Raw genomic sequence first — 115,343 nt, 5'->3', positions numbered from 1 at the left:
ACGAGAGTCACTTCGCCACAGTGTGCGGACAACCCATGCGCGCGCCGAAGGCCACCGAAGGTGATGGTGTGATCTGCGCCGACGTGGGGTTCCGACGCAAGGCCAGTATCCGCCGCAATGCCTGAGGGAACATCAACGGCCAGGACTGGAACGCCAGCCTTGGATAGTGAGGCCACCGCGTCGGCTGCCTCGCCACGCAATGGACCGCTGCCTCCAATCCCGACGATCCCGTCAATTGCCAGTGCGTAGTCCGACAATTCATCCAGAGCGATGACCCGGCCGCCGGCCTCGCGGAAGGCCTCTAGTGCTGGTTCGTGGATTCGGTCCGAGCACAACACTGCGTCGACGAACCACGCCTCCATCTCATTGAGGATGTCCGCTCCGGCGTACAGGGCGTCACCGCCATTGCCACCGGACCCGACCAGCAACACCAATCGTGCCGATTCCCGAGTCACCAGCTCCAGAGCCTTTCGAGCCACTGAGGAGGCTGCGGTCCGCATGAGGGCGTCGGGAGTGGATTGGGCGTCGATAAGCGGCTGTTCTGCTTTTCTTATCGTGTCTGCGAGATAGAGCGGCTCCATGGCCGCCCAGGTTACTTATCTGTGGCGCGACGACCGACGATCGCGACGACAAGCGCGATCGACATACCTGCCACAGCGGTCAGGAGGATCGCTTCCGACCCACCCTCACCGAGAACACCTGGGAATCCTCCAATGCCTGCCTGCGCAAGTCCACCGGCGCCAGCACCAAGCGCGATACCGATATTGAATGCAGAGGAGGCCAGACCTGCGGCCGGTTCCATGAGCGTGCCCGCCGATTCCAGCACCCACGCCTGCGACACCACAGAGATGGCACCGCCGAACAGTCCCCACCCGATCATGACAAGCAGCGCCGACGTCGAGTTCGTGACCACCAGCGCCAGACCTGCCATACCGAGCAGCAAGCCAAGTGGCAGCAGGGTGACAGCCACGGACATATTCCGCTTCATGATCGGACCGGACAGGAAGTTGCCGAGCAGACCTGCCGCGCCGAAGACCAGGAGCATGACGCCCACTCCTTCAACCGACACCCCACCGAGATCCTGCAGCAGCGGCGAGGCATAGGTGTACGCCGTGAAGTGTGCGGTGACCATAAGGAACGTGAAGATCACGCCGTACCGCACGCCCGGCAGTCGCCAGGCCTTACCGAAGTCCCCAAAGCCGGTCCACGGTTCGCTGTAGACCTTCGGCACCGTCAGCAACACCGCGACGCCAATGACTGCAGCGAACGCACCACCGGCATAGAAGGAGCCCTGCCAGCCCAATGCCGACCCCAAGAAGGTAGACAGCGGCACGCCAAGGACCACCGCACCAGCGCTGCCGGAAAACGCGATGGTCAACGCGCGGGACAACTGGTCTTTAGAGGCGATTCGCACGACGGTGGCGCCGAGCAGCGACCAGAAGATACCGATCGCAAGGCCAACCAGGATGCGCGAGCCCAGGTACGTCGCGGTGTTCCACGACATCGCTGTGAGCACCGACGACAGAGCCGCGATGAGCAACGCAGAGCCAAGCACCGCACGACGATCGAACCGAGCGGTCACCCGCGGCGCCAGAATCGCGGCGACCGCAGCGAGCAGTCCCGGCACCGTGACACCGAGCCCGACCGCCCCGCGGCTGATCCCCATGTCATCAGAAACCAACGTCAACACGCCGATTGGCATTTGTTCCAGCGTCGTCATCGTGAAGATGCCCAGCGCGAGGACCACGATTGCGAACCACGGGGTGCCGTCCGAATCGCGCCGTGAACCCTCCAGGTTCTGCGGCTCCGGGGCACCTGTAGTGGTTGTCCCCGTGTCATTCGTGCGTGCGTTGTCGTCGCTCACCGTTCTCCATCTTCAGATAAGTCACATATGCGGTCGGCGCCTGATGCACCGCCGGAGAAGAGTACTCCTTTTCGACGGGAAGTGCTCACCTGTGTATTGGGTGGGCGTCGTTACGCATCTGTTCTCCCATTTCTGGTGTCCCCCAAAAGCGTTAACCCCATTCTTGATCGGCTTGCGCAACCTTTCCTCTGGGATAACACTGACAGTTTCGCGCGACGCCGTCGATTGCGCTCAACACTGCCTTCGCGCAGATCATCCGAAAGAACCGCCAGATGCCCAGACCCGTAGATTCCAGGACCACCTACATCCCCGCCCTGGACGGACTCCGCACCATCGCCGTGATGGCAGTGGTGGTCTACCACCTCAACTCCGAGTGGATCCCCGGTGGCCTCCTCGGTGTCGCGGTGTTCTTCACCCTCTCCGGATACTTGATCAGCACCAATCTCCTGCGGGCAAAGCAGAAGCACGGCAGTTTCAACCTGCGCACTTTCTGGTTAAGACGTTTCCGCAGGCTTGCCCCGGCGATGCTGCTCACCGTCGCTGCAGTGTTGTTGGTGACCGCACTGATCAGCCCGGGTGAGATGCTCAGTCGACTCGGCGAGGCCGCCAGCTCCGTCTTGTACGTGAACAACTGGTACGTGATCTTCCAAGAGAAGTCCTACTTCGACCAGTTCGCAGGCCTGGGCCCCCTTGACCACATGTGGTCGCTGTCAATCGAGGAACAGTTCTATCTGGTGTGGCCGCTGGTTCTGGCAGTGCTGTTCTTGGCATTCGGGCGGTTGGCTCGGGCTCGAGTTGTCATCGCCACGATGACGGTGCTGCTGGCGCTGGCCAGTTTCGGACTGATGCACGTTCTTTCCATCACCGATGCTGACGCCACCCGGATCTACGAGGGCACGGACACTCGCGCCGGTGGCCTGCTGCTCGGTGCTGTCCTGGCGATCGCCCTGATGGCCTCTTCCGGAACCCCGACCCGCCGGGTCGCAGAAATTTCCACTGGTGTTGGCATCACCGTGATCCTCGTCCTGATGGTTCTTCTTCCGGACCATTCACCGTTCCTGTTCAGTGGTGGTCTGCTGGTCCTGTCACTGACGACGATGGCAGTCATCTACGGCATCACAACCGGCGGCACCGTAATCGGCCGAGTCCTCGAAGTGGCTCCGATGCGCTGGATCGGTGAGCGTTCTTATGGCATCTATCTCTGGCATTTGCCGGTCATCGTGTTCCTGCCCGAGCAGCTCAATGAGAATCCGCTTGTGCGAAGCCTCGTCGTTATCGGGTTGTCCTTCTTCTTGGCCGCACTGTCCTGGACCTTGGTGGAGGATCCGATCCGTCACCACGGTGTCATCGAGCCGGTCCGCAACTGGGTTCGTTCGACCAGAGCAGCCCGTCGTGAACGACTCCCTGGCCCGGGTATCCCTCGCACAGTGCTGGCTGGTGCCACCGTGGTGCTGGTCTCGGTGAGTCTGATGGCGATCCCCCGGACAGTCACTGGAGACACCGTGCTCGTGGCCCAGGGCCAGACGATGGAGATTGATGCCGCTGCCGTCGACAAGGACGCTCTCGCTGACGCGAAGCAGAACGCGGGCCCCGCCGAAACGTCCTGCACGACAGTGGTGCACGTGGGCGACTCCACCTCGATCGGAATGTTCGCGGATTCGCAGCTGCCGGATCCTTCCGACAATGCAGTCCTGCGTTACCTCGAGGTCGGCGCCGAGGACGTGGTCACCTCCGTGTTCGGCGCCCGCGCCACCGCAGAAGGTTGGGAGAGCTATCCCAGTGCGGTCGCGTCGGTGACGGAGCTGATGAGCCAGGGCATGCCGGACGGTACTTGCTGGGTTATCGCCACCGGTGTCAACGATGCCGCCAACGAGGCCGTCGGCCACGGCTACCCGCACCCGGACCGGGTCGCCGCGATGCTCGAGGTACTGGAGGGCGAACAAATCCTCTGGGCCACTGCCTGGTCCGGGCTCAGCACCGGCCCGTGGGCGACCGACAACATGAAACCGTTCAATGATGCGCTGCGGGAAGCCATGGACGACAACCCGAACCTTTATCTCTTCGAGTGGGCCAAGGACGCGCAGGACAATTGGTTCCTCGAGTCCGACTTCATCCACTACAACTCCACTGGCAATGCGGAGCGCTCCGCCAGGTTCGCCGATGCTGTGGCACAGGCCTTCCCCGCACAGGGTGACGGACCGAAAGACCGCACCGTCTCTTCCGCCGATAGAGAGATAAAAACCTCTAAGGACTAGCTTCCCGACGTCCCTCTATCCACAAAAGCGCGGTCCGTACATACGGACCGCGCTTTTATGGTGTGCCATGAAGTGCCTGTCAGCTACTCCACGGTGACGGACTTCGCGAGGTTACGCGGCTTATCGATGTCCTCGGTACCGCACAGGCGCGCAATGTCGGCGGAGAGGAACTGCAACGGGATCGTCGACAGCAGCGGCTGCAGCAAAGTCGAGGTCGCCGGCAGCTCGATGAGGTAGTTGGCGTACGGCTTCACTGCCTCGTCGCCCTCCTCAGCGATGACGATTGTCTTAGCACCGCGGGCTCGAATCTCCTGGATGTTGGAGACGATCTTCGAGTGCAGTACCGGGCGACCACCCGGGGACGGCACGATGACGACGACCGGCAGGTCATCCTCGATCAGCGCGATCGGACCGTGCTTGAGCTCACCGGCCGGGAAACCCTCGGCGTGGATGTAAGCGAGCTCCTTGAGCTTCAGGGCGCCCTCTAGGGCGACCGGGAAGCCAACGTGGCGGCCGAGGAAGAGCATGGTCGGGATCGGACCGAGCTCTTCGGCGATCGCGGTGAACTGGTCGCTCATTGCGAGGACCTGCTCGATCTTCTCCGGGATAGCCTCCAGGTCCTCGTACTCACGGCCGATCTCGTCCGGGTACTTGGTGCCACGAGCCTGGGCCAAAGCCAGTCCCACGATGTAGTTCGCGGCGACCTGAGACAGGAAGGACTTGGTGGCAGCGACGCCGATTTCCGGGCCGGCGTGGGTGTACAGCACGGCGTCGGACTCACGGGGAATCTGCGCACCATTGGTGTTGCAGACAGCCAGGACGCGGGCGCCCTGAGTCTTTGCGTGCCGGACGGCCTCAAGGGTGTCCGCGGTCTCTCCGGACTGGGAGATCGCCACGACCAGTGTGCTGCGGTCCAGCACCGGGTCGCGGTAACGGAACTCGGAGGCCACCTCGATCTCAACGGGGATGCGTACCCAGTGCTCGATGGCGTACTTCGCCAGCAGGCCCGAGTGGTACGCGGTGCCACAGGCGACCACGAAGACCTTCTCGATGTCACGCAGATCCTGGTCGGTCATCCGCTGCTCGTCCAAAACGACACGGCCGTCGATGAAGTGACCCGCGAGGGTGTCACGAACGGCACCGGGCTGCTCGTGGATCTCCTTGATCATGAACGACTCGTAGCCGCCCTTTTCTGCGGCCTCAAGGTCCCAGTCAATGGTGAAGGGACGACCCTGTGATTCAGAGCCATCGAAGTTGAGGACCCGGTAGTTGTCGCGGGTGATGATGACGACGTTGTCCTGGCCCAGCTCTACTGCTTCCTTGGTGTAAGCAATAAACGCAGCAACATCAGAACCGAGGTACATGCCGTCCGCACCAACGCCGACGATCAGCGGGGTCGAGCGACGCGCAGCGACGATCTTGTCCGGGTGATCCGCGTGGGTGAAGAGCAAGGTGAAGGCACCCTCAAGACGGTTGAGCACGGACAGCGCCGCAGCCTCGAAGTCACCGGCGACACCGGCACCGTCTTCACCGTTGTAGGCACGTGCCAGCAGGTGGCAAGCGACCTCTGAGTCGGTCTCGGACGACAGCTCCACGCCAGCGTCCTCAAGCTCCGCGCGCAGCGGAGCGAAGTTTTCGATGATTCCGTTGTGGACGATCGCGACCTTGCCGTCATATGAGACGTGCGGGTGCGCGTTGCTGTCCGTCGGGCGTCCGTGGGTAGCCCATCGGGTGTGACCGATAGACGTAGAACCCTCGAACTTCTCTCGACCTACTACATCAAGCTGATTCTCCAGGTTGGCAAGTTTTCCCGCCTTCTTTTCGACGTTGACGCCGCCATGTCCGTCCAGGACAGCAATACCGGCGGAGTCATAACCCCGGTACTCCATCCTCCGGAGCGCGTCGACAGCGATGTCCAGCGCCGGACGGCGTCCCACATATCCAACAATTCCGCACATGCGGATAAGAGTACATTCCGTGTCTGGACCCGGCTCACGGCCTCAACCGATATGCTGGCAGAGTGGCGAATCTCAAGAAGCTTATGGCGACCGTTTCCAAGCCCGGCCCGCACCAGGTGCTGGTCGGCGACCTTTCCCATGCGGGTGTTCCCGGCAAGGTCTACACCCCGGAAAAGGGCAAGAACCTCCCGGCCATTGCGTGGGGGCACGATTGGCGTGAGCCGATCGAAAATTATCACCGCACGTTGCGCCACCTTGCTTCCTGGGGTTTCGCGGTAGCTGCCCCGTCCACCGAGACCGGTTTCGTCGCCGACCACCGTGGTCTGGCCGCTGACCTTGAGTCCGCGATGCAGATCCTTGCCGGCGTCCGCTTGGGCGGTGGGAACATCTCGATCCACCCGCAGCGCATCGGCGTTGCCGGCCACGGCATGGGCGCCGGCGCAGCGATTCTCGTCGCAGCCCAGCGACCGTCGACTACCGCTGGTGTCGCTGCGGTCTACCCTGCCGATGTGGCTCCCTCCCCGATCGTCGCGGCACGCTCGGTCACTGCCCCTGGCCTGATCCTTGCCCCGGGTGAGGACCAGTGGCTCGACCGCGGCTCACCGGCGGATATCGGAGCGAACTGGGCCGGCCCCCTTACCTATCGTGAGATGGACAAGTGCACTCAAGGTTCCTTCTCGGAGACTCCCATCGGCCGCCGACTGCTTGGACTCGGCACTTTCTCCAACTCGCACTGGCGCACCACCGTCGGTGTGTTGACCGGCTGGCTCCTGGCTACCGTCGCAGAAGAAGAGAAGTACTCCGCCTTTGTCAGCTCTGAGCCGCTCAAAGGCACCGCAGTGCGTGACGAGGACTGGCTCCAGGACGAGGCCTACACCGTCTCCTGACCGCGGTGACCTCCGGTCTGGAGCACCGCTTTAACCGCTCCAGACCGCTTCCCGACGTGTCCCTTCCCCGGCACCGGAAGAAACCGACTTCCCAACCCGTTTCGCTGTGCCCCAGACGCGCGTCGCGCCGACTTTTGCTTCGCTTCCTGTAATTCAGCCTTCGCCTTGGCGAGGGCTTTCGTCCATCTGGCATCCATGTCCCGTGCCGCCGCGTGATAGCGACGCTCTGCGATGTCGATCCGGTTCAGCGCACCGGTGTTGTCTGTAGATTCGTACGCCACCGTCACCACGCCCCAGCAGAAGGTGCCCGGACAGAGGGCTCTGCATCATCTTCGGATTCCTGTGGTTCAGGCTCCGGGTCAGGCTCCAGCGGAGCCACCGGAGTGGTCGTTTCCGGGGTCGTGGGCTGGGCGGACTCTGGTGCTGCCGTGTACTCCCCGCCTACTCCTGCTAACCCATCGATCTTCTTCGGCGGCGGAGGCGGCTCCGGCTCGTCAGCGAACTTCTCCTCGATAGACAACTCAGGTTCAGGCTCAGGCTCAGGCTCAGGCTCAGGCTCAGGCTCAGGCTCAGGCTCAGGACATGGTTCCGGCTCTGGCACACACTCGGAAGTAGGTTGCGGCGGGCATTCCGGCAGGCTCAGATCCAGTTGCCCAGAAACATCCACCGCCACCTTGCCGGCAATCTCTGCCACGGCAGCAACGCCACCGGCAATACTTCCTGCAATTCCGATACCGGCACCTATCAGTGCTTGTGCATCGACTCCAGCGGTGACGGTGGACTCGGGGCATGGCTCCTCTGGCGCTTCCGGAGGACAGTCTTCTTCCGGCTCAGGTACCGGCTTCTCCATCGGCTTCTTGCCTGGAGGAATTTCCGCCTCAGATACTCCGGCGGTGATGGTGGAGACGGGTTCCATCGGCTTCTTTCCTGCAGGCGGTTCTGGCTCTCTCGCCGGAGGGTGCGTCTCGGGGCATTCCTCTGGAAGGATCTCTGGCACGCATTCCAATTCTGCGACCGCGCATTCGAGTGACTCCTCTACGGTCGAATCTCGGTTGGCGATCACACCGTGAACTGCTGCCAACAACGAACCCACCACGCCCCCAGCGATGTCTGCAGCAACATCCACACTGATGAGGCCACGTGCGCTCGCCGACGCACATTCCTGCACCACCGGCAGCGCCTGCGAAACCATCGAGCCAATCGTGGAGTCACATTCGGAGATCACCGACGACGAGACAGAGGCTGCTTGGTTGAGCACTACACCTGCGGAAGCGACTTCTCCATCAAGATTCTGGCACCTACGATTAGCATCCACCGTCGCTTGACCTGCTACTCCTGGCGCTCCCGAACCCAGGCACGACACATCCAGCTGCGATTCTGGGATACCTGATTGGGCAGTCTTCTCTAGCGCTGAACTGACCTCCATCAGAGCGGTCTTATCGAACCCATCAACTGCCGAGGCAGCCGCGACAACATCGCTGCTGCGGTCCTTCATGACTGCTGATCGCCCGGCCTCCGCATTCAGACCGTCCGCGATGCCTGCCAGCGCAGGCAGTTCAGCCAGTCCACCGGCCACGAACCCCATCAGAGGCTGGCCTCATCGTTCGAAATCATTCCTCGCAGGATGTCGGCGCTAGCGCCATCTGACTGTCCTACAGACTGGAGTAAGTCAGATAGTGCCTGTCCGTGACTGCCAAAGCGGCTGGCCCCCTCATTGCCGAGATCACGAAGTCTATCGACGGCAACCTCTAGCCGAGTTCCGATGCCCCCAAACCCCTGCCCAACCGCAGTGGACGGCGCATTCGGTACATCACCCCAGCGCGACGTCCGCGATCGTGCGCTCTCTCTAATCCGTGCCACCAATCGTTCGGCGTCTTCGACCAGGATGTCGATGGTCTGCATGTTTAAGCCCCTCCCCGTGTGAAAGTCCTCTCAACTAGTTGGACGTAGCGAGACGCCAATCGGTTCCCGGAAATTTCGGAGGGAGGATCCTTAGGCACACAAAAACCGAGGAGTCCGATGTGGACTCCCCGGCTCAGTGTGGGAACGGCTAGCGGCGCACGTAGATTCGCTTGTCGCCCTCAACTCCGGCCCATGCGAACGAGCCCTTGCCTCGGAGCATTCCCTCTTCGCGGTTGGAGTAGTTGCCCTGGTCCTCGATGACGCGCTGCTGCGCGGCGTAGTAGGTGGCGTCGTCGAGCTGGACGCGGGTGTCCAGAATCTCCAGGTGCTCGTCGGCACGGATGTGCTTCTTGTATCCCTCAACGACACGACCGGTGAGGAACTCGGCGACACAGCCAGAGCCGTAGGAAGCGATGGCAACGCGCTTACCGGTCAGATCCTCATCGGTATCGAGCAGCGCCAGCAGACCGAAGTAGGCGGAGGCGGTGTAGCTGTTGCCGATGCGTCGGTTGTAGCCCAGGGTTGCGCCGATCTTTTCGTCGGCGGCTGCCTTGTCGATCTCGATACCGAGGCTCTCAGCCAATCCCAGGTGCGCTTTCTGAGCCATCTTGGTGAAGGGCTGGTGGTAGCTGAAGAAGTCGATGTCGTTGAAGTCCGAGCCACCGTTGGCCTGGTAGTCAGAAAATGCTCCGGCCACAGCCTCAACGTAGGCGCTGATGGAGAGCTTGCCCTCAACCAGTGCCTGGGCACGGTAGTTCGGGCGCCAGAAATCCATGACGTCCTTGGTGAAGACACCGTTGGCAGCGTCGAGCTCAATAACGCGCGGGTTGGCGGAAATAATCATCGCGACGGCGCCAGCACCCTGGGTCGGCTCAGCGGCCGAGTCAAGGTCGTAGCGGGCGATATCGGAGGCAATAACCAGCACGCGCTCCTTGGGATTGCGAGCAACGATCGCGCTGGCGAACTGCAGGGCCGCGGTAGCCGAGTAGCATGCCTGCTTCATCTCGACGGTACGAACGTTATTCGGCAGCCCGAGCAGTTCGTGCACGTAGACACCTGCAGCCTTGGACTGGTCAATGCCAGTCTCAGTAGCGAACATCAGGGTGCGCAGCCCCTCGGTTCCGCCACGCTCGATGAGCGGGAGCGCAGCGGCGGCAGCCATGGTCACCGGGTCTTCGTCTGCGGCGACAACGGACATCTGTTCCTGGCCGAGGCCCTTGTGGTACTTCGCCGGCTCAGTGCCGAGTCGCGGTGCGATGTCCGCGAGGTCGACACGGTAGGAACCCGTGGCGAAGGAGATGTCGTCGATACCGACCGATACACCGGCCACCTGGTTTGCTTCGCTCATCTGTACTTCCATTCTCACAACACGGCTCGGGCATGGGTTACCGGGCCTTCGGACAGCATTATTCCGACTCTACCGCCGATATTGATCGCGGTGAACGTTACCGGTATTTTACGAGGCTAACACTGTTCCGTCACTGAAGGAATACCTCTGGACATGCACAGAAGGCATTAAGAGAAGGCTGTGCGAGTTACTTTGCTGCGCGCTCGATGTTCACGTGCGTGTCCATGAGCTCACCTTCGTTGGTCTGCGCTGCCATCAGCGACAACTCGCCACACCACACCATGGATGCGCACAGAGCTGCCAGACGACGGGCGTTGTCACCCGGCTCGCGATCCTCCATGCAACCGATCTCGCGAAGGTTGTTCTCGACAAAGTCCAGTCCCTTGCCATTGCCCACCGAACCGACGATGAGGTTCGGCAGGGTGCAGGAGAAACGCACAGCGCCATCAACGTCCTCGACCTGGGTGATTCCCTGGGAACCTTCGACGATGTTCGCGGCGTCCTGACCGGTCGCCAGGTAGAACGCCAAGAGCATGTTGGCGTAGTGGGCGTTAGCCGACCGCAAAGAGCCAGCGAGGATGGATCCGACGAAGTTCTTGCGCTCGTTGAGCTCCACCAGCCGCTTTGAGGTGGTCCGCAGTCGATCGCGAACGATGTCCTCCGGGATCACGGCCTCGGCGATGATGTTTTTGCCACGGCCAAGGATGCCGTTCACGGCGGAGGTCTTTTTGTCGATGCAGAAGTTTCCGGAGATGGAGCCGTAACCGAGCTGCGGCATCTGCTCCATGAGGTAGGACATGAGGTTCTCAGCGGCGAGGGTCGCCATATTGTGGCCCGAAGCGTCACCGGAGGTGAACTCGAAACGGACGAAGAGAAGCCGACCGGAGATCTGCGTGTTGATGTCGATGAGCTTCGCGAAGCGGCTCGAGCGGCCTACAACCTCCTGAAGCTGCGGCATCCGGCCGAGAATCTCATCCCGCGCCACTACCGCAGAGGCTGCGGAGTCGAGAGTAAACAGCACAGAGCGAGTCATGCGCTCGTCGACGAGAGTGCAGGTGATGCCCCCCTCAATCATTCGGGAGATCTTCGCGCCACGTCCACAGGAGGGCCACAGCGGGGTCTCGTAGGTCGCCATCGGGACCTTGACCTCATCCTCCATGACGTTGCCGCTGACCCGGACCGGCCCAACCCAACTCAGGGGAATCGCTGCGTGGTCCAACGGGGCGTTGCTCATAGGGGTCTCCTCATATCATCGACGTTCCAACCTAGTTTAGGTTCCGCTACGGCCTGCGCGGGCACGGCCCTGCGTCCAATGGCTGGATCAGGTCCTCACGCCAGCGTGCCCGGATCTGGTCTTCGGCTTCTGGATCGCGCAGCCCGACCGCGATGCCGCAGTCGCCGCCGCCGGCGCCAGAGCTCTTGCCAGCGAATCCCTGCGAATCGGCACTGTCCGACAACGCTGCAAGCAGGGGCGTTTCAATGACCACTCCCCTGGCCTGCGCGTGCTTGCGCAGCACCACACGCATATCGCTGACCGCGGCCATGATCTCCTCTGGGTTCTCCAGGGAGCCCCATAGCCGGTCGGAGGCCGCCGTCGCGTCCTCCGCAAGGGATTCATACGTGCTTCCCGACGTCTTCCCCGCCGCCACCAGCTGCTCATCCGTCTTCACCGGACGTCCAGTCCATCCGATGAGGAAAGTCATGACCGCCGGCCAATCGGTGGATTCGAGAATGAGCCCGGGCCACTCTGCGGCGATCAGTTCATTGAGGTCACCGTCGGTGTCGACAGGCTCGGGACGGGAGTACAACACCAGTCCGCCAGCAGCACTGCACGCGATGTCACCGCTGCTGCCGAGGGCGCCCGCCCGTGCCGATGCCAGATACGCGGCCTTAAACAACTCGACCGGTCTCAGCGCGCAGTCATGTGCCTTCGTAATCGCATCAATGAGCGCCACCGTGACCGCTCCGCTGGAGCCGAGCCCATACTTGCGGCCGGTCTCTGGGTCGTCGAGATCTGACTCGATGGAGATCTCCAGTTCGCGCACGGAACCGGAGCGATGTGCGGCGACCTCGTAGCCAACCTGGACTGCGGAAGTGACGATGTCTGGGGAGTGTGGGGTGAGGAAAGTGAGGTGACCGTCGGGAAGCGATTCGTATTTACGCTTGTCAGCCCCCTCGGGTCCGAAGTGCGCAGAGCGCACGAAACCCGGGCCATCAGCACCTCGAACCGTTGCCGTGAGGAAACGGTCGACGCCGACGAGCACCGCGCGGGCACCCGGCGTCATCACCGCATATTCACCAGTGACGTAGAGCTTTCCGCAGGCAGCGCCCACATGAGGCTCAGTGGGCCACCCCATCAGACGAGGTACGCCGCAGGGCCGTGGCCGGAGACAAGCACGTCGATGTCACCGAACTCAGCGCGGAACCGTTCGGCGATGGTCTCGGCGTCGCCGGGGCGGCAGATGACTTTCACATTCGGGCCGGCGTCCATCGTGGCGTAGCACTCGGTGCCCTCCTCCCGCAGAGTGGCGACCAGGTCCAGAGCCGCGACAGAGTCTGCGTTCCAGTACCGCACTGGCGGCGTCGCGCCCAGCATCGAGGCGTGCATCCGCATAGCATTGGACTCTGCGAGCTGCCCGACGGCAGTAAAGTCAGCGGCCGCGATGGCATCCTTCATCTGCTCAATTTCACCCGGGACTGTCTCGACCCACGCCGGGAAGTACGGGGAGGTCTCGACGGTGTTCCGCATGGCTTCGCGGGAATCGATCTTTTTGCGACCGGGGCTGAGCACGGCGACGACCAGAGCTAGCTCCAGTCCCGAATCCGGCAATTCAACCGCATGGGAGGTCAGTTCATCCTCATCATCGCCGGGTAGCCATTCGACCAGTCCGCCGAAGATGGACCGGCACGCCGAACCAGAGCCACGACGAGCCAGCGCGGAGGCTTCCGAGGGGGTCTGTTCCAGTCCATAAGCGGCCGTGGCAGCCAGGGTCAGCGCAGCGAATCCGGAGGCCGAGGAGGCCAGGCCTGCCCCGGTCGGGATCTCATTGACGCTGACGACCGAGGCCTTGGGCAGGTTCTCTCCCCCGGCACGCTCCCGCACCAGATCGAGGAACCGGCGCACGCGGCTAACTTCCTTGTCATTCATCGGCTCACCATTGAGTTCACCGGTGTCCTCCGCGAGGGCGGGATCCAGGGTGACAGTGGTGGTCGTCGGCGCGATACCGAGAGTGAACGACAGCGACCCAGTCGCCGGCAGCTGCACCGCCGCGTCGCGCTTGCCCCAGTACTTAATGAGCGCAATATTCGGGTGCGCTACTGCGGTGGCGGTGCTCAATTGCGCTCCACTTCTACGGTCCAGGTGGCCACGCCATTGGCGTCGGTCATTGCTTGGCTGACCTTGTCGGCGATCTCTGCGTTCTCTGCGACAGCGAGGACACAGCCGCCGCAACCAGCACCGGTAATCTTCGCGCCAACAGCACCAGCTTCGCGGGCTGCCGCGACGAGTTCGCTGGTCGCCGGATGTCCAACGCCGAGCTCCTCCAGCGCCAGGTGTGCTGCGTCGAGGCAGGCGCCGAGGTTGGGGACGTCACCGTCGGTAAGCAATCGTTGAACGCCGCGCGTCAGTTCACCGAGCTGATTGAGCAGGTCCTCACCGCGAGCGGGGTCACGGTTGACGAAGCCGCGCACGCGCGCCACGGCATCCGAGGTGGCTCCACGGACACCCGTGTCACCGATGACAAGCCAGAACGGCTTCCCGACGTTCACCTCATGCGTCTCACCCTGATGGAACATCACCGGCACCCTCGAACGGGTGGCCATGGCATCCAGCCCACTGGGGTTGCCGTGCGCAACTCGCTCAGCAGTCTGGACGAGTTCAAAGCGCGTCTCCTCAGAGAGCTCCCCGCCGACGAAGGCACGAATGCCCTCGATAACGGCATGAGCCGCGGCGGCTGAACCGCCCAGGCCCGCGGCGGGCGGAATGCCGGAACGGATGCGGATGAGCACGCCCTCCTCCGGCTCATCGAACTCACGCAAAGCAACGCGCGCGGCCTCACCAAGAGGTGCAAGTCGCTCCGGAAGCTCGTCGATTCCGATGATGTCGCCATCGATGCCGAAACGGATCGGACCTTCTTCTGCGTCGACTCGGGCGACAGTCCTGATGGAGGTCACCGGCACTGCGATCGCAGGATGCCCGAAAACCACTGAGTGCTCGCCGATCAAAATCGACTTGGCATGGGCCTCGCCATAGGCGGTGCCGAATTCGGTGATGATCTCCGACTCATCCGGCAAATACCGCTGCAAGTCTCCTGCTCCCCCGACGATCCCGCGGGGAACATCAGAGATGCTGCTGAACGGTGCGAACCCGAGCATGTGCTCCGGGGTCGGCTGGCCGTCATCAAGGTTGTCCGGCACGGTCACTTCTGATCCCCTTCATCGACGACAACGTCCACTCCAGCTGCGGCCTGCGCCGCGTCCGCCGGTCCATCAATTCCCTCGACGCCCTCGATATCGAAGCCATACTTCGAGAATTTCTCCGATCCGATGCCCCACACGTGGTTGAACCACTGCGTGAACGGCTCGGTGGCGCGTCGCTCGGCGAGCGCCTGCGGGGTAAGGAGGACGATCTCGTCCACCTCGTCCGGGTTGAGATCAATGGTGTCCATGTCCACTCGTCCCGCGTACACGTGGTTGTACTCATGCTCCGAGAGACCGGTGCGCTCGTCGTCGACCTGGTAGATCACCACGCCTAGTTCCTCGAGATCATGCACCTTCGCCCCGAGTTCCTCGCCGGCGCGACGCTCTACGGCATCAACGACGGGCTCACCCGGCAGCGGGTGGGAGCAGGTGGCGTTGGTCAGCAACAGAGGCGAGTGGTACTTCGCCTTCGCCCGACGCTGCAGCAGCATCCGGCCTTCATCATCGAAGAGGAAGAGGGAGAACGCGCGGTGCAGGATGCCCGGCGGCACATGCGCCTCAAGCTTCCCGACGGCCCCCTGCACCACTCCATCCCGATCCACAACCTCGACAGGGATATCAGCTTCACCAGGGGCAAAACGCGCCTCGATGCTCGACATGTCCGGCGTATCCGGCACTACCAGTACCTTCTTCCATGAGACTGACTGAGCCGGACCGGCGAGCTGGGTATCTCACCGAATCCGGCGTCCTGAAGAGTGATTCTACGGGCCTCAGTTTATCCCGTGGAAATATTCGCTAGACCGAAGCGACAACTGCCGAAAGTCGGCCGGCGATTTTGCGAGCGGTCTCCGCGTCGGCGGCCTCGACCATCACGCGGAAAAGCTCCTCCGTACCGGAGGCACGCAGCAGCACACGACCGGTGTTGCCAAGCTCTTCTTCGGCAGCGGCAATAGCAGCCTTGACCTCGGGGTTATCGACGATGGCCGTCTTGTCCACGACCGGGACGTTGATGAGAGTCTGCGGCAGCACCTTCATCACGGAGGCCAATTCGGCCAGCGACTTACCGGTCTTGGCCATCTGTGCCATCAGGTACAGGCCGGTGAGAGTTCCGTCACCGGTGGTGGCGTGGTCCGGGATCACAATGTGGCCGGACTGTTCGCCGCCGAGCGAGTAATCGCCGGCGTTGAGGTCGGCGAGCACGTAGCGATCACCAACCTTGGTGGTGCGCAGATCGATGCCCTGCTCATCCATCGCGAGCTTCAGACCAAGGTTGGACATGACCGTGCCGACCAGTGTGTTGTGGTGCAGCAGTCCGGCTTCCTTCATCGCGACAGCCAGCACCGCCATGATCTGGTCACCGTCGATGATGTTGCCTTCGCTGTCCACGGCCAAGCAACGGTCAGCGTCACCGTCGTGGGACAGGCCCAGGTCCGCACCATGCTCCAGGACTGCACGCTGGGCGATCTCAATGTGGGTCGAGCCGCAATCAGCGTTGATGTTGTAAGAGTCCGGCTTGTCGTGGATTGCCACGACATCCGCACCAGCCGCGGCATACGCCATGGGGGCCGCCTCAGAGGCCGCGCCATTAGCGCAATCAACGACAACACGGATGCCATCGAGCTTCTGCGGAACCGCGTGCGCCAGGTGGATCAGGTAGCGATCCAATGCATCGGTGGCCTCTTCGAAGATGCGGCCGACTCCGGCACCGGTCGGACCGGTCTCGTCAAGTTCCAGGAGAGCGCGCTCGATCTCCTTCTCCACTGAGTCATCGAGCTTCGTGCCGCCGGATGCGAAGAACTTGATGCCGTTATCAGGCATCGGGTTGTGCGAGGCGGACACCATGACGCCAAGTTCAGCGCCGTACTCATCAGTCAGGAACGCCACACCGGGGGTCGGCAGCACGCCAACGCGCAGCACGTCCACGCCCTTCGACGCCAAGCCCGCCGACAATGCAGCGGCAAGCATCTCGCCAGAGACACGCGGGTCACGACCCACCACGGCGGTAGGACGACGCTTGGATGGATCCGAGCCACGGGTCAGCACCGTGGCTGCAGCAGCTCCGAGCTTCATCGCGAGCGGGACGGTGAGCGCCTGGTTGGCGAGCCCGCGAACACCATCGGTACCGAAAAGACGGGACATGTTCGGCTGTATCTCCTGGGTTGAGGAAGAGGGTCAACGGCTCATTGTGCCACTAGACCGCCCGGAAAACAGATCGAGCGCTATAGATCACGGGGAACTCTAAGGACGGATACACACCCGTGTCGCCGGAATCTCCTTGTCGCCGTCCACCCACTGCTGCAGGGCCGCCTCGATCGCATCGACATAGGTGGAGGCTCCATCCGGCGTTGGATGCACCCCATCCGGGTACAACGCCCACGAATTCGCTGCCGCGGTGCCACACCAGTCGGCGACGTAGACATTGTCGTATGTCTTCGCGGCATCCCTAACCTCCTCGACCGCATCGGGGATGTGCATCTCATCGCCCCATGGGTTGACCAGGATAATCACCCGATCGTCGCCGATCTGCTCGATGAGTCGGTCTAAGAGCGTCGGGTCCCCATATCCGGCGGCTGGACCATTGGTGCCAAAGCCCAGCACGACAAACGGATCAAGCGTGCCCGCCGTCTCCATCGAGACGATTATCTGCTCGGCCGCGATGTAGTGCCGGTTCACCTCCCCATCGGTGTAGACACCAGGGAACCGCTCGGCCAAAGCTTCCTGAGCCATCATCGTTACCGAATCGCCAATCACGGTGATTTGGTCTCATGTCGGCAACTCCCGGCCCAGATTGTCCAGTGAGTCAGCCTGCTCTGCTGCCTGCTCCGCCTCGATCGCGTTGAGTTGGCGCTGCAGCTCAGTTTCTTGTGGTCCAGTGACAATTCCCCATGAGCAGATGATGAGGAGGGTGAGGGGAAGGGTAAACGTCGTAAAGCGACGCAGTGCCGGGGCCTGTGGCCCCGCAAGGTCACTGAAGATCTCCTTGTATCCCTTGCGGCGGATTGGCGTCTCGATCCACTTGTAGGACCACGACGACAACGGCAACGAGATCACCACCGCGATGACCCCGGAGATCATCACTGTGTCTGGCAGTTCCGTGCGGCCGAGGAGTTCCACGAAAATAACGACGACGGGCCAATGCCACAGGTACAGGCTGAATGAGCGCTCGCCGAGCCAGCGCATCGGGCGGGTGTCGAAGAGCCTCGCGAGAGCGTTATCCCCTCGAATGCACACAAGGAGCACGATCGCAGTGAGAATCGATGCGGCGAGCAGTCCGCCTCGGTAGGTCACCGGTGCGGTGTCGCCCATCGTGAAGACTAAGAACAATAAGCCGAAGAAGGCGGCCACGCCGACGAGTGTCATCGACACCCTGCTCTTGAGAGGCCCTCAGTCAGCTGGCCAGCTGTCAGTGTCCGCAGAATTCGATGCCGTAGTCAGGACAAACGCGAGTCCTGCTCCAATCAGCAATCCAAAGGCGTGCGTGTCAGTGCCGTAGTACACCCGAGTCGGGTCGAGGTTCTCGTCGAAGTTCACCAGCATCCAATAGAACGACAGGGCCGCTAGCCCGAAAGACACCGATGCCCTTGCCCGACCAGAGCCGTTTGTGTATCCGCGTCGAGCAAGAACCGCCAGCAAGACGACGAAAAGCAACGGCCAGACGACATAGAACTGCTCTTCTACCGACAGCGACCAATAGTGAGCGAAGATCTGCACACCAGAGTCAGCGAAGTATGACTGAGAATCGGCGATCTGGAACCAGTTGTTCGCAAACAGCAACGTGCCCAGGAACTGGAGGCCAAGGCCGACCGCGGGATCACCTCCGACTAACGATGCGGCAGCGGTGCCTACAACGAGAACGACCAGTGCCGCCGGCACGATCCTGCGGAACCTGCGAAGCCAGAAGTCCTTGAGATCGACCCGGCCGGTGGTGACCTTTTCCCTGATCAGCAGTGATGTAATCAGGAACCCAGACAGCACGAAGAACACGTCGACGCCGAGGTAACCACCGGGCATGACATCCCCGAAGAAGTGATAGATCACCACCGCCAACACGGCGAAACCGCGCAGGCCATCTAACGCCGGTGCACGACGGACACCGCCGCGCTTACGCACGGGCTTCTTCGCAGTCATTAGCGCTGTCTCCGCCATCGCGTTCCCCATATCTGTCCCGGTTCCGCTGGCGATCACATGTCCGCGGAAGTAGTGCAACAGAGAGATATTACTTCCGCGAATCGCGATGAACTGGTCCACAATCGGGTGAACGACGCTGGTCAGCGCCCCCATCTTTTGGGTTCAGAGACAGAAATCGCCGGGGCTCAGGTCCTACAACACCCACTGAATCGGGGCCGGTGGCGCTCGCTGAACAACCCCCTGTCTACGTAGCCCGAAGACCCTGTAGTTGTTGCACAGCGAACTCGGATCTGCAACGGATATAGGGGGTTCGGCGCACGCTCAGAGGGCAGCGATGGTTCCGGCTGATTACGCTCCCTGAGCCAGCAGACCCAACGCCTTTTGTGGCTGGACAAGAAAAAACCACCCCGCACCGGAGAAACCGGTACGGGGTGGTTCGCCTCGACGCCACAGCGTAGAAGAGCAGATGCAGCGCAAGCGCTGCGTCCGATCAACGCTTGGAGTACTGCGGGGCGCGACGGGCCTTGTGCAGACCAGCCTTCTTGCGCTCGACGGCACGAGCGTCGCGGGTGAGGAAGCCAGCCTTCTTGAGTGCTGCGCGCTCCTCCGGGTTGAACTCGTTCAGAGCACGGGCGATAGCCAGACGCAGGGCGCCGGCCTGTCCGGAAGCTCCGCCACCGTGGATACGGGCGCGGACGTCGAACTGACCGTCACGCTCGAGCAGAACCAGGGGATCCTTGATCTCCTGCTGGTGCAGCTTGTTCGGGAAGTAATCCTCGATGTCGCGACCGTTGCAGGAGATCTCGCCGGTGCCGGCGGTCAGAACGACGCGGGCGACGGCGCGCTTACGACGACCGACGGTCTGGATCGGGTGATCCAGGGTGGCCGGCTCGACAGCGACGGTCTCTTCTTCAGCGGACTCTTCGACCAGGGCGTCACCGATGGTGGAGGTGAAGTCCTCGACGGCGGCGGCGGCAACTGCTTCGACGTCCTCGATCGTGGCCTCGGTGGCCTCAACCTGGTTCTCGACGTTTTCGTTCGTCACTGGGAAACCACCTTGATCTCGTAGTTCTCGGGCTGCTGACCGGCGTACGGGTGCTCAGCGCCAGCGAACACGTGCAGCTTCTTGAAGGAAGCGTCACTCAACTTGTTGTGCGGCATCATTCCGCGAATGGACTCTTCGAGCACACGCTGCGGGTTGACCTCGAGCGAACGGCCGAGGGTCATGGACTTCAGTCCACCCGGGAAGCCCGAGTGGCGGTAGCGCATCTCGCGGTCACGCTTGTTGGAGGAGATGTCAACCTTGTCGGCGTTGATGATGACGACGTGGTCGCCACAGTCAACATTAGGAGCGAAGTACGCCTTGCCCTTGCCGCGCAGCAGGCCGGCGGCATGGGTGGCGAGACGGCCGAGGCGCACGTCAGCGGCGTCAATGACGTACCACTTGCGCTCGATGTCACCGTCCTTGGGGTGGAAAGTAGCCATAGTGACTCCTTCGGTTTTGAAAGCAACTGCCGGCCGGCGCGCGCGCCATTCCGCCCCGGCGGCCGGTGGAGACCCGAGGAAGACGTGCATGCTCCGAGGGAGCACGCGCACACAAGTTGTTCAGTCTACAGACGGAACGCCACCAGGCAAAATCCCGCCTCTAGGCATACGAAAGCGCCCTCCCGAGGAAACGGATTCCCGGGGAAGGCGCCGGTTAGTCAGGACCAGGAAGCTGCGGCCTGGCGGTTGATCTCTGCCATGCGGTCGTTGCCATCACCTGCGGTACGAGCGATTGCTTCCAGGATCATGTTGAGTTCGGCTGCGGCGTTGTCCCAGCGCAGTTGCGCGTCCTGGTAGGCGGCCGAGGACTCGCCTTCCCACACTGCGGTCATCGGCTGGATACGGGCCTTGAGGTCGTCCAGCAGTCCGGTGATTCGAATCGAAGTGCTGCGGATGTCGTCTACGCCGGCGGCGATGCCACCGAACTGATAGCGGATTACGTCGGTCATTGTGTTGTCCCCCTGGTTGTTCTACAGATTCAGCAGACCGGCTCCACCGGCTGCGACCTGGTTGAAGGCTGCTGCGCCGGTGTCCTCGGCGCCGTCGAACGCGCGGGAGTTGCCGCGGATCGTCTCAGAAATGTCCGTCAACGCACCGGACAGCGAATGCGCGGCGGCATCCCATCGGGTGACCAACTCGTCAAAGGCCATCTTCGCCTGACCCTGCCACTGGCCGGCCATGCCGTCGACCGTTCCCCGCAGGCGGGTCAGCTCCCCCTGGACTTCCGCATTGACGCCGTCGACCTGACCGGCGGTGGTCATCATCGTGCTGGATTCGGTAGTGAACAATGACTCGGCCATCATTCCCCCTTCATGTCATGTGATGGTGCAAAAGCTTTCCTGCCCTTGCACCTAGTTAGACGTAACCAACACCCCTTCTGGTTCCCAGAAATTACGTCAGCCTCATTGAGACGACTGCCTCAGTGCACTGGGGTCGGACCTGCGGCACGATCGGACCGCGGTATTGGCAGCCCACGCTCAGTTGTCTGTCGTTCTCCATGCGGTGGTGCCAGATCACCACCGAACCGTCTTCCGGCCGCTCTTCGTGAACTATGAATCCGTCACCGTCGTGCTGCTCGGTCCTGATATATCCGATCTCCGGGTTGGTCTCGGCGATCTCGGTCAGTCCCACTTGGACGGCTTCTAGGTTGAGACCCTGTACTCGCTCCCCGACTGTTGCCAGGACTCTCATCGTTCCTCCGTCGTGAAGGACAAGCATCCCTTCGACAGCCTCTGGCACGACATCCCAGGTTGACGGCATTGTGAGCGCGAAGCCTTCGCCAGCACGTTCTGTCAGCTCCGGTCCAGGGCTTTCAGGGATGACTGTCTTCTCTTCAGCGACAACCACCGGTTCCTCCTCCTGCCCGGCTCGCTGGCTAATCTGCCAGGTCACGGCGCCAACCGCAGCGAGAACTGCTACTGCTGCCGCCGCGGTCAGTGCGCTGGTCCGGCTTCGTGGTTCGGGCTCGGCGCCGCGCATCCGGGCGCGGATCGCGTCAATACCAAGAGCATCTTCGACAGGTTCAGCGATCTGCTCCATCACCGGCGCAGCCCCGGACATTCCCTTACCTAGCAGGTGCACCGGAACTGGATAGGCGAGAAGCCCTCGCCGCCATAGGTCGGCAATCATTGGGTCCTTGAGCCCGGCTGCGACGATGAACTCGCAGTCATCTGGGTCGTCCCCGGTCTCCTCGAGGTATCCAAGGACAACGTCAGAGGGCCTCCCGTCATGGTGCAGCAGGGTTCCAGCGACGGTGCGTTCGGCGAAGTCCAACCTGGATATACAGACACGGCCAGCCTCTACTTCAACGAGGAAGCTCACGGAACGCGCTGGCTCTCCAAGTTCCAAGAGCGCCTCGGACACGCTCACCGCGGGCCGGCCCAAGAGGTCGAATCTGTGGTTACCCCAGTAGGACGGGACGATCACGAGCTCGGGGTCCCCGTGGACCTCGTCTCCTGCGGTCGAGCCCCACAGGTTCACGATCCTGTCATTTAGCAGCACGGTTCACCTCCAGCATCTGGACGACCCTTGGGGTGCCGCCGTGCTCCACCCAATGGCCCCGGCCAGGTGCCTGGTTGGTGGGGGTGATACCGAATAGGGGGCCGTCGTCACGCGTCCCTGACAGCACCATTGCCGCAGCGCCTGAGTCGCGCACCGCGGCGAGAAACGGTTCGTGCAGCGCGCGGATGGTTCCGCTGATTCGCCTCCCGACGATCACTCTCAACCCAATATCCACCGCATGCGGAATCAGCTCTGCCAGCGGCGCCAGCGGGTTCCCCGAAATTCCGCCGACGAGGTCTTGGTCATCGACAACAACAGTGACTTCCGGGCCCTCCCACCAATCACGCGCGGACAATTGTTCCGCGGTGATGTCTGGGCCGGGGAGGCGTGCGCGGAGGGCGTCGGCAAGCTCTTTTACCAGCGGTCCAGCAACGGTGGACGATCCTGCGTACCCCGCCAGCCGCTGCGACGGTACGTGCCCAAGCAGACTGCGGCGATAGTCGATGATCAGGAATTTCATCGTCGGGTGGCTGTCCAATAGCGTGTCGACGACAAGGGTCACCGCATTCGTACGCCCCGACCCAGACGCACCGACGATCACAAGATGCCGATCCTTGTCCGGACGGAAAAATACCGGAGCGAGCCGCTCCTCATCGAGTGCAATCGCGCCGGGATGGAGAGTGGCATCGATGTTCTCCGGCAGGAGCCTGAGCGGTTCCGCGTCCTTGTCGCCACGCGTGCGCGAGTGTGCGGCGATCCGATCAACATCCGCCGGAGTGGAATCAGCCACCAGCAGCGCCCGCCCACCAGCAACCAGTCCCCGACCTGGCGACTCCGGAACAAGTTTGGCTGCCTTCCGGTCGTACACCGAGTCGATGGCTTCGGCCTGTCGAAGTTCGATCCGTGAGCCCATGAGGTCGCGGACCGCGGGCCTCAGTTCGGTCCAGCGATGCGCGGACAACACCACATGCACGCCCACCGCGAGCCCGTCTGAAATGACACGTTGCACGCGATCAGCGAGATCCGGGTGGTCGGTGCGCAACGCAGGAAAACCATCGATGACAAGGACCAGGTCAGCCTCCCCTGCGTACCGCGCCTCCTCCACGGAGTGCCATCCGTTGTCTAGGTACGCGCGTTCGCGGTCATCGACTGCGATGGACACCTCAGCGATAGTTCGGGTGATCCGCGCGGTATCACCACGGTGGGCCACCGACCGCACATGTGGCAGGCGAGCTAGGTCCACCAGCGCAGCAGCACCGTAATCGATGATGAAGAACTGCAGCGACGCCGACGGAGTGGACCGGGCCAATGCCAGAACCAGGGTCCGCAGCGTCGTAGACTTCCCCGACCTCGGCGCACCCACCACAGCAAGGTGCCCACCAGCACCAGACAGGTCAACCACGTGGGAGCTCTGGCGCTGTTTCAGCGGGTCGTCGACGATGCCGACAGCAGCGGTCAGCCTGGCCCCCGGCGTCAAGGTCTCCAGTACAAGCGCATCCGGCAGCGGCGGCAGCCACACCCGGTGTGCACTGTGCGGAATGTGGTTCATCGCGGTGACCGTCGTCGATAGCAGCGTCCTGCCGGTCCCCTCCGTTGTCACCGACACTGGTACCTCAGGCACGCCAGCCGCGGTAAATTCCACGACCCTCGCCCGGTCCGTCCCTCCCATCGCGACAGCGCGGACTTGCTCCACCTGCCCGGACACATACGCCGCACGGAACTTCGTCGCCGCACCCGCATCGCTTTTCAGGTACCCCAGCCCAGGAATGGACGGCAGCAGATGCGCATCCGGAACGCCCAGCACCGCACGGGATTCGGCGGCGGAGAACGTCTTAAGGCCAATGCGATATGACAAATGACTGTCCAAACCTCGCAGCCGCCCCTCTTCCAGACGCTGCGACGCAAGCAATAGATGCACGTGCAAACTGCGCCCCAATCGCCCGATCGCCACGAACAACTCCGCAAACTCCGGACGCGCCGCCAACAGTTCAGAGAACTCATCCACCACGATCACCAGCGCCGGCAGCGGTTCCAGATCGTGGCGCCCGGCGCGCCGGGCTTCCTCGTAATCGCTCACATTCTTGTATGCCCCAGCCGCACGGAGCGCTTCTTGACGCCGAGTCATCTCACCGGAAAGTGCGTCATGCATGCGGTCGACGAGCACCAATTCATCGGACAGGTTGGTAATCACCGCGGAAACATGCGGCATCTCTTCCAGCCCAAGAAATGTCGCTCCACCCTTGAAATCCACGAGCACAAAGTTCAATTGCTCAGGCGGATGCGTCACCGCCATCGCCAACACCACACTGCGCAACAATTCGCTCTTTCCGCTGCCCGTCGCGCCAATGCAAAGTCCATGCGGTCCCACGCCGCCTTCGGCGGATTCTTTGATGTCGAGGTGGACCACGGAGCCGTCGTCACGCGATCCCACAGGAACCCGCAACCGGTCTCTGCCCCGCCGCACCGGCGGGTCCACGTGCAACGGAGGAGGCTCCAGGCCCAGCTCCACCAGCACCGCGTCTCGGTCGTCGCCCTTCTCCTCCCGCACGCTCCCGCGATGCTTCCCGACGCGCCGAGCCACCACCTCCGCACCCTCCACCGACAACCCATCCGCAGATGCGAAATCTTCATCCCCGGATGTAGTAGTGGCCACGATCCTGCCCGTCCGGACAGCGAGTGCGAGTCCGCTATTCACTGCGCGGTCCCACAATTCAGCAGAGATGTCACCGACCGCGATGACACATGTCCCCTCTCCTGTTGGTTGTCCTCCATCAACAATCTCGACGGTCAGGGTGGCGTCTCCAGGGCCGTGATGCGCCACCCATTTCAGCCACTCCCAGTGCGGCGATTCGGAGCATATTCGCACGTCATCAGGGGAATGCAACACGATCAACTGCGCCATCATCGCCCTGACCAGAGCCCGCGAATCTGCCGGATCTCCACCGATGGCCAGCACCGGAAAATCACTGAGCCGCACTGCGACCGGGAGCTCTGGCACCGTCCGCGAGGAGCGGATCACTCTTCTCAGCGCCACGGCACTGACGGGATCGAGCGTGTCCGGGGAGGCAATCTCTGGAGCCACTACAGGCGTGGCTGGGGATTGGACGCCGAGGCCGACACGGATTGCAGCGAAGTTGGCGTCGTCAAGCGATCTTTCCCAGAGGCGGTTGGTTGCCTCCAGCGGCCACAAGTCCGCTGGATCTGGGTGAATGTGGCGGAGCCTGCGGTGCTGGGCGCGAACCGAATCCGCGATGGAGGAGCGGATCTCAGTGAGGTGGCGAGCGTACTCGCGGCGGGATTTTCCCAGGTCCGAGGACTTCTTCGCCCCACCTCCCGACAGCATTGCCAAGGTGGACACCACCATCATGATCGGGAAAATAAAAGTCATCGGATTCCGCGCGGCGCCGGAGACGACCATAACTCCGACCATGCCCACAACCGCAACCAGCATCACCACCGGCAGAAGCGCCCTGACCAGCGGTATTTTCTCCGGTTCGGGCGCCTCCGGCGGTGGTTGCGGTGTGATCTCCCCCGGCATGATCTCCGGCGCGACAGAACTCTTCCCCATGGTTCCCCCTGTTTTCCCCGGAACGGCAGTTATCCACAATCCGCCCCGGATTCCCCTATTCCCGATGGACGTGACCGAGAGCATAAGTCAGCATGTGCTCGTGTGCCCGCCAAGCGGTGGGTTCCGGGGACAAGGGGGAAACATGATTGAACAGGCGATCCGCGTTCGGGTGGACATACCCGAGCGCGGTCGAATCGACGTGATGGCGCCAGCGCACGTGCCGGTGGCGGACCTGGTGCCGGAGATCCTCGACTTAGCCGCTAGCAATGGAATAGCCGACACCGATGGAAGGTGGCGGCTGCGTCTTCCAGGCGGAAGCACCGCGGATCCTATGTCCACGCTGGCGTCTCTTCAGGTCACTCACGGCGATCGACTGACTCTCGACGACGAGGCAGAAATCCTGCCTGAACCCATGATCACCGATGTTTCAGACGTCCTGGCCGATGGCTCAAACGGTGTCGGCGTCGTCGATGTCCCGGTGGCGTGCGGGATCTCCTCGATCGCCGTCGCGCCATTGGCGGTCGCGGTGTATCTATCCGCAGCAACCGCGCCGGTCTGGAGCGCAGGTGTCGCCGGCGTGTTGTCGCTAGCTGCGGCGGTCGCGTTGTTCGTCACTGTGTCGAGGGGTGCGCCCGTCTCTGTCCAAGGCGTTCTGTGTTGGCAGGTAGCGGTTCTCACGGGGACAGCAGGCATCGCAGTGGCTGGCACATCCCCTGAATCCTGGGAGTTCGCCGGTGGCCTGTCGCTAGGTTTGGTCATCGCTGCCGGATTGACCGGATGCACTGGAACCAAAATGGGGTCCGCGGCATGTGCTGCCGCAGCGTTCGGTGCATCTGTCGTTGCGGGGCTGCGCTTTTGGCTCGATGACCCAGGTGTCGTGTGGGCGCTGACGGTCACGGTGGGGCTGCTGTCTGTGGTCGCCGCCCCGACGGTCGCAGTCGCCTTCGCCCGGGTCCGTGTCCCCGCAGTGCCTGCCGCTGGCGAGCCATTTCCGAGCGACGGCCACACTACCGACCCTCATACTTCCGCTTCCCACGCCGGTTCACTCATCGATGGATACCTCACCGCCATCTCTGCCGTCACCGCTGTGGCCGCCTCGGCGGCGCTTCTGACAGAACCTTCCGGATGGACATACGCGCTGGTCAGCATGGCAATTGTGGTGATGGTGATCCAATCTCGCGGACACGCTCGCAAGGTGCCGTCTGCAGCGCTACTCACCGGCGCATCGGTGATCGTGATGGCAGCCGCCTGGCATTTTTGGACGCTCGGATGGTGGCCGGTCGCAATCATCCTCGTGCTTGTACCCGCCAGCTCCACAGCACTCGCGGCCCTCTCCGGAGACCGCATCACTCCGCTGACCAGACGCCTCATCGAGATCGCCGAAACCGCCGCCATCGCGGCAAGCATTCCGTTGGCTGCCGTCATCGCGGAGGTGCCCCGGCTTCTCCAGGCAGTGCTGTCATGAGGTGGTTCTTGCTAGTAGCCATCACCGTGTCACTCGTCGGCCTGCTGCTCGTCCCCACTCAGGTTCAGGCCCAGCCGACTCAGTGCCCCGAAACGGGATTGTCAGACCCTTCGCTTCTCGACGTCCCCTTCCCCCGCTCCGATTGGACCTCCACATGGGACTTCAGCCGGGGCGACGGTGTGACTGTCGCGGTGATCGACACAGGGGTCTCCCCACATCCGCGACTGCGCGAGGTCATCGACGGCGGCGATCTGGTGGATGGCTCCGGTGCTTTCCATGACTGCGACGCCCACGGTACTTTCGTCGCCGGCATCATCGCCGCTGAGCCGGGCGACGACTCGGTCTATGGAGTGGCTCCGGGCTCCTCGATCCTGTCGATCCGGCAGACCGCTGGTGAGGTGGGAAATCTCTCGTCGCTTGCGACAGCAATCGGATCAGCAGTGGAGGCCGGTGCTCGTGTCATCAACATCTCGACAGTGTCATGTTCACCTGGAGGCTCCCGGCCTGCAGGCTCTGATGAGGTCGAGGCCGCGATCTCCCACGCAGAATCACAAGGCGCTGTGGTGGTTTCCGCCGCTGGCAATATCTCCGAGGAATGTCCCGAGGGGTACATTTCCTGGCCCGCGGTACTGCCGGAGGTCCTCGCCGTAACCGCAGTCCAGAACTCGGACGGTCCAGGCTTCGCTGATACCTCCGCCGAAACCTGGGCTCTTACTGGTTCCTGGGTCGACGTGGCTGCTCATGGCGGTCCGGTAGTCGGGCTCGACCCGCGCAGCGAGATGATCGTCGATTCGGTCTATAGAGGAAGTACGCCGGGGCCGGTGGTCGGAACCAGTTTCGCGGCACCCGTCGTCGCAGGGACCGCTGCACTGATGATCTCCCGAGAACCAAGCCTCAGTCCCGTGGAGGTTCGAACCACAATCATCGACACTGCCTCTCCAGTTCCAGGTGCTGCCGGGGTCGGCGTTGGCGTCGTCGATCCTGTAGCTGCTCTAACGTGGCCTCGAACTACGGCACTCAACAATGGCGACATGGTTCCCGTAGCCGCCCCGAGTTCACCGATCCCTTCAGATCCTGTCCCCGGCCGACGTCTTTTATTCGTCGCCTCGACATCCGCCCTTACGGCCATCTTCTTCGCGATCGTGGTACTCATTGCCACGACAGTGCGACGACAATAATCCGACGTCAGCGGCAGAAAGACCACCTCCTAAATTCACCGGAAGTTCATATTTTCCCCTTGATCGCTATCGAACTAGCGTTCTATGATGGTGGCACAACACAACACAGAGGGGGGGGAGGAAATGCCATGGACGGGGACCTTGTCTTCAACGACTTCTACGCCAGCTTGAACGAGCAGTTCACCGATACTTCACACGAGGACTACTACTCATCTGTCTCCACCGGCATTTTCGGCGACCCACTGGCACCACCAGAGAACCCTTTTGACGACGCTGACGAGGTGTACACCCGTCTCGGCCGTGGCCGTTCCCGGCTCTCCGGAATCTTCGCCGAGGCACTTCGCGATGACGCTCCGCGCTACCTGCACGAAACGGCATGCGCGGCCGTTGCCGCTTCCCCATTGGCTCTTTCCGAATCTCATCTCCGCATCGCTACTTACTGCACCCCATCCGACATTGAGGAGGACATCAACGCACTGGCCGAACGCACCAAGATGGCATTGGGACTTAGCCGCTCCCAGACCCGCTCTTACATCCGTATCGGCATCATGCTGCGCCGACTTCCTCGCATTGCTGAGGTTCTTCGGGCTCGCGCATTCCTGCCACTGGAGTACCTGCAGGGACTCGCCCGCTGTGTCGAGCCCCTGGCCGAAGAGTTCCTCTCCGACGTCGAGTTCGGCCTGCTTCCGCTGATCACCCCTAGTGAAGACGGTGAGGTGCTGCCGGGATTCCGTACCTTCTACAACCAGGTTCAGCATCTCGTCGCCATCTTGGATCCGCCGGTACGCCCAAAGAACCTTGACCAGACCACCCTCGGGGACCTCCCCAGTGAAGGCATCGGTATCCAGTCTGACCTGCATACCTCGTACATGACTGCGGTACTGGACAAGGCGCGGGCAGTGGAGTTCATGGCGGCATTGGAAGAGATCGCGAAGGCTAAGAAGTGCTCTCTGCCCGATGCCCTGACCTACATGGTCCACGGCACCGCTGAAGTGAAGGTGTGCTTGAACCTCTACCTCCCTGCTTTCGGTTCAGGTCCCGGATACATGACCCAAACCGGACCACTCAGTGACATCGCAACCAAGGGGTTCCTGGCAAAGGTGGCATCAATGCGAGTGATTGGTGACAGCACCGTGGAGGCTTACGCACCTACCGACGCGCAGCGTGCCTTCGTCATGGCTCGTGACGGAACCTGCCGATTCCCCGGCTGCGAGGTGACCGCTGACCTCTGCGAAATCGACCACATCCACGAATACGACCACGACAATCCCAACGAAGGAGGCCCCACCGACACTGAGAACCTGCACTGCCTGTGCTCACGGCACCACATGATGAAGACCGCGGGTCTCTTCGGAGTTACCCGCTACTCCGACAGTCGTGAGGTATACCGCTCCGTCAAGGGCGGGCCGGAGGCTGCCTCGATGCCGGCCGGACCTGCAGCGAGACTTGGTCGAGTGACCGTCGCGCAGAACTTGCAGCGTTCGGTGTCCTCTCTGCGTGCTCACAACGACAAGCGCAAGTCCTTCATGGATGAGTGCATGGAGGCAGTGACCGCCGCCGAGGTCCGCGAAGCGATGGCAGAAGAGATCAAGACTGCAGTTGCACAAGCCAAGCGTGCCGGTCGACTAATTGGACGGAAGCGAGCATTCGAGGACCTGAGTGGCGAACCAATCGTCCCCGACCTCAGCGAATCCTCCGAAGTCATCGACGAAGCCGAACGAGTCGCCCGAATCATGTGCGATCCGGTTTTCGCCGCTGGTGAGGCTGCTGCGGATGCCGCTGAAGTGGTACTCGACCGATACTCCCAGCTGCTATTTGCCGAACAGATGGAGGAATACGAACAACTACAGAATGAGGAGAGTGAGTTTTACGCCCGCGCAGTCGTCGAGGGAAACTTCGGCGCAGTCTTTGAACCTGGTGCCGACATGATGGACGAAGTAATCCCGTTCTAATCACGAAGGCTGCAGTGCCGCGTCCCGGTTCAACTCCGGCCCCTCAGGCAGCGCCGAGATTCCGCTCCACGGCAATTCTGGTGGCACAGTGAATCCCAATGCCTGCAGTGCAGAAGAGTCTTCGACTCTATGCCTCACCCCGGACGACGACACCACGTGGAGTCCATCCCGGGTCCGGATAGCAACGGTGGTGCCGGGTCCGAGGTAGCCGGAAAGGGAGATGGGGGCGTCGGGAAGCATGGGGTAAGCGACGATGTCGCCAGCGGCGACGGAGTCACGAGTAGCCGTGACGGTCTCGCCTGCGTCGACGCAGAGCCAGCCGCTAGCATCCGACCAGGTGGGAACGGCCGACGGCAAAGAGCCAAGGTCCACCGCCGGGGCAACGGGAATGGCAGCGAGAGTCCGTTCATCGGCGGAGTGCATGCCCGAGCCGGAAGCGAGGACGAGGGCAGCGGTCTCGGGAATGTCGACGGCTCCGCCTTGCCTTGCGACTAGATATCTACCGCCGACATCGGCGACATTGCCGACTCGATCGAACGGCACCGCGAAACCCGTCGGCTCTCCGATCGCGCCTACCTCAGGGATTGCGACCGGCGGGCGTTCGGGAATGATGCGCAGCAGATCAGTCCCGACGGGGCGGATTGGAGCGGACCCGAGACCGAGCGCTCGGGCGATGACCGGGTCACGCGGATCGATGCTGGCACGACGGCCGTCGGCAAGAAGCCAGTGTTGCCCACCGTGGGTGAGGATCGTGGCCTCCGCCATCGAGGTGCCCGCGGGTTCGGTGCGAAGTCGGACGAGGACGGTGTCAACCTCACCATCGGACACTTGCTCACAGACACCCACGGTGGGCGTCTCACCAAACGACTCCCCTGCCCCGGCAGGAACCGGCGGTGCATTGTCGATGCCGATGGCCGGTCCGTGTCGCCAACGGTCCAGCGCGTCTTCGCGAATGGCAGACGGTGACTCGGCGCGCCCGAGGATGAGTCTGGCTGAGGCGAGGTTGCTCACCGGATGGACGGTGTCATCGATGCGAACGTACAGAGAACCGGTGTCGCGAACGAGGAGGACAGCGGCGTCATCGGCAGCGGCGGCACTGGGTCGGAAAACTCCAAGAAGCACGGAACCTGCGGCGAGCAAGACGGTGAGCACCACACCCACAGCCACCGCGCGGTTCCGGGCAGCAAGCGGGTCATGGAACATGGCCGAATCAGCGCGGACGAGGGCGTGCTCAACCCTCCGGACCAGGAATCGATGCCCGCTGACTTGAGCAGGCGTGGTCGGTGTTCTCGGCATTGGAAAGTCCCCCCGGACGCTGTCGCAATCGAATGCACTGCACCTTAACCCTGCCGGTGTTAGCCTGCAGCCCGGGCGGCAGAGAGGGGACCCAGTGGGGATTCTGACGGTGGTGGGATGTGCTTCAGTCGGGACGGCGGCCTGGCATGTGCCGGTGCGGGGGCGGTCACTGCGGGAAAGGATGAATCCCGCGCCGCGACCGGGGACAGTTGTGGGGATCCGGCTGCATCCGACGAAGGAGCAGCGACTTCATCCGGCGGAACTCGATGCAATTTTGAGGGAGGCTCCTGGTGAGGTCGAATCGCTTGTGCTAACGCGGATCGCGCCGCCCGCGAAGGGTGAGTTTGTGCATTCGTACCGGACGGTTGCGGACAGACTCGGGGTTGACCATCACGGGTGGACCCACGTCATCGTGTCTGGTGCTGAGCGTCCGGAACGACTTCGAGAATTCCTCAGTCACAGATTTGGTTGTCTGGGAATTCGATCTCGTCCGTTGTCCGGCGACGAGCTTCAATCACAGGGATCTGTCGTGGGAGCCCTGCGCAGGAGAGGAAGTAATCCCCATTTGCGCAGGACCGCTGGGTGGTCTGGACCTGCTGAGGGTGTGACGATCGAACCGGTGCCAATGCAGGTGATCGGGATCTGTGCGTCAGGGTCAGCGTTCTGTTTGCCACTTGTGACCACACCCAAGGTGGTGCTGTCCGGGCATCCCGGCGACGCCGAGCGCATGTTGATTACGGCGCTTGCCACCGGAGTTCGAACAGGCTTATCGACGCTCCGGCCCGGACGCTTCGCCACCCTTCAGCAGCGAGGTGCACGGATAGTGACGCCGGGAATGCACCGCGAATTCGATCTCATCCTGGAGGATCTGGGACAACGGAGAAGCCGGAATGCCGCACCTCATGGTTCAGGTGGAGTGCAATTGGTCGACCCGGCGCATTCAACGCAGGAAGTGCAGCCGAACACCGGGTTCCTTACCATCACGACCGGGACTCATACGTGGACCGTCACCCGGGATTCCGGGGAGTCCACGGTGTTCAGGCCGGTTTAATTGGCGCCGAGGAGACCGCGAAGATCGTCGAGGGCTCCGGGCTCGTCGCCGACCTCGGTGTCGGCCTCGGGATCAGTGGCGTTCACCGGCTCTGGGGCGGATGCACCGGTCACATTGCCGTTGTCGATGGTGACGGAGCCTTCCGGTCCATCGCAGGTCACAGTTGCGGGGCCGCCAGCGAGGCAGGAGAAACCGAAGGCAGAAAGACGCTGGTTGGTCTCCAGGACCCTGGGTTGCTCAGAGCCGCCGGGGAAGGTCAGAGCCTGGTAAGTCACGGACTCACCGGTGAAGGCCACCGAGTTAGCGGGGGCTTCCTGGCCGTCAGCGCCTTCGACCATGGGGGCGTTGACGATGTTGGCCTCACAGCTCAGGTAGTTGGTCGCACCCAGCTGGTTGAAAACACACTGAGTGGAGCCGTCTGCAAGAACGAACTGGCGGGCGTTCGGGGCGTCAGAGGGGGTGTAGTCCGCCTCATCCACGTCAACGATGGTGTTGGACTCCACGGCGGCTTCAGTGTCCTCCGACTCGGAGGTCGTCGGTGACGCAGAGGTGCTCGAGGTCGTCTCCGGGGCGGGAGCGCCGTTGTTGTTGTCGTCGGTTGAACAGCCGGCGAGAACGAGCATCGCTACACCGACGGGGACCATTAACTTCAGGGCACGCATGGGAATTCACCCTACGCTTGTTCGCTCTGGAAATGTCGCGGAACACAGCGGGTACATCAGCTCTCAGGAGGCGCTAAGGCTTCCGGATCAGCGAATGGTTTCGGAACATACGGCGGATCCGCCTGGTCTGAAGGTCGTTGCACCAGCGGGTATGTCAGCGGGCTGGTGCCAGGGATGAACACGTAGGGATCATCGGCGTCAGAGTCTGACGATGATGCGAGACCGACCTCGGATCGTGTCGGGAGTGTTCCCATTGGGATGGGCGACTCCTCCCGCATGCGTTCGATGGCGTCAACACTCACCAGTCGGTTCACTGCCACAATCCCAACATTGTCGTCTCGGTACACCGGCGTGGTGCCTGGGGCGTTCCACACGCCGTCGTGAATCGGCCAGTAATACTCCTGATTGCCCCAGATATTTGGAGGCGAGATGACAAAGAAGGCAACGTCGAGGTTCTCGACGGCCTCGTCGACGGTGTTGCGTTCCCAAGCGGCGTCGGGACCATTGCCGGCACCAATCTTGTCTGCATGCCAATTAATGAGGTTCGTGTCCGATTCCAGGTCCACGTCTGGCCACTGGAAATGGTGAAAAATCGATGGCAGTCCGGTTCGCGCGTACAGCCAGGCTGTGCCTTGTTCAGGGATGCCCCAGGTGTTGTGGCGCCAGGCCTCGGGCTGCTCGGCCAGCCAGTCCATCGCCTCCATGTCCGCGAAATCGACGACTCGGGGCGTGTAGAGACTCTCGAAGGCGAACTCCCTCGTATGGTGCTGTTGCTGCGTCGCCCACGGAGCCGCGAAGGAAGCCACCGCTACAGAGACCACCACTGCCACGACCGAATTCCACGGCTCCCATTTGCGGACCGGGCCCATACACACGAGCCGGATGACCACCGCTACGGCGATACCCGCTCCCGCGCTGTACATCAGAGCCACCGGCATGATCAGGCGGTGCGGGGTGGCGTAGTGCATGTCCGCGTAATACGACAAGAGGTCACCGCCAAACCCTTCGATCGGGAGGATTCCGTGCACGGTAGTGACGAGGAACAACGCCAGTGCCGCCAGTGGCCACAATGCCCAACGCCATAACAGTGCAAAGGCAAGTCCCACTAGGCCGGCAATCAGCACTGGGTAGACGACAGGATCTTCGCTGGCGTGTCTAGTCATCATCTGGAAGGCATCCAGCCAGGACTGTCCGCGGTCGTCGGTCACGGCATTGACTTCAAAGTCCTGAATCGCTTCACCTTGGCCATAGCGAACGAGCACCTGCAATGACGGGATCAACGCCGACAATGCAAGCAGGCCTGGAATTAGCATTAGAGCCAGGTCACGAAGTCGACTTTTTACTCGGCCGAGCTCTGGTCGGGCAGGACGCCACAGTTGTAGGAGCAACCAGTAGGCGGCGACGAAGACCACGACGATCGACAACGCCGCCAGATGCACCTGCGCCACGCCATAGAGCGCGAGGACCGCTGCGAAGATTCGGACCGGTTGATACGGAATGTTCACGAACAACGCGAAGGTGACCGGAGCAAGAGATAAGGCCACGACGTAAGGCCAGGCGCCGACGCCGAAGCCGGTGAGATAGAGCGTCGGGAGTGCGGCTGATGCGATCGCAGCGAAACCGGCCGCCAGAGAACGGGTCAGTCCCGCGCGACGGATCATCATCCACGCGAGCACCGCAGCGGCCAGTGGCAGCGTCACCGCAGTGATGGCCATACCGGTGAGGTTCATCGTGCCGATCACCGAATCACCAGTGATCTCGCCGAGAGTCGCAGCAAAGGTATGCCACCCGGTTGGGTAGAAGATCGGCCAACCAGTCTCGTAGTTCTGGAGCTCACCCATGTGCGTCGGGGATGCGACGCCGCTTTCCTGGATGTACCTGATCACTGAGCCATGCCAGTTCGGGTCCCACGTCTGCGGGATCATGTCGAGGGTGTCGTCGCCCTTACGCAGATTCCATACGGGCAGGAAGTTGGCCCCGGCACCGATGATGACGCCAATCAGTGCGGGTAGCGCGATGAGGGCGTCGTAAAGCGTGGCTTTTACGGGCTTGTGCTTTACGACGCCCCCAGCCACCAACCGCCACCCCACAGCCGCGAGCAGCAGCACCAACCACACAACCGCGACAGACACGATGGTGAAGTCGATGCCGATAAGACCCAACACAGAGGCGGCGATGGCGCCGGTGGCGAGGGTCAGCGCCGGGCCAGCGGCGAGCGCCCACCCGGTCCGGAGACCAGAAACGAATCCGAGGATTGCTCCGGGGATGACCAGCAGGAGGAGAAGAACGACGAGGGATCCGATCATGGCGTTACCCGTGGAACCTCGGGTTGCCCTCCGGGCAGCCCTTTCCTACGGCACGGTCCTCCTCACCGGGTAGAACTCGGATGCCGCGGGTTGCTTCCGCTCGGGCGGCTAACTCCGAGTCTGCTGGATAATCCACGCCCGACAGTGCCAAACCACACGCCGGAGCAACGGGTACGAGCGGGGACCTAGAACGTTCCTCTAATAGGCTTTCGGTGAACCCGGGATCGCGGCGTCCCTCCGCGGTTGCGAGGCAGGCGCCGACGAGAGAACGCACCATCGACCAGCAGAACGCGTCTGCGGTTACCTTCGCGACGTACAGTTCCGGTTCCTGCGCAGTTGACACGTCGACCCATTCGAAACGCTGCAGATCGCGGACAGTGGTGGCGTTTTCCCGGGGCTTGCAGAAGGCGGCGAAGTCGTTGAGGCCGATGAGGGCGGAGGCGGCGTCGTTAAGCGAATCCACATGCACCTTGCGGTGGTGGTGCGCGGTGTCCCTGGCGCGAATAGGAAGCGGACCGCCGTCTGCGGTGGAGACGCGGTACTCATAATGGCGGCGAAGAGCCGAGAAACGGGCGTCGAAGCCCTCGGGTGCGATCTGGCAGGCGTGGACCCGGACGTCGTTGGGCAACATGCGACCTAAGCGACGCACCAAACGGGTGGGGTCGCCCGCGATAGAGCGGTCATTGAGACCCTCAGGGTCGATGTCGCAGTGAGCGGTCTGCTGCAGTGCGTGGACCCCGGCGTCGGTTCGACCAGCCACGGTTAAGCGGACGGGCTGGCGCAAAACCCGAGACAGCGAGTCTTCCAGGATGCCCTGGACAGTTCTCAGCCCGGACCCGGGCTGGGCAGCCCAACCGTGGAAATCGGTTCCGTCGTAGGCGAGATCAAGTCGAAGGCGAATCACCCGGCCAGAATACCGCCCCCTGAAACGGGTGAACCCCGAGCCCGGTCAAAAACCGGGCCCGGGGTTCAATTCCGGGTTAGCGAATTACTTCGCGTCAGCCTCTTCAGCCTCGGCAGCTGCCTCAGCGTCGGTGCTCTCGTCAGCCTCAACCTCCGGAGCCTCCTCTGCAGCTGCTTCCTGGGAAGCGGCGGCGCGGGCGGCACGGTTGGCCTCAGCGGAGACGGTCTCCTCATCGACCAGTGCGATGAGGGAGATGGGTGCGTTGTCGCCCTTACGGTTACCCAACTTGATGATGCGGGTGTAGCCGCCGTCGCGATCGGCGAACTTCGGGCCGATCTCGTCGAACAGCACCTGGATGCTGTAGTTGTCGTTCAGCAGCTTCGCTGCATTGCGGCGGTCCGCGAGGGTGCCGCGACGAGCCTTGGTGATCAGCTTCTCTGCGTACGGACGCAGCAGCTTGGCCTTGGCATCGGTGGTCTTGATCTGGCCGTTCTCGAACAGCTGCTTGGCCAGGTTGGCCAAGATCTTCCTCTGGTGGGAAGCGGAGCCGCCGAGACGGGCGCCCTTCTTGGGCTGGGGCATGATATCTCCTCGTGAGTTATGAAATCGCGGGGTCTACTCGGAGTAGCCCTCATCGTTCCCGTCGGACCACTCAACACCGAACTCGTCGCCAGCGGCGGCGGACGGGTTGAAGCTGTCCGGAGAGTCCTTCAGCGCCAGGCCGAGCTCAGCAAGCTTCTCCTTGACCTCAGTGATCGACTTGTCACCGAAGTTGCGGATGTCCAGCAGGTCGGACTCGGTGCGCGCTGCCAGCTGACCGACGGTGTCGATCTGCTCACGCTTCAGGCAGTTGTAGGAGCGCATGGAGAATTCCAGGTCCTCGATCGGGGTCGCGTACACGGCGACGTCCTCGGCCTCCATCGGCGAGGGTCCGATCTCGATGCCTTCCGCGGCCTCATTGAGTTCGCGGGCCAGGCCGAAGAGCTCCACCAGGGTCTTACCTGCGGACGCCAGGGCGTCGCGGGCAGTGATGGAATTCTTGGTCTCGACATCGATGATCAGCTTGTCGAAGTCCGTGCGCTGTTCGACACGGGTTGCCTCGACCTTGTAGCTGACCTTTAGGACCGGGGAGTAGATCTGGTCGACCGGAATACGGCCGATCTCTCCACCGGTGTTGAGCTGGGCCGGGACGTAGCCACGGCCACGCTCGACAACCATCTCGATCTCCAGGCGACCCTGCTCATTCAGAGTGGCGATGTGGTGATCCGGGTTATGGATCTCCACGCCAGCCGGGCACTCGATGTCCGCGGCGGTGACGGCACCCTCTCCCTCACGACGGAGGTAGACGGTAGCCGGCTCGTCAAACTCGGAGCTAAGGACCAGGCCCTTGATGTTTAGGATGATGTCAGAGACGTCTTCCTTCACACCGGTGATGGTGGTGAACTCGTGGAGAACACCATCGATACGGATGCTGGTCACCGCTGCGCCCGGGATGGACGACAGCAGGGTGCGACGCAGCGAGTTGCCGAGGGTGTAGCCGAAACCCGGCTCCAGCGGTTCGATGGTGAACCGGGAGCGGGAGGAGTCGATGTACTCCTCGGTCAACGCGGGGCGCTGTGAAATGAGCATGTGTGGAAATCCTCCGTGTGGCGACCGCTATTTGACGCCGTAGGGAAAAGGGAACGAAAGAGAGAAGCTTACTTCGAGTAGAGCTCGACGATGAGCTGCTCCTGCAGCGGGATGTCGATCTGAGCGCGCTCCGGTGCCTGGTGAACCAGGATGCGGAGGGACTCCGGAACAACCTGCAGCCAGGCCGGGACGACAGCGTCGACCAGGGTCTCCTGGGCCTCGGCGAACCAGTTCATCTTCGTGGACTTCTCACGGACATCGATGATGTCGTACTGGGAAACCTGGAAGGACGGAACGTTGATCTTCTTGCCGTTGACCGTGAAGTGGCCGTGGGAGACCAGCTGACGTGCCTGACGGCGGGTGCGTGCGAGACCAGCGCGGTAGACAACGTTGTCCAGGCGGGTCTCGAGCAGGATCACGAGGTTGTCGCCGGTCTTGCCTGCGCGACGGGTTGCCTCAGCGTAGTAGCGACGGAACTGCTTCTCCATGACGCCGTAGGTGAAGCGAGCCTTCTGCTTCTCCTGCAGCTGGAGGAGGTACTCCGACTCCTTGATGCGAGCGCGGCCTGCCTGCCCCGGGGGGTAGGGACGACGCTCGAAGTTCATGTCTCCGCCGATGAGGTCTACGCGCAGACGACGGGACTTACGGGTTGCGGGACCGGTGTAACGGGCCATAATTTATCTCCTAGCCTTCCGTTTAGACGCGACGACGCTTCGGCGGACGGCAACCGTTAAACGGCTGCGGCGTCACGTCGGAGATCGAGCTGACCTCGAGGCCGGCGGCCTGGAGGGAGCGGATGGCGGTCTCGCGGCCCGAACCCGGGCCCTTGACGAAAACGTCAACCTTCTTCATGCCGTGCTCCTGAGCCTTGCGGGCTGCGGACTCGGCGGCCATCTGCGCTGCGAACGGCGTGGACTTGCGAGAGCCCTTGAAACCGACGTGGCCTGAGGAGGCCCAGGAGATGACAGCACCCTTCGGGTCCGTGATGGACACGATGGTGTTGTTGAAGGTGGACTTGATGTATGCGTGGCCCTGGGCCACGTTCTTCTTGACTACGCGGCGGCCGGTACGGCGGCCGCGAGCGGACTTCTGAGCTGCCATGTCTTACTTCTTCTTTCCGGCGATCGTCTTCTTCGGGCCCTTGCGGGTACGCGCGTTGGTCTTGGTGCGCTGTCCGCGGACAGGCATTCCACGACGGTGGCGCAGACCCTGGTAGCAGCCGATCTCGATCTTGCGACGGATGTCGGCCTGAACCTCGCGGCGAAGGTCACCCTCCACCTTCCAGGTGGACTCGATGACGTCACGCAGAGCAGAAACCTGCTCGTCGGTCAGATTGTCGGTACGGAGATCCGGGGAGATTCCGGTCTTCTCCAGCAGCTCCTCGGCACGGGCGGGACCAATGCCGTAGATGTAGGTGAGAGCGACCTCCATGCGCTTGTTGCGCGGCAGGTCAACTCCAGCAAGGCGTGCCATGTGGCATTTCCTTCCGGTTGGTGCGGTGGTTTCCTCCAGTGCCTTCCCCTGATGCCGGTCTCGCCGGCTCCCGGACGGATGCCGGGACGGTACGAGACCATTGGCGGGGCTCCGGCCACCGTTGCCGGAGGTAACTCACATGCGGACGCGCAAAAGCGCCTCCCCATGCCAGGACAGTGGAGGTGAGTGTCTTACTTGTAGCGGTAGACGATTCGCCCGCGCTCGAGGTCGTACGGAGAAAGCTCGACGACAACTCGGTCCTCGGGGAGGATGCGGATGTAGTGCTGGCGCATCTTTCCGCTGATGTGGGCGAGCACCTTGTGCCCGTTATCCAGTTCCACTCGGAACATTGCGTTCGGCAGGGGCTCGACGACGCGGCCCTCTACCTCGATGGCGCCTTCCTTCTTAGCCATATCCTCCACGTTTCCCCGGCGCTTCAAGCCAGTTGGGTGATGTCTTGCTACACAGGTTCAGTAGCCGCGTTCCCTCGATGAGGGGACACGTATCCTGTACCAGCGTTCCACGTTACACCCGACCTGGGATTTCTCCAAACTCCGCGGCCCGACGACTCCGTCACACTAGCTACCGATTGTCGGACTGCTCCTGTGCGGAGATCTGGGCGTCGTCAAGCGAGCTTCCTTCAAGCTCCTTGAGGCGGAACTTACCGTCCTCCTCGCCGCCAAGATCACCCTTGGCCATCTTGTTCACGGTCATGGCGATTGCTCCGTCACCGGTGACGTTGCAAGCGGTACCAAAGGAATCGATCGCAATGTAGGCGGCGATCATGAGGGCGATCTGGGATTCGTCGAAGCCCAACTGCGCCTGCAGCACGCCGACAGCAGCCATAATCGCGCCACCCGGCACGCCCGGAGCTGCAACCATCATCACGCCGAGCATGAAGATGAAGCCCAGTGCCTGACCAACGGTCACCGGAATGTCGTCCATGTACGCGATAGAGAAGGCGAACAGACTGATCTTCATCATCGAACCGGACAGGTGCACCGCAGCGGACAGTGGAACCACGAAGCCGGCGACGGACTTGCTGACCCCGTTGCTCTCCACACAGCTCAGCGTGACCGGGATGGTAGCGGCAGAGGAAGAGGTGCCCAGTGCCGTGAAGTAGGCGGGCATCATGCCCTTGAGAGCAGTGAAAGGGTTCTTACCCGCATAGATTCCCGCGGCGCTGAATTGCAGGACCAGGACCAAGAATGTCATGACCGTCGCCAGGAGCAGGACCTTGACGAACATCGACAGCGTCTCGACGAGGTTGCCATTCATGCCCATCGACAAGAACATGCCGAAGATGAAGAACGGCAGCAGCGGGATCACGAACTTGGCCACGACGAGCATGATGACGTCGCGGAATTCCACGGCAGCCTTCTGTAGCGTCTCGGACTTGACGTACGCCATGGACAAACCAACGGCGAAGGCCAGCAGCAGCGCGGTCATAATCTCAAACGGAGCAGGCATCTCAATCGAGAAGTACGGCTCGAGCTCACCGGCACCGATATCAACGGCGTCGCCGACACCCTGGTCCCCAAGCAGCGTCGGGTACAAAGCCATAGACACGCCATAAGCGATGAGGCCGGAGATCACCGTCGACGCATACGCGATACCGGTGGTGACACCCAGCCATTTACCGGCACCCTTGCCCAGCGCAGAGATCGCCGGAGTGATCAGAGCGAAAATCAGCACCGGAACGAAGAAGCCCAGGAAGCTACTGAACAGCCCGTTGAAGGTGACGAAGACCTTGGCCAGCCACTCCGGGAAGAAAAGGCTGCAGACGATGCCGAGGAGAATCGCCATGATGATCCAGAAGAGCAGCGACTGGGTTATGCGTTTGAGGTTCATGCGTTCCTTGGGAAGTAGTTACGGGCGCGGGGTGAGGATTCGGGGTCCGGCTGCGGTGGCCGCGACCGTGTGCTCCCAGTGTGCGGAGGGTCGACCGTTGGCGGAAACGACAGTCCAGTCGTCGTCGAGGACGAAGCTCTCCGTCTCTCCGCCGAGGATCAGCATCGGCTCGATGGCCAGTACAGAGCCTTCGACAATGTGCTCCCCCTTGCCCGGCTTGCCCTCATTGGGCAGGAAGGGGTCCATGTGCATCTCGCGTCCGATCGCGTGTCCGCCATAATCGGCAACGATGCCCAGCTCAATGCCGTGGCGAAGTTCGGCCGCAGCGGTGGCGACCTCGAGTGCGTGACTGATGTCCGTCAGTCGGTTACCCGGAACCATCGCCGCGATACCTGCGTCGAGGACCTCTGCAGTTGAAAGATTGAGCTTCCCGACGTCCTCAGCCAACTCCCCCACACCGAACGACCAGGCGGAATCACCGTGCCATCCATCGAGAATTGCTCCGCAGTCCACTGAGACCAGGTCTCCCTCAGCGAGAACGAGTTCGCTGGACGGGATGCCGTGAACGACGACCTTGTTCACCGAGCAGCAGATCGACCCGGGGAAACCCTCGTATCCGAGGAAGGACGGAACACCGCCAGCTCCGATAATGATCTGGTGGGCGACGTCATTGAGATCCTGGGTCGTCACCCCGGGGCCAACAGCGTCCTTCACGGCCACTAGTGCCCTGCCGACGAGCTCGCCCGCCGCCTGCATCGCGTCCAGCTCACCCGGGGTTCGGGCGGGGACGGTCTTTGATTTACGTCGGAACAGACTCACAGGCGGTCAGAATACTCCGAAAATCCCGACATACTTAATCGTTCCCAAGTAAAGCGACGATCCCCGCTCCACGGTGTGGGGCGGGGATCGTCGGGAAGCAGGGTCTACTTGAGACCGTTGATGCCTTCCAGGGCGCGCTCGTTAATCTCCTCAACGGAGCCCTCAGCCTGAACGGTGACAATGGAGCCGGCGTAGTAATCCAGCAGCGGTGCCGTCTCGGTCTCGTAGACGCGCATGCGGTTACGAATGACGTCCTCGGTGTCGTCCGCGCGGCCACGGGCCAGCATGCGGTCGACGACAACGTCCTCAGAGACGTCGAACTGCACGACTCCGTCAGCCTCCAAACCGAGGCCCGAGAGGATGCGCTTGAGCTCGTCGGCCTGCGGCACGGTGCGCGGGAAGCCGTCGAGGAGGAAGCCGTCCTTGGCGTCCTCATCCTGCAGGCGGGACTCGACCATGCGGACAGTCACGTCATCAGGAACGAGGTTGCCGGCGTCGATGTAGGACTTTGCCTCCAGACCGAGCGGGGTTCCTTCGCCGATGTTGGCGCGGAACAGGTCACCGGTGGAGATGTGGGGGACGCCCAGCTTCTCGGACAGGATGGCGGCCTGAGTGCCCTTACCGGCACCGGGAGGACCAACAAGAATAAGTCGCATTACTTCAAGAACCCTTCGTAGTTGCGTTGCATCATCTGGCTTTCAATCTGCTTCACCGTCGTCAGCGACACGCTCACGAGAATCAGCAGTGCGGTACCACCGAACATTCCGGCCATAGAGCCGGAGCCTCCGCCGAGACCCATATCGAGCGCCAAGTTTGGCAGGACAGCGATGAGGCCGAGATACGTGGATCCAACGACCAGCAGTCGGGTCATGACGTACCCGAGGTACTGGGCGGTCGGTCGACCCGGACGGTAGCCCGGAATGAATCCACCGTACTTCTTCATGTTCTCAGCCTGGTCGTCGGGCGAGTACTGAACCGAAACGTAGAAGAAGGAGAAGAACACGATCAGTGCGAAGAAGCCGAGGATGTACTGCCAGCTCGACGGGTTCGTGAGGTACTGGACCACGTTCTGCTGCCACCAGCTATCCAGGTTCTCCTGGTTCTCACCGGACTGGACGATCTGAGTGATCAGCACCGGCACGTAGATCAACGACGATGCGAAGATCACCGGGATAACGCCGGCCTGGTTGACCTTCAGCGGCAGGTAGGTGGAGGTGCCGCCGTACTGGCGACGTCCGACCATGCGCTTGGCGTACTGCACCGGGATACGGCGCTGCCCCTGCTCAATGAAGATGACGAAGACGATGACAGCAAACACTGCAGCCATAACGACAGCGAACACCAGCGGGCCTGAGGACTCCCAGATGCTCACGCCCATGGATGGCATCTGAGCAGCGATACCAGCGAAGATCATCAAAGACATTCCGTTGCCGACGCCGCGCTCAGTGACGAGCTCACCCATCCACATGACCAGGACTGCACCTGAGGTGAGGACCATGACCATTACGGCCATGTCCCAGACTCCAGCGCCCTCGATAAGGAGGGACTGGTTACCGCCGAGCAGACCACCGTTCTGAGCCATCGCGACGATGCCGGCAGACTGCAGGAGCGCCAGGGCGACAGTCAGGTACCTGGTGTACTGCGTCATCTTGCCCTGACCGGACTGCCCCTCCTTCTTCAGCTGCTCGAAGTGTGGAATCACCACGGTGAGCAGCTGCACAATGATCGACGCCGTGATGTACGGCATGATGCCGATACCGAAGACGGCGATCTGAAGCAGCGCTCCACCCGAAAACAGGTTGATCAGGTTATAGACGCTGGACTGGTCCTGCGTCACGGCCTCGAGCCGCGAGGCGACGACGTTGTAGTCGACACCCGGGGTCGGGATCTGCGCACCGATGCGGTACAGAATAACCATGCCCACTGTGAACAGGATCTTCTTCCGCAGGTCGACGTCACGAAATGCCGCCAGGAATCCGGTTGGCACGTGCATCCTCCTGAAAAGCCGGGCACGCGGACGCACGCCAGCAATATAACGAATTAATCAAACTAATGAGATCGGGCCAAGTCTAGCAGCGAGTGGCGCATAGGTACGCCTCACACCCGGGCTGTGGCTCCGGTTCACCGGATTCGGATCGTTATCGATCCGTAAGGCGGAGAACTCCAGAGGCCATCATCACCGGCTCAGCGGCCCACGTCAACCGAAAAACAGGTGGTATCGCCCACGGCGAACATGGCAAAAGCGCCCCTTCCCGATTGGGAAGGGGCGCTCAGGGCCTGTCAGAGAGACTTACGCCTCGTTGACGGAGCCGCCTGCAGCCTCGATCTTCGACTTCGCAGAGCCGGAGAACTTGGTTGCGGTGACGTTGACAGCAACGGTGATGTCACCGGAGCCGAGAACCTTCACCGGCTGCTTCGGGCGCACAGCGCCCTTAGCGACGAGGGTCTCGACGGTAACGTCGCCACCCTCCGGGAACAGACGAGCCAGATCCGCGACGTTGACAACCTGGTAGGTGATCTTCGCCGGGTTCTTGAAGCCGCGCAGCTTCGGCAGACGCATCTGTAGCGGCATCTGGCCACCTTCGAATGCGGCCGAAACCTGCTTGCGGGCCTTGGTGCCCTTGGTGCCGCGACCAGCGGTCTTACCCTTGGATGCCTCACCGCGACCAACGCGGGTCTTGGCCTTCTTCGCGCCCGGTGCCGGGGCGAGATCGTGGAGCTTAATGGGTTCGCTCATGTTTACCTACTCCCCCGCCACTTCTTCGACCTCGACCATGTGGCGTACGACCAGGATCTGACCGCGAACGACCGGGGTGTCCGGGCGAACGACGGACTGGTGGATACGCTTCAGACCGAGAGAGCGCAGCGAGTCCTTCTGCTTCTGCTTGGTACCCGCGGTGCCGCGGGTCTGAGTGATCTTCAGAGCCATGATTTACGCTCCCTGACCTGCGCGAGCGCGCAGCATACCGGCCGGAGCAACCTCTTCAAGGGTCTTGCCGCGGCGAGCCGCGATTTCCTCCGGACGCACCAGCTGCTTGAGAGCAGCAACGGTGGCGTGGACGACGTTGATGTGGTTGTCGGAGCCGAGCGACTTCGACAGGATGTCCTGGACGCCAGCGGCTTCCAGGATCGGGCGGACTGCGCCGCCGGCGATGACACCGGTACCCGGTGCTGCCGGACGGAGCATGACGACGCCTGCGGCTGCCTCACCCTGGACCGGGTGCGGGATGGATCCGCCGATCATCGGAACGCGGAAGAAGTTCTTACGAGCTTCCTCTGCACCCTTCTGAATCGCTGCGGGAACTTCCTTGGCCTTGCCGTAGCCGACGCCGACCATGCCCTGACCGTCACCGACGATCACGAGAGCGGTGAAGGAGAAGCGACGGCCGCCCTTCTGAACCTTCGACACGCGGTTGATGGTGACGACGCGCTCGATGTACTGCGAGCGCTCGTCCTGCTGCTGACGGCGGTTATCGCGGTCGCGTCCGCCGCCGCGGCGGTTGTTGTTTCCGGCGGAGCCACGTCCGCCATCGCGCTGTTCGCGTTCCGACATCACGCGTTCCTTCCGTTGAGGGTGTTGATCATCATTAGAACTTCAGACCACCTTCGCGAGCGGCGTCGGCCAGTGCGGCGACGCGGCCGTGGTACTGGTAGCCACCACGGTCGAAGACGACCTGCTCGATGCCGGCCTCCTTCGCGCGGGCAGCGATCAGCTCGCCGACCTTGATGCCGCGGGTCTTCTTGTCACCCTCGATGGAGCGGAACTCCGGCTCGACGGTGGAAGCTGCAGCCAGGGTACGACCGACGGTGTCGTCGATGACCTGTGCACTGATGTGGCGGGAAGAACGGTGGATGACCAGACGCGGGGTCTGCTCGGTGCCGCGGATCTTCTTGCGCAGACGTGCGTGACGGCGGTTGCGGGCGATGCGGCGGCGAGTGGAAATGTCCTTGCCGACCGGAGTGCGCTTTTCGTTGTTGCTCATTACTTACCCGTCTTTCCGACCTTGCGACGGACCTGCTCGCCCTCGTAGCGGATGCCCTTACCCTTGTACGGGTCGTCCTTCCGCAGACGACGGATGTTGGCGGCGATCTGTCCAACCTGCTGCTTGTCGATGCCCGAGACGGACAGCTTGGTGTTGCCGTCGACCTCGAAGGTGATGCCTTCCGGAGCCTTGATCAGGACCGGGTGGGAGTAACCCAGAGCGAACTCCAGGTCGCTGCCCTTCTTGACGACGCGGTAGCCGACACCGAAGATCTGCATCTTGATGGTGTAGCCCTCGGTGACGCCAACGACCATGTTGTTCACGAGGGAACGGGACAGGCCGTGCAGGGAGCGGTTGGTGCGGTGGTCATCCGGACGAGCAACGACAATCTCGTTCTCTTCCTGGGTGACGCTGATGGGAGCCGGAACGGCGACAGAAAGCTCACCCTTCGGGCCCTTGACGGTGACATCCTGGCCGGAGATCGTCGCAGTGACGCTCGAGGGCAGGACGACCGGGTTCTTACCGATACGTGACATTGGTCAGAATCCCCCTTTACCAGACGTAGGCGAGGACTTCCCCGCCCACCTTCTTATCGGTGGCCTGACGATCAGTCAGCAGACCCTGAGACGTGGAGATGATCGCCACGCCCAGGCCGCCCAGGACCTTCGGCAGGTTGGTGGACTTCGCGTAAACGCGGAGGCCCGGCTTGGAGATACGGCGGATGCCTGCGAGCGAACGCTCACGGGACGGGCCGTACTTGAGGGTCAGGGTCAGGTTCTTGCCGACCTTGGCATCCTCAACGGTGAAATCCTCGATGTAGCCTTCCTGCTTCAGGATCTCGGCAATGTTTGCCTTGATCTTGGAGGACGGCATCGACACGGTGCCGTGGAACGCGTTGTTAGCGTTACGCACGCGCGACAGCATGTCGGCGATGGGATCAGTCATGGTCATGTTGGTGACCGTTTCCTTTCTCGCCACGGTTCCCTACCCACCCCTGGCGTCTCAATCTGGACACCGATGCGTGATCCGCTCGATTTGCGGGCTGCTCAGCGCCAGCGGAATTCAGTAATTCCGGTGGCTCGCCACCCTGTGACGCGCGGGACGCTGTGAGGCGGGGGGCCTTCAGCAAAGTTGACGTTGTACTGCCGCTTCTCTCAGCGCGCATGCGAAATGCGCTGCTATAGAAGCAGACCGTTTGAGGCTACCAGCATCTGCAGTGTTCTCCAAAGCGTCAATTATGCGATCTACGTGACATTTTGGACCGTCACCGGGAGGCGGCGTTCTCCAACGCGTCAGCGATCTGACCGAGTACCCATTCACGGGACACCGCAGACTGGTCCGCCAACGCTGCCGCGACGGCGGAGCCGTTCTCCACGACCGCGCCGGAGCGCACCTGCGGAAGGTTCTGGTACCCCGGAATCGCGTGGACGGCGTCGAGTCGGTCGCCGGCGTCGAGAACCATGAAGTCCACTGAGAGGTCACCAATCCGCTCTTTACGGATGACCGCACGCCCGTCTTCAACCGATGCTGCCCGAACTGACATTGAGGTCGGAGTCTTCATTCCCAGTTCAGAGAAGAATCTGGCCGCAGGATGGGAATCATCGAGGGAGACTCTGAAGGCTCCACCCCAGTGACGCGCCAGGACAGCGGTGCTGCCAGACAGTCCACTATTCGAATCACGGGCGGCCTCCATGCGGCGATGATCCTTAACGATCACGTCCGCAGCCGCAGCCTCGGCGTCGAAGATCTGGCCGAGTTGCATGAGCTGTTCGCTCCATGCCTTCTCATCAGGCGCAGGTCCGGAAGTGAGGGTGGGGGCGATGTCAGAGAGGGCGTCGTAAAGCTCCTCTCCATGCACTGAACGACCCCCAACGATCAGGTCCGGGTTCGACTCCTCGACCTCATCGGCGGAGATCCTCGGAACATCCTCGAGCATATCCTCACGCCACTGCGCAGGGTGATCACCTGGAAATTCGATGACAGCGACCGGGGTGACGCCCAACGAGACAAGATTATCCACCGCCGAACCAAAAGCGACAACTCTCTCAGGATTCATCGGATAATGGGCCGCCTGCGTGGTGTGCCCAGTGGCCGCGCACCCAGTCAGGGCGAGCGCAGCAGTGAGAGCGCACGCCAGTCCCCTGGCGTGAAAAATCGCTCTCATGTTCCCCCTTGAAAACACTGGTCAGGCTAATTCAGACTCAGCACATTATCTTATTGTGGCTAGGTCAACCAAAGTGGTCATCCCCTCTGATCTCGCTTGCTGACTTTTCCCACGCCAGTGAGGGGGAACTCACTAACTATGTTGACCACATCCGGGACGGCGAACGACGCGGCCCCGGATTCACGGACAAATTTGCGCAGTGCAGAAGGTGTCGGCGCCGGGCCGTCGTACGTGCCAGGCTCGCGAAGGATGACGAGCGCCCTGATTTTTTCGCCGAGAACCTCATCTGGGTCTCCGACCACCGACACGTCATGGACAGCGCGATGGCGCAGGAGAGAATTCTCCACCACCTCCGGGGCAACCTTTTCTCCACCACGGTTAATCTGGTCCTTCGCCCGGCCGACGACGGTGATATTGCCGTTGGCGTCGATCTCCACTAGGTCGCCTGTGACGTAGAAGCCGTCCGACGTGAAGGAGGCGGCGTTCGCCTCTGGATTCCGGTGGTACCGGCGGATTGTGTACGGCCCCCGCGTCTGGAGTTGCCCTTGGTCACCAACTCGGATCTCGTCGTAAGGACTCATGGGAGTTCCCTGAGTGGTGGCCACAACCTCCGCCGGATCATCCAACTTCGTGTAATTCACCAGCCCTTCGGCCATCCCGAACACCTGCTGCAGCGCACAACCAAGTTCCGGACGCACTCGACTGGCCGCCGTCGCACTGAGCTTCGCGCCGCCAACCCACAGAGTCCGCAGCGACTCCAGCCCCTCGGCAGGTCGCTCAGCGTTCAAAAGTCCAAGAAGAAGCGGCGGGACCAGAGCCATGTGCGTGACCTGATGCCGGGCGACCATGCGCCGCACTGCGCTCGGAGAAGGATCCGGCACAAACACGATCGATGCCCCGACCTGAACTGCACCGAGGATGCCCGGCGAACTCATCGTGAAATTGTGCGAAGCCGGCAACACCACTGCCAGCACGTCCCCTTCCTGCAGGTCACACACATCAATGCTTGCTCGCACTGAGTACAGGTAATCGTCATGTGTGCGCGGAATTAGCTTTGGAACTCCAGTGGTCCCCCCTGACAACTGGAGGAAGGAGAGTTCGTGGGATTGGACGTCGGGAAGCAAAGGATTTTCCTGGGGCGCACAGGACCAGGGGTCCGGCGCGTCGACGTCGACGGCGAGCTGCACGACCTCGGACATCACCTCCGCCAGGCCGGTGAGCACACGGGACATATGCCGGTTGGGGCGGGCGGGACCGATGTGGTGCCGGGCCGGGTCGGTGCGCGCGAAATGGGCGACTTCGTCGCAGCCGTGGGCTGCCAATGCGAAGACCGGAATCGCACCCAGGCGCCAAATGGCGAAGATAGTCTCCAGGTAGGCGACGGAGTTCGGCAGTTGCACGATCACGCCGTCGCCGCGGCCGATCCCATGGCGCGACAACGTAGCGGCAGCCTTATTGACCTGCGCATCTAACTCGTTCCGGGTCAGAGACCGGTGCTGGTCAGAGGCGGCTGGAGCGTCACCAAACCTGGCGACTGCGCGCGCGAGGAGCGCCTGGTGCGTATCCCCAGTCCATGCCCCACACGCCCGATAGGCGTCGGCCTCTGCCTCTGTCATGCCGTTCGCGAGAACTCCGGTGTCATCCAGCGACGCCATGAGCGCGTTGACCGTGACTGTCATGCCCACTCCTCGTAGTTAGGCAACCCTGCGGCTCATTAGGGTAGCGTAATCTACATTGATGGAACTATGTCGAATTAAGGAGATACATGTCTGACAGCTTTCGTGCGGAACTCACCGGAAAAGTCGCCGAACTTCTCGGCGTCGCCCCGGCCGCCGTAAACCCCACCGAAGAACTTGCTGACCACGGACTGGACTCGGTCCGAATGATGGAGGTTCTCGAATGGGCACGCAGCCGCGGACGGGACGCCGACTTCGCAGACCTGCTGGAAGACACCACTCTCGATGCGTGGGTCGACCTGTTCCGACCGACCGACGGAGAGTGACCCGGTGCATTGCCTGGTTACCGGCGCCGCCGGTGGGATCGGAGCGGCCATCGTCGACTCACTCGAGCAGTCCGGCCATGCTGTCACCGCTTGGGACCTCGACGATGTCGACGTAACTGACGCGAAGGCTGTGTCTGCCGCAGTCGCCGAACTGGAACGCTTCACAGGCCCAGTCGATGCCCTCGTTCATGCCGCCGGAATACTGCTTCCCGACGCCTCCCTCTCCCCCGATTCCCTCGCCCTCCACCGGTCAATATCGGTGAACTTCTTTGGCGTGGTGAATGTCTGCTCGGCCGTGGCGGAGAAGATGACCTCTCGCGGAGACGGTGCCATCGTGGTCGTATCGTCGAACGCGGCGTCGGTCCCGAGGGCCGGAATGGCGGCGTACGGGGCATCGAAGGCTGCTGCGACATCATGGACCAAAACCCTGGCTCTGGAGTGCGCGCCGCAGGGCGTTCGTGTGAACGTGGTGTCCCCTGGATCGACCGACACGCCGATGCTTCACGGATTGGCGGATGAGGCCGGATCGATCGCCGGCGACGCTGATCTGTACCGACTAGGAATTCCGCTGCGCCGGATCGCAGATCCCTATGACGTAGCCGGAGCGTGCGCGTTCTTGCTCTCCCCCGCCGCGCGGCACATCACAATGCACGATCTGCGCGTAGACGGAGGGGCCACGCTGGACGCCTAGCGGACCGCGGCCGGCTCTGGTTGCGGCACCGTGACGGACGGGCGGCTGGCTGCCACCCCACGGGAGAGACACACCGCCAGGTGCACCAGCAGCAACCCGAGCAACGCCAGGCTCAGTACGTCGAACCACGCTGAAGCGGTGGCGACGGACATCTGGTGCGCTCCCAACCCGAGTACTCCGACCGGGAAGGTCGAGCCCCACCATGCCGGTGTGTACCCGGCGCCACGCAGGCAGGCGCGGGTGAAGATGACGGCGGCAAAGAGGAACATCGGGACCGCGAGAGCGAACGCGATATACCCGTAGGTAGTTCCAGCGCCGAGCAATAGTGCTACGACCGTGGACTGGCCAAGGATGCCGAGGGGAATCCACGTAGTACCGGCAAAAGCATCCGGCACAGACGTGCGCTTTCGTGTCAGTGCCACATAGACGACGAGGAAAACGATCGGCGCAGTTAGTCCACTGAGAATCGCCATCGCCCCAGAGAGCTCCCACACGATGATGGAGAGTTCCTGCGACAACACCTCAGCGCGGGCGAGCTGAAGTCCAGAGGCTGCCGCCACCATCGGCGCAACCGTCGGCAATCCCCACAGGAATGTCGGAGGTCCAACGAAATGCTGCAATTGACGTGCACATACGGTGAGCGCGAGGGGCACCGCGAGGAACCACGCCACAGTCTGGAAGGCCCATACCCCTGTCACAGATGTCCATGCCGCCCCGAGTGAGACAAGCCCCATCGAGACCATCGCCCACGGCGCCATGAAGGCACGGCCGAAGCCCGGGTTACGCAACTTCACCCAGCCGACAATCAACGCAGCCGCGAGAACGGTTGCACCAAGTAGGAACATCCAGCTCAACAACCAGAGCCCGTGGACACCGCTGAGCACGGCGGCTACGGACACGCCCATTACACTGCCAGCCCACGCAGGGCCTGCAGGTGGGAGCTTGTCCGTGATCATGACTGTGACAGTAGATGGCGAAAGCCCCGGTGAGGTCATCGCGGAAACCGTGGGGGGTACAATGATTACGTGTACCCCAAGATTCCTGACGTCCCTCAGGTCGAAGCCATGCTCGCCGTCGACCGCCACGGCTCAATGTCCGCAGCGGCCCGCGCCCTGGGTGTGCCGCAGCAAACTGTGTCGACGCGGGTCTCGCAGGCGGAGCGGATTCTCGGCGTCCCAGTTTTCCGGCGTTCCCCGTACGGCACCGTCGCTACGGAGCAAGGCCGTGCGCTTCTCGACGCCTCATCCCACTTCCTCAACTCCGCATCCACATTCGCCCGAGTAGTACTGGAGCAGCGAGGAGCCCTCGGGTCTCATAGATTCCCGGTAGCCGTTTCCAACACTGTTGCGGAGATGTATTTTCCGGCTTGGGCTGCGACCTTTCACCGGCTGCATCCGGAGTCACAGATCGCAATGATCCAGGGCAATAGCTCCCAGGTACGCACGATGGTGTCTTCTGGCGAAGTCCAGCTGGGCATTGTCGAAGGCGGTGCGACCCTGCATGGCCTAGAGGAAGTCCCCCTCGGCACTGATGAGTTGATCTTGGTCGTTCCCACCGAACATCCATGGGCCGGCCGGGACGTGACCGCCGATGAGCTGCGCGGCGAGCCGCTGGTCGTTCGTGAGCCTGGATCTGGTTCTCGCGAGGTAATTACAACCGTTCTTGGAGATCTGGCTGAACCTGCAGGCGAGTTCGGGTCATTGTCCGCGCAACGCTCTGCGATTGCTCAACTCGGATCCCCCGGGATCATTGCCGCAGACGCTGTGGCTGATCACATCGAACTAGGTCGCCTCGTGCAGGTCAACACTCCGGGGCTGTCGTTCGAACGGCCCCTCACTGCAGTGCGTCTGCGCCGCGCCGGTGACAATGCCGACGCGGATGCTCTGATCGCAATCGCTCGGGACAATCCACCTGTGTAGACGCGAAAACACCGCCACGGTAGAAACCGTGGCGGTGTTAGTCGTGGCGAACTAGAGGTTCGCTGCGACGATCTTGCCCATTTCGATCATGCCGTTGACCGACGGGTGGTTGGTCATCGGACCCATTGCGGGGTCCTGGAAACCAACGACCCAGCGGTCCTCGTTGCTCGGGTTACAAGAGCCGTGGCCCTTGGAAGCCTCGTAGATGTCGATGAACTCCGAGCCGGTGGCCTGCGCAGCATGCTGAATGTTGTTGCGGAAGCCCTCCTGGATGCCGTTGGAGCCCGGGGTCGGGATCGGGTTGACCATGCCATCGAAGTTGACCAGGCAGAGCTCCTCATCCTGGCTGGCGTACTCCGGGTAGGACAGCAGGGTGACAGTTGCCTCCGGAGCGGCATTCTGAACGCGCTGCTTCACATCGGAGATGATGTTGACGAAGGTGTCGGTGGTCGGCACGTTCGGTCCGCCAACGAATCCGGCGGAGTCAATCCACTGTGCAGCGTCCATGCCGCCGTACATGAGGACGACGTCTTCGGTGCCCGGTCCAATGTCGCCGTACGCGATAGCGGACTCGACGTAGGCCTGGAGCTGAACGATCGGCATACCGCCGGTGCCGTTGCAGGACCAGTCGCCGACGGTCTTATTCAGTTCCTTGCCGGCGGTCTTCGGCCAGCTGTCAACGGAGGTGGAGCAGTTGGTGGTCCAGACGGTCTGACCGTCTTCCAGCACCCACTCGCCGTTCTTGCCGGCGTTAGCGGTGAAGGAGTCGCCGAATGCGACGAGCTGCTTCGAGCCGTCGCCGGTGGAACCGGTGGCCTCGGTCAGAGCGCCGACACCGTCGCCGATTGCGTCACCGACCGGGGTCAGGGGGTTGGCGATAGCCACGCCGGCGCCCAGGCCGACTACGGCAAGAGCAGCCACGGCGGTGGTGCGCATGGAGCGTGAGAGCTTCTTCATAAGTTTAAGTACCTCGCAGGATGGCGTCGTTAGCAAGTCGAGACATTCGGGCGGATCCCCTCCCAATAACGAACAGGAGAGTATCAGGTTCTTTAGAGGAGGTCTCAGGGTTTCTATCGCCCTACGTACGAAACCGTTACGGTTCCATAACGTGATGACGAGATTACGATAGCGCAGTTCAGCATGCATGCACAGCGGAAAATCCCAGTTCGCATTTCCGTAATCGGGGCCGCCGTGTCTGATCCGTTACCGTTTCAGGGTTTTGGGCATTAAATATGCTGCTAGAAGTTCACAGACGATATATACATAATCGCAAAACTACTGTGGTCGATGACACGAAGGCCCGCGAGATTCACCCGTCGGACCAGAGCACACGCCCCGCCTATCCGGGGGTAAGCGCATCAGCGGCGAATCACTTCCACTTCCTGACCCGGAGGACCGGAAAGAACCTGCGGTTTGGGGGTAACGGGCCCCTCTGGTTGATCTCCTGGGCGACCGACCAACGGGTAGTCATCCTCATCAGCACCCGGGTGGAAGATGTACGGGGTGTTTGCATCGGGGTCGCCGGCGTCTGCGAGCCCAACTTCCTGACGGGTCGGCAAGCTTCCGAGCTGCTCCGGAGACTCCGCCCGCATCCGCTCGATCGCCTCGTCTGGAATCACTCCATTAATGGCGACGATTCCGACGTCACCATCGAGGTACACCGGCGTTGTTCCCGGAGCGTTCCAGACTCCGTCATGGATAGACCAGAAGTACTCTTCTTCACTCCAGAGGTTCGGAGGTGAGATCAGGATGAATCCCACATCCAGATCGCGGACAGACTCGTCAATCGTGTTGAGTTCCCACTGTTCCTCGGGGCTAGCACCGGCGCCGATCTTGTCCGCGTGCCAGTAGATGTTGTTCGTCGCCGACTCATCCGCCACGTTAGGCCACTGGAAGTGCGTGAAAATCGAGGGCAATCCAGTCCACGGATACAACCAGGCCATGCCCTGGTTCGGGTTGTTGTAGGTGTTGTGCTCCCACGCTTCCGGCTGGGCAGCCAGCCAATCCATCGCACGAACGTCGGCCTCGTCGATCAACCACGGATCGTAGGTGTTGCCGAACGCGAAGATCCGGCTTTCTTGCGGCTGCTGTGCCGCCCATGGGGTGACAACGGCGGCCACAAGTGCCGCAACGATGACCGCGGCGACAGAGTTCTTCGGGTCCCAACTGCGAACCGCACCACCGGCGAGGAGCCAGAGCAGCACCGCAACGGCCACTCCAGCACCGGCTGCATAGAAAAAGGCAACCGGCATAATCAATCGGTGCGGCATGGAGTAGTGCAGCTCTCCATATACAGCGAGCAACGACCCGGTCAATCCTCCGAACGGCAACATCGCGTTGACCGTGAAGAACAGGAGCAGGATCATCGTCACTGCGGCCCACACTCCGCGGCGCCACAAGAGAATGATGGTCAGGCCAATCAGCCCCAGGATGATGACGGGCCAGACCGGCGGATCCTCGCTGGCGTGCCGCGTGAGCATGAGCAACACGTCTCGCCAAGCCTCCGACCGCGTAACCTCCTCGGTTCCGTCGAAACCAACCGAATCTTCAGCCTGACCGGACCGGATCATCACCAGCAGCTGCGGAGCGAGAATCACCATTGCAAGCAGGCCCGGCACCACCATCAGGGTGAAGTCGGCAATGCGCGAACGCACCGGATTCCACAATCGGTAGAAAACCCAATAAATTCCGGCCAGAAGAACCAGGACTGGAAGTGCAGCCAGGTGCACTTGGGCAGCACCAACAACTCCGAAGGCCACTGCAAAGAGACGGCGCGGGTGATGTGGCACGGTAACAAGAAGCGCGAGCAGCATCGGAACCAGAGATAGCGCCACCGCGTACGGCCAAGCACCAACTCCGAAACTGACGCTATAAAGAACCGGCAGCGCCGAGGAGAAGATAGCCGCGAATCCTGCTGCCAATGCTCGGATCAGACCAGGCCTGTCAACGAGCATCCATGCAAGTGCCGCTGCGCCAACCGGGATCGTTACTGCAGTGATCACCATGGCGGCAAGGTTCATCGTCGTCGTCGGTGAATTGCCTGTGATGTCACCGGTCAGCGCTGCGAAGCTGTGCCACGCCAGCGGATAGAAGTTCGCTGCCTGGCTTTCGTAATTAAATAGCTGCCCGGTCTGTGTCGGGGAGGCGATCCCGGTCTCTTGAATCCACCTAATGACGGATCCATGCCAGTTCGCATCCCAGAGCTGCGGGATCGTGTCTTGATTGACGTCGCCGGCACGCTGCCTCCACACGGGGATGAAGTTCGCTGCTGCACCTAACAACACACCGATCGGAGCCGGCGCTACCGTGATCCGCTGCCGCCAGCGTGGGGCGGCCGGGCCTTCGGCCGTCTGCCACATCCCATCATTAGCATCGGCGACGTTCTTTTTCGCAGAGCGCACACAGAGCACCCTCCACCCGAACGCCACAGCGATCAACACCAGGCAGGCTATAGCACTGGTGAGGAGATTGAAGGGCACGCCGATCCAATAGAGGCCGGCGCCGGCTAGTCCACAAACGGCGAAGGTAAGGGCTGGGGCCACAGCGAGTGCCCACCAGATCCGAAGTCCGGACACCATTCCGATGATCACTCCGGGCAGGTACAGGACCGCCAGCAGGATCAACATGGATCCGAGCAACGGAATCAACTCCTCGACATAGGGGGAATGCCAATTAAGGCTAGGTTAACGCGATAGGGCAGCAAAAATCCCCGCACCGAAAACGGTGCGGGGATTAAGCGACCAAACGTCTACTTCTTGAACGGGAAGCCGAGCTCGCGCAGCAGTGCGCGGCCCTCGTCATCGTTCGTTGCGGTGGTGACGATGGTGATGTCCATACCACGGGGACGATCGATCTGGTCGATGTCGATCTCGTAGAACATGGACTGCTCGGACAGGCCGAACGTGTAGTTGCCGTGGCCGTCGAACTGACGGTCCGAGAGGCCGCGGAAGTCGCGGATACGCGGAAGAGCAACGGTCAGCGTGCGGTCGAGGAACTCCCACATGCGGTCGCCACGGAGGGTGACCTTCGCACCGATGGGCATGCCCTCACGGAGTTTGAAGTTTGCGATGGAGTTCTTCGCGCGACGCAGCTGCGGCTTCTGACCCGTGATGAGGGTCAGGTCGTGCAGTGCACCGTTGATCTGCTTGGAGTCACGAGCAGCCTCGCCGACGCCCATGTTCACGACGACCTTGACGACGCCGGGAATCTGCATGACGTTCTCGTAGCTGAACTCGTTCTGCAGGCTCTCGCGGATCTCGGAGCGGTAGCGCGTCTTGAGACGCGGGGTGTAGTTGTCGCTCATGATCAGATGTCCTTCCCGGTACGGCGAGAGATACGAACCTTCTTGCCGTCCTCGTCGAAGCGGTAGCCGACGCGGGTCGGGGTGCCGTCCTCATCAACCAACATGACGTTGGAGATGTGGATCGGGGCCTCCTGCGTAACGATGCCGCCGGAGGAGGCACCGCGCTCTGCTGCAGAGTCGGCAACATGCTTCTTGATGCGGTTGACGCCCTCAACGAGGACCTTGTCACGGGTGGGGTACGCCTCGATGACGTTGCCCTTAGCACCCTTGTCCGGGCCAGAGATGACCAGCACGGTATCGCCCTTGCGGATCTTCAACTAAATCACCTCCGGTGCGAGAGACACGATCTTCATGAACTTCTTGTCGCGCAGCTCACGGGCAACGGGCCCGAAGATGCGGGTGCCGCGCGGCTCGCCGTCCGGCTTGATGATGACGGCTGCGTTCTCGTCGAAGCCGATGTAGGAGCCGTCCGGACGACGGGTCTCCTTCTTGGTGCGGACGACAACAGCCTTGACGATTTCGCCGGACTTGATGTTTCCACCCGGGGTGGCTTCCTTGACGGTGGCCACGATGACATCGCCGATACCGGCGAAACGTCGGGTCGAGCCGCCGAGCACGCGGATGCACAGGATTTCCCTAGCACCGGTGTTGTCGGCGACGCGCAGACGCGATTCCTGCTGAATCACTGCGGTTCTCCTTGACCTGGTTCTTCTTTGTGTGGACAGATTTCCGTCCTGACCACACTCGGTCTGATGGTTGCGCCGAAACGCAACCTTGCCATTATTACACCGTCCCGGCTCAGACCTCAAATATGTGATGCACGAGTCTTTGCTTCCCGACGTTTTTGTCCACAGCCATTCCCGTCAGCACTCGATCAGCCATCGCACCGAGGCAACTGGATTAGGAAAGGCAGGACCTTGCGCGACGTCGGAGAGCATCGGCAGCACCAATCGCGGGCAGGCCCCGAGGAGTTCGAGTCCGTCGCCGAGGTGGTCCTCGACTGACTGAGCGCTGATGGCACTATCTCTTGGCAGGCAATGTCGCACGATATCGCGGGCTGCCGGAGTAAAGAGGTCGAGGAACCACAGAGGCTGAGCACCACTTGCATCAATAGCGAGGTCGCACGTCACCGTCATCGGGCCCGCCGCAGCAGCCACTCCTGCAAGCACTGAACCGTCCGGGCGTGACCAGTTCGACGTGGTCGACGTCCATTCGCAGTAACTGATCGATCACAGCTCCGGCTGTTTCCCCGCCTCCAACCACTAGAACGCGGTGGAATTTTCGCTCCCGACCCATCGCTGCGAGCCGCCAGAAGCCGGCGGGGCCGATGAGCTTGCCGCTGTCGTCGGGAAGCGTTGGAGCACCTGAACCGGAGCCAGTGACCATGAGCGAGCCTGTAACCAACGTCGAGCAACCATCAACGGAACCGAGCTTGAGGGACCACTCCCCGCCCTTGACGTCGACTTCCATTACTTCTGCCCACACCACCGTGAGGTCAGCGCGATCGACCACCCAGCCGAGGTAGTCGTGCCATTGCCGATGGGTCGGGGATGGACGACCGCGGTCGACCCAGTCACCCAATCGACCCGTCGCAGCCAGGTAGGCATTCTATGAGTACGCCTGCACGGCGCGGTCAACCTCGGGATCTGCAGAGTTATAGGGGAACCCCACATCCTTCTCCGGCGATGTACCCAGCCTGTGCCGTCCGTCCGTCCAGCCACCAGCGGCAGTCCAGTTGGCGCCGGGACCTAGCCGGTCAATCAGCACCACCGATCGGGACGGGCGGCCTGCCGCTGCGCTTAGTTTCGCGCGCAGTGCCGTTGCAATTCCTTTAGGGCCCGCGCCGATCACCGCAAGGTCCGCCTTCTCTAGGGCAGTCACGTCGTTCAATCCTTTCGATGTAGTCATCGGAAATTCCATCACCCAACAGCAAGTTACGCAAGGCTAAGCTAAGGCATGACCGTCGCGTTAAGTTACTGACAGGAGACAACATGACTCTCACCCGCACTGCCCACCCAGATCTGCCGCGCGAAATCGTCGACGTACCGGACGCATTCTTCGAGGTCGGCCCCATCCCACTCCCAGAGCTCAGCGGTGATTTCCGGATGGAGCGCATCGAGAACGACTCACCAAATATCGCGCACGTGGCGGAGTGGATGAATCGCCCACATCTCGCCCAGGCGTGGGAGTTCCCTAATCCGGAGGAATGGTGGGCCCTCCGAATCGCCGCACAAAATGCCGGCGACTATTCCGTTCCGGTGATGCTTTCGGTGAAGGGTGTGCCGACGGCGTACTTCGAGCTCTACCGCCCAGGTCGCGACGCCATCGGCGCCACCTATGAGCCACTCCCCCATGACCTCGGCGTCCACGTGGGTTTCGGCGACGCGAATGACACTGGCAAGGGAACTGCCAGCCTCATCCTGGCGGTGGCTCTGGCGGAGCTGGCCAAGATCGCACCTGAGTGTCAGCGCATCATCTTCGACCCGGACCACCGGAACCTCCACGCTCGCCGGGCGGCGAAGAAGCTCGGCGCCAGCGATTGTGGACTGCACACGGTCAATGACCGCACATTCAATCTCTTGATCGTCACTCGTGAGGCAAACGACCAGGCGGATGCGGCAATCGACGAGCCGCTTCCGCTCTGATCAGAAGTTGCACTCTGCGCGGGCAGACTGGGCCAGCGCGCAGAGGCTGTCATTCGACATCTTCCAGAAACCATCGATGGCGTAATACGCCATGTCGATTTCCTTGGTGCCGTAGCCGCTCAGTTCCGCTTCGAGGATTGCGCACATCGTCGTTCCATCCTCATAGACGGAGCCGTCGAGGATCCGCCACTTGTAGATGAGGGAGAACGTGTTCAGGCGCGAGGAGATCTGGCGCACGACCGGGACTCCGTCGTAGCCAGCCTCAAGGCTGTTCGCGATCTCCTCATCCGAGGTGGAGTCCGCTAGCAGGTACTGCATGTGACTTTGCAATGAACCAGCGTCCATCTGGGGTGGCATGTCGGAACTGGCGTCGACGGTGTCGTCGACTGAGTCGACCGCCATGACGGTCTCTTCATCGCTTCCCGACGCAGAGCTCCTCTGCCCTCCACCTGCACCTCCCGATTCGCTCCCGGCGGTACCGCGAGCTTCGCTCGCACCAGTAGAACCAGTGCGCTGGGCCGCCCGCTGAGTGCTGTTGGCAGCCGCCCCGTTACTGGTATCTCCACCAGCATTGCCCTGATCAGCCATGAGCTGAGCTTGGGTCACGGCGGACGAGGTGATCGAAGCGCTGTAATGCATGACGCCGAAGGCACCCATCATCAACACCAAGCCGGTAGCCAGGGTCGAGACACCCATCGCCACGGTGACCGTGGGCCAGTTGACCTTGCCGCGCTTGGCGGGCTTGGCCTCCTCGGTGGTGTCCTCCGAGGTGTAGTCGTAACTGTCGTCGCTCATCGTGCGTTGTCCTCTGCTGAGTGGGAATGAACCAGGAATGCAGCGACAGCGCCCCATCCTGAGGGTTGAACTGAATCGACCACGTAGCCGGCCAGACCTGCTGCTGTCACAAGGTCTCGGCGGGTGGGCACCGCAGTTCCGTCGAGGCACAGCCGTCCCAGGTCCTCGGCGTATTCATGGTCTTCATCACCGGTCTCTGCGAGAATCTTGGTAACCACGATGACCTGGTCAGAGGTGGCAGCCGCCAGAACTCCAGCCACGTCGCCGTCGGAGGCAATTGCGAACGGGTCGAGAATCACCGAGGCCGTGCCTGCAGGAAGCTGCTCGCCTTGGATCCACGGCGACACCGAAGCACGGGCCTGGCGATCCTCGCCAACATCCCGCACCTGGCGCCCCGCCGCGGCTCCGACGATCTGCACCCTCAGGCCGGGGTGCCTGCGCAAAAGTTCATCGGCGAAGACACCGGCGCCTGAGCCAAGCACCACATAGGTCTCACCGTCAGTCGGCGAGACCATTGGTGCCAGAGCCGGAGCGATCCACATCGCCCGGCCGGATTCTTGGTCGGAGAGGTCCTCGGTGAGGGATGAGTCAGCGTCGAGAAGCGAATCCCATGTCTTTCCGGTCGCTCCGACCGGAACGGGACCGCCAGTACGCAGTGCCTCTGCGATACCCGTCATCGCCAGGGACTTGTAGACGGCGGGACCATTGACGTACTGCATCATCCGCGCGTCAAGAGAGGCGACCGTGCGCCCCAGGGATCCGACGTCCATGAATCGTGGCCACTGGGGAGGAGATCGCGCATTTGCCAATCAAATGAGCGGACATATCCCCACCCCCACCCCCTGATACGGACATTGCAGAAAGCAACACATCCCGTTCGGGAACATAGATAGAAGTTCAGGGCACATCACATAGCAACCATTACCCCACGTCTGGCCACATAAAAGGCATAAAATACAAATAATTATATGGCTGAGATGAAATGTCGCGCCTTGACAGTAATCAATGGCGCAAATAGCCCCCTATTACCCCCGCCACCGTAAATTGCGCCGTGAACAGCAGCAATAATAGGTACCGTTATTAGTGACCCAGTCGGAACGTTTCGTCTTAAGGAGCTAAATATTAAGAAGATTTTCGCACCCATTGCCTTGGGCTCTGCCGCTCTCCTTCTCGTCGCTTGTGGTGACGATGGCAACAACAACACCACCACAAACAACGCAACCGAGACCACGCAGACCACCACCGAAGTCGACGGCACTGAGGAGACCGAGACTGAAGAGGTCGTCGAAGGTGTCGGCATGACCGCCGCCATCGACGCAGCGCTGGCTGACGAGCCGGGCGAGGTCGTGCACGCCGAGGAGACCGACGACAAGTACCACGTCCATGTTCGCCCGGCAGAGGGCGACAATGCCGTCGAGGTCGAGGTCAACCGCGAGACGGGCGAGGTCGAGGAGAAGCGCGACCGCGACCTCTCCGAGCACGAGCGTGAGGCAACCGCCGTCACCGCAGCCCAGGCGGTCGAGACCGCCGAGGGTGAGGTGGAAGGCAACGTCCACCGCGTCGAGCTGACGGAGGACCACGATCGTGACGCCGCAGAGACCGACGACGAGGGGCACCATGACAGCGTCCGCGTCTGGGAGGTCACCGTCCAGGATGCAGCCGATGATGACCGCCATGAGGTCGTCCACATCGATGCTGAAACCGGCGAAGTTCTCGAGGTCACCCGCTAGGGCGCACCTGCTAGTCGCCACCAGGCGATATGACTACGCTCCGGTGAGCTGTCTCCAGATGTGGAGATAGACACCGGGGCGTTTTTCATGGCAATGCCACCTCAACCTATGCAGGAGGCACGGCCCCGCGGTCAGCCTGCGCCCACATCTCGTTCACCCAGTCGCGCTGACAGGAACCAGCGAGAAATGGTGGATACGAGGGGGCTGCACATCGAAGCGCTGTGGCGGCAGGGCCACTCCCGACACCTGCGTCATCCCGATAAAAGGGACTTGATTCAACAGGTACCGACCCCACACAGAACGGCCCAGCACAAGAAGAACTATCGCATTGAACCGGATCGTGCTCCACGTGTACCTCCCCGAGGTTTGCTTAATGCTACTGGTTTATCGATGCATACATCACAAACGCGCTTACTACATATTAGGCTACGTTCACTTGACGTCAAGAGTTGCCCCTAAGTTATTCGGTTTAAGGTTCTGACCGTCGAAACGCTCTGCCCGTGCGCGAATGCCGAGCCAAAAGGCCGCGCATTTAAATACCTTGTAATTACGCTAGCGCGATTCACAGTGAAAAGAGTTGCATATGCCGCCATTTCACGAATAGAAAAGTACGTCAATTCGTCGCACTTCGAGGCTTCACAGAACAACGAATGAGCCAGAGTCACCCTATTTCAGGGGGTCGCCATACGATGATGGTTGGACCTCGCGTGCCTATCCTGCGTCAGAGGGTACACAACTCATCTCGCGAAGGTGGGCTGTTAGCCGTGCACAAGGACCCGGCCCGTGGCCTCCAAAGGCCTTCAAGCTGCCGCTGACGGCGACCAGGATCACACAAGCCCCCAAAATTCCGGTATCCATGGGGTCACGGTACGTGCAATTAGAAGGAGAACCTAGTGACATCCTGGCGCTCGAAAAAAATGCTTATCCCGGCCCTTTTAGGTGCCTCCACACTGGTCTTGACAGCCTGTGGCAATGACGGCAGCGGAGGCGAAACGGCTTCCGCTCAGCCAGAAAACACTGCGACCACAACGGTCACCGAGACTTCCGCAGACGACACAGGAACAGACACCGCCTCAGCGGACGAAGCACTCTCGGCGGCAGACGTGGTGGAAGCAGCTTTGGAGGAGGTTCCAGGTGACGCAGTCGGTCTGAGCATGGACCGCGAAGACGGAGATGCAGAAGTCACCGTGTTGAGGGAAGACGGCACCGGCGCCGAGGTCGAAGTAGACCTCGCCAACGGATCCATCCTGCAGGTGCGGGAGGAGAGCCTCGACAATGACGAGCAGCCTGCACCCACAGTGAGCATCATCGAGGCGATGGACACTGCCCTGGGTGAGGTAGACGGCACTGTGGACGATGCAGACCTGAGCACCAACTTTGGGGACCGGGTATGGGAGATCACGGTCGTGGACACTGACAATCGCGAGCAGGAGGTGAAGATCGACGCAGAGACTGGCGACGTTATCGGCGTCGAACGCGACTAGAGACTCACTACACTCCCCAAGACGCACAAGAACGCCCATCCCCGAAGGGATGGGCGTTCTTGTTGTCAGATCAAGGTGTGATCCGGCATCAACTAGTGGAAACTAGCGAGCCTTCTCAACGACCTCGACGAGACGGAAGTGCTTGTCCTTAGACAGCGGACGGCACTCTTCGATACGAACGAGGTCGCCGATGCCGGCTTCCCCGGTCTCGTCATGTGCCTTCACCTTGGAGTTGCGGCGCATGATCTTGCCGTAGAGGGCGTGCTGCTTGCGGTCCTCGAGTTCGACAACGATGGTCTTCTGCATCTTGTCGGACACGACGTAACCGGTGCGAACCTTACGGGCGCCAGCCTCGGTCTTATTCATGTTCTCCTCGCTCATGCTGCATCACCGTCGGTGGGTGCGGCGGACAGGCCGAGCTCGCGCTCGCGGATGACCGTGTAGATGCGGGCGATATCCTTGCGGACCACGCCGAGACGGCGGTTGTTGGTCAGCTGACCCGTCGCCATCTGGAAACGGAGGTTGAACAGCTCTTCCTTGGACTCCTTGAGCTTTGCGCCCAGGTCGTCAAGGTCGAGTGAGCGCAGCTCGTGCGCGGGAATTCCGTTCGACATCAGTACTGATCCTCCTTCCGAACAATTCGGGTCTTGACCGGCAGCTTAGCGCCGGCACGCTTGAGTGCCTCGAAGGCCATCTTCTCGTCCGGGTAGGACATTTCGAAGAGGATGCGGCCGGGGCGGACGTTTGCGACCCACTTCTCGACCGGGCCCTTACCGGAACCCATACGCACGCCGAGCGGCTTCTGGGTCAACGGACGATCCGGGTAAACCTGGATCCAGACCTTGCCACCACGCTTAACGTGGCGGTTGATGGCGATACGGCAGGCTTCGATCTGGCGGTTGGTGATGTACGCCGGCTCCAGGGCCTGAAGGCCGTAGTCGCCGAAGGTCACACGGTTGCCGCCCTTGGAAAGGCCTGAGCGGTGGGGACGGTGCTGGCGACGGTACTTGACGCGCTTCGGCATCAACATATTGTCTAGCCCTCCTTCTTCTCAGAGGCGCGCTGGCGACGCGGGCCACCGCGGCGGTTGTTGCCGCCACGACGGTCATTGCGACGACCGCGGTCGTTGCCAGCGTTGATCTCGGACTCACGGCGGCCACCGATGACGTCACCCTTGTAAATCCACACCTTGACGCCGATGGCGCCGAAAGTGGTGTGGGCCTCGTGGGTGCCGTAGTCGATCTCCGCACGCAGGGTGTGCAGCGGGACGCGACCCTCGTGGTAGCGCTCGGTGCGGCCCATCTCGGCACCGCCGAGACGACCGGAGCACACAACCTTGATGCCCTTGACCTGCGGCTGACGCATGGCGGACTGAATCGCCTTACGCATCGCACGACGGAAGGCAACACGGTTGGTGAGCTGCTCGGCGATAGACTGAGCGACGAGCTTGGCGTCAGCGTCAACGTTCTTGACCTCAAGAATGTTGAGCTGGACCTGCTTGGCGGTCAGCTTCTCGAGCTTCGCACGGATCTTGTCGGCCTCGGCGCCACGACGACCGATCACGATGCCCGGGCGGGCGGTGTGAATGTCGACGCGAACCCGGTCACGGGTGCGCTCGATGACGACGTTGGAGATGCCTGCGCGCTCCATGCCGGTGGACAGAAGATCGCGGATCTTGATGTCCTCGGCAACGTAGTCTGCGTACTGCTTGTCGGCGTACCAGCGGGAGCGCCAATCGGACGAAATTCCCAGCCGGAGGCCGTGGGGTTGAATCTTCTGGCCCACTACTGAGCACTTCCCTTCTGGCTCTCGACGACCACGGTGATGTGGCTCGTGCGCTTGCGGACGTGGAAGGCTCGACCCTGAGCACGCGGACGGAACCGCTTCATGGTCGGGCCTTCGTCGGCCCAGCACTCCGAGACGACCAGCGTGCGCGGGTCGAGATCGAAGTTGTTCTCCGCGTTAGCAGCAGCAGAAGCGACGACCTTGGCGATCGGCTCGGAAGCCGACTGCGGGGCGTACTCCAGAATCGCAAGTGCGTCAGAGACAGACTTGCCGCGGATGGTGTCCAGCACGCGGCGAGCCTTCAGCGAAGAGGTGCGGACGAAACGCGCGGTGGCGCGGGCAGAGGTGACGGTTTCGCTCATGGCTATCGACGTCCCTTCTTGTCGTCCTTGATGTGACCCTTGAAGGTCTTGGTCGGGGCGAACTCGCCCAACTTGTGGCCGACCATGGAGTCATCCACGAACACCGGCACGTGCTTGCGACCGTCGTGGACGGCGAAGGTGTGACCGATGAAGTCGGGAAGAATCGTGGAACGGCGGGACCAGGTCTTGATGACCTGCTTGGTGCCCTTTTCGTTCTGAGCGTCGACCTTCGCAAGGAGGTGCTCATCGACGAACGGGCCCTTTTTGAGGCTACGTGGCATTCTCTGTTCCCTCCTTAGCGCTTCTTGTTCTTGTTGGTACGACGACGACGAACGATCATGCGGTTGCTCGAAGCCTTCGGGCGACGGGTGCGGCCTTCCTTCTGGCCCCACGGCGACACCGGGTGGCGACCACCGGAGGTGCGGCCTTCGCCACCACCGTGCGGGTGATCAACCGGGTTCATGACGACACCGCGAACGGTCGGGCGCCAGCCCTTCCAACGCATACGGCCAGCCTTGCCCCAGCGGATGTTGATCTGGTCCTGGTTTCCGACCTCACCGACGGTGGCACGGCAGCGCGCGTCAACACGGCGAATCTCGGTGGACGGCATACGCAGGATTGCGTACTTGCCTTCCTTACCCAGGAGCTGGATCGAGGTACCGGCAGAACGTGCGAGCTGAGCGCCGGCGCCCGGCTTCAGCTCGACGCAGTGAATGGTGGTACCAGTCGGGATGTTGCGAAGCGGAAGGTTGTTGCCAACCTTGATGTCCGCGTTCGCACCGGACTCGACGATGGTGCCCTGCTTCAGGTTGCGCGGTGCCACGATGTAGCGCTTTTCACCGTCTGCGTAGTGAAGCAGCGCGATGTTGGCGGTACGGTTCGGGTCGTACTCGATGTGAGCGACCTTGGCGGTGATGCCGTCCTTGTCATTACGACGGAAGTCGATGACGCGGTAACGGCGCTTGTGTCCACCGCCCTTGTGACGGGTGGTGATGTGACCGTGAACGTTGCGTCCACCGGTCTTCGACAGCGGGCGGAGCAGAGACTTCTCCGGAGTGGAGCGAGTGATCTCGCTGAACTCGGAGACGGAGCTCTGGCGGCGACCCGGCGTAGTCGGCTTGTACTTACGAATAGCCATGCTGTTGCTCTTCCTTTAACTTCCTCGTCGGCTCGCCCTTAGGCAGCCGAACCGCCGAAGATGTCGATGGGATCGCTGCCAGCTGCGAGAGTCACGTAAGCGCGCTTGGTGGCCTTGCGACGACCGAAACCGGTGCGGGAGCGCTTGCGCTTGCCCTCACGGTTGACGGTGTTGACGCCGGCGACCTTGACGCCGAAGATCTCCTGGACCGCGATCTTGATCTGGGTCTTGTTCGCGTCGGGGGAGACGAGGAACGTGTAAACGTTCTGCTCCATCTGTCCGTAGGACTTCTCCGACACGACCGGGGCGAGAATGATGTCCCGGGGATCAGCGATGGTGGCCATTACTTCTCCTCTTCCGAGCCGGTGGCACGGGCGATGAAGGTGTTCAGCGCCTGGACAGCGAAGACGACGTCGTCGGCCTTCAGCACGTCGTAGGTGTTGAGCTGATCCTCAGACAGTGCGTGCACGTTCGGCAGGTTGTTGACGCTCTTCCATGCGGTGACGTCTTCGCGGGGAAGAACGACCAGCACGGACTTGCGGTCAGTGATGCGCTCGATGAAGGAGCGTGCCGACTTGGTCGACGGAGTCTGGCCGGTGACGAGCTCCTCAACCACGTGAATGCGGTTGTGGGTAGCGCGGTCGGTCAGGGCACCGCGCAGAGCGGCAGCCTTCATCTTCTTCGGGGTGCGCTGCGAGTAGTCGCGCGGAACGCGACCATGGGCAACGCCACCGCCGGACCAGATCGGGGAACGAGTCGAACCGTGACGAGCACGGCCGGTTCCCTTCTGGCGCCACGGCTTGCGACCGCCACCACGGACTTCGCCGCGGGTCTTGGTCTTGTGCGTTCCCTGTCGTGCGGCAGCCAGCTGGCCAACGACGACCTGGTGCATCAGAGCGGTCGACACCTCAGCGGCGAACACCTCTGCAGGCAGCTCGACGGAGCCGTTGACGTCGCCGGAAGCGGTCTGTACGTCCAACTTCAGGTTGGTCATGCGTGAGCACCACCCTTCACAGCAGTCTTGACAACCAGGAGGCCGCCGCGGACGCCCGGAACCGCACCCTTGATCAGGATGAGGTTGGAGTCTGCGTCGATCTTCTGGATCTTCAGGTTCTGGGTAGTGACGCGGTCATTACCCATACGGCCGGCCATGCGCTTGCCCTTGAAGACACGTGCCGGGGTGGCGCAGGCGCCAATACCACCGACGCGACGGTGCGCGGCCTGGTTACCGTGGGAGGCACCCTGACCGGAGAAGCCGTGACGCTTCATAGCACCGGCAAAGCCCTTGCCCTTGGAGGTGCCGGTCACGTCGACGAACTCAATGTCGCCGAAGGAGTCGACACCCACGGTCTGGCCAACCTCGTAGGAGGAAGCATCCGCGGTGCGGATCTCCGCGACGTAACGACGCGGGGTAACTTCAGCCTTCTTGAAGTGGCCTGCCTCCGGCTGATTGACCTTACGGGGGTCAATCTCGCCGTAGGCGATCTGGACGGCGTCATAGCCGTCATTGTCCTTGGTGCGAACCTGGGTTACGACACACGGCCCGGCTTCGACGACGGTGACCGGGATAACCCGGTTCTCCTCGTCGAAGACCTGGGTCATGCCGAGCTTGGTGCCCAGGATGCCCTTGATCTCGATTTCACTCATGTTCTAGTCTCCGCTGCGTTTGCCCAGGCTCACTGAATGTTGACGTCGACGCTCGCCGGAAGGTCGATGCGCATAAGCGCGTCGACGGTCTTCGGCGTCGGGTCGAGAATGTCGATGAGGCGCTTGTGAGTGCGCATCTCGAAATGCTCCCGCGAGTCCTTGTACTTGTGCGGCGAGCGGATGACGCAGTACACGTTCTTCTCGGTGGGCAACGGCACGGGGCCGACCACGCGAGCGCCCGTACGGGTGACCGTCTCGACGATCTTGCGCGCAGATGCGTCGATCGCCTCGTGGTCGTAGGCCTTGAGCCTGATGCGGATCTTCTGTCCCGCCACGCTTGTCCTCTCTTCGGTCACGCGCCCCTTCGGGCGGTTCCCTTTATTGTCAACCTGTCGCCGGTCTCTATGGCCAGCGCCAGCCGATGGCTTGTTATGTGCTCCGTGTGGTGCGGTACGTCATCATCCATGGCGCTACAGCGCCGTGGTGAGAGGACGAACCACGTGCCGCGATCCTGAGATCTCGGTTACGTCTGCTCGTATAACTCGCCGGGAGGGACAATTCCCCCGCGTGGGGGCTCCTCGCCTACTGCCGCTGTTTATTTGCCATGAACGATTCCGGTACCCGCGGCCGGGCGTGTCGCACGCCCTACCGCGCAGAAAGTCTGATCACCCCACGAAAGATGGAATGAACTTGACCGTCCATGCTCACTTCACCATCGTCGCGCCCGTCTTCATCTTTGCCGGTTCCCGTAGGCCTGACATGACTCGGCAACGCGCCGTGTTAAAGCAACCCTGGTATTTAATCACGCCCCGCCCACACTTTTCAAACCTTTTCTCCCCGGGCGACACAGATCACATATTCAGCGCCCCAACCACTCCCGAGGGTCCCCTCCCCTTAAGCTCTTACGCAACGTCTAGTTTTTAACTTTAGCCTTAGCTAAGTTTCATCCTGCTCTCGTCTGCGCTCAGAAGGCCGAACGCGAGTCATCCATGTCCGTATACCCCGAGAAGCGGGAACTTCATGACGACAACACTCACCGCCGAGGCCAAACAACAGGCAGCGTTGAGGAAAAGCCCTTCCCTATATCGCCGGCGTGCATTGGGCCTGCTGGGCATTCTGGCGACTCTCGTTCTCGTCTGCCTCGCCAGCCTGGCGTTCGGCGCTAATCCACTGCCCTTTGACGCGGTGTGGAGTGGCATGCCTAACCGGGACAACTCAGAGGCATCCATCATCGTGTGGGACATGCGCATCCCACGCACCATCACCGCTCTTATTGTCGGAGCCGCGTTTGGTGTCGCGGGCGCGCTCATCCAAGCCTTAACCCGCAACCCCCTGGCAGACCCAGGCATCCTTGGTGTCAACGCCGGTGCCGGATTCGCCGTGACAGTTGGTATCGGAATCTTCGGGATTGGCAGTATCTCCGGGTATATCTGGTTCGCCTTCATCGGGGCAGCTGCCGCGACTGTCATCGTCTACATGATCGGCATCGCCGCCGGTGGCAATGCCAACCCAATCACGCTGGTACTGGCCGGTGTGGCCCTCGCGGCTGTGCTCGGCGGCGTCACCACATTCCTGACGCTGATCGACCCGGACACGTTCGAAGCCGTGCGCAACTGGAACCTCGGCTCGGTGGCCCGCACCTCCATCAGCGATACCGCATCCGTTGCACCGTTCCTCATTGCCGGATTGATCATCGCGATCCTGCTCTCAGGATCTCTGAACTCAATCGCACTCGGTGATGACCTCGCAGCTTCGCTCGGCACAAAGGTCGGGCGCACCCGCGTATTCGGCATCATCGCCGTCACCCTGCTGGCCGGCGGTGGCACAGCGCTCACCGGCGGTATCGGCTTCGTCGGTCTGATGATCCCGCACGTCGTGCGCTGGGTCGTCGGCCCCGACCAACGCTGGATCATCTTGTACTCGGCGCTCGCAGCTCCGGCGCTGGTCGTCGCAGCCGACATCCTCGGCCGCGTGATCGCGCGGCCCGGCGAGATCGAAGTGGGCATCGTCATCGCCATCATCGGTGCACCTGTGCTCATCGCCCTGGTTCGACGCAAGAAGGCGAGTGGCCTCTGATGACTACCTCAACAACCGGTACCGGGACCTCTACCCCGGACGCGACTTCCTCCGTTGACTTTGGGTATGGGAGCAGAAAGGTGCGCGTCGGGAAGCTGTCTTTACGCATTCCCGTACGTGTGATCGTGGTGTCCGCGATCCTTCTTTTCATCGGGATTGGCTCGTCCATCGTCGCGATCACTCTCGGTGACTACCCGCTCAGTCTGGGCGATGTCCTTGCCGCCTTGGTCGGCCAGGGCGAAAAGTTCCACCAATTGATTGTCCGTGAGTGGCGACTTCCGGTCGCGATCGCTGCAGTGCTGTTCGGCGCTCTCCTCGGCATCGGCGGCGCGATCTTCCAGTCGCTGACCCGCAACCCGCTGGGATCCCCGGACGTGATCGGTTTTGACGCAGGTTCGTACACCGCCGTCGTGCTGATCATCCTCGTTGTCGGCAGCACCCAGTACTGGTCGATCGCCGGTGCTGCAATCATCGGCGGCATTATTACTGCCTTCGCTGTTTACGTGCTGGCGTGGAACAAAGGTGTGCAGGGATTCCGGCTGATCATCGTCGGTATTGCTATCTCCGCGATGCTGAACTCTTTCAATGCGTACCTGATCACCAGGGCAAACGTGGAAGATGCCATGGTCGTCGGGTTCTGGGGCGCAGGCTCCATCCACCGCGTGTCCTGGGCGTCGCTGATTCCCTCGATGATCATCGCCGCGGTCATTGTGGTCTGCGCGATGCTGTTGTCCCGCTCCCTGCAGTTCATGGAGATGGGCGACGACGCAGCGACGACCCTGGGATTTAAGGTCAACCCGCGTCGCCTGGCCCTTATGGTCACCGGCGTGGCCACCACCGCACTGGTCACTGCCGCCGCCGGCCCGATTAGCTTCATCGCGCTCATCGCGCCGCAGATCGTCCGCCGACTGACCAGGACCCCAGGCGTGAGCCTCTTGCCTGCCGCCTGCATGGGCGCGGCACTGCTGAACATCGCCCACCTCGCCTCGCTGGTCATCGCCAGCTTCTACCGCACAATCCCAGTCGGACTGCTGACCGTCTCCATCGGCGGTTGCTACATGATCTGGCTGCTCATCCGTGAAGCACGCCGTCAGTACAACACCGGCACGATCCGTTAGAAGGACATCCCTCTCATGACAACCTCCACTCCCCCGCGGTCGTCCCGTCTCCAGATGGATGATGCGACGATCGGTTACGACAAGCGCACCATCTCGACTGGTCTGACCGTCCAAATCCCGGACAATTCCTTCACTGCGATCATCGGCCCCAATGGCTGCGGTAACTCCACGATGCTGCGTGGATTCTCGCGTGTGCTCAAGCCGTCGGGAGGCTCAGTACTTCTCGACGGTAAGAACGTCGGCGATTACAAGCCCAAGGAACTGGCTCGCGAACTTGGGCTACTCCCCCAGACGTCCATCGCACCGGACGGCATTCGCGTCGCTGACCTGGTCGCCCGTGGCCGCGCTCCGTACCAGAACCTGGTCCAGCAGTGGCGCGAGTCCGACGAATACGCAGTCGCTCGGGCCTTGGCCGCAACTAGGCTGACGGAGCTGTCCTCACGCCTGGTCGATGAGCTCTCCGGCGGTCAGCGCCAGCGCGTGTGGGTCGCCATGCTGCTGGCTCAGCAGACCCCGATCATGCTTCTCGACGAACCGACGACCTACCTGGACATCGCCCACCAGTACGAGTTGATGGAAATTCTCCGGAGCTTCCACGAGGGCGGCAAGACCATCGTCACCGTGCTGCACGACCTCAATCAGGCGGCTCGGTACGCCAACCACCTCATCGTCATGAAGGACGGCGAGGTCGTCACCACCGGAGCTCCCCAGGACGTGCTCACCGCGGAACTGATCCACGACGTCTTCGGACTCCCGGCGATCATCACCCCGGATCCGGTGATGGGCACCCCAACCGTCGTACCGCTGGACCCCCGTACCGCCACGATCGATCCGCCGACCGCCGCTGGCGATCCCGACTAACACCACCTAGGAGACACATTCATGGCACGCAGCCTGCGTCCGATCCAGATCCTGCCGATCACCACCCGGTTCCTGGAGGTGATCAGGACCGAGGCAGTAACTCCCGGGATGCAGCGCGTGACCCTCGGCGGCGAGCAGCTGAAGGCTCACACCGCCGAGAATGGTTTCCCCGTACAGCAGTTCATCTCTGACGGTTTTGATGATGAGTTCAAGGTTCTCATCAAGCATCCCGACGTGGACGTGGCCGTCGGCCCGACTCAGGCAGACGGGGTCCTCAACTGGCCGCGAGGCGACAAGCACATGCTCCTGCGTACGTACACGGTCCGGGATTGGCGCACAGACGCCGGTGATCACGGCGAGTTGGACGTGGACTTCGTGGTGCACGGAGTCGGCCCAGCGACATCGTGAGCGCGCAAGGCAGCTCCCGGTGACGTCATGCAGATTGCAGGACCGAAGTCCTGCGCCACTCACCCATAGGGAGCCGTCTGGACCCTGGTCATCGGTGACGAGACCGCGCTTCCCGCCATCGGCCGGTGGCTGGAGCAGTGGCCCGCCGGCGCGCGCGGCAAGGTCTTCATTGAGGTTGAGCAGGATGAGCACCGCCAGGATCTGACGGTGCCTGAGGGCGTGGAGCTCACGTGGCTAGTGCGCCACGGAGCTGAGGCTGGCACCACCACTTTGCTTTACGACGCTCTCCTCGCCACCGGCGAATTCCTCGTCATGGACATCCCCCAGTCTGCTGCCGCAGCATTGGCTGACGCGCTTACCTTGCAGCGCGAATCCGATGTCGCGCTCAATGACGTTCCGCTGACCACGGTCGACCCACATCAGTTGCGCTCACACGTCGCAGTGTTGCCGCACCGGCCTGGCATTTTTGCTGGAACCGTTGGGAGCAACGCCAGCGCCGATCTCGCAGTTGCCGAGGCCGCGCTTGAGGTCGCCGCCGTGTCTGAACTGCCCGTTGATACCCAGGTCGGAGACGGCGCAACAGAACTGTCCGGTGGTCAAAGGCGACGCATCGCCTTGGCCCGCGGCATCGCCGCCGAGCCTCCGGTTCTTGTTCTTCTTGATCCCACCACTTCCGTTGACGCGGTGACCGAGGCGCTCATCGCGGAGCGGCTGTACGAGCGTCGACGAGGACTCACAACCATCGTCATCACCTCAGCACCGGCGTTCCGTGCGATCGCCGACCGAGTGATCGGGGAAGATTCATAACCAACCAACTTCCCGTCGCCGGCCCCCGCCGAGTCTTCGCCTGCCTATGGGCATTACTGCGCGGACGCCGTCTGGCTATGGCTGGCGTACTCGCCATTTTCCTCCTGGAGGCTGCCACCGCACTGGTCGTCCCTCTCGTGATCGGCCGCGTCGTGGACGAGATCCTCGACGAATCCGCCGTAACCGTCGACTTCTGGTGGCTGGTTGCCGCTCTCGTCGGCGCCGCGGTCGGAGCAGGCCTGTTCACCTGGGCGGGATTCGTGCTGCTGGCTCGCATCATGGAGTCCGTCATCGCGGACCTGCGCGAGGACTTCGTGGACTCCGCACTCTCGCTGCCCCGCTCCCGCGTGGAAGAGGCTGGCACCGGAGACGTAGTGACCCGCGCTTCCGACGACATCGCCAAGATTTCTCAGTCTCTCCCGGACGTGGTGCCGCAGGTGTTTGTCTCGATCTTCACCATCATCCTGATCGCCGCGACCGCAGCGAGCCTGAACTGGCGTTTCTTCCTCGCATTCTTAGTGATCATTCCCCTCTACGCACTGACTATCCGCTGGTACGCGCACAATGCGCCGCAGGTCTATCGCACTCAGCGTGAGGTTGAGTCGGTCCGCGGACAACACATTCTGGGGACCTTCGACAATCTGGACACCGTCGTTGCCCTTGGTACCAACGAGAAGCAGATGGATCGGATAGCTGATTCCTCCTGGCAGAAAGTGCGCTGGTCCATGCGTGCCCGTATCATGCAGAACCGCCTGTGGGGTCGAATCAACGCAGCCCAAGGCATCGGACTTCTCACGGTGCTCACTGTCGGTGTGTGGCTGGCGACCGAAAACATCGCGACCGCCGGTGCTGTTACCACCGCAGCCTTGCTCTTCCAGCGGATCATCGCTCCACTGCAGGCGTTGCTCATGGTGATGGACCAGCTGCAGGCAGCGCTGGCAGCGCTCGGTCGACTAGTCGGTGTGATCGATATGCGAGAGCAAGAATCTGAGCCACCGGCATCTGAATCCTTCATCTCCCTCGACGGCGTCACCTTCACCTATCCGTCTGCCCCCTCGCCTGCGCTGCGCGACGTCTCTGTGTTGCTCAACCCCGGCGAGACCGTGGCGGTGGTGGGCTCCAGCGGATCCGGAAAGTCGACGCTGGCCTCGTTGATCGCCGGTGTTTCCGCACCGACCTCTGGCACGCTGCACCGTGGGGTGCCGGCCGAATCCGTCGCGACTCTGACCCAAGAGACCCACATCTTCATCGGCACTGTACGAGAGAACCTCGCCCTCGCAGCCCCGACGGCAATCACACCCTCGCCCCAGCCCAAGCCCAGCACCTGGCGTTGGCACGGGCCCTCCTCCGCGACCCGGAGGTTGTGATTCTCGACGAAGCCACCGCGGACACCGATACCGCTGATGCAGGGCTTCTCGACCGGGCATCCAACGTCGTCACCACCGACCGCTGTGCTCTCGTGATCGCTCACCGGCTGTCTCAGAGCTCCACCGCTGACCGCATCATCGTGCTCGAGGATGGCGTCATCGCCGAACAGGGCACCCATGACGATCTTGTCTCCGCCGCCGGTGCGTATGGGCGCCTGTGGACGGCGTGGTCAGCGTCGTAAAGCATTTCTTGTCATTTCCCCACTGGAAGGAAAAACATTGAAGGTTCTCTCTCCGCGCAAGGCCATGCTGGCCTGCGCACTCGCCGCAGCCACCGTACTTGCGGCCTGCTCCTCCGATTCCGCTGATGTTGAGGCGGCCGATGGCTTCCGCACAGTCGTCGACTCAGAGGGCACCGAAGTGGAAGTCCCCGAAGACCCCCAGCGAGTCATCGCCCTAAACTTCTCCGCAACACAGTCCGTTCTCGATCTAGGAGTCACTCTCGTCGGACAGGGCGCCTACCGCCCCGGTCTGCTGCCAGAAGGTCGTGAGACGGAGCTCGACAACGTCCCTATCGTTCTCGACGATGAAAAACCCAACATCGAAGAGATCGCCTCTCTTGAGCCAGACCTGATCCTCATCCCCAACGTTTTCGACAGTGCCGTCAACGATCAACTCCGTGAGATCGCCCCCTCCTACGTCTACTCCCATGGAAGTGAGAAGCGCGGCGACTGGCAGAACCGCGTCTCCGAGGTAGCCGACGCCATCAACCACACCGAAGAGGCCGAGCAGCTCGACGCTGACTTCCAGGCCCGTCAGTCTGAGATCGCAGAGTCCTACGCAGAGGTCCTCGAGGAGTACTCCTTCGGAATCGTCGGCTCTTACAACCCGCAGGAGTTCTACGCCATGGGCTCCACGAGCATGGTCGGTGAGATCCTCACCCCGATCGGCGTGCGTTGGTCCGAGGACGAAGACGCTGCTGTCGCCGACGCCCCCGGCGCCGAGAACACATTCTCTTTCGAAGAACTCGGCTCAGTACTCGGCGACGCAGATGTACTGCTGTACTCCACGAACCTTCTTGGTGAGACCGACGAACTCATCGATGCGCTCCTGGCCAACTCCCTGTTTGAGTCCCTGCCCGCCGCCGAGAATGACCGTTTGTTCCCATGGGGCAAGATGACCGTTGCCGGCTACACGGACGCTTTCTATTCCCTCGATCAGTTCGAGGCTGCCCTGGAGGACCTGCAGAATAGGTAGCCCGCCCCCTCTGGTTGACTCTGCCCCCATTTCGTTTTGCCCCGTTTCCACTCTGCCTCCTTTTCGCGATTACACTCAGCCCCACAGACGCCGCTGACCTGCACCTTCGCGTTTCAGTCATCATTGATGGATATTCAAAAGAGGTATCTGTGTTACCGGGAGAAAATGAAAAGGGGGCAGAGTGCTGCACGTGGGATTGCGTACGGAGGTCGCGGGTTAACCAATGGGGTCACTCCAGGACTTCGATACGCTTTACGACGCCAAAAGTCCCCACACCTCCATCTGCCTTCCGCAGAGCGAGCTCCTCCCCTACCTCGCCGACAATGATCTTCTTCCAGCGATACCGAACCGGCTCGACCTCCCGCAGACTCACAGAGAAGTGCGTTAACCCATGGTCCAGCAGGGCTGTGTCTCCGCCCTCGAATACGAGGTAGAAGACCTGATCCCCCACCGACGTTCGTGTCATTCCTGTGAGGGGTGGTGGGGAGTGAGGGCTGGGGGCGTCGTTAAGCAGGGTGATTCTCGAAACCACCCCAAGGCGATGGTCGGTGCCGCCGGCATCGACGACCGTCAGCGGGGAACCCACCCGGCAAGTGCGGATGCGCTCATAGGTCCAGACCCCCGGCTGAGAATTCGCCTCCGGGCGCCGCACGCTGACCCGGACCGGGTCGACCGTAATGCGGTATGCCGGGGATTCGGTCTCCACGACATATCTGGCGGAGATGACATTCGCCGCCGCCGGACCTGCCGGTGCATTCTGAGCCCCCTCAATCGAATACCCGGAGATCCCCGACGGATTATCCCGACGCATTTCTTGTAGTTCCTGCACAAGCACCGCGTCGTCGGTGCCCCAGCCGATACCGCGGGTCTCAAGCATCGCGAACAACGTTGACAAGGACAGGTCCGGCTGGGCCTCCCAGGTCGCGCGCAATTCGTCGAGAACTGGCGCGATGCGAGTGGGATCGTTCATAGATAGTCAGTCTAGGGGTCGGACGAAACGGGCAGACTCCCCGTGCTCCAGAGCGACGCGAATGCGACCAAACATGTCCTCATTCAGTCCGGATGTTTCCAGTTCACTGATCGGGCACCACCATGCGCGGGTGTTCTCGCCATCTGCCGGGTACGGATTTTCATCGGGGCTATCGACGCGGCAACGAAATACGATGTCGAGGTACTGCGCGCGGTCGCCGTTGACGTGGGCCGCGGGTGGGAGTGCACGCACTGAGACAAGGGCCTCGGCGACGGCAGTAATGCCCGCTTCCTCTGCGACCTCACGTTCGGCGGCGGCCGAGGGTTGCTCACCGGGGTCGACGATGCCGGTCACCGGGGTCACCATGCCATTGTCTGCCCGCTCAACGAGGAGAACGTACTCTCCACGGACCACAACGGCTGTAACTCCAGTAAGACAGAGCATCTCGTGACCGATTTTCTCGCGAAGCGCCAGGATGAAGTCGGGAGTTGCCATGGGCCTACCCTACAAGTGGCAGCTTTCTCGCCTACCTGCGGAACTAAGGGCAAGTGCCCCGCCACCGCCCTCTCAACGTAGGGCCTTCACCCTGTACTCGTTGCACTTCGATCTCGGATCAGCAACGTACAGAGGGTGCGTGAGGTACGAACAGAGGGCAATGGGCAGACTCCTGGTGCCGGGGGCGTGCCCAGACATAAAAAGAGAGCCACTCCCCGAAAACGGGAAGTGGCTCTCTTTAGCCTTGGGAGATTCTTGCGAACTCCCTGTCACCACCTAGACCGCGAAAGGTCCGGGCAGTTAGAGCACCAGATTTACTTGGTGATCTTGGTGACGCGGCCGGCGCCGACGGTACGGCCACCCTCGCGGATAGCGAAACGCAGGCCCTCGTCCATTGCGACCGGCTGGATCAGCGTGACGGACATGTCAACGTTGTCTCCCGGCATGACCATCTCGACACCCTCCGGCAGCTTCACGACGCCGGTGACGTCGGTGGTGCGGAAGTAGAACTGCGGACGGTAGTTGTCGAAGAACGGGGTGTGGCGGCCGCCCTCATCCTTGGACAGGATGTAGACGGAGCCCTCGAACTCGGTGTGCGGGGTGTAAGCGCCCGGCTTCGCGATGATCTGGCCGCGCTCGATGTCCTCGCGCTTGGTGCCGCGGAGCAGCAGACCACAGTTGTCGCCAGCCTCAGTGTAGTCGAGAAGCTTACGGAACATCTCGATACCGGTGACGGTGGTCTTCTGGGACTTCTCCTTGATGCCGAGGATCTCGACCTCGTCATTGACGTTCAGGGAGCCACGCTCAACACGACCGGTGGCAACGGTGCCACGGCCGGTGATGGTGAAGATGTCCTCGATCGGCATCAGGAACGGCTTGTCGTTCTCACGAACCGGGTCCGGAACGTTGTCGTCGACAGCCTGCATGAGCTCGACGATGGCCTCGGACCACTTGTCGTCGCCCTCGAGAGCCTTCAGAGCGGAGATGTGGACGATCGGAGCTTCTTCGTCGTAGTCCTGCTCGCCGAGCAGCTCGCGGATCTCCATCTCGACCAGCTCGATGATTTCCTCATCGTCAACCATGTCGCACTTGTTCAGTGCAACGAGGATGTAAGGAACGCCAACCTGGCGAGCCAGGAGAACGTGCTCGCGGGTCTGCGGCATCGGGCCGTCGGTGGCGGCGACAACGAGGATCGCGCCGTCCATCTGAGCAGCACCGGTGATCATGTTCTTGATGTAGTCGGCGTGGCCCGGAGCGTCGACGTGTGCGTAGTGACGCTTCTCGGTCTCGTACTCAACGTGGGAGACGTTGATCGTGATGCCACGCTCCTTCTCCTCCGGCGCCTTATCAATGGCGTCGAAAGCGAAAGACTCGTTCAGGTCCGGGTACTTGTCAGCCAGAACCTTGGTGATGGCAGCCGTGGTGGTGGTCTTGCCGTGGTCGACGTGACCGATGGTGCCGATGTTAACGTGCGGCTTCGTACGCTCGAACTTCGCCTTCGCCACTGTAGTCCTCCTGGACGTCATGGTGGCTACGACTTTCGCAGCCACGGTTTTGTGGTGCCCGCGCACCTTCAACCCCTTGGCCACACGGGCCACAGACCTAACGATCATCGGGAAAAAAACGTGCGTGGACAGATTTACTGTGCCAGTTTCCCAATACTAGGGATGTCACAGGTTCATTTCAAACTGAACATCCAAAGCAGGGGACGTCCCCACCCAGCTGGGCTGACTGGGGGGCCGGAGTAACGGCCGGCTTGCACACCACTTCTATCAAGTGGTGCACAGCGAGCCGTCACTCATCCCGCCTGACAAGGGCTTTCGCTCAAGCCAGTTGGAGTAAGTGACGCGCTCCACGTCTAAGACCCTGCCTGGAGGCAGAGATCCATGTGACGGGAATCGCATGCTTGCGCGCAGGTCCAGGACAGATCCAGGAACTAGGTTCCCGGCACTGCCCCGGCTTCCAGACCCGTTGAGAGCCCCGGAGAGCGGCGCTATTAGGCGCCGGTGCGCTCTGCGATGATCTCGGTCGCCACGGAGGAGGGAACCTCACCGTAGGAGTCGAAGATCATCGAGTAGTTGGCGCGGCCCTGGGTCTTGGAACGCAGGTCGCCAACGTAGCCGAACATTTCGGACAGCGGGACCTTAGCCTTGACCAGCTTGGCGCCGGCGCGGTCTTCCATGGACTGGACCTGGCCACGGCGAGAGTTCACGTCGCCGATGACCTCACCCATGTACTCCTCCGGAGTGGTGATCTCGACAGCCATGAGCGGCTCGAGCAGGACCGGCTTCGCCTTGGCGACGCCTTCCTTCAGAGCCTGGGAGCCGGCGATCTTGAACGCCATTTCCGAGGAGTCGACGTCGTGGTACTGACCATCGATCAGGGTGGCCTTGACGTTCACCAGCGGGTAGCCGGCGAGGAAGCCGTACTGCATTGCGTCCTGAACACCAGCGTCAACCGACGGGATATACTCACGCGGGATACGGCCACCGGTGACGGCGTTGACGAACTTGTAGGTGGCGGACTCGCCCTCTTCAAGCTCCGAAGCCTCCGGTGCGTACGGCTCGAATGCCATGATCACCTTAGCGAACTGACCGGAACCACCGGTCTGCTTCTTGTGGGTGAACTCGACCTTCTCAACCGGCTTGCGGATGGTCTCGCGGTACGCAACCTGCGGAGCACCAACGTTGGCCTCAACCTTGAACTCGCGCTTCATGCGGTCGACGAAGACGTCGAGGTGCAGCTCGCCCATACCACCGATGATGGTCTGGCCGGTCTCGTCGTCGAGGTTGACCGTGAAGGTCGGGTCCTCTTCGGTGAGACGCTGAATCGCGGTACCGAGCTTCTCCTGGTCGGCCTTCGACTTCGGCTCGATGGAGACCTTGATGACCGGCTCCGGGAAGGACATGGACTCGAGGACGATCGGAGCATCCTGTGCGGAGAGGGTGTCACCGGTGGTGGTGTCCTTCAGTCCGATGAATGCGTAGATGTTGCCTGCGAGAGCCTCGTCGACCGGGTTCTCCTTGTTGGCGTGCATCTGGAAGAGCTTTCCGATGCGCTCCTTCTTGCCCTTGGTTGCGTTGAGGACCTGCTGGCCCGGCTCAACGCGACCGGAGTAAACGCGCACGAAGGTGAGCTTGCCGAAGAACGGGTGAGCAGCGATCTTGAACGCCAGAGCCGAGAACGGCTCGGAAGCGGACGGCTGACGGGTCAGCTCGACCTCTTCGTTGCCCATCTCGTGGCCGTGGACCTCGCCGACGTCCAGCGGGGTCGGGAGGTAATCAACGACTGCGTCGAGCAGCGGCTGAACGCCCTTGTTCTTGTAGGCGGTGCCACAGAGAACCGGGTAGATCTCGGAGTTGACGGTCATCTTGCGGATGCCGGCCTTGAGCTCCTCGATGGTGAGTTCCTCGCCACCGAAGTACTTCTCCATGAGCTCTTCGTCAGACTCAGCAACGGTCTCGACGAGCTTCTCGCGGTACTCTGCAGCACGATCGCGCAGCTCTTCCGGGATCTCCTCGATGGTTGCCTCTGCCCCGGTCTCAACCTTGCCGCGCCAGGTGATGGCCTGCATGTTGATCAGATCGACGACGCCGTCGAAGTCATCCTCGACGCCGATCGGGAGCTGCATGACCAGCGGCTTAGCGCCGAGGCGCTCGACGATGGTGTCAACGGTGTAGTAGAAGTCAGCGCCCAGCTTGTCCATCTTGTTGACGAAGCAAATACGCGGGACGTCGTACTTCTCAGCCTGACGCCAGACCTGCTCGGACTGGGGCTCAACGCCCTCCTTGCCGTCGAAGACGGCGACAGCGCCATCGAGAACACGCAGGGAACGCTCGACCTCGACGGTGAAGTCGACGTGACCCGGGGTGTCGATGATGTTGATCTGCTTGTCGCCCCAGAAACAGGTGACGGCGGCAGACGTAATCGTGATGCCGCGCTCCTTCTCCTGCTCCATCCAGTCAGTGGTGGACGCGCCATCGTGCGTCTCGCCGACCTTGCGGTTGATACCCGTGTAGAACAGGATGCGCTCGGTCGTGGTGGTCTTACCGGCATCGATGTGTGCCATGATGCCGATATTGCGGACCTCGTTCAGGTCCTTCTTGACGGGAAGTGCATCTGCCACTTTATCCCCAACTCATTTCGGGTCGTCGGCGTCACGAGGACCCGAGATGATCGGGTCCACTCGAACGCCTGGTTGCGTTACTTGGTGTATCTTGCCACCGATTCAGCCCGGTGGCTCAGCGTACCGTCAGCCGATTCCGACCCCATGAGGGGGATTCAGCCGACGCTTTCCACGTAACTACCAGCGGTAGTGGGCGAAGGCACGGTTGGCCTCGGCCATCTTGTGGGTGTCCTCGCGACGCTTCACGGAAGCGCCCAGGCCGTTGGATGCGTCGAGGATCTCGTTAGCGAGACGCTCGATCATGGTGTTCTCGCGGCGCTGACGGGAGAACATCAGCAGCCAGCGCAGTGCCAGGGTGTTGGCGCGGCCCGGACGGACCTCAACCGGAACCTGGTAGGTGGCGCCACCGACACGACGGGAGCGGACCTCGAGGGCCGGCTTCACGTTCTCCAGTGCGCGCTTCAGGGTGAGAACCGGGTCGGTGCCGGTCTTCTCGCGGGTGATCTCCAGTGCACCGTAGACGATGCGCTCTGCGGTGGCCTTCTTGCCGTCCAGGAGAACCTTGTTGACCAGCTGGGTTACGAGCGGGGAGCCGTAAACCGGGTCGTTGACGATGGGACGCTTCGGGGCGGGACCCTTACGAGGCATTCTTACTTCTCCTTCTTCGCGCCGTAGCGGGAACGGGCCTGCTTGCGGTCCTTGACACCCTGGGTGTCGAGGGATCCACGGACGATCTTGTAGCGGACACCCGGAAGGTCCCTCACACGACCACCGCGGACGAGCACCATCGAGTGCTCCTGCAGGTTGTGGCCTTCGCCCGGGATGTATGCGGAAACTTCGATTCCGGAGGTCAGGCGAACACGCGCGACCTTACGGAGAGCGGAGTTCGGCTTCTTCGGGGTGGTGGTGTACACGCGGGTGCACACGCCACGACGCTGGGGGGAACCCTTCAGCGCGGCGGTCGAAGTCGCCTTCTTCTTGTCGTGGCGGCCCTTACGGACCAGCTGCTGGATAGTTGGCATGAACCGACTTTCTTCTGGTTAGACCAGCGCACCCGACCTCCCGGCCACGTGCAGGTCTGCATCGTTTCTCCTGACACCCGCATCAATGAAACCTGCTGATCACAGCATGTTTCAGAACGCGCGAAACCCAGTCAGCCGCTCTCGCTGGCCTACCGGGTGATGTCTGACATTCCCAAACACTCTTGGGACTAATGATCAAGCCTAACCCATTCACGCCCTCAGGACAAAGAGGCATACAGCACACTGCCTGCGATTTCAGTCATGTCCAGGGTCTGCGAGTCGAGGTGGGCGATTCAGTCTCGTTCGGACGGTAGACTCGCTCCGGTGAACCATGATGTCGATTCCGCCGGTACCGGCTCCTCTGCCGCGCGCGTAGCGACGGTGGAGTCTGTCCTGGCTCACCTTGATTCTGCCGAAGTGGACCTGTCCTGCGGGGAGCTCGATCAGCGCCTTCGCGATGCGGTGTCGACTCTGCGCCCCTCAGAGCCGTTCCCTGGGGATCGTCGCGAACTGGAGTTGCTTGGCGATCTGTACGAACGCCTGGGCCTGAATTCCTTGGTCTCCGACCCGGAAGCGGCCGCAATCGACCTCTACCGGGCAGCCGTCGTGGGGCTGCTGCGCGGGGACGCGGACCTTCGCCTGCGCTGTCTGGAGATCTCCGCAGACGTCCACCGCGCCGCCGGCAATATCGAGGAAGCGGCCACTGACTACCGCGCCGTCGCCGCGGCCTACGCCGAGTCGGATCCCGCCCGCGCTGAGGCCCTGCTGATGGAGGCCGCTTCTCTTGGCGAGGTCATGTTCGATGACGCGCCTCTCGAAACTGCGCTTCCCGACGCCCCCCTCCCCTCCACCGAGTTCTTCTCCGAACCGGACCTGAACTCGGTAGTCGAGGAACCTGAACCCATCGAGGACGACTCCACTGACACCTCAGGCGACGCAACTGCGGAGCAGGAGCAGGTCTACTCCCCCGATCCAGAATCGATATTGGCGGTGCTGGATGTAGGGATGGATACGTCGGGAAGCACGACCGTTGCGCACCAGGCTGCGTCGGAGCTGTACGCAGAACTGCTTGCCGATGTCGCTGCGATGGCAGACCCGGCGAACAAAGCCGCAGCCGGGACCGCAATTTCCGAGACCTTCGACCAGCACTGGACCGCAGTCTTCGATACCGCCTTGGAGAACATCGCCGCCGGTTCCGTCCACGAGGCGGACTGGAGATTCCGCTACCTGATCGAGGCCCATGGATTCCCGGATGGGCCGGGGGACGACCTCATCGGCCGGTGTTGGCTGGGCCGGGTGCAGTTGTGCCTGCCGTCGTCGCCGACGCTTCGCAATGTCGTGGTCGAAGCGGCGAACTTCATCACATCGATCAGTTCGCCGGTACTGCGGGCAAACCTGGCCTCGGAACTGGCGGGGTTACTCAACCGGGTTCCTGGGCCCGAGCGCATCCGCAAGCAGTTGCTCGACGGTGCAGAGGCGGACTTCCGTTCTGTTGGCAATGAGGTGGAGGTCCTGCGCTGCCGCCTGGCCAAGGCAATGGACTTGGCCTTCGCCGGAAATTACCGGGAGGCTCACGACCGGTTCACGGACATCTCTGCCCGTGCCCGCCAGGTCCGGGATCTTCCGCTGTACTCGGACGCATTGCTCAACCTTGGCCGGTCCTGGGCATTCGCAGGTCGGCCTGATGGTGCGGTGGACTGCTTCGACCGCGTGCTGAAGCACTTCCCCGCGCAGAACCTCCATGACGCCCGGGAAGCAGAGGCCTACGGAAAGCTCGCGCTGGAACGAGGCCGAGTTATGGCGAAGTCGGATCTGCCGCAGCCTGAACCGGGTGAGACGTCCCAGAAATACTTCCAGATCGCCTATGACACCTTCAGCCGCTTCGATCTGACCGACCTCGCCGAGACCGCCAGAAGCCGACTCCAGCGGTAAGTCGCCCCGATCTAGCGGAATAGTCCCCGTTCAGCGAGCTGCCACAGCACCGGATCAAGAACCCGGAACGGGGCAATGCCGCTGCGGTGCAGGTGCGATCCCTGCGGGGCGGCGCCGAGCGCAGAGGTCGCGAAGAACCGGTAGGCGCTCGACGGCTGACCGTTATACCGAGAGTCGATCGTGTAGACGAGGCGCTGCGCTTGCAGCCACATCAGCATGCTGCGGATCTCGATGTTCAGCAGATCCTGGTCGACTCGGTTGTAGGTGAAGCCAGTGTCGCGCCGGTACGCGGCACCGTAGTTGCCCATCATGCGGGCCCACTTGGCGTCGGGGACCTCTTCCAGTTTCTGGAGGGTGTCGAACTTCGACAGCGTGATCGCCAGGTTCGGGCGCGCCTGCCCGAGGATGCGGAAGAGGTTGTCCAGCACCTTCACCGGATCGCCACCGAGCTGGTGCTCCGGGATGATGCCCTGCAGGTAATTGCGGATCTGTGAGACCTTCAGCGGATCGAAGAGGAACACCACCTCATCGGCATCGCGGAAGAACTCTAGGTCAGAGACATCATCCGGCGGGGACTCCAGGTCCTCACCGGCAACGTCTCGCAGTACCAGGAACCACGGCCGGGTTCCGTGTCCGTCGCCAAGGTCCCAGTCACCAAGGTTGAAAATCAGCGGATCGCGCTGATAAGCGTCGGCGGCCGCGTGGCTGGGAGTCGGCGGCATTAGGCCCATTTTCTCGAAGAGGGGTTCCTCGTAATGCTCGCGGTAGCGCTCCTCGGTCGAGGCGTCGGCAGGCACTACGACCCGGCCGTGCTTCTCCGCCAACTGCTGGAGCTGCTTGACCAGGACCGCGATGTACAGGCTCTTTCCTGAAGCACGTGCGCCAGCCATCGCGATACACACGGATCCGGAGTTCGCCCAGCCCTGGGGCAGGTCGCGTCCGGTGTACTCGCTCTGTGCCGCCGTAGGGTCCGACAAGGGCTTGAAGGTCCACGGGCACCGAGTCACCGCGGAGTAGGTGGTGGGGGTGGTCATGCGTGGTTCTCCTTGGCGGTGTTCCGGGTTGCGGCGACGACGGCGTCGACGATCTCACCAATGGCGTCGTGGCGCTTTGTCTCCAAGGACGCTCGGACATTCTCGTCGACAGTGACGACCATCGGGTGGCGCGGCCGCGGCTGATTGCCGAGGACCAGCGAAACGGCATTTGAGGTGCCCTCGACGACTGCGGCCGGAGCCGAGTCCGAGATGACAAACGTCAGCGCTGCCCTGCCGCTGCCGATGTTCTCACCGCCACCGATTCGGCGTATGGCTTCGGCGGAGGCGGCTGTCACTGCGTCGGGAAGCGCTGCAGGTCCTGCGAGGACTGATTCGGAGCCGTCCGTCACCAGCGTGACGGTTCCTCCGGAGCAGGCGATGCTCGCCGCTCCCACGACGATGCTCACCGCGGTATCGAGATGTTCACGAACCGCGGGAACGGACATCGACGCAGAACGATCCAGGTGCAGCCGCAATGCCAGTCCCGAGGGCGGGTGCACACCCTGGGAGTCGAATGCCGAGCGCAATGCAGCACCGACGGTCGACGCGGGGCCCTCCAGGTTCGTTTCGTTTCCGGTAGCGGCCCGGACGTTGAGGAGTGCGCCTTGCAAGGAGACGGTGCCAGCGGCCGCTTCGGATCTACCGTCGAGTGAGATCGGCGGGAGCTCCACACCTTCGGCGGCGTCGGTGCCCGGCCGTCCCCTGCTCAGCACTATCTGTGCCGAGGCGCCGGGGCCGAATTCTCCACCCCGAGCAGGAGCGACCAACAACCGCAGGTCACCGGTAACTTGGAGGACTTTGACCGTCGCTGCATCAACCTGGTTGAGCTGCGCCTGGCCGTCAACGACCAGGCGCACCGGCTCTCCGGTACCCAGAGCGTGGGCCCTGATCTGGAACATGCCGGTGGCAGGCATCGTGATCGCACCACCGGGGTTCAAGGACTTCATGACCATTGTGTTCCCTACTTCCTGTCCGTGTTCCGGCCGGTGAGCCGGTCACTGCAGCGGCCGTGTTCTCTGCGCCTGCGGTCCCTGGGGTCAGCGTCCTCCGACGGGAGCAGTTGCATCACTGCCCGGCCGATCTGGAGCACCACCTCCGGCACTCCGTCGTAGTTTTCTGTGTGTTGTTCGCGGAAGTCCGGACGCTGATGAGAGACGATTCCAGCGCTAATCCGAGCGATTTCTTCCAATCGCTCCGGCCCGATCGCACGGTAGCGCCACCACGGCAGTACCAGCGCCAACTGGCTCGCCGGTTCCACCAACTGCGTCGCGGCTCCCATTGCGAGAATGGCGTTTTGCGCATGCAGCAACTGCGGATCGCGGTCCGCTCCCTCTCGCAAGAGGATCTCGAAGGACCGGCCGAGCATCTCTGGCTCGGTCGTACCGGGCCAAATCTCCCGTGACCAGAAGCCCCACCAATCGAGCCTGGGGTACTGGGCGATCTTTGAGAGTTCTTCGTCGGAGACTCGGCGCAGCTCCACGTCAACGATGTCGGTGACACACTCCTCGCTTCCCGAGGTCTCCTGCCACCTCATCCCTCCCACCTCCTCAACGGGGAGATTGTGGGATGCATCGGGGGTGTCGAACAGCCAGTGCCACGGTCCCTCGGTGAGGAGGTGGCGGTCTTCTTGACGGAGGTAGTCCACCGCTGAACGGATGATGTCAGCTAGGCGCTCGGATGGCTCAGGAATCAATGACTGCAATGAGTTGAGTCCGAAGGCGACGGTAATGCCGGGGATGGCCAACCGGTTCGCCCGCGATTCCTGAAGGGGTGCCGCTTCCGCGGGCTGATCCAGGGATCCCCAGTCGTCGGCAGGGTCACCGCCCCATCCCTCTACCTCGTGGTTCGTGCGGTGGACCGGCTCTGAATCTCCCCACGGATTGTCGTCGACTGGCTCGTCTGCTGTCGTTGCTCCGGAGATCTCTCCCAATGCCATTGCCGCCATTAATGCGGCTTCTCTGCCGTGGCAGCAGAAGTCCATTGGTGCGCTGGAGGTGTTCTCAGCAATGCGAGTGCTGGCAAGGTCCTTCAGCCCAAGCCAGTCAGACAACTCCGGAGCCATCCCGTCCCCGCTGCGCAGCAGATCCGCGAACGACGGCGATTCGGTCAGCAGCTTACCGATCATGGTCCGCACGGCCTGCTCCGGAATTCGCGTGGAGTTCGCCAAGGAGATGGGATCGTGTAGCACCAAGTCAGCCAGGCCCGCTTGTAACAAGGCCGGCACGACGGTGTCAGTGGCCTGTGCAGGCAGGGCGCCGGTCTTCGCGAGCACGTCCAACCGATTAACCGTCTGCACTGGTCGGCTATCGCTGGCTGCTGCGCTCAGAACATCCTGCAAAAAAGCCCGCAGGTCGTCTTTTGTGAGGAGGGCGGAAAGGTTGATGGGGACGTCGTCACGCGAAAAGAGTTCGAGCAACGCATCGCTAGCTTCCTGCTGAAGCTGCCGCTCGCGGATCACTGGGATCGCCACCGACCAGGGGCGCTCCGGAGTCGCTGGAATGAGGTCAGGATCCCGGGACTCGTGGCGCGTATATGCCCACAACTGCACTAAGGCGGACCAGGCGGACGCGGGGATCTCGTCGGTGGAGGTACGGGTCGGGGTGCCTCGGTAGGTACCGATTTCCGGTTCCCGGGTCAGGTCGATGACCAGTGCACCAGGGAACTCGCGCGCCTCATTGAGGTCGTAGCCGGGCACGTTCACTACCCGGTAACCGTGCTCGTGGGCGCGGCGCAGACTCCTCGCACGTTCCATGGTGGACCAGGTCAGGTCGGTGGCGCCCTCTGGAGTAGAGACGGCGCACATCGCGGCGATCAGCAGCCCGGCGCGATGGCGGTCACCAGCGAGGACGACGAACCGTCCAGCCTCAACACCATCCAACAGACCGATGAGCAGAGACTGCAGATCGATGTCCTCGACCTCCTGCAGGCGATCCCATACCGCCGAGACATCTGCTGCCTGACCGGGGACGGGAACCTGCGCCGTGCCGGGGGACGACAAAGTAGCGTTGACTTCGCGAGCTCCAAACGGGAACTGCACTGACGGGCTGTCGAGAAACCCTGCCGGGTTGATTCCGGAAGTGTGGGTCCCAGAGGCGCGAAACACCCACACGCGGGAGAAGACATTGCCGGCCCTACCGGTGGAGTCCTCACCTGCGGGCGCGGAGGTCCACAGCACGTGGTCAGTGCCCCACGGAGCCAGGGACCACGCGATGCGCTTGGGCAGCGCCTTGATTTCCTGCGCGGAGGCGTACTTCGGCACCGGGTCAGCGGAGTCCAAGCGGGTGGGCACCCACTCGATCAGGCTGCGCAGTTCCGCATCGGTGAGATCACCGGCGCGTTCGCCGACGCTCCAACCTCCAGTAGCCCCGGCGCGGCTGAAGGAGGCGTAGGTGAACATTGAGGTTCCGGTCATGCCTGTCCCTCCGGGAGAACCAGTTTGAGCAGGCTGCCGGCAGCGTCGTCGGTGACGATGCGGCGGGAGTGACCAACGGCCCAGGCGTCGTCCGACAATGGCGCGTCATCCTCAACGATGAAGAGGCGCAGCCACTGCGGGTTCTGACCGATACGGCGGACCTCATCAATCGGCACGATCCATGGCTGGCGACCTGCGGCGATCTGCGTCGGATCCTCGCCTTGAGTCGGCGGCGGGCCGGCGGGCAGCGTGGTCGGGGTAATCAACTCGCCGATCTCGTTAAATCCGGGCTGTTGGCCGGGCGTCATTGGCTGGATACCCACCACACCTGCACCCTGGTCCTGCTTGTCCTCGATGCACAAAGGGAAACGCTCTGGGTGGTGGACCAACTGGAACCGCGGCGGGTTCTGGTCATCCCTGCCCACGCACCACAGGTGCACGATCATGCCCTGCGGCGTCGCCCTTAGCTGGTAGCGGTAGTGGCGCAGTCCCCGGTAGTGCAGGACCGTCTCGTTGGCGGTGGTTTCCTCGCCGCGGTAGATGCTGCGCGGGGTGAGAATCACGGTCTGCCCCAGTGGATCGAGGTTGAGCCGGACGCCACCGGTGCGGCGGTATTCGTCCTCGTCGATCTCGGCGCGATGGGTGCGGTGGGAGCGATCCTCACTGCCGAGGGAAGCAGTCTCGATCTTCACCATCGTCGCCCCAGCGGGCCATTCGAAGGTGATCAACTGCTCTTCGGTGCGCTCAATAAGCGTGGCGTTGCGGATCGTGTCCACTCGCTGCAGGACGCTGGTGCTGCCAACTTCCGCCATGCCATCGACGATCGTCACCGGGGTGATATGCACCTCGTCCCACTCGTCTGGCCACATTGCCTTGTGGTCCACCTGGCTGTCTGCCGGCTGCTCCTCCTCCACGGTGCGGGCTTCGGCGAGCGCTTCATCGCGGGCGAGAGCCTCCACAGGAACCGGCGCGAACGACAAGTCCGCTGCCGGTGCCCGGTTGCTCAAGTACACGCGGACGACTCCCGCACGGGGCGCAAACCACGACAGGAAGATGCGCTCGGAACCGTCAATGTCCTGGCCGTGAGCGCAGCTCTCCAGTTCAGTTTTGGTCAGCTCTGCGGGAACAGACACCTCATGCACGGCGCCGCGGGTGCCTACCTGAAGCTCGCCACGGAACTTCACCACCGGCAAGACCATGTAGCGCATCGTGGCGCCAGGAACTGCTCGGTGCTCAAAACTCTTGTACGTCACCCCACCGTGAATGCGGTACTCCGGAGAGTTGGCACGGCCGCGGTCTCCCTTACCGCTGCCGTAGACGCGAATCTCCTCGTAGCCAGGCACGATCTCCCAACTGCCTTCTACCACGCCCTGAGAAACCTCAAGGCTGACACCGGGTACCGGGAAAATGCAGATGTCTTCGCCAATGAGAGTCGGCTGGGAATCCAGCGTGGAACGCATATCGCTCCCGACGTTCATCCACACCTGATAATGCCGAAACGCCACCCCGGTCGGGGCGTCCTCCTCGTACCCCTCAGACACGATCGACACCATCAATTCACCCGCCTCCGGGGACTGATCGGTCTCTCCGTCAGAGGCAACCACTCGGTACACCACGAACGCGTCATCCTCGACCCATGTCGGCCGATCCCAGGTCACCTCAACGGTCGACCGGTCGCCGATCTCTCGGTGGCGCACCTTCACCGTGTCTTCGCCAGCGCCGGTATTGCCGAAGTCGTACGGCGCGAAATAGTCCGTGGTGAAGTTTGGGATGATCTTGCTGCGGTCCATAACCGACATCGCGGCACTGCCTCCGGCTAGACCCGCGAACTGCGCAGCCACCGGATCCAGCCCTGCGTGCTGGGGGTGTACATCGTCTTGCTTTACGACGTCCTCCTCAACCACTTCCCCCTCAATCACCTCATCCGGAACATCCATCGGCTGGGATGGGGCGGCATGGGACGGAGCCGTGTGTGAGAACGTCCGCTCGGTCGAGGACGTGGCGAACTGCGTCCCCTGTTCCGACTGCGACGGGCTCACGTGTGGTGCAGCCTGGGTGTCAGCAGGTTCGGGAGCCGCATGGGCACCGCCGGTGGTGGAGTTGCTCTCCGAGGATGCGTCCGTGGAGGTAGCGATCAGGCGTCGGTGGATCACCCCGGCGAGCTTCTTGTACTGCGCAGGAAGGCTCCTGCGGATCTTCTCCTCAGTGGGGTTATCCATGCGGATGATCCCCTTGAGGATGACCTCCGGGACCGCCCGGATCTGCTCCAGTTCGTCTGGCTGATCGGAGTGCGATGTCATCTTGTTCCTTATCCGGGTCACTCTGGACGGTGGTGCTTACCGGCGTCGGGGAAACCCCATCCGGCAGAGTCGGTCGACGGTTCGCCCCAGGATGGGGATGTCGGGGGCGCCTTCGGGGCGTCGGGAGCAGCTGGCACGTCAGTGGAATACGGCGACGGCGCTTCCCACGGATCGCTAGCGGGCTGGGTCTCGGCCGGGCCGAGATTCCAACTCGGCGCTTCCGGCAGTGACGGAACACCATCATCGGTGTCCTGACCGGATGCGCTGAGATTGCCACCGTAGGTGGAGCGTCCTACCTGAACGTGGGTCATTGACTGCGAAAGCGTCGAGAAGGTTCCCGCGTCCGCGGACGGCTGCCGGTAGACGGTGGTCATCTCCGGGTCGACTGCGGTGCCGCCGGTGCGTGCGCCCGCAGCAGAGAGAGCCCACTCGGCGAAGACGTCATTGGCATCGCCTTCGATACCCTGGAACAGCTCGGTGGAGGTCACCGGTCGTTGCTGACCGTCCTCCCAGACCTGAAGTTTCGTTCGCAGACCTGCAGCGGTCGGGTCCGTCGAGAGGCTCCGCAATGCCTCGGACCATGCCTCATCTGCCACTCCCGAGCGGCGCACATCAGAGCGCAACGCCCGATCCTTCAGTCGGACCAGCGGGGAGTTTCCGTCGCCACGCTTTCCGTAGAGGTCAGAGGGGTTCTCTGCGAGGTACTCATTGCGTACTCGAGCCTCATGCAAACCCGACTCCAGCAGCGAGTCGAACGAGACCTGTGCCCAGTTCGGCTGGAACACAGTGTCGCGAAGAGTGTTGACGGCGGAGTTGATGTCCTGCTCGTCAGGAGTTGCTTCAGCCAAGACGGTGGACCTAGGCATTCCCGCATGCGGGATGGAGAGAGGCGTCGAGGTATCCAGGTCATCGCCGAACGGACGCGAGACCGCCCGCGCGATAAATGCGCTCCAACACTGGTGCTGGAAGTAGGCCTGAGTTGCTGCCTCCATAGAGACCACCGACCCGCTGAAGTTCCGCTCGGCGGTGTCGACCTGGTTCTCCAACAGGGTGATCCATGCAGTGCGGTCGTGTTCTTCCCGCTTGGCCTTGGCGAAGACGTTCATTTGGACGATGAGGATCACCACCGTCGTCAGGAAGATTCCAGACAAGCCCCAACCCCAGTGCAGTCCGGCCCAGCGCTCCCCGGTGCCGCTAGTGACAGCGTTGTACAGCCACCCCGGGGGAATCCGGTAACCAAAGGGTCCGCCGCCACCGAAGCAGAAGTAGCCAATGATGATGACAAGTCCTGCCCACAGTGCAGTCAACCAGCGGAGGGTCTTACGCAGACGAGCCTCATTGCCGGTGTCGGCACCTGAGACCTGCTCCAGTTCACCCCGCAGTTTCGCGAGGGTTTCAGCGCTTTCGCGGAGGGAACGCTGGGCATCGTCGACGATGCCCATGAGTCCCTCAGCCACGCGCCAGGAGTAACTCCGGGACTGCTTGTCCCGCCACTGATTGAACCGTCCACGCAGTTCCATGACTGAGCGGTCGGTGGTCTGCCGGGAGGCGTATTCCAGTGCGTTGGCGTAGGCGCGGGCGCCGTACGGGTCGGACGGTTCCACGGTCCCGGATGCCAGACGGTCACCGAGAAGTTCATTGAGAATCGGGTGGGAGCCGTCAAAAGAATCGGAGACATCACCGGCGATGAGATACGGCGCGGAGACAATCATCGGGTTGTCACGGTTATCCACCGGACCGATCTGACCTTGCCGGGGAGTGCCGTCCGCCAGGGTCAGCGCGGTGCTGACGTACAGACGCCACAGTCCCGGGGCCTCCGGAGGTGCCTCTAGGCGCAGCCCTTCCTCAGGAGTAGCGATATGGGCGATGCTGTTGCGTACCGAGCCCGATGCCTGCGCTAGCCCTTCCATCGTGACCGCTGGACTGCTGCCGTCGTAGCGCCCGCAGACGACATCAACGGCGGACTTCTCGCCGTACAAGGTGCGCTGCACCGCGCGGGCGAAGGTTCGCTGGACGCGCACGGTCTGATTACCGGGAATGTCCGCCGGGTTCGTGAACGCATTGCGGAAGAAGTACTTCAGGAACGTGGTGAAGGCCTTCCAGCCCTGCACCTGCTGTGCCCTCTGCTGCGGAAGTTCCGCTGGCTGATGCACCAGGTCCCGGTACGCCTGATCCAGGAATCGGCGGCTGACGGCCTCGGTGATCTTGTCGTCATCCCCAGTCGCGATGACTCGGGTGTGATCCGAGCGGAGCGGCTGAGGCATCCGCTCGTTGACGTCTAAGGTCCGTCGACGGGCCTCGGCCTCAACCACGGTTGTGTCCACGCGGCGGTGGAACACGCGGATCAAACGGACGTTGCCCGGCTCGCCGGTGCTCATCGGCCCATCGGAACCGTCTAGCAACGGTGCCCGATCGGCACCTGCCCACAGACCAGCGAGGCTGGCCAGAGCCGGCGCCGCGTATTCGGCCAGTTCATCAGGACCATCTGAGCGGTACTTGCGCTCGCGCGAACCTGCGGATGATTCAGCGTCCTCTGGAGACAACACCAGCGTCGCGCACCCTGGGATCGCCACGGGAGCCTGTGCCGGCAATGGCAGTCGCGGCAGATACAGGTGGAAACGACGAACCGGCTCCGTCAGAGCCTTGTCGATCTCATTGGTCCACCTAGTCAGGGAGAAGACGTTGAGCGTCGATCCCTGTGCGCCTGGTTCATCCAGGGCAATTAGCATCACGCGGCCGCCAGCGGCAGTGCGCAGTGCATCGGCGACGCCCCGACGAATGATGACAACTCCATCGGTCTCGTCGTGGTCGATCACCTCCATCTCCGCGGCAGGGTCAGCCAGGTCCACCCAGTGGAACCGGGACACCAAGCCCAGCGTCGCCAGGTCGATGAGGTTCGACCGGACGGCGTGGGCACCGGGGCCGCTGCCGAGGAGAATCGTCGTATCGGTCATCAGAGCATTCCTTCACCGAACTGAGGGAGCTGTGGCGTTGCGTCCACGTTCTCCGAGGGAGAGGACCAGGAGGGGCCATCTCCGGGAACGCCACCCTGGTTGCCCTGGGCGACGGGATTCTGCGCAACCTGCTTGGCCTCATCGAGCTTGATCAGCAGGTCGTGGAGCATCTTGTCCACGTCATCCGCCAGATCCCGGTACATCGGCATCTTTGAAGCAACACGGCGGTCCGTGACGTTCGCGAAAGGCTTGGCCTCAACAGAGGCGCCCGGCAACGTCGAATGCCCAGAGGCACGCACGAAGTTCGCGGCGTACCCGACGGTCCCCTGCAGCAGCTTCTTAGCCGCCTCGTACCTCTCGTCAATGGTCGTTCCATGACGGGTGGTGCCGGTCTGCGGGTCCTTGCCGTCGCGAAGCCAATTCGCGAGGTTCACCACAGCAGCGTGGGTCAATACTCCGGTGGTCGGACCGGTACGGCCCGTGTCATACAGCTCGCGCAACAGGCGGTAGGGGCGCAGCGAATCACCAATCCGACCGCCGGAGGGCACCGACTGGATCTGCGCGTACGCCAAGAGGATTGACTCCAGCACCGCCGGCAACCAGTCCTGGGTGCCGAAGAATTTCTGCGGCGGAGTCAGCATCGGGCTGGGGAACGCGACCCATTCTCGGTTGCCCTCGTCCCAGATATGAACAGTTGCCTCGCTGCTTCCCTGGTTCGCGATGTACACGTGACCGGTGAGCATGCCGACGTGCCAGCCGGCGACCATCGCCTCGCGCTCGACATCGGTCATCGGCAGGGCAGCCGGCAGCGGACGGGCGCGTCGCTGCGACCAGAAACTGGTGCTGTTGCGGCCGCGTGAGGACCAATCCCGAGCGATGTGCGGGAACAGCGAACTGAACACCACTGGCGAGTAGTTCGGGTACGAGCCGAATACGTCGATGCTGAAGACCTTGCGGTCAGTGGTGCACGCAGAGTCGAAGGTGTTCAACGTGGTGGAGTCGCGGGTGGTATTCGCCTCGATGATGGCGCGCAGCTCATCCTTCGCAGCGAGAGCCTCGAAGGGAATCTCGGAGAAGTTGTAGTGGTACTCCTCCTTGCCGGCTCCGTAGACCAAACCGAGCATTTCGGTGTTCACCGCAGCCAGGGGACGGGCCAGGGCGAGCACCGACTGGAATGCGTTGCGCAGGCGTTCGACGCGAGCGGCGTGCTCGGCGTCGTTGGCGGCGTGGCTGCGCTCCAGGTAACTACGCAGGTCCACCTCGATGAAGTTCGCGAACGGCTTCGCCGGGCGGTGCACCCACATGCGGGAGCGCTCAATCAGGTCCTCCGGGCGCAACTTAATGTCGAAGTTCGCCGGGCGCGACTCGCGCCTCTCCCCTCCCCTGGAGGTCGGCAGAGTCAGGTGCTTGGAGATCCAGCCGGTCCGGTTGCCCGGGCGCTGGCCATTCGAGGGCGGACATACCGTGTTCTGGGGCGCTTTCTGGCTGCCCTGGGTGTCCCATTCGCCGTTGACGATTTCGCGCACCGCGGTCGAAATCGCTTCATCGAGGGTCCGCAGGTCAGGGACGGTGACGCGCATCGTTTCTTGCAGCTGCACCTCATAATCGGAAGCGAACTTGTCGGTATTGGAGATGACGATCTCGTTCGCCGATCCCCGGAACCGATCGTTGATCTTCTCCTCGCCGTCGCGCGGCCACGCGGTCGGCTCGTCCGTCGCAACGTCCGCGAGGTTCACCGATGCGTCCTTCTGGTCCGCTGCGCGGTCCAGGTCTGCATGCAAAGCGCTTAACGACGCCTGCAGCCGACCCAACACATTCACCCGGAAATCCTCCAGGATCTGCCGCAGTCGGCGGGCGACCTCAACGAGGAAGTAGTCGCGGAATCCCCCACTGAAGCTGCCGATGATCTCTTGGAGGATCGGCCCGGAGTTCTTCACCTGCGCCTTGGTGCCAAGCTCGCGCAGCTTCTGGTCATAGAAAGGGTTGCGGGCCATGGGGTCGAGCCCGGCGCGAGAATCAATCAATTGACCGAGGGTCGGCTCCATCGACTCGTGGATCTGCTCAGAGAGGTACCGAACGGAGGCCTCCACGTACGGGATTCCGTAGCGGGCGAGGTCCTGCTCCACCGAACCAATAAAGCGGTCTGCCATTTCATCGGCGTACGCGTGGACGGTGTCGTAGGCGCCATTGCGCAGCGCCTCCTCGACCCCGGGAGTCGCCTGGGAACGGCGGCCCTCAATCATGTCTGCCCACTCATTGGAGCGCTGTCCATCACCGTTCGGGAAGATGACCGAGAGCTGCCTTTGAGATTCTTGCACGGCGGGGTTGCCATGCCCGGAGAAAATCCGACCAACCCAATCCGCCATAGCATTCTGGTCAAACTGCGGTCCGAGGTTTTGGGGGTAGAGGGAGTTGGTAAGGAACGTCGGGAAGCGTTCTCTGAGGCGCTTTTGAAGCTGTTCCTGACCGGTGGATTCGTCACCCTTTTCCATGTGCCCGTGCAGAAGTTTGTCGAAGGAAGAGCGAGCCAGGCGCTGCGCCGAGTACTCCGCGTACCGGTCGCGGCCCATCGAGAGCTGCGCGAATCCCATCGAGCCCCACGGGACGCCGTCCCACGAGGAGGTGCCCCAACCCAGGACCGAGCGGTCGCCTTCTTGGGAGCCGGTGTTGGCCAAGGTGTAGGACTTGAAGTCGATGGAGGCCTTCTCTGAGGCCATCAGTGCCGCAAGCGCGCGGGCGAGGCCACGGTAGACCGAATTCGCAGAGCCATCACCAAACCGCGAACCCTGACCGCCCATGCGGGCGCCAATCGGGAACAGTCGACCAAAGGTGACGTCCTGCGGGCTGGCCTGCAGACCAGTAGCGCGGAAAATCTCACGGTCATGGGAGGCGCCAGCGCCGACCTGAGCCGCAAAAGCCTCACCGAACATTGCCAGCGAGTTGGCCCAGGCGCCCTGCATCTTGTCCGCAGAAATGTTGCCGAAGATCTCTGGGGTCACCATAAACACAGCGGTGTGCGCCGGCTTGACCAGCGGCATCGTGGACAGGAGCCTTGCGACGTCAAAAGCCATCGACGCACCCGAACCACCTGCCATCGAACCGACGACGAGCACGACCGGCTGATCATCCGAGTGATCTGCCCATTGGCCGGTGATCTGGTAGTTGAGGTGGTTGAGCTCCTCGTTCGTCTCCACCAGAGTCAAGCGGTTGACCGCCTCAGTCAGACCTGCGTGGATCTTGCCTAGGTCACCGATGGTGAGCATGCGACCGATGCCGCGGTACTGACCAGCGCCATCAGAAATGGGAGTGTTGAGCTGCTCTGGCTGACGAGGCGCCCAGGTAGCGATCTCTCCCAATGCACCGGCCTGACCGAGCTGCTGCGAGAGCCCCTGGTCAAAGTGGTTGTAGTGCATCTGGCTGCCGATGCTGATGTACTGGCCGCCGGTCTGCTGCACGTTCGCCAGGCCGTCCGGACCCTTTTCAGAGACGATCGGCACGTCGATCGTGACAAACTGCCAGGCGGCCGGAAGCTCCGACCGCTCCGGATCGATCTGCCTCAAGTACGCCTTGAGCTGATCGATCATGTAAGCCTGAGTCTTCGCACCGGAACCGCCACAACCGACTACCAGGTACTTCTGCATTCGTATCCCCTAATTCTCTGGATGAAACTCGGATTACCTTGTCGGCGGCTACCGGGGCCCGAACCCCTGGTCCGGGGAGCCAAAGCCCCCGAAACCGTCGCCGTCTTCGCGTCCACGGTTCTCACCATATCCGGTGCCCCAGCCCTCAGAGGTCCCAGAACCGGGGTCACTTGCACCGAAGCTACCTGCTCCGGAGCCGAATCCCTGCCCTCCGGAGCCTGGGGTGTCCGGGGTGCCCCATTGTGCGGGGCCCGGCGGTGTGGAGTCCGACTGAGCTCCGGTGGGCTCGGCTGCGGAAGCGTTCTTGGGTGCCTTGCGGTCAGAGCGCTTTCCTCGTCCGCCCGAGGTTCCCGATGGGCCGGTGCCGGATCCGGTTGGGTGCTCCACCGCCTGGCGGGTCAACTGCTCGATGAGGCCAGCCGCATCCAAGCACACCGCGTCCACCATCTTCGCCAGCTGCTCGCGGGTTACGTTCTCCGCCGGAGCCAACACCACTGTGATCTGGTCATGTCGCACGGGGTCCATCGTGATGAACCAGTGGTTGTGCACTCCCAGCGGCAGGCGTGCCGAGGTTCCGGACGTCGCCGCATTATCCGCGATCGACATCGGATGCTGCGCGACGGCCACCGCCGGGCTGAACGGGCTGAGCCCGAGCTTCACTGCAACTCGGTTGCCCGCCAGATCAATAGATTTTCCATTTGAGACGGTGCGCGGGGCTTTCGCGAACTCTTCGAAGGAGACGTCGAACTCGCCGCCACGGTCCGTGCGCAGGACCCTGCCTCCGTCGGTCTTCACCGGGATTGCCATGGCGTTGATGCCAGGGGTCTTCGGGATGCGGCCGGTGAGGGCCTTCATCGCGTACATGACTCCCAGCGGAATGAGCAGTGCCGTCAACAGCAGCACGACGAACGCGACACCAAAGGTTCCGGCATCAACGACGGAGCGGACATTGCCGCGCAACCCGACGTTCGTCTCTCCCACTCCGGCATCATCAATGCCCTCCCACTGAACCGGGATGGACTGATTCAAGATGGGAGTGTCTGCCGGCTGCTCCAAAGTGAAGGTCACCGGCAGAGTTCCGTCACCGGCAGACAATGCCGATTCCGGAGAATTGTGCGGAGATGAGTAAGCGACCTGAACTCCATTCATGTCCAGCACGCCGTCCTCGACCCACACCGACCCTGGCTCCCCGACGGGAATGTCGATAGTTGTCTCAGTGCCTGCAATCGTCACGTCGACCGCGTTCGGCAAACTCGGCTGATTCGCCGGAGTTACTGACACATCCTTGGTGAACAGCAACGGGGTCAGCGGAGTGCCAGGAACGTCCCCGAAGTCCGCGGTGGTGATGTCCACTCGCAGACTCAGGACACCAGATACCTGACCAAGCACGTTATCGAGGGGAACCTGTGCGGTTCCTTCAGAGATATTCATCGGAACTGGGCCGAGGGGAATCTCTGCCCCGTCGTTGCCAAGGACAGTGGCGAAAAGGTTCGCCTGACCGTCGAAACGCTGGGTTTGTCCTTCGCGGTTCAACAGGCTGACCTCGATAGTGTCCTGATTCGAGTAAGAGAGGAAGCCGTTCTCGCCACTGTTGTTCACGGCGATTCGCAGACCCGGGGAGACGTCAACCGACATGCGGTACGACGCATCGCCTGCTGGGTTCGCGAGCCGATAGCCAAAGGCCCACTCGCCAGCCCAATCTCCTTCGTTGAGCATCCTGAGGTCGAAGACACCGTCGAAGGTCTCGTTGCCCTCGACAACTACCTCCGTGGCCCCAATCTGGTTCGGGCCCGGCTCCAGGACATGCTCCTGTCCATCAGGAGAAATCAGCATCGGGCTGGCCCCGGCAAACGCGGAGGTGTCACCGCCATCCGGGACCGCGCCGAGCTTCACCTCGGTAATGGAGTTGTCCAAGACGAAGGAGCGGGTCTCCCCCATCGGGACGTCGTTCTGAATGAAGGATGCTCCTTGAGGAACCATCCGTCGGAAAGCGGAAAGAAGTGCGCCAGCATCACCAGCATCGATGTGGGCGCCATTCGCACCGAGGCCCGAGCATTCGGTCCCCTGGGAGATCTGCGGCAGCGTCTGGCGCATCTCAGTGGTCTCGCCGGCATCCGTGGAGGCCAGGCCGACCGTGAACACCTGCACACCGTCCGCGCGCAGCCGCGCTACCGGACCATCCGGGCGGCACACGTCCGCCATGATCGCGCCGGTGTCCGCTCCGCTTTCCACTGTCGGAGCACCATCGGAGAAAAACAGCACGCTGCGGCAGTCCGCCGAATCCGTGCCGAACTCGTTGGCTGCGCCGTCAAGGGCTTGCGGGTAGTCGGTGTACAGGTCGTCATCGCGGTTCTCGAAGGCGCCGATTGTGCCGTCGACGTTCGTGCCATCACCGGAACGGGAGACCTCAGTCCAGCCACCGTCGGCCGGGTAATAGGTCTCGCCGAAGCCCGACACCGCTAGGCGCACAGAGGCACCGTAGTCGTCGGCGTAATCGGCCATCGACCGCGCGAAGTCCAAAGCGGCGTCCACACGCAGCGCATCCGGGTCATTCGACTCGTCGGTGTGGTTGCCAGCCAAGGAACCAGACTGGTCCATCACGATGAGGATGTCCGCCGTCGGAGAGTCGCTACCCTCCTGGTTCGCTCCCTGCAGACACGCAGCGAAGTTGTCAAAGGCCTGCTCATTTACTGGGATCGGTCCGTCGACTCCCTGAGCCGCAGCCGTCCCTGCTCCCAGCGCTCCGATCGTCCCAGCCACCCCGGCTGCTGTCACGAGCCCCACGGCCCGCCGGAAAAGTCCGCTCATCGCTGAACTCCGATCCACTGCGCTAACGCCACAGCCGTGAGAATCACACCGAGCAAACCGATCGCGACCGACGCGCGATAGAGGTACACCTGCCCAATCGTTCCGATGTATGGCCCGGCCGCCTGTCTTTTCGTGTCCTCAGTGACGTGGACTCCAAGCAATACGAAGCTCAGGATTCCGGCGAGGAACCAGCCGATTCCCGCGGTCACCGGACGCAGCGAATCTGAATATGCCGTGGCAAACAGCGTGTAGCCGCCCAACAGCAGCCCCACGATCGCGGTCACCGCAGCTGCGATGACCCAACCCCATGGGCCGGTAGCGGTAGCAGTTGGCTGCGGCTCGGAGAAGTCCGGCACCTTCGGCGCCGTAGAACCATCGTCAAGGGCAAATCCGCTTGACGACGTCCCCTTCTCCCCACCACCAAACCCTCCCGACGGAGAGGCTGAGAAACCCGAGCCGCCAGACCCAAAACCCGGGCTGCTACCAGCGGTGCTTCCTAATCCGTCACCGAAACCCGGCGCCCCGGAATCATCCGACGGAAATCCGCCGAACGAACCCGGGCCGCCGCCCTGGTTGTCGTTCCTCGAGTTCACTTCCGACGACTCCTCATTAGCTAGGGGTGAAGGTTCCCAGTTTACCTAGCATCGTAGTTCAGCCACAGGTCCGGGCAAGGACTCCCCTGCTAGCCGTGCCACCAAAATTGGGGGCATTGCCGGCGGCTCCGCTTCGGTAAAATTTGCTGGTCACACCATGATTCGACAAATTCGAAGCGGAGAGCCGCGTGAACCAGCCAGGCAACAACTTCGACGAGTGGGCTCAGCCCTCACCTCCGGACACTGCGTATCTCCCTCCGCAAGGCGGACCGGCCCCTCAAGCGGCGCCGGTTAGCCCTGAGCCGGCGCCGCCGGCCGGAGCGAATTCCCCCCAGTACGGAGCGCAGTCTTTCGCGTACCCGCCCAATGGTGGTGGGCAGCCTCCGGGACAGCCGCCAGTGGCTGGTTACCCTCCGCCGGGGATGTACCCCCCACAGCAGCCCGAGCCGAAGAAGAAGTCCAACGTCGTGCTCGTCGTACTTGCGATCATCCTCGGGCTCGTGCTCATTGCCGTGTTGATCTGGGCTTTCTTCCAGATTCGTGGTGGCGAGGAGGATTCCTTCGCCGCGGAGCCGCTCGAGGTCGTCGCCGCCGAAGACTCCTTCCAAGACGAACCTGCGGTGGCTGTTGAAACAGTCGACGAACCGGCCCCAGCACCTGCCTCCGCACCAAGTTCCTCAGATCTGAGCCAGTACGGGTTCCCTGCCGGGACCTCCTGCCCTTCCGGTGAATCAGTTCGGTTCGTCACTGAATCCACTGATGGGACCGTCCGGGCCGCGATCTGTGAGAACAGCAGCGGGAGCCTTACCTACAGGGGATATACGACGGGCAATGGGCTCTCTCCCGTGTTGAGTGCCTTTCAATACAGCATGACGTACCAGGCGACCAACGGATCTACGACCTACAACATTGGTCCAGACCGCATCAAGGCCAGCAATGCGGGTAACGGACTACTGGACACTGCTGCACGCCAGATCGGGCCTTAAAGCCGCAGAGGCGAAGCGGGGACCCTGACTGCGCGGAACTAACACCTCGCGCGGTGGCAACGGATTACCCGCAGAGTGGCAGAAATCGGCGTTCTGACGCCCTAAATTGCCACGCAGCGAGGAAGTCACTGCCACGGCAGGAGGGTCTCGGTCTGGTGAGGGCTGAGGATTGGAGGCTGGGGGCGTCGGGAAGCAAAAAACGCCGACCGCCACCCCCTCCCGCGTGAACGGGTGAGAGAGGCGGTCGACGTGGTTCGGTCACCTGGGTGGGTGAAACCTAGTCGTCGTACTGCGGGATGTCATCCAGCGGAACCGCACGACCGACCGGAGCGGCACCGTAAGCGTCCTCCGCACCGTAGATATCCTCGCCGAGCGAGGTGAACGGTGCAGCAGCTGCGCGAGCAGCCTCCTCGGTGGGCTCAACCGCGATGTTGCGGTAACGGGCAATACCCGTACCGGCCGGGATGAGCTTACCAATGATGACGTTCTCCTTCAGGCCGATGAGCTTGTCGGAGCGCTTGTTGATCGCAGCGTCAGTAAGCACGCGGGTCGTCTCCTGGAAGGAGGCGGCCGAGAGCCAGGAATCCGTAGCCAGGGAGGCCTTGGTGATTCCCATGATCTCCTGACGCATGTGAGCACCCTTGCCACCGCTCTGAATCGCCTCGCGAGACGCGGTCTTAGCCTCCGCGTGCTCGACGAGAGATCCCGGCAGGAAGCTGGTGTCACCGGAATCGATAACCGTGACACGACGCATCATCTGACGGACGATGACCTCGATGTGCTTGTCGTGGATGGCCACACCCTGATCACGGTAAACGCCCTGGACCTCTTCAATGAGGTGGCGCTGCACACCGGTCGCACCGCGGGTCTCGAGGACCTCGTGCGGATCGGCGGCACCCTTGATCAGCTGGAAGCCACGCTCGACGTGGTCACCGTCGCGCAGGGTACGGGTGCGGCCACCGATGGTGACCTCAGCCAGACCCTGACGCTTGGACAGCTTGTCGTAGACGATCTCGTCCGAGCCATCATCCGGGATGATGGTCAGGGAGTAGAAGTGATCGTCCTCGTCGAGCTGCACGCGGCCGGCGGCCTTGGCAAGCGGAGCGACGTTCTTCGGCACACGCGCCTCGAACAGCTCCTGAACTCGCGGCAGACCACCGGTGATGTCGCCACCGACACCACCCTGGTGGAACGTACGCATGGTCAGCTGGGTACCCGGCTCACCAATGGACTGCGCGGCGACGATGCCGACAGCTTCTCCGATGTCGACGAGCTTGCCCGTAGCCATGGAACGGCCGTAACAGGTCGCACACACACCGGTCGGGGTGGTGCACTTCATGACCGAGCGGACCTTCACCTTGCTGGCACCGCGCTCAATGAGGAACGTGACGTCCTCTTCGTGCAGGTCGGTGCCCTTGGCGAGCAGCACGTTGCCATCGGCGTCGACGACGTCCGAGGACAGGTAACGAGCCATAGCCGAGGTCTCGGCGTAGGGGTTACGAACGAGCTGATCGGTCGGCTCACCGGCAGCGTCGAGAGCGTAGGAGGCGAGCTCCACCTCGATGCCGTCGTTGGTAGCGCAGTCTTCCTCGCGGACGATGACGTCCTGCGCCACATCCACCAGACGACGGGTCAAGTAACCCGAGTCAGCGGTACGCAGAGCGGTATCGGCCAGGCCCTTACGGGAACCGTGCGAGTTGTTGAAGTACTCCAGGACGGACAGACCTTCGCGGAAGGAGGTCTTGATCGGGCGAGTGATGTACTCACCACGCGGGTTCGTCACCATGCCCTTCATGCCTGCCAGCGAGTGGATCTGGCCCATGTTTCCGGCCGCGCCCGACTTCACGATCATCGGAATCGGGTTGTCATCCGGGTACAGAGCCTCAACCTTCTGACCAACCTCAGCCGTAGCGGCCTTCCACAGGTTGACCAGAGACTCGTGGCGCTCCGCACTGGAGAGCTTGCCGCGGCGGAACTTCTTCTCCACCGTCTCGGCCTTCTGCTCGTAGGAGTCCAGGAGCTCAGCCTTGTTCGGGAGAACCAGCACGTCAGCCATGGTGATGGTGACGCCCGAGCGAGTAGCCCAGTAGAAACCGGTGTCCTTGAGCTTGTCGACGGTCTGAGCGACGGTGATCATCGGGTACTTGGCAGCCAAGTCGTTGATGATCGCAGCCTGCGGCTTCTTCGCCATGACGCCTTCGACGTACGGGTAGTTCCACGGCAGCAGCTCGTTGAACAGAACGCGGCCGAGAGTCGTGACCGTGGTCCACTCCTCGCCCTTGTTCCAGCCATCCGGGAAGTGCTCCGCCTCGATCTCCGCGGTCGGGCGGAGGTGCGAAATGCGAACCTTAATCGGGGACTGCAGACCGATGGTGCCGCGGTCGAAGGCCATGATGGCCTCGGACGGGTTGGTGTACACGCCCTCTTCCGGATGATCCTCGGTTGCCGGCTTGTACGAGCCCGGCAGCTCCGGCTTCTTCAGAGTCAGGAAGTACAGACCGGTCACCATGTCCAGACGCGGCATAGCCAGCGGCTTACCGGACGCCGGGGACAGGATGTTGTTCGAGGAGAGCATCAGGATGCGAGCCTCTGCCTGTGCTTCGGAGGACAGCGGCAGGTGAACTGCCATCTGGTCACCATCGAAGTCGGCGTTGAAGGCCTCACAGGCCAGCGGGTGCAGCTGGATGGCCTTACCCTCAACGAGCACGGGCTCGAAGGCTTGGATACCCAGGCGGTGCAGGGTCGGTGCACGGTTGAGCAGCACTGGGTGGCCGGTGATGACGTCGTCAAGCACGTCCCACACCTCGGGACGCTGACGCTCCACCATCCGCTTAGCGGACTTGATGTTCTGCGCGTACGACTTAGCGACGAGCTCCTTCATGACGAACGGCTTGAACAGCTCAAGCGCCATGAGCTTCGGCAGACCACACTGGTGCAGCTTCAGCTGCGGACCAACGATGATCACGGAACGACCGGAGTAGTCGACTCGCTTACCGAGGAGGTTCTGGCGGAAGCGCCCCTGCTTGCCCTTGAGCAGATCGGACAGCGACTTCAGCGGACGGTTGCCCGGTCCGGTGACCGGACGGCCACGACGACCGTTGTCGAACAGTGCGTCGACGGACTCCTGCAGCATGCGCTTCTCGTTGTTCACGATGATCTCGGGTGCACCGAGGTCGATCATGCGCTTGAGGCGGTTGTTGCGGTTGATCACACGGCGGTAGAGGTCGTTGAGGTCAGAGGTCGCAAAGCGGCCGCCGTCGAGCTGGACCATCGGACGCAGCTCCGGCGGGATCACCGGAATGCAGTCGAGGACCATCGCGGCCGGGTCGTTGCCCGACTGCAGGAACGCAGCGACAACCTTCAGGCGCTTGAGAGCACGGAGCTTCTTCTGGCCCTTGCCGTCACGAATGATGGTGCGCAGCTCATCGGCCTCAGCGGCCAGGTCGCAGTTGCGGATGAGGGTCTGAATTGCTTCAGCGCCCATGCCGCCGGTGAAGTAGTCCTCGAAGCGATCGACGAGCTCGGTGTAGATGCTCTCGTCGACGATCATCTGCTTCGGCTCGAGCTTCTCGAAGGTGGTCCAGATCTCGTCGAGACGATCCAGCTCACGCTGCGCACGCTCGCGGATGTGGCGCATTTCGCGGTCAGCCGCGTTCTGCGCCTTCTTGCGGGCGTCGGCCTTGGCGCCGGCAGCCTCAAGCTCGGACAGGTCCTGCTCCAGAACCTGGGCACGCTCAGCCAGCTCCTGGTCGCGGTCATCCTCGACGAGCTTCTTGTCGACGAGCATGTCGGCACGCAGGGTCTCCAGATCCGCGTGACGCTCCTCGTTGTCGACCGAGGTGATGATGTTCGCTGCGAAGTAGATGATCTTCTCGAGATCTTTCGGAGCGAGGTCGAGCAGGTAGCCCAGGCGGGACGGAACGCCCTTGAAGTACCAGATGTGGGTCACCGGAGCGGCGAGCTCGATGTGGCCCATGCGCTCACGACGGACCTTGGCCTTGGTCACCTCGACGCCGCAGCGTTCGCAGATGATGCCCTTGAAGCGGACTCGCTTGTACTTTCCGCAGGCGCACTCCCAGTCCCGGGTGGGACCGAAGATACGCTCGCAGAACAGGCCGTCCTTTTCCGGCTTCAGGGTGCGGTAGTTAATGGTCTCCGGCTTCTTGACCTCGCCCTTGGACCAACGACGGATGTCGTCGGCAGTGGCGAGCCCGATACGAAGCTCATCGAAGTTGTTGACGTCGAGCACCTGTTATTCCCTTTCCCCCGCGATCTTCTCGTGCTGCGGGAGTTTCATGCTGGTGTGCGTGACTGTGGATTTCTTTTTCTGTGTGCGGGGAGGGCCCCGACGCGACCCTGCCGGTTAGGCGGAGTCTGCGTCGGTGCGCTCGTCGCGGGACAGGTTGATGCCCAGGGAGGCCGTGGCGTGGTCCAGTTCGTCATCGTCGGTGGTGCCGAGTTCCATCGGCACACCGTCAGCGGACAGAACCTCGACGTTCAGACACAGCGACTGGAGCTCCTTCAGGAGAACCTTGAAGGACTCGGGGATACCCGGATCCGGGATGTTATCGCCCTTAACGATGGCTTCGTAGACCTTGACTCGACCGACCACGTCATCCGACTTGATGGTGAGCAGCTCCTGCAGGGTGTAAGCGGCGCCGTATGCCTGCATCGCCCACACCTCCATCTCACCGAAGCGCTGACCACCGAACTGGGCCTTACCGCCCAGCGGCTGCTGCGTAATCATCGAGTACGGACCGGTGGAACGAGCGTGGATCTTCTCGTCGACCAGGTGGTGGAGCTTCAGCATGTACATGTAGCCCACCGACACCGGGAACGGGAACGGCTCGCCGGAACGGCCGTCGAAGAGACGTGCCTTTCCGTCGCCGTCAACCAGCACCTCGCCGTCGCGGTTCGGGAGCGACGAGCTCAGCAGGCCGGCGAGCTCCTCGTTCTCCGCACCATCGAACACCGGGGTAGAAACCAGGGAGTCAGACGGGACGTCCAGGAGCTCGGACGGCAGGCGCTTGGCCCAATCCGGATCGCCCTCGACGGCCCAACCGGCCTTGGCCAGCCAACCGAGGTGAACCTCGAGGACCTGACCGATGTTCATACGACGCGGAACACCGTGGGTGTTCAGGATGATGTCGACCGGAGTTCCGTCCGGGAGGAACGGCATGTCCTCCTGCGGCAGGATCTTGCCAATAACACCCTTGTTGCCGTGGCGGCCGGCCATCTTGTCGCCGTCCTGGATCTTGCGCTTCTGAGCGACGTAGACGCGGATCATCTCGTTGACGCCCGGCGACAGATCGTCGTCATCCTCTCGGGAGAACACGCGGACACCGATGACCTTGCCGGACTCACCGTGCGGCACGCGCATGGAGGTGTCGCGAACCTCGCGGGACTTCTCTCCGAAGATCGCACGGAGGAGTCGCTCCTCCGGGGTCAGCTCGGTCTCACCCTTCGGGGTGACCTTACCGACGAGGATGTCGCCGTCACGGACGTCAGCACCGATGCGGACGATGCCGCGCTCGTCGAGGTCCTTGAGCATGTCCTCGCCGACGTTCGGGATCTCACGAGTGATCTCTTCCGGTCCCAGCTTGGTGTCGCGGGCGTCGATCTCGTGCTCCTCGATGTGAATCGAGGTCAGGACGTCGTCTTCAACCAGGCGCTGGTTGAGGATGATGGCGTCCTCGTAGTTGTGGCCTTCCCACGGCATGAACGCAACCAGGAGGTTACGGCCGAGGGACATTTCACCGTTGTGGGTACCCGGGCCGTCAGCGATGACCTGGCCTTCTTCAACCCGATCGCCGGTGGTGACCAGCGGGGTCTGGTTGTAGCAGGTGCCCTGGTTGGTGCGCTCGAACTTGCGCAGGATGAACGTGTGGCGCTGACCCTCGTCGTCCATGATGGTGACGAAGTCTGCGGACACGGTCTCCACGACGCCCGAGCAGGGGGCGATGATGAGGTCACCGGAGTCGTACGCTGCGCGACGCTCCATACCGGTACCGACGAACGGTGCCTCGGCACGCATCAGCGGCACAGCCTGCTTCTGCATGTTGGCGCCCATCAGGGCACGGTTGGCGTCGTCGTGCTCGAGGAACGGAATCATCGCGGTACCGACGGAGACCATCTGACGCGGGGACACGTCCATGTAGTCAATCTCGGAAGCCGGGACGACCTCAACGTCTCCACCCTTGATTCGCACAGCAAGGGTTTCGGCGGTGAAGTGGCCGTCAGCGTCGACAGGCGAGTTTGCCTGGGCGACGACGTAACGGTCCTCTTCGTCAGCGGTGAGGTAGTCGACCTGATCGGTGACGGTGCCGTCGACAACGCGACGGTACGGGGTCTCAATGAAGCCGAACGGGTTCACACGGGCGTAGACCGACAGGTTGCCGATCAGACCAATGTTCGGACCCTCAGGGGTCTCAATCGGGCACATACGGCCGTAGTGCGAAGCGTGGACGTCTCGCACCTCCAGGCCGGCGCGCTCACGAGACAGACCGCCCGGTCCCAGTGCGGACAGACGACGCTTGTGCGTCAGGCCCGACAGAGAGTTGTTCTGGTCCATGAACTGCGAGAGCTGCGAGGTTCCGAAGAACTCGCGGATCGCGGCAGAGATCGGACGAACGTTGATCAGGGTGGTCGGCTGAATCGACTCGACGTCCTGCGTGGTCATGCGCTCGCGAACGACGCGCTCCATGCGGGACAGGCCGACTCGGACCTGGTTCTGGATCAGCTCACCGACGGTACGCAGACGACGGTTACCGAAGTGGTCGATGTCGTCGACCTCAACCGGAACCTCGATGCCGGCCGGGGAATCCATCGTCTTGTCACCGTCGTGCAGGCGCACGAGGTACTCGATCGCGGTAGCGATGTCCTGCTCGGTGAGGGTCATCTCACCGGAGCCATCGTTAGCCAGGCCGAGCTTACGGTTGACCTTGTAACGACCGACGCGAGCCAGGTCGTAGCGGCGCGGGCGGAAGAAGTTGTTCTCCAGCAGGGCCAGTGCGGACTCGCGCGTCGGCGGCTCGCCCGGACGCTGCTTGCGGTAGATCTCCAGCAGAGCCTCGTCGGTGTTCGCGACACCGTCGTTCTCCAGGGTGGACATCATGATCTCGGAGAAGCCGAAGCGCTCCTTAATCTCCTCGGTGGTCCAGCCGAATGCCTTCAGCAGGACGGTCACCGGCTGGCGACGCTTGCGGTCGATGCGGACGCCAACGGTGTCGCGCTTATCGACGTCGAACTCCAGCCACGCACCGCGCGACGGGATGATCTTCACCGAGTGCAGCGGGCGCTCGGTCGACTTGTCGATGCTCTCGTCGAAGTAGACGCCCGGGGAACGGACGAGCTGCGAGACGACGACACGCTCGGTGCCGTTGACAATGAAGGTTCCCTTGTCCGTCATGATCGGGAAATCGCCGATGAAGACGGTCTGGGACTTAATTTCACCGGTTTCCCGGTTAACGAACTCAGCCGTGACGTACAGCGGAGCCGAGTAATTGATGTCCTTGTCCTTGCACTCGTCCACCGTGTTCTTCACGGAGTCGAACCACGGATCGGACAGGGTGAGGGACATCTTTCCGGAATAGTCCTCGATCGGAGAAAGCTCCGCGAGAATTTCCTCGAGGCCACTCTTCGGGTCGGCCTCGTTCGGAGCCTCTTCGGCGCGACGCTCGCGCCACTCCGGGGTGCCGACGAGCCATGAGAAGGAATCGAGCTGAAGATCGAGCAGACCCGGAACAGGGATCGGTTCGCTAATCTTTGCGAACGAGTACCTCTTCGAAGCTCCGGGAATACCTGCCACTGCCTTGGTCTGGCGGGAGACTGCCAAGATGCGTCCTTCCAGCACCTCACGCGGAGCGGGGTCACGCCACGCGGTCGCGACGCCCCCTAATTCCGCTCGGTTGTAAGCGTATAAACTGCAGGAACAGGAATGCGTACGTTCAGCCTCCGGACGAGAACCTGAGCAGGCGAAATACCGCCTACCGGGGATACATCAATCGGAGTTAGAGACACTACGACACACCTAATTCCAGCGCAACAGCTCATGTTATATGAAACAGGGTCGCGTGTCTACTAGGTGTCGGTGGTCACAGGCAAATCAGCCCCGTGGTTCGCGTGCGGGGCGTAGAGCCCCGAACAAACCGGCCGCCGTCAAGATAGCACCGATTGCCGCCAATGCAATGCCCAGCGGTCGAACATTCGTCACGTCTCCGACTTCCAGAGCCTGTTCCAGCAGGTCATCCTGGTTAGCCTGAGTCATCTCGCCTTCGAACAAAAGTGCTGTACCGAGACGTTCCCCGTCTTCACTTTCCCACCGCGCGTCGATATCTTCGGCGATGTTGACGATCATTCCGGACTCCGGCTCGATCAACCAGTCACGTGTCGCGGAGTACATCAGGTCCCCCTCCACGGCCTCGTCTCCCTCACCCGGAAACTGAGCGCTGGTGTAGAGAGCGCCATACAGTTCGGCGACGTTCACGTCTTCAACCGTCTGACGGAACGACAGCAGGCGGTGGCCGTCTCGCTCCTGAGATCCGGTGAATTCGGCGTCCACGCTCTGCCTCAGCGCGTCTTCAAACGCCGGGTACGTCTCTTCCTGGGTATCGGCCGGGAATTTCACCCAGTTGCCGCCCATCTCCACCTCAACGGGGACGCCCATGGGCTGATCCAAAAGCCTCGCTGGGCCCGTCGGGAGGCCTGTGAGCCGGTCCACGGTGAACGTCCACGTCTGAGCCTGCACCAGGCCATCCAAGACGTTGCCGGACTGTTCCTCCCCCGGGCGCGTCATCGACGCGCCCACGCGCAGCGACATGGTGTCCTTGTCGGAGGGCTCAATCACCTCGGCATGGAACTGTCGCCGTACCGGACCCTCAACTTCTTCACGGAAGCCGTCTTCTCCAATTCGGGATGTCACGGCCGAATCTGACTCCATCACGAAGGTCGTATCCGGCAGATCAAGAGGTACCCTGGGCTGCTGATCGGTGATCCTGGGCAGCACCGAACCAATGACGAGGAGGGCTGCGCCGAGGCCGAGAACCAGCACAGAAATAAGTTGGGTACGTGACAGCATGGATATAACTCTAGCGACTGTCAGCTGCCGTCGGACCCGTCACCACGCAGTTGCCGCACAGCCCGCAGTCTGGGTACGGCAAAACCCCGCGCCGGACCGGAGAAATTCCGGAACAGCACGGGGTTTGGTCACCGGCACGCGGCCGGCATACACCGACAGAAAGTCGGTGAATCCTCTTACTTGAGGGAAACCTTGGCGCCAGCCTCTTCGAGCTTGGTCTTGGCAGCCTCAGCGTCGTCCTTGTTTGCACCCTCGATGATGGCCTTCGGTGCGCCCTCGACGAGCTCCTTGGCTTCCTTCAGGCCCAGGCCGGAGACGAGCTCGCGGACAGCCTTGATGACGCCGATCTTCTTGGCGCCGGCGTCCTCGAGGACGACGTCGAACTCGGTCTGCTCTTCAGCAGCGGCACCTGCGTCAGCGCCACCTGCAGCGGCGACAGCAACCGGAGCTGCAGCGGTGACGTCGAACTCCTCCTCGAAGGCCTTCTTGAACTCGGTCAGCTCGACGAGGGTCATCTCCTGGAATGCCTCGAGCAGCTCAGCGGTGGTGAACTTAGCCATGTGAATCTCCTAAATGGAATGTGCGGCGAACGCGCCGCGGTACGTACGGGGTGTGTGTTGGCCGAAGCCGGCTCTACTGCTTCTTCTCCTCGAGGGCCGCAGCAAGGCGGGCCACCGAAGCGGTCGGAGCGTCGAGCAGGCCGGCGACGTTCGCCAGAACGCCATTGAAAGCACCAGCAAGCTTTGCAAGCGTGGTCTCGCGGTTGTCCATCTCCGCGAGGGCATCAAACTGAGCAGCGTCGATAGCGACGCCGTCAACGTGGCCGCCCTTGATCACGAGGTTCTGGTTGTCCTTAGCGAACTTCTTGAGCTTCTTCGCGACATCGACAGACTCGCCGCTAATGAAAGCGACAGCCGTCGGGCCGTTCAGGTGCTCGTCCAGGCCCTCGACGCCCGCCTCTGCTGCGGCGAGCTTGATCATGGTGTTCTTGGCGACGGAGTACTGAGCGTCTTCGCCCAGGGTACGGCGCAGCTCAGAGATGGCACCGACGGAAAGACCGCGGTAATCGGTGAGAACGGTCGCGTTAGCGGAATCGAACTTTTCCTTCAGCTCTGCAACTGCAGCGCGCTTGGAGTCATTGACTGCCATGTACTTCGCCTCCTTCCTGATGGTCGTGGGAACCGCCAGTAGGGCTGACACACAATAAACGCCCCGACGCAGTAGGCGTCAGGGCGTCATCTTCAGCACGTCCGCAGCACACCCGAGGGCGGCGCTCGACAACGCGAAGATCATGCTCCAGTCCTACCTGCGTGGGCCGCCAACTGAATGTTGGCCTTCACCTTCGCTGTGCGAAGGGACCGACGGTCTTCGGTGAAACTTGAGTCTCCACGAAACCTTCAAGCATTTTTGCTTTACGACGTCGTGGTCAAACTTCTTCCCACACCCTACACACGGACCCGGCCTGGACAAAATTGCCGTCCGTCGATACGTGAAAACCCGATGAACAGGTCGGATCTTCGGCCTATCGTCATGGCATGAGCAGCAGCAACGCAGATTCCAACCGCGAGCGTCACAAGAAGTTTCTTCCGGCCTTCATCCACTCTCACAAGCATCCCAATGCCATGCCTTTGGGCGTAAACGATTGGGACACCACATTGGAGGACGGCCAAGTTCCCGTCGTCCTGGTCCACGGCACCTGGATGAACTCCTATTGCACCTGGGCGGACATTGCCCCGCTTCTCGTCGAGAACGGCCACCGGGTCTTCGCCACGAACTACGGCAAGGATGCTGACAGCTATGTCTCCCGAGCCCGGGCGGTCTATGCCAGCGACGGCATCCTCCAATCGCAGGTCGAACTCGCCGCGTTCATCAACAAAGTCCTAGAGGATACTGGCGCCCAGCAGGTCGATCTCATTGGCCATTCGCAGGGCGGTGCTCAGGTAGTGCTTTACGCAAACCTCTCTTCCCGCAAGGGCGAGCCGGATCCTTCCACTGGCAAGCGCCTGCCGAAAGTTCGCAATGCCATCGGCATCTCCTCCTCCCACCAAGGCACGACCCTGAGTGGCATCGCGACGCTTGGAAACTGGATTGAGAAGCGAGTCTCTATCCGCGGTTACGCGAAGAAGTTCGTCGGCCAGTGCGCGGTGGATCAGATGATCGACTCGGATTTCATCGTCGACAGCGTCGCCGACCTAGGCCCAGCCGCTGGTGTGAAGCACACGATGATCACAACGCGTTACGACGAAGTCGTCACCCCCTACCACTCCGGATTCCTCGGCACACCCGACCCGGAATCACCGTACGACCACTCGGACACCGAGGTCATCAACCACTGCGTCCAAGACCACGGAAACTCGCGGGACTTCAGCGACCACCTCTCAATCCTCTACTCCCCGCGCACCGCAGAGATCCTCCTCGACACCCTTTCGGGCGACCCTTCCAGACTCCGCCGGCCGACAGCCCGCGGCTTCGTAGTGCCGCTCCTCGGAAAAATCGGCTAGTTCCTCACCTGACGAGTCGGCCGCGAGGTCGTCGTCGGCCCTACCTGACGGCGCCTCCGTGCCACTCCGCCCCCTTTTCGTTTTAGCCGGATGTCACAGATACCCCTAAAGAGTTTGATTCTAAATCGGAGCGACTCCCCTACCTGCACATATACGACAGGCGATAATCCAGGAAGGGGGTTTTGTGCCAGCGCACCGAAATGAATGAACTGAACCCCAAAAGTTAAAGAGACGTAGTTAACACGATACTGAGTCGAACCTCCACGCAATGCTTTGTCGGTACTCCACCGGTGACATTGCGCCGAGCTTTTCTTGAATCCGCTGGTAGTTGTACCAACGCATGTACTGATCAATCTCCAGCGCCAGCTGATCAATGCTGCTGAAGTCCCGGCCGACGAACATCTCCTGCTTCAGATGGCCGAAAAAGCACTCCATCGGCGAATTATCCAAACAGTTGCCCCGCCTAGACATCGACTGCACGATCCCGGCT

104 protein-coding genes and 2 pseudogenes (1 of these 106 running past the window's edge) are annotated in these 115,343 nt (G+C 62.2%); 23 read left to right on the top strand and 83 right to left on the bottom strand.

Annotated elements, in window-relative coordinates; translation table 11 throughout:
• Both YWU_RS0106695 and YWU_RS15600 read right to left on the bottom strand, forming a co-directional pair.
• A protein-coding gene (locus tag YWU_RS0106695) for an NAD(P)H-hydrate dehydratase (RefSeq protein WP_027019866.1) crosses the window boundary here: on the bottom strand, positions 1–581 show its beginning. Its footprint begins 910 nt before the window's first position; the window shows 581 of its 1,491 coding nt (coding positions 1–581); the start codon lies at positions 579–581; its stop codon lies beyond the left edge, outside the window.
• A gap of 11 nt (positions 582–592) precedes the next feature.
• On the bottom strand, positions 593–1,864 hold the full coding sequence (locus YWU_RS15600) for an MFS transporter (protein WP_051260126.1): 1,272 nt from the start codon (positions 1,862–1,864) through the stop codon (positions 593–595).
• 272 nt (positions 1,865–2,136) lie between these two features.
• Here YWU_RS15600 and YWU_RS0106685 point away from each other — a divergent pair, with 272 nt between their 5' ends.
• Complete coding sequence (locus tag YWU_RS0106685; RefSeq protein ID WP_027019865.1) at positions 2,137–4,119, top strand: acyltransferase family protein; 1,983 nt, start codon at positions 2,137–2,139, stop codon at positions 4,117–4,119.
• Positions 4,120–4,202: 83 nt separating this feature from the next.
• On the opposite strand, the gene glmS is transcribed toward YWU_RS0106685, so the two are convergent.
• A complete protein-coding gene (glmS, locus tag YWU_RS0106680; RefSeq protein WP_027019864.1) occupies positions 4,203–6,077 on the bottom strand; it encodes a glutamine--fructose-6-phosphate transaminase (isomerizing) in 1,875 nt (624 codons plus the stop codon).
• 62 nt (positions 6,078–6,139) lie between these two features.
• Between glmS and YWU_RS0106675 the strand changes: the two genes are divergently transcribed.
• Complete coding sequence (locus YWU_RS0106675) at positions 6,140–6,964, top strand: dienelactone hydrolase family protein (RefSeq protein WP_027019863.1); 825 nt, start codon at positions 6,140–6,142, stop codon at positions 6,962–6,964.
• Positions 6,965–7,247: 283 nt separating this feature from the next.
• Here the strand turns inward: YWU_RS0106675 and YWU_RS18440 are convergent, their stop codons facing one another.
• The 17 genes and pseudogenes from YWU_RS18440 to YWU_RS15580 all read right to left on the bottom strand — a co-directional run bounded on the left by YWU_RS18440 (position 7,248) and on the right by YWU_RS15580 (position 25,875).
• Positions 7,248–8,549: a hypothetical protein gene (locus YWU_RS18440; RefSeq protein WP_027019861.1), complete on the bottom strand. Its 1,302-nt coding sequence runs from the start codon at positions 8,547–8,549 to the stop codon at positions 7,248–7,250.
• Positions 8,549–8,866, bottom strand: coding sequence for a hypothetical protein (locus YWU_RS0106660; RefSeq protein WP_027019860.1), 318 nt, complete (start codon positions 8,864–8,866; stop codon positions 8,549–8,551). Before YWU_RS0106660 ends, YWU_RS18440 begins: the two co-directional genes overlap by 1 nt.
• 148 nt (positions 8,867–9,014) lie before the next feature.
• Complete coding sequence (locus tag YWU_RS0106655; RefSeq protein WP_027019859.1) at positions 9,015–10,214, bottom strand: hydroxymethylglutaryl-CoA synthase; 1,200 nt, start codon at positions 10,212–10,214, stop codon at positions 9,015–9,017.
• A 187-nt stretch (positions 10,215–10,401) separates the two neighbouring features.
• Positions 10,402–11,448, bottom strand: coding sequence for a hydroxymethylglutaryl-CoA reductase (locus tag YWU_RS0106650; RefSeq protein ID WP_027019858.1), 1,047 nt, complete (start codon positions 11,446–11,448; stop codon positions 10,402–10,404).
• 46 nt (positions 11,449–11,494) lie between these two features.
• Positions 11,495–12,571, bottom strand: coding sequence for a phosphomevalonate kinase (locus tag YWU_RS0106645; protein ID WP_034647335.1), 1,077 nt, complete (start codon positions 12,569–12,571; stop codon positions 11,495–11,497).
• Positions 12,571–13,551, bottom strand: a complete 981-nt coding sequence (gene mvaD, locus YWU_RS0106640) for a diphosphomevalonate decarboxylase (RefSeq protein ID WP_027019856.1) — start codon at positions 13,549–13,551, stop codon at positions 12,571–12,573. The genes YWU_RS0106645 and mvaD overlap by 1 nt, the downstream gene beginning before the upstream one ends.
• A complete protein-coding gene (gene mvk / locus YWU_RS15595; protein WP_051260124.1) occupies positions 13,548–14,636 on the bottom strand; it encodes a mevalonate kinase in 1,089 nt (362 codons plus the stop codon). Before mvk ends, mvaD begins: the two co-directional genes overlap by 4 nt.
• On the bottom strand, positions 14,633–15,310 hold the full coding sequence (idi, locus tag YWU_RS15590; RefSeq protein WP_051260123.1) for an isopentenyl-diphosphate Delta-isomerase: 678 nt from the start codon (positions 15,308–15,310) through the stop codon (positions 14,633–14,635). The genes mvk and idi overlap by 4 nt, the downstream gene beginning before the upstream one ends.
• 118 nt (positions 15,311–15,428) lie before the next feature.
• Positions 15,429–16,772: a phosphoglucosamine mutase gene (gene glmM, locus YWU_RS0106625; RefSeq protein ID WP_027019855.1), complete on the bottom strand. Its 1,344-nt coding sequence runs from the start codon at positions 16,770–16,772 to the stop codon at positions 15,429–15,431.
• Between the two features lie 99 nt (positions 16,773–16,871).
• Entirely contained in the window at positions 16,872–17,360 is a 489-nt protein-coding gene (locus YWU_RS18140; protein ID WP_205618306.1) for an SGNH/GDSL hydrolase family protein, read from the bottom strand.
• A gap of 36 nt (positions 17,361–17,396) precedes the next feature.
• A pseudogene (locus YWU_RS18595) lies at positions 17,397–18,761 on the bottom strand (acyltransferase family protein).
• Between the two features lie 490 nt (positions 18,762–19,251).
• Positions 19,252–19,806 carry a 30S ribosomal protein S9 gene (rpsI, locus tag YWU_RS0106615; RefSeq protein ID WP_027019854.1) on the bottom strand — a complete coding sequence of 185 codons (555 nt, stop codon included), beginning with the start codon at positions 19,804–19,806 and terminating at the stop codon, positions 19,252–19,254.
• Positions 19,803–20,246, bottom strand: coding sequence for a 50S ribosomal protein L13 (gene rplM / locus YWU_RS0106610; RefSeq protein WP_027019853.1), 444 nt, complete (start codon positions 20,244–20,246; stop codon positions 19,803–19,805). The genes rpsI and rplM overlap by 4 nt, the downstream gene beginning before the upstream one ends.
• A 218-nt stretch (positions 20,247–20,464) precedes the next feature.
• Positions 20,465–20,755 carry a WXG100 family type VII secretion target gene (locus YWU_RS0106605; protein ID WP_027019852.1) on the bottom strand — a complete coding sequence of 97 codons (291 nt, stop codon included), beginning with the start codon at positions 20,753–20,755 and terminating at the stop codon, positions 20,465–20,467.
• Between the two features lie 21 nt (positions 20,756–20,776).
• Positions 20,777–21,106 (bottom strand): WXG100 family type VII secretion target, encoded by a 330-nt coding sequence (locus YWU_RS0106600; RefSeq protein ID WP_027019851.1) that lies wholly within the window; start codon positions 21,104–21,106, stop codon positions 20,777–20,779.
• Between the two features lie 91 nt (positions 21,107–21,197).
• Positions 21,198–22,307 (bottom strand): type VII secretion-associated protein, encoded by a 1,110-nt coding sequence (locus YWU_RS0106595; RefSeq protein ID WP_027019850.1) that lies wholly within the window; start codon positions 22,305–22,307, stop codon positions 21,198–21,200.
• Positions 22,294–25,875: a type VII secretion protein EccC gene (locus YWU_RS15580; protein ID WP_034647332.1), complete on the bottom strand. Its 3,582-nt coding sequence runs from the start codon at positions 25,873–25,875 to the stop codon at positions 22,294–22,296. Before YWU_RS15580 ends, YWU_RS0106595 begins: the two co-directional genes overlap by 14 nt.
• Positions 25,876–26,017: 142 nt before the next feature.
• On the opposite strand from YWU_RS15580, the gene eccD reads away from it, so the two are divergent.
• The 3 genes from eccD to YWU_RS17500 all read left to right on the top strand — a co-directional run bounded on the left by eccD (position 26,018) and on the right by YWU_RS17500 (position 30,470).
• Complete coding sequence (gene eccD, locus YWU_RS0106585) at positions 26,018–27,340, top strand: type VII secretion integral membrane protein EccD (protein WP_027019849.1); 1,323 nt, start codon at positions 26,018–26,020, stop codon at positions 27,338–27,340.
• Positions 27,337–28,518: a type VII secretion-associated serine protease mycosin gene (gene mycP, locus YWU_RS15575; protein WP_051260122.1), complete on the top strand. Its 1,182-nt coding sequence runs from the start codon at positions 27,337–27,339 to the stop codon at positions 28,516–28,518. Before eccD ends, mycP begins: the two co-directional genes overlap by 4 nt.
• A gap of 128 nt (positions 28,519–28,646) precedes the next feature.
• Entirely contained in the window at positions 28,647–30,470 is a 1,824-nt protein-coding gene (locus tag YWU_RS17500; protein WP_051260121.1) for an HNH endonuclease signature motif containing protein, read from the top strand.
• Here the strand turns inward: YWU_RS17500 and eccB are convergent, their stop codons facing one another.
• Entirely contained in the window at positions 30,471–31,766 is a 1,296-nt protein-coding gene (gene eccB / locus YWU_RS0106570) for a type VII secretion protein EccB (protein WP_084141902.1), read from the bottom strand. It lies immediately after the preceding gene.
• 604 nt (positions 31,767–32,370) lie between these two features.
• On the opposite strand from eccB, the gene YWU_RS18435 reads away from it, so the two are divergent.
• Positions 32,371–32,817 (top strand): hypothetical protein, encoded by a 447-nt coding sequence (locus YWU_RS18435; protein ID WP_027019847.1) that lies wholly within the window; start codon positions 32,371–32,373, stop codon positions 32,815–32,817.
• Here the strand turns inward: YWU_RS18435 and YWU_RS0106560 are convergent.
• The 21 genes from YWU_RS0106560 to YWU_RS0106460 all read right to left on the bottom strand — a co-directional run bounded on the left by YWU_RS0106560 (position 32,814) and on the right by YWU_RS0106460 (position 50,287).
• Positions 32,814–33,479, bottom strand: a complete 666-nt coding sequence (locus YWU_RS0106560) for a hypothetical protein (RefSeq protein WP_156892739.1) — start codon at positions 33,477–33,479, stop codon at positions 32,814–32,816. The two genes, YWU_RS18435 and YWU_RS0106560, sit on opposite strands and share 4 nt — an antisense overlap.
• Positions 33,480–33,535: 56 nt before the next feature.
• Entirely contained in the window at positions 33,536–35,785 is a 2,250-nt protein-coding gene (locus YWU_RS15565) for a DUF6541 family protein (RefSeq protein WP_027019845.1), read from the bottom strand.
• Between the two features lie 4 nt (positions 35,786–35,789).
• Complete coding sequence (gene truA / locus YWU_RS15560; RefSeq protein ID WP_051260120.1) at positions 35,790–36,689, bottom strand: tRNA pseudouridine(38-40) synthase TruA; 900 nt, start codon at positions 36,687–36,689, stop codon at positions 35,790–35,792.
• Between the two features lie 84 nt (positions 36,690–36,773).
• The gene (gene rplQ / locus YWU_RS0106545) at positions 36,774–37,271 is read right to left on the bottom strand and encodes a 50S ribosomal protein L17 (RefSeq protein ID WP_027019844.1); all 498 of its coding nucleotides are present in this window, start codon (positions 37,269–37,271) and stop codon (positions 36,774–36,776) included.
• A gap of 33 nt (positions 37,272–37,304) precedes the next feature.
• Positions 37,305–38,318 (bottom strand): DNA-directed RNA polymerase subunit alpha, encoded by a 1,014-nt coding sequence (locus YWU_RS0106540; protein WP_027019843.1) that lies wholly within the window; start codon positions 38,316–38,318, stop codon positions 37,305–37,307.
• A gap of 68 nt (positions 38,319–38,386) precedes the next feature.
• Positions 38,387–38,992, bottom strand: coding sequence for a 30S ribosomal protein S4 (rpsD, locus tag YWU_RS0106535; protein WP_027019842.1), 606 nt, complete (start codon positions 38,990–38,992; stop codon positions 38,387–38,389).
• A 22-nt stretch (positions 38,993–39,014) separates the two neighbouring features.
• The gene (gene rpsK, locus YWU_RS0106530; protein ID WP_027019841.1) at positions 39,015–39,419 is read right to left on the bottom strand and encodes a 30S ribosomal protein S11; all 405 of its coding nucleotides are present in this window, start codon (positions 39,417–39,419) and stop codon (positions 39,015–39,017) included.
• 3 nt (positions 39,420–39,422) lie between these two features.
• Entirely contained in the window at positions 39,423–39,791 is a 369-nt protein-coding gene (rpsM, locus tag YWU_RS0106525; protein ID WP_027019840.1) for a 30S ribosomal protein S13, read from the bottom strand.
• Positions 39,792–39,982: 191 nt separating this feature from the next.
• Positions 39,983–40,204, bottom strand: coding sequence for a translation initiation factor IF-1 (gene infA, locus YWU_RS0106520; RefSeq protein WP_016422077.1), 222 nt, complete (start codon positions 40,202–40,204; stop codon positions 39,983–39,985).
• A 169-nt stretch (positions 40,205–40,373) separates the two neighbouring features.
• Entirely contained in the window at positions 40,374–41,642 is a 1,269-nt protein-coding gene (locus tag YWU_RS15555) for a dicarboxylate/amino acid:cation symporter (protein ID WP_051260119.1), read from the bottom strand.
• 18 nt (positions 41,643–41,660) lie between these two features.
• Entirely contained in the window at positions 41,661–42,461 is an 801-nt protein-coding gene (gene map, locus YWU_RS0106510; RefSeq protein WP_420805294.1) for a type I methionyl aminopeptidase, read from the bottom strand.
• Positions 42,462–42,565: 104 nt separating this feature from the next.
• A complete protein-coding gene (locus YWU_RS0106505) occupies positions 42,566–43,117 on the bottom strand; it encodes an adenylate kinase (protein ID WP_027019838.1) in 552 nt (183 codons plus the stop codon).
• On the bottom strand, positions 43,117–44,448 hold the full coding sequence (secY, locus tag YWU_RS0106500) for a preprotein translocase subunit SecY (RefSeq protein WP_027019837.1): 1,332 nt from the start codon (positions 44,446–44,448) through the stop codon (positions 43,117–43,119). The genes YWU_RS0106505 and secY overlap by 1 nt, the downstream gene beginning before the upstream one ends.
• 303 nt (positions 44,449–44,751) lie before the next feature.
• Positions 44,752–45,198 (bottom strand): 50S ribosomal protein L15, encoded by a 447-nt coding sequence (rplO, locus tag YWU_RS0106495; protein WP_027019836.1) that lies wholly within the window; start codon positions 45,196–45,198, stop codon positions 44,752–44,754.
• Between the two features lie 6 nt (positions 45,199–45,204).
• Positions 45,205–45,390, bottom strand: a complete 186-nt coding sequence (rpmD, locus tag YWU_RS0106490) for a 50S ribosomal protein L30 (RefSeq protein WP_027019835.1) — start codon at positions 45,388–45,390, stop codon at positions 45,205–45,207.
• 3 nt (positions 45,391–45,393) lie between these two features.
• A complete protein-coding gene (rpsE, locus tag YWU_RS0106485) occupies positions 45,394–46,014 on the bottom strand; it encodes a 30S ribosomal protein S5 (RefSeq protein ID WP_027019834.1) in 621 nt (206 codons plus the stop codon).
• Between the two features lie 34 nt (positions 46,015–46,048).
• Positions 46,049–46,444 carry a 50S ribosomal protein L18 gene (gene rplR / locus YWU_RS0106480; RefSeq protein WP_027019833.1) on the bottom strand — a complete coding sequence of 132 codons (396 nt, stop codon included), beginning with the start codon at positions 46,442–46,444 and terminating at the stop codon, positions 46,049–46,051.
• Positions 46,444–46,980: a 50S ribosomal protein L6 gene (gene rplF / locus YWU_RS0106475; RefSeq protein ID WP_027019832.1), complete on the bottom strand. Its 537-nt coding sequence runs from the start codon at positions 46,978–46,980 to the stop codon at positions 46,444–46,446. Before rplF ends, rplR begins: the two co-directional genes overlap by 1 nt.
• A 16-nt stretch (positions 46,981–46,996) precedes the next feature.
• Complete coding sequence (gene rpsH / locus YWU_RS0106470; protein WP_027019831.1) at positions 46,997–47,395, bottom strand: 30S ribosomal protein S8; 399 nt, start codon at positions 47,393–47,395, stop codon at positions 46,997–46,999.
• A gap of 313 nt (positions 47,396–47,708) precedes the next feature.
• Complete coding sequence (locus YWU_RS15550; protein ID WP_084141900.1) at positions 47,709–48,608, bottom strand: ABC transporter substrate-binding protein; 900 nt, start codon at positions 48,606–48,608, stop codon at positions 47,709–47,711.
• Between the two features lie 77 nt (positions 48,609–48,685).
• Positions 48,686–50,287 carry a (2,3-dihydroxybenzoyl)adenylate synthase gene (locus tag YWU_RS0106460; RefSeq protein WP_027019830.1) on the bottom strand — a complete coding sequence of 534 codons (1,602 nt, stop codon included), beginning with the start codon at positions 50,285–50,287 and terminating at the stop codon, positions 48,686–48,688.
• A gap of 86 nt (positions 50,288–50,373) precedes the next feature.
• Here YWU_RS0106460 and YWU_RS0106455 point away from each other — a divergent pair, with 86 nt between their 5' ends.
• Positions 50,374–50,610 carry a phosphopantetheine-binding protein gene (locus YWU_RS0106455; protein ID WP_027019829.1) on the top strand — a complete coding sequence of 79 codons (237 nt, stop codon included), beginning with the start codon at positions 50,374–50,376 and terminating at the stop codon, positions 50,608–50,610.
• A complete protein-coding gene (locus YWU_RS0106450) occupies positions 50,570–51,301 on the top strand; it encodes an SDR family oxidoreductase (RefSeq protein WP_027019828.1) in 732 nt (243 codons plus the stop codon). The genes YWU_RS0106455 and YWU_RS0106450 overlap by 41 nt, the downstream gene beginning before the upstream one ends.
• Here the strand turns inward: YWU_RS0106450 and YWU_RS15545 are convergent.
• Positions 51,298–52,257 (bottom strand): SLAC1 family transporter, encoded by a 960-nt coding sequence (locus YWU_RS15545; RefSeq protein ID WP_051260117.1) that lies wholly within the window; start codon positions 52,255–52,257, stop codon positions 51,298–51,300. The two genes, YWU_RS0106450 and YWU_RS15545, sit on opposite strands and share 4 nt — an antisense overlap.
• 69 nt (positions 52,258–52,326) lie before the next feature.
• On the opposite strand from YWU_RS15545, the gene YWU_RS0106440 reads away from it, so the two are divergent.
• Entirely contained in the window at positions 52,327–53,220 is an 894-nt protein-coding gene (locus tag YWU_RS0106440; protein WP_027019827.1) for a LysR family transcriptional regulator, read from the top strand.
• A 51-nt stretch (positions 53,221–53,271) separates the two neighbouring features.
• Here YWU_RS0106440 and YWU_RS0106435 read toward each other — a convergent pair whose 3' ends face one another.
• The 7 genes from YWU_RS0106435 to YWU_RS0106400 form a co-directional block, all read right to left on the bottom strand.
• Positions 53,272–54,177, bottom strand: a complete 906-nt coding sequence (locus YWU_RS0106435) for a GDSL-type esterase/lipase family protein (protein WP_027019826.1) — start codon at positions 54,175–54,177, stop codon at positions 53,272–53,274.
• A gap of 401 nt (positions 54,178–54,578) precedes the next feature.
• Positions 54,579–56,858 carry a DUF6541 family protein gene (locus YWU_RS0106430; protein ID WP_034647326.1) on the bottom strand — a complete coding sequence of 760 codons (2,280 nt, stop codon included), beginning with the start codon at positions 56,856–56,858 and terminating at the stop codon, positions 54,579–54,581.
• A gap of 110 nt (positions 56,859–56,968) precedes the next feature.
• On the bottom strand, positions 56,969–57,523 hold the full coding sequence (gene rplE / locus YWU_RS0106425) for a 50S ribosomal protein L5 (RefSeq protein ID WP_027019824.1): 555 nt from the start codon (positions 57,521–57,523) through the stop codon (positions 56,969–56,971).
• Between the two features lie 2 nt (positions 57,524–57,525).
• Positions 57,526–57,840: a 50S ribosomal protein L24 gene (gene rplX, locus YWU_RS0106420; protein WP_027019823.1), complete on the bottom strand. Its 315-nt coding sequence runs from the start codon at positions 57,838–57,840 to the stop codon at positions 57,526–57,528.
• Entirely contained in the window at positions 57,841–58,209 is a 369-nt protein-coding gene (rplN, locus tag YWU_RS0106415) for a 50S ribosomal protein L14 (protein ID WP_027019822.1), read from the bottom strand.
• A gap of 421 nt (positions 58,210–58,630) precedes the next feature.
• Complete coding sequence (locus tag YWU_RS0106405; RefSeq protein WP_084141896.1) at positions 58,631–59,122, bottom strand: SidA/IucD/PvdA family monooxygenase; 492 nt, start codon at positions 59,120–59,122, stop codon at positions 58,631–58,633.
• A gap of 9 nt (positions 59,123–59,131) precedes the next feature.
• A complete protein-coding gene (locus tag YWU_RS0106400; protein WP_027019820.1) occupies positions 59,132–59,431 on the bottom strand; it encodes a hypothetical protein in 300 nt (99 codons plus the stop codon).
• A gap of 83 nt (positions 59,432–59,514) precedes the next feature.
• On the opposite strand from YWU_RS0106400, the gene YWU_RS15540 reads away from it, so the two are divergent.
• Positions 59,515–60,168, top strand: a complete 654-nt coding sequence (locus tag YWU_RS15540) for a GNAT family N-acetyltransferase (RefSeq protein WP_034647324.1) — start codon at positions 59,515–59,517, stop codon at positions 60,166–60,168.
• Here YWU_RS15540 and YWU_RS0106390 read toward each other — a convergent pair whose 3' ends face one another.
• The gene (locus YWU_RS0106390; RefSeq protein ID WP_027019819.1) at positions 60,169–60,963 is read right to left on the bottom strand and encodes an MTB12 C-terminal domain-containing protein; all 795 of its coding nucleotides are present in this window, start codon (positions 60,961–60,963) and stop codon (positions 60,169–60,171) included.
• Positions 60,960–61,733, bottom strand: a complete 774-nt coding sequence (locus YWU_RS0106385; protein WP_027019818.1) for a hypothetical protein — start codon at positions 61,731–61,733, stop codon at positions 60,960–60,962. Before YWU_RS0106385 ends, YWU_RS0106390 begins: the two co-directional genes overlap by 4 nt.
• 378 nt (positions 61,734–62,111) lie before the next feature.
• Between YWU_RS0106385 and YWU_RS0106380 the strand changes: the two genes are divergently transcribed.
• On the top strand, positions 62,112–62,693 hold the full coding sequence (locus YWU_RS0106380) for a PepSY domain-containing protein (protein ID WP_027019817.1): 582 nt from the start codon (positions 62,112–62,114) through the stop codon (positions 62,691–62,693).
• An 893-nt stretch (positions 62,694–63,586) separates the two neighbouring features.
• Positions 63,587–64,177, top strand: coding sequence for a PepSY domain-containing protein (locus YWU_RS0106375; RefSeq protein WP_156892738.1), 591 nt, complete (start codon positions 63,587–63,589; stop codon positions 64,175–64,177).
• Between the two features lie 102 nt (positions 64,178–64,279).
• Here the strand turns inward: YWU_RS0106375 and rpsQ are convergent, their stop codons facing one another.
• The 11 genes from rpsQ to rpsJ are packed head-to-tail and all read right to left on the bottom strand — an operon-like array spanning position 64,280 to position 69,444.
• Complete coding sequence (rpsQ, locus tag YWU_RS0106370; RefSeq protein WP_027019815.1) at positions 64,280–64,558, bottom strand: 30S ribosomal protein S17; 279 nt, start codon at positions 64,556–64,558, stop codon at positions 64,280–64,282.
• Positions 64,555–64,791 (bottom strand): 50S ribosomal protein L29, encoded by a 237-nt coding sequence (rpmC, locus tag YWU_RS0106365; RefSeq protein ID WP_027019814.1) that lies wholly within the window; start codon positions 64,789–64,791, stop codon positions 64,555–64,557. The genes rpsQ and rpmC overlap by 4 nt, the downstream gene beginning before the upstream one ends.
• Positions 64,791–65,207 carry a 50S ribosomal protein L16 gene (gene rplP, locus YWU_RS0106360; protein ID WP_027019813.1) on the bottom strand — a complete coding sequence of 139 codons (417 nt, stop codon included), beginning with the start codon at positions 65,205–65,207 and terminating at the stop codon, positions 64,791–64,793. The genes rpmC and rplP overlap by 1 nt, the downstream gene beginning before the upstream one ends.
• A gap of 5 nt (positions 65,208–65,212) precedes the next feature.
• On the bottom strand, positions 65,213–65,962 hold the full coding sequence (gene rpsC / locus YWU_RS0106355; protein WP_027019812.1) for a 30S ribosomal protein S3: 750 nt from the start codon (positions 65,960–65,962) through the stop codon (positions 65,213–65,215).
• Positions 65,962–66,324: a 50S ribosomal protein L22 gene (gene rplV / locus YWU_RS0106350; protein WP_027019811.1), complete on the bottom strand. Its 363-nt coding sequence runs from the start codon at positions 66,322–66,324 to the stop codon at positions 65,962–65,964. The genes rpsC and rplV overlap by 1 nt, the downstream gene beginning before the upstream one ends.
• A 2-nt stretch (positions 66,325–66,326) precedes the next feature.
• Positions 66,327–66,605, bottom strand: coding sequence for a 30S ribosomal protein S19 (rpsS, locus tag YWU_RS0106345; protein ID WP_013241207.1), 279 nt, complete (start codon positions 66,603–66,605; stop codon positions 66,327–66,329).
• Between the two features lie 14 nt (positions 66,606–66,619).
• Entirely contained in the window at positions 66,620–67,462 is an 843-nt protein-coding gene (gene rplB, locus YWU_RS0106340; protein ID WP_027019810.1) for a 50S ribosomal protein L2, read from the bottom strand.
• A gap of 38 nt (positions 67,463–67,500) precedes the next feature.
• Positions 67,501–67,806: a 50S ribosomal protein L23 gene (gene rplW, locus YWU_RS0106335; RefSeq protein WP_027019809.1), complete on the bottom strand. Its 306-nt coding sequence runs from the start codon at positions 67,804–67,806 to the stop codon at positions 67,501–67,503.
• Positions 67,806–68,456 carry a 50S ribosomal protein L4 gene (gene rplD, locus YWU_RS0106330; protein ID WP_027019808.1) on the bottom strand — a complete coding sequence of 217 codons (651 nt, stop codon included), beginning with the start codon at positions 68,454–68,456 and terminating at the stop codon, positions 67,806–67,808. Before rplD ends, rplW begins: the two co-directional genes overlap by 1 nt.
• Positions 68,453–69,109: a 50S ribosomal protein L3 gene (gene rplC / locus YWU_RS0106325; protein ID WP_027019807.1), complete on the bottom strand. Its 657-nt coding sequence runs from the start codon at positions 69,107–69,109 to the stop codon at positions 68,453–68,455. The genes rplD and rplC overlap by 4 nt, the downstream gene beginning before the upstream one ends.
• A gap of 29 nt (positions 69,110–69,138) precedes the next feature.
• Entirely contained in the window at positions 69,139–69,444 is a 306-nt protein-coding gene (gene rpsJ / locus YWU_RS0106320; RefSeq protein WP_003938093.1) for a 30S ribosomal protein S10, read from the bottom strand.
• Positions 69,445–70,129: 685 nt separating this feature from the next.
• Between rpsJ and YWU_RS0106315 the strand changes: the two genes are divergently transcribed.
• The 8 genes from YWU_RS0106315 (at position 70,130) to YWU_RS0106285 (ending at position 77,003) form a co-directional block, all read left to right on the top strand.
• Positions 70,130–71,185, top strand: coding sequence for a FecCD family ABC transporter permease (locus YWU_RS0106315; protein ID WP_027019806.1), 1,056 nt, complete (start codon positions 70,130–70,132; stop codon positions 71,183–71,185).
• A complete protein-coding gene (locus tag YWU_RS15535; RefSeq protein WP_051260116.1) occupies positions 71,185–72,303 on the top strand; it encodes a FecCD family ABC transporter permease in 1,119 nt (372 codons plus the stop codon). The genes YWU_RS0106315 and YWU_RS15535 overlap by 1 nt, the downstream gene beginning before the upstream one ends.
• Positions 72,304–72,318: 15 nt before the next feature.
• Positions 72,319–73,164 carry an ABC transporter ATP-binding protein gene (locus tag YWU_RS0106305; RefSeq protein ID WP_027019805.1) on the top strand — a complete coding sequence of 282 codons (846 nt, stop codon included), beginning with the start codon at positions 72,319–72,321 and terminating at the stop codon, positions 73,162–73,164.
• A 21-nt stretch (positions 73,165–73,185) separates the two neighbouring features.
• Complete coding sequence (locus YWU_RS18590; RefSeq protein ID WP_027019804.1) at positions 73,186–73,572, top strand: siderophore-interacting protein; 387 nt, start codon at positions 73,186–73,188, stop codon at positions 73,570–73,572.
• A gap of 84 nt (positions 73,573–73,656) precedes the next feature.
• Positions 73,657–74,379: an SIP domain-containing protein gene (locus YWU_RS17490; RefSeq protein ID WP_276201920.1), complete on the top strand. Its 723-nt coding sequence runs from the start codon at positions 73,657–73,659 to the stop codon at positions 74,377–74,379.
• A 77-nt stretch (positions 74,380–74,456) separates the two neighbouring features.
• Positions 74,457–75,746 carry an ABC transporter transmembrane domain-containing protein gene (locus tag YWU_RS15525; RefSeq protein WP_051260115.1) on the top strand — a complete coding sequence of 430 codons (1,290 nt, stop codon included), beginning with the start codon at positions 74,457–74,459 and terminating at the stop codon, positions 75,744–75,746.
• Entirely contained in the window at positions 75,743–75,988 is a 246-nt protein-coding gene (locus YWU_RS18430; protein WP_051260114.1) for a P-loop NTPase family protein, read from the top strand. Before YWU_RS15525 ends, YWU_RS18430 begins: the two co-directional genes overlap by 4 nt.
• Positions 75,989–76,025: 37 nt before the next feature.
• On the top strand, positions 76,026–77,003 hold the full coding sequence (locus tag YWU_RS0106285; RefSeq protein WP_027019802.1) for an ABC transporter substrate-binding protein: 978 nt from the start codon (positions 76,026–76,028) through the stop codon (positions 77,001–77,003).
• Between the two features lie 229 nt (positions 77,004–77,232).
• Here the strand turns inward: YWU_RS0106285 and YWU_RS0106280 are convergent, their stop codons facing one another.
• From YWU_RS0106280 to rpsL, 6 genes are all read right to left on the bottom strand, one after another.
• Entirely contained in the window at positions 77,233–77,973 is a 741-nt protein-coding gene (locus YWU_RS0106280; protein WP_027019801.1) for a hypothetical protein, read from the bottom strand.
• 6 nt (positions 77,974–77,979) lie between these two features.
• Positions 77,980–78,468 (bottom strand): NUDIX domain-containing protein, encoded by a 489-nt coding sequence (locus YWU_RS0106275; RefSeq protein WP_027019800.1) that lies wholly within the window; start codon positions 78,466–78,468, stop codon positions 77,980–77,982.
• Positions 78,469–78,782: 314 nt separating this feature from the next.
• On the bottom strand, positions 78,783–79,973 hold the full coding sequence (gene tuf, locus YWU_RS0106270; protein WP_027019799.1) for an elongation factor Tu: 1,191 nt from the start codon (positions 79,971–79,973) through the stop codon (positions 78,783–78,785).
• Positions 79,974–80,464: 491 nt separating this feature from the next.
• On the bottom strand, positions 80,465–82,594 hold the full coding sequence (fusA, locus tag YWU_RS0106265; protein WP_027019798.1) for an elongation factor G: 2,130 nt from the start codon (positions 82,592–82,594) through the stop codon (positions 80,465–80,467).
• A 177-nt stretch (positions 82,595–82,771) separates the two neighbouring features.
• Positions 82,772–83,242 carry a 30S ribosomal protein S7 gene (rpsG, locus tag YWU_RS0106260; RefSeq protein WP_027019797.1) on the bottom strand — a complete coding sequence of 157 codons (471 nt, stop codon included), beginning with the start codon at positions 83,240–83,242 and terminating at the stop codon, positions 82,772–82,774.
• Between the two features lie 2 nt (positions 83,243–83,244).
• Positions 83,245–83,616, bottom strand: coding sequence for a 30S ribosomal protein S12 (gene rpsL / locus YWU_RS0106255; RefSeq protein ID WP_027019796.1), 372 nt, complete (start codon positions 83,614–83,616; stop codon positions 83,245–83,247).
• 324 nt (positions 83,617–83,940) lie between these two features.
• Between rpsL and YWU_RS0106250 the strand changes: the two genes are divergently transcribed.
• Positions 83,941–85,548: a tetratricopeptide repeat protein gene (locus YWU_RS0106250; protein WP_027019795.1), complete on the top strand. Its 1,608-nt coding sequence runs from the start codon at positions 83,941–83,943 to the stop codon at positions 85,546–85,548.
• Between the two features lie 11 nt (positions 85,549–85,559).
• Here YWU_RS0106250 and YWU_RS0106245 read toward each other — a convergent pair whose 3' ends face one another.
• The 8 genes from YWU_RS0106245 to YWU_RS17480 are packed head-to-tail and all read right to left on the bottom strand — an operon-like array spanning position 85,560 to position 102,290.
• Positions 85,560–86,582 (bottom strand): hypothetical protein, encoded by a 1,023-nt coding sequence (locus YWU_RS0106245; RefSeq protein WP_027019794.1) that lies wholly within the window; start codon positions 86,580–86,582, stop codon positions 85,560–85,562.
• The gene (locus tag YWU_RS0106240; RefSeq protein WP_156892737.1) at positions 86,579–87,529 is read right to left on the bottom strand and encodes a hypothetical protein; all 951 of its coding nucleotides are present in this window, start codon (positions 87,527–87,529) and stop codon (positions 86,579–86,581) included. The genes YWU_RS0106245 and YWU_RS0106240 overlap by 4 nt, the downstream gene beginning before the upstream one ends.
• Positions 87,530–87,543: 14 nt before the next feature.
• Positions 87,544–89,994, bottom strand: a complete 2,451-nt coding sequence (locus YWU_RS0106235) for a GAP1-N2 domain-containing protein (RefSeq protein ID WP_027019792.1) — start codon at positions 89,992–89,994, stop codon at positions 87,544–87,546.
• On the bottom strand, positions 89,991–92,294 hold the full coding sequence (locus YWU_RS0106230) for a SaeA-related protein (protein WP_027019791.1): 2,304 nt from the start codon (positions 92,292–92,294) through the stop codon (positions 89,991–89,993). The genes YWU_RS0106235 and YWU_RS0106230 overlap by 4 nt, the downstream gene beginning before the upstream one ends.
• Before the next feature lie 17 nt (positions 92,295–92,311).
• Positions 92,312–95,248: a hypothetical protein gene (locus YWU_RS0106225; protein ID WP_027019790.1), complete on the bottom strand. Its 2,937-nt coding sequence runs from the start codon at positions 95,246–95,248 to the stop codon at positions 92,312–92,314.
• On the bottom strand, positions 95,248–98,889 hold the full coding sequence (locus YWU_RS0106220; protein ID WP_027019789.1) for a tubulin-like doman-containing protein: 3,642 nt from the start codon (positions 98,887–98,889) through the stop codon (positions 95,248–95,250). The genes YWU_RS0106225 and YWU_RS0106220 overlap by 1 nt, the downstream gene beginning before the upstream one ends.
• Before the next feature lie 48 nt (positions 98,890–98,937).
• A complete protein-coding gene (locus tag YWU_RS0106215) occupies positions 98,938–101,697 on the bottom strand; it encodes a vWA domain-containing protein (protein ID WP_027019788.1) in 2,760 nt (919 codons plus the stop codon).
• Positions 101,694–102,290 (bottom strand): hypothetical protein, encoded by a 597-nt coding sequence (locus YWU_RS17480; RefSeq protein ID WP_051260113.1) that lies wholly within the window; start codon positions 102,288–102,290, stop codon positions 101,694–101,696. The genes YWU_RS0106215 and YWU_RS17480 overlap by 4 nt, the downstream gene beginning before the upstream one ends.
• A gap of 188 nt (positions 102,291–102,478) precedes the next feature.
• On the opposite strand from YWU_RS17480, the gene YWU_RS0106205 reads away from it, so the two are divergent.
• Entirely contained in the window at positions 102,479–103,276 is a 798-nt protein-coding gene (locus YWU_RS0106205; RefSeq protein ID WP_156892736.1) for a hypothetical protein, read from the top strand.
• A gap of 277 nt (positions 103,277–103,553) precedes the next feature.
• On the opposite strand, the gene YWU_RS0106200 is transcribed toward YWU_RS0106205, so the two are convergent.
• The 5 genes from YWU_RS0106200 to rplJ all read right to left on the bottom strand — a co-directional run bounded on the left by YWU_RS0106200 (position 103,554) and on the right by rplJ (position 113,501).
• Positions 103,554–107,525 (bottom strand): DNA-directed RNA polymerase subunit beta', encoded by a 3,972-nt coding sequence (locus tag YWU_RS0106200; protein WP_027019786.1) that lies wholly within the window; start codon positions 107,523–107,525, stop codon positions 103,554–103,556.
• Between the two features lie 114 nt (positions 107,526–107,639).
• Complete coding sequence (rpoB, locus tag YWU_RS0106195) at positions 107,640–111,128, bottom strand: DNA-directed RNA polymerase subunit beta (RefSeq protein ID WP_027019785.1); 3,489 nt, start codon at positions 111,126–111,128, stop codon at positions 107,640–107,642.
• Between the two features lie 252 nt (positions 111,129–111,380).
• Complete coding sequence (gene pgfA, locus YWU_RS0106190; RefSeq protein WP_027019784.1) at positions 111,381–112,352, bottom strand: cell envelope lipid trafficking protein PgfA; 972 nt, start codon at positions 112,350–112,352, stop codon at positions 111,381–111,383.
• A gap of 176 nt (positions 112,353–112,528) precedes the next feature.
• Positions 112,529–112,912: a 50S ribosomal protein L7/L12 gene (gene rplL / locus YWU_RS0106185; protein ID WP_027019783.1), complete on the bottom strand. Its 384-nt coding sequence runs from the start codon at positions 112,910–112,912 to the stop codon at positions 112,529–112,531.
• A 73-nt stretch (positions 112,913–112,985) separates the two neighbouring features.
• Entirely contained in the window at positions 112,986–113,501 is a 516-nt protein-coding gene (gene rplJ / locus YWU_RS0106180) for a 50S ribosomal protein L10 (protein ID WP_027019782.1), read from the bottom strand.
• A gap of 386 nt (positions 113,502–113,887) precedes the next feature.
• Here rplJ and YWU_RS0106175 point away from each other — a divergent pair, with 386 nt between their 5' ends.
• Positions 113,888–114,853 (top strand): esterase/lipase family protein, encoded by a 966-nt coding sequence (locus tag YWU_RS0106175; protein ID WP_027019781.1) that lies wholly within the window; start codon positions 113,888–113,890, stop codon positions 114,851–114,853.
• A gap of 237 nt (positions 114,854–115,090) precedes the next feature.
• Here the strand turns inward: YWU_RS0106175 and YWU_RS15515 are convergent.
• Positions 115,091–115,279: pseudogene (locus YWU_RS15515) on the bottom strand (IS3 family transposase); the annotation flags it as partial.
• Positions 115,280–115,343: the final 64 nt, after the last annotated feature.

The sequence above is a fragment of the Corynebacterium sputi DSM 45148 genome, assembly GCF_000427865.1.
GTDB lineage: Bacteria > Actinomycetota > Actinomycetes > Mycobacteriales > Mycobacteriaceae > Corynebacterium > Corynebacterium sputi.
This window is presented reverse-complemented; position numbering and strand designations above follow the sequence as displayed.

What these genes read in the sequence shown, in the direction of transcription:
- rpsD (WP_027019842.1), bottom strand. Translation starts at nt 38,992, where the DNA reads ATGGCCCGTTACACCGGTCCCGCAACCCGTAAGTCCCGTCGTCTGCGC.
- infA (WP_016422077.1), bottom strand. Translation starts at nt 40,204, where the DNA reads ATGGCTAAGAAGGAAGGCGCCATCGAGGTAGAGGGCCGCGTCGTCGAG.
- rplV (WP_027019811.1), bottom strand. Translation starts at nt 66,324, where the DNA reads ATGAGCGAAACCGTCACCTCTGCCCGCGCCACCGCGCGTTTCGTCCGC.
- YWU_RS15550 (WP_084141900.1), bottom strand. Translation starts at nt 48,608, where the DNA reads ATGAGAGCGATTTTTCACGCCAGGGGACTGGCGTGCGCTCTCACTGCT.
- YWU_RS0106650 (WP_027019858.1), bottom strand. Translation starts at nt 11,448, where the DNA reads ATGAGCAACGCCCCGTTGGACCACGCAGCGATTCCCCTGAGTTGGGTT.
- YWU_RS0106275 (WP_027019800.1), bottom strand. Translation starts at nt 78,468, where the DNA reads ATGGCAACTCCCGACTTCATCCTGGCGCTTCGCGAGAAAATCGGTCAC.
- YWU_RS0106235 (WP_027019792.1), bottom strand. Translation starts at nt 89,994, where the DNA reads ATGACCGGAACCTCAATGTTCACCTACGCCTCCTTCAGCCGCGCCGGG.
- YWU_RS15555 (WP_051260119.1), bottom strand. Translation starts at nt 41,642, where the DNA reads ATGAACCTCAAACGCATAACCCAGTCGCTGCTCTTCTGGATCATCATG.
- glmM (WP_027019855.1), bottom strand. Translation starts at nt 16,772, where the DNA reads ATGTCCCGTCTTTTCGGTACCGATGGTGTTCGCGGGCTCGCCAACCAG.
- YWU_RS0106225 (WP_027019790.1), bottom strand. Translation starts at nt 95,248, where the DNA reads ATGACCGATACGACGATTCTCCTCGGCAGCGGCCCCGGTGCCCACGCC.
- rplR (WP_027019833.1), bottom strand. Translation starts at nt 46,444, where the DNA reads ATGAGCAACAACGAAAAGCGCACTCCGGTCGGCAAGGACATTTCCACT.
- mycP (WP_051260122.1), top strand. Translation starts at nt 27,337, where the DNA reads ATGAGGTGGTTCTTGCTAGTAGCCATCACCGTGTCACTCGTCGGCCTG.
- YWU_RS15565 (WP_027019845.1), bottom strand. Translation starts at nt 35,785, where the DNA reads ATGATCGGATCCCTCGTCGTTCTTCTCCTCCTGCTGGTCATCCCCGGA.
- rpsQ (WP_027019815.1), bottom strand. Translation starts at nt 64,558, where the DNA reads ATGAGCGAGGAGAACATGAATAAGACCGAGGCTGGCGCCCGTAAGGTT.
- YWU_RS0106660 (WP_027019860.1), bottom strand. Translation starts at nt 8,866, where the DNA reads ATGCAGACCATCGACATCCTGGTCGAAGACGCCGAACGATTGGTGGCA.
- rplO (WP_027019836.1), bottom strand. Translation starts at nt 45,198, where the DNA reads ATGAGCGAACCCATTAAGCTCCACGATCTCGCCCCGGCACCGGGCGCG.
- rplB (WP_027019810.1), bottom strand. Translation starts at nt 67,462, where the DNA reads ATGGCTATTCGTAAGTACAAGCCGACTACGCCGGGTCGCCGCCAGAGC.
- rplE (WP_027019824.1), bottom strand. Translation starts at nt 57,523, where the DNA reads ATGAGCGACAACTACACCCCGCGTCTCAAGACGCGCTACCGCTCCGAG.
- rplL (WP_027019783.1), bottom strand. Translation starts at nt 112,912, where the DNA reads ATGGCTAAGTTCACCACCGCTGAGCTGCTCGAGGCATTCCAGGAGATG.
- YWU_RS0106400 (WP_027019820.1), bottom strand. Translation starts at nt 59,431, where the DNA reads ATGACTACATCGAAAGGATTGAACGACGTGACTGCCCTAGAGAAGGCG.
- YWU_RS0106605 (WP_027019852.1), bottom strand. Translation starts at nt 20,755, where the DNA reads ATGACCGACGTAATCCGCTATCAGTTCGGTGGCATCGCCGCCGGCGTA.
- rplF (WP_027019832.1), bottom strand. Translation starts at nt 46,980, where the DNA reads ATGTCACGTATCGGTAAGAACCCGGTCGTCCTGCCCTCGAGCGTCACT.
- glmS (WP_027019864.1), bottom strand. Translation starts at nt 6,077, where the DNA reads ATGTGCGGAATTGTTGGATATGTGGGACGCCGTCCGGCGCTGGACATC.
- YWU_RS0106645 (WP_034647335.1), bottom strand. Translation starts at nt 12,571, where the DNA reads ATGGGGTGGCCCACTGAGCCTCATGTGGGCGCTGCCTGCGGAAAGCTC.
- rpsG (WP_027019797.1), bottom strand. Translation starts at nt 83,242, where the DNA reads ATGCCTCGTAAGGGTCCCGCCCCGAAGCGTCCCATCGTCAACGACCCG.
- rplD (WP_027019808.1), bottom strand. Translation starts at nt 68,456, where the DNA reads ATGACCAACCTGAAGTTGGACGTACAGACCGCTTCCGGCGACGTCAAC.
- YWU_RS0106385 (WP_027019818.1), bottom strand. Translation starts at nt 61,733, where the DNA reads ATGGACGTCGGATCCCTGGGGCGCACGGTCGCCTCTCTTGACGCGCGG.
- rplP (WP_027019813.1), bottom strand. Translation starts at nt 65,207, where the DNA reads ATGTTGATGCCGAAGCGCGTCAAGTACCGTCGCCAGCACCGTCCCCAC.
- YWU_RS18440 (WP_027019861.1), bottom strand. Translation starts at nt 8,549, where the DNA reads ATGGGGTTCGTGGCCGGTGGACTGGCTGAACTGCCTGCGCTGGCAGGC.
- rpmC (WP_027019814.1), bottom strand. Translation starts at nt 64,791, where the DNA reads ATGTCGAACGGAATTCCCGCGCACGAGCTGCGCTCACTCGACCTTGAC.
- YWU_RS15580 (WP_034647332.1), bottom strand. Translation starts at nt 25,875, where the DNA reads ATGGGGAAGAGTTCTGTCGCGCCGGAGATCATGCCGGGGGAGATCACA.
- rpsH (WP_027019831.1), bottom strand. Translation starts at nt 47,395, where the DNA reads ATGACCATGACTGATCCCATCGCCGACATGCTGTCGCGCGTGCGTAAC.
- YWU_RS15545 (WP_051260117.1), bottom strand. Translation starts at nt 52,257, where the DNA reads ATGATCACGGACAAGCTCCCACCTGCAGGCCCTGCGTGGGCTGGCAGT.
- pgfA (WP_027019784.1), bottom strand. Translation starts at nt 112,352, where the DNA reads ATGCTGTCACGTACCCAACTTATTTCTGTGCTGGTTCTCGGCCTCGGC.
- YWU_RS0106600 (WP_027019851.1), bottom strand. Translation starts at nt 21,106, where the DNA reads ATGGCCGAGTCATTGTTCACTACCGAATCCAGCACGATGATGACCACC.
- YWU_RS0106215 (WP_027019788.1), bottom strand. Translation starts at nt 101,697, where the DNA reads ATGAGCGGACTTTTCCGGCGGGCCGTGGGGCTCGTGACAGCAGCCGGG.
- YWU_RS18140 (WP_205618306.1), bottom strand. Translation starts at nt 17,360, where the DNA reads ATGGCTCAGGAAGCTTTGGCCGAGCGGTTCCCTGGTGTCTACACCGAT.
- rpsK (WP_027019841.1), bottom strand. Translation starts at nt 39,419, where the DNA reads ATGGCAGCTCAGAAGTCCGCTCGCGGCCGCCGTACCGGCCGCCGCGTA.
- YWU_RS0106455 (WP_027019829.1), top strand. Translation starts at nt 50,374, where the DNA reads ATGTCTGACAGCTTTCGTGCGGAACTCACCGGAAAAGTCGCCGAACTT.
- YWU_RS0106655 (WP_027019859.1), bottom strand. Translation starts at nt 10,214, where the DNA reads ATGAGCGAAGCAAACCAGGTGGCCGGTGTATCGGTCGGTATCGACGAC.
- eccD (WP_027019849.1), top strand. Translation starts at nt 26,018, where the DNA reads ATGATTGAACAGGCGATCCGCGTTCGGGTGGACATACCCGAGCGCGGT.
- YWU_RS15540 (WP_034647324.1), top strand. Translation starts at nt 59,515, where the DNA reads ATGACTCTCACCCGCACTGCCCACCCAGATCTGCCGCGCGAAATCGTC.
- rpmD (WP_027019835.1), bottom strand. Translation starts at nt 45,390, where the DNA reads ATGGCTCTGAAGATCACTCAGACCCGCGGCACCGCGGGTACCAAGCAG.
- YWU_RS0106560 (WP_156892739.1), bottom strand. Translation starts at nt 33,479, where the DNA reads ATGCGTGCCCTGAAGTTAATGGTCCCCGTCGGTGTAGCGATGCTCGTT.
- YWU_RS0106220 (WP_027019789.1), bottom strand. Translation starts at nt 98,889, where the DNA reads ATGCAGAAGTACCTGGTAGTCGGTTGTGGCGGTTCCGGTGCGAAGACT.
- rpsE (WP_027019834.1), bottom strand. Translation starts at nt 46,014, where the DNA reads ATGTCGGAACGCGAACAGCGCGATGGCGGACGTGGCTCCGCCGGAAAC.
- YWU_RS0106435 (WP_027019826.1), bottom strand. Translation starts at nt 54,177, where the DNA reads ATGAAGAAGCTCTCACGCTCCATGCGCACCACCGCCGTGGCTGCTCTT.
- YWU_RS0106450 (WP_027019828.1), top strand. Translation starts at nt 50,570, where the DNA reads ATGCGTGGGTCGACCTGTTCCGACCGACCGACGGAGAGTGACCCGGTG.
- rpsS (WP_013241207.1), bottom strand. Translation starts at nt 66,605, where the DNA reads ATGCCACGTAGCCTCAAAAAGGGCCCGTTCGTCGATGAGCACCTCCTT.
- YWU_RS15535 (WP_051260116.1), top strand. Translation starts at nt 71,185, where the DNA reads ATGACTACCTCAACAACCGGTACCGGGACCTCTACCCCGGACGCGACT.
- YWU_RS0106175 (WP_027019781.1), top strand. Translation starts at nt 113,888, where the DNA reads ATGAGCAGCAGCAACGCAGATTCCAACCGCGAGCGTCACAAGAAGTTT.
- YWU_RS0106305 (WP_027019805.1), top strand. Translation starts at nt 72,319, where the DNA reads ATGACAACCTCCACTCCCCCGCGGTCGTCCCGTCTCCAGATGGATGAT.
- YWU_RS0106460 (WP_027019830.1), bottom strand. Translation starts at nt 50,287, where the DNA reads ATGACAGTCACGGTCAACGCGCTCATGGCGTCGCTGGATGACACCGGA.
- YWU_RS0106540 (WP_027019843.1), bottom strand. Translation starts at nt 38,318, where the DNA reads ATGCTCATTTCACAGCGCCCCGCGTTGACCGAGGAGTACATCGACTCC.
- YWU_RS0106245 (WP_027019794.1), bottom strand. Translation starts at nt 86,582, where the DNA reads ATGACCACCCCCACCACCTACTCCGCGGTGACTCGGTGCCCGTGGACC.
- YWU_RS0106505 (WP_027019838.1), bottom strand. Translation starts at nt 43,117, where the DNA reads ATGCGACTTATTCTTGTTGGTCCTCCCGGTGCCGGTAAGGGCACTCAG.
- rplJ (WP_027019782.1), bottom strand. Translation starts at nt 113,501, where the DNA reads ATGGCAGTCAATGACTCCAAGCGCGCTGCAGTTGCAGAGCTGAAGGAA.
- YWU_RS0106280 (WP_027019801.1), bottom strand. Translation starts at nt 77,973, where the DNA reads ATGAACGATCCCACTCGCATCGCGCCAGTTCTCGACGAATTGCGCGCG.
- YWU_RS0106230 (WP_027019791.1), bottom strand. Translation starts at nt 92,294, where the DNA reads ATGACATCGCACTCCGATCAGCCAGACGAACTGGAGCAGATCCGGGCG.
- YWU_RS18590 (WP_027019804.1), top strand. Translation starts at nt 73,186, where the DNA reads ATGGCACGCAGCCTGCGTCCGATCCAGATCCTGCCGATCACCACCCGG.
- YWU_RS17500 (WP_051260121.1), top strand. Translation starts at nt 28,647, where the DNA reads ATGGACGGGGACCTTGTCTTCAACGACTTCTACGCCAGCTTGAACGAG.
- YWU_RS0106390 (WP_027019819.1), bottom strand. Translation starts at nt 60,963, where the DNA reads ATGAGCGACGACAGTTACGACTACACCTCGGAGGACACCACCGAGGAG.
- rpsM (WP_027019840.1), bottom strand. Translation starts at nt 39,791, where the DNA reads ATGGCACGCCTTGCTGGAGTTGACCTGCCGCGCAACAAGCGCATGGAG.
- rplM (WP_027019853.1), bottom strand. Translation starts at nt 20,246, where the DNA reads ATGGCTACTTTCCACCCCAAGGACGGTGACATCGAGCGCAAGTGGTAC.
- rpsL (WP_027019796.1), bottom strand. Translation starts at nt 83,616, where the DNA reads ATGCCAACTATCCAGCAGCTGGTCCGTAAGGGCCGCCACGACAAGAAG.
- YWU_RS0106240 (WP_156892737.1), bottom strand. Translation starts at nt 87,529, where the DNA reads ATGAAGTCCTTGAACCCCGGTGGTGCGATCACGATGCCTGCCACCGGC.
- rplC (WP_027019807.1), bottom strand. Translation starts at nt 69,109, where the DNA reads ATGAGTGAAATCGAGATCAAGGGCATCCTGGGCACCAAGCTCGGCATG.
- rplW (WP_027019809.1), bottom strand. Translation starts at nt 67,806, where the DNA reads ATGGCCACCATCGCTGATCCCCGGGACATCATTCTCGCCCCGGTCGTG.
- eccB (WP_084141902.1), bottom strand. Translation starts at nt 31,766, where the DNA reads ATGCCGAGAACACCGACCACGCCTGCTCAAGTCAGCGGGCATCGATTC.
- YWU_RS0106315 (WP_027019806.1), top strand. Translation starts at nt 70,130, where the DNA reads ATGACGACAACACTCACCGCCGAGGCCAAACAACAGGCAGCGTTGAGG.
- rplQ (WP_027019844.1), bottom strand. Translation starts at nt 37,271, where the DNA reads ATGCCCCAGCCCAAGAAGGGCGCCCGTCTCGGCGGCTCCGCTTCCCAC.
- YWU_RS15525 (WP_051260115.1), top strand. Translation starts at nt 74,457, where the DNA reads ATGGCTGGCGTACTCGCCATTTTCCTCCTGGAGGCTGCCACCGCACTG.
- YWU_RS0106685 (WP_027019865.1), top strand. Translation starts at nt 2,137, where the DNA reads ATGCCCAGACCCGTAGATTCCAGGACCACCTACATCCCCGCCCTGGAC.